The organism is Variovorax paradoxus (assembly GCF_022009635.1).
In the GTDB taxonomy this organism is placed as follows: Bacteria; Pseudomonadota; Gammaproteobacteria; order Burkholderiales; family Burkholderiaceae_C; genus Variovorax.
Genome location: NZ_CP091716.1, coordinates 382,475 through 495,213 on the forward strand (window position 1 = coordinate 382,475; position 112,739 = coordinate 495,213).

Annotated in this window: 104 protein-coding genes and 7 pseudogenes (2 of these 111 running past the window's edge); 58 read left to right on the plus strand and 53 right to left on the minus strand. The window is 64.9% G+C overall.

Going from position 1 to position 112,739, the window contains the following annotated elements:
- The 17 genes from L3V85_RS01930 to L3V85_RS02010 all read left to right on the plus strand — a co-directional run.
- Positions 1-2,883 carry the 3' portion of a molybdopterin cofactor-binding domain-containing protein gene (locus L3V85_RS01930; RefSeq protein WP_237677748.1) on the plus strand. The gene continues 876 nt to the left of window position 1, outside the view, so 2,883 of the gene's 3,759 nt are visible here — the last part of the coding sequence; its start codon lies off the left edge, out of view; its stop codon occupies positions 2,881-2,883.
- A gap of 74 nt (positions 2,884-2,957) precedes the next feature.
- The gene (locus L3V85_RS01935) at positions 2,958-4,151 is read left to right on the plus strand and encodes a fumarylacetoacetate hydrolase family protein (RefSeq protein ID WP_237677749.1); all 1,194 of its coding nucleotides are present in this window, start codon (positions 2,958-2,960) and stop codon (positions 4,149-4,151) included.
- A gap of 133 nt (positions 4,152-4,284) precedes the next feature.
- Positions 4,285-5,376 carry a type VI secretion system protein TssA gene (gene tssA / locus L3V85_RS01940; RefSeq protein WP_237677750.1) on the plus strand — a complete coding sequence of 364 codons (1,092 nt, stop codon included), beginning with the start codon at positions 4,285-4,287 and terminating at the stop codon, positions 5,374-5,376.
- An 87-nt stretch (positions 5,377-5,463) separates the two neighbouring features.
- Positions 5,464-6,036 carry a type VI secretion system contractile sheath small subunit gene (tssB, locus tag L3V85_RS01945; protein ID WP_237677751.1) on the plus strand — a complete coding sequence of 191 codons (573 nt, stop codon included), beginning with the start codon at positions 5,464-5,466 and terminating at the stop codon, positions 6,034-6,036.
- Between the two features lie 24 nt (positions 6,037-6,060).
- A complete protein-coding gene (tssC, locus tag L3V85_RS01950; RefSeq protein ID WP_237677752.1) occupies positions 6,061-7,569 on the plus strand; it encodes a type VI secretion system contractile sheath large subunit in 1,509 nt (502 codons plus the stop codon).
- 50 nt (positions 7,570-7,619) lie between these two features.
- Positions 7,620-8,102 (plus strand): Hcp family type VI secretion system effector, encoded by a 483-nt coding sequence (locus L3V85_RS01955; protein ID WP_237677753.1) that lies wholly within the window; start codon positions 7,620-7,622, stop codon positions 8,100-8,102.
- Positions 8,103-8,198: 96 nt separating this feature from the next.
- Complete coding sequence (locus tag L3V85_RS01960) at positions 8,199-9,062, plus strand: type VI secretion system accessory protein TagJ (protein WP_237677754.1); 864 nt, start codon at positions 8,199-8,201, stop codon at positions 9,060-9,062.
- Entirely contained in the window at positions 9,059-9,607 is a 549-nt protein-coding gene (gene tssE, locus L3V85_RS01965; RefSeq protein WP_237677755.1) for a type VI secretion system baseplate subunit TssE, read from the plus strand. The genes L3V85_RS01960 and tssE overlap by 4 nt, the downstream gene beginning before the upstream one ends.
- The gene (gene tssF, locus L3V85_RS01970; protein WP_237677756.1) at positions 9,608-11,479 is read left to right on the plus strand and encodes a type VI secretion system baseplate subunit TssF; all 1,872 of its coding nucleotides are present in this window, start codon (positions 9,608-9,610) and stop codon (positions 11,477-11,479) included.
- Positions 11,476-12,651 carry a type VI secretion system baseplate subunit TssG gene (tssG, locus tag L3V85_RS01975; RefSeq protein WP_237677757.1) on the plus strand — a complete coding sequence of 392 codons (1,176 nt, stop codon included), beginning with the start codon at positions 11,476-11,478 and terminating at the stop codon, positions 12,649-12,651. The genes tssF and tssG overlap by 4 nt, the downstream gene beginning before the upstream one ends.
- A complete protein-coding gene (tssH, locus tag L3V85_RS01980) occupies positions 12,648-15,368 on the plus strand; it encodes a type VI secretion system ATPase TssH (protein WP_237677758.1) in 2,721 nt (906 codons plus the stop codon). The genes tssG and tssH overlap by 4 nt, the downstream gene beginning before the upstream one ends.
- 32 nt (positions 15,369-15,400) lie before the next feature.
- Positions 15,401-17,767, plus strand: coding sequence for a type VI secretion system Vgr family protein (locus tag L3V85_RS01985; RefSeq protein WP_237677759.1), 2,367 nt, complete (start codon positions 15,401-15,403; stop codon positions 17,765-17,767).
- Positions 17,768-17,774: 7 nt separating this feature from the next.
- Positions 17,775-18,170, plus strand: coding sequence for a hypothetical protein (locus L3V85_RS01990; protein ID WP_237677760.1), 396 nt, complete (start codon positions 17,775-17,777; stop codon positions 18,168-18,170).
- Positions 18,167-20,770: a DUF2169 family type VI secretion system accessory protein gene (locus tag L3V85_RS01995; RefSeq protein ID WP_237677761.1), complete on the plus strand. Its 2,604-nt coding sequence runs from the start codon at positions 18,167-18,169 to the stop codon at positions 20,768-20,770. Before L3V85_RS01990 ends, L3V85_RS01995 begins: the two co-directional genes overlap by 4 nt.
- Positions 20,767-21,837 (plus strand): pentapeptide repeat-containing protein, encoded by a 1,071-nt coding sequence (locus tag L3V85_RS02000; protein WP_237677762.1) that lies wholly within the window; start codon positions 20,767-20,769, stop codon positions 21,835-21,837. Before L3V85_RS01995 ends, L3V85_RS02000 begins: the two co-directional genes overlap by 4 nt.
- Positions 21,838-21,872: 35 nt before the next feature.
- A complete protein-coding gene (locus L3V85_RS02005; protein WP_237677763.1) occupies positions 21,873-22,538 on the plus strand; it encodes a DUF3540 domain-containing protein in 666 nt (221 codons plus the stop codon).
- Between the two features lie 17 nt (positions 22,539-22,555).
- Positions 22,556-22,936 carry a DUF4150 domain-containing protein gene (locus tag L3V85_RS02010; RefSeq protein ID WP_237677764.1) on the plus strand — a complete coding sequence of 127 codons (381 nt, stop codon included), beginning with the start codon at positions 22,556-22,558 and terminating at the stop codon, positions 22,934-22,936.
- A 22-nt stretch (positions 22,937-22,958) separates the two neighbouring features.
- On the opposite strand, the gene L3V85_RS02015 is transcribed toward L3V85_RS02010, so the two are convergent.
- The 3 genes from L3V85_RS02015 to L3V85_RS02025 form a co-directional block, all read right to left on the minus strand.
- On the minus strand, positions 22,959-23,738 hold the full coding sequence (locus L3V85_RS02015) for a PP2C family protein-serine/threonine phosphatase (protein ID WP_237677765.1): 780 nt from the start codon (positions 23,736-23,738) through the stop codon (positions 22,959-22,961).
- Between the two features lie 34 nt (positions 23,739-23,772).
- On the minus strand, positions 23,773-25,659 hold the full coding sequence (gene tagH, locus L3V85_RS02020) for a type VI secretion system-associated FHA domain protein TagH (RefSeq protein ID WP_237677766.1): 1,887 nt from the start codon (positions 25,657-25,659) through the stop codon (positions 23,773-23,775).
- 64 nt (positions 25,660-25,723) lie between these two features.
- Positions 25,724-26,134, minus strand: coding sequence for a TssQ family T6SS-associated lipoprotein (locus L3V85_RS02025; protein ID WP_295174133.1), 411 nt, complete (start codon positions 26,132-26,134; stop codon positions 25,724-25,726).
- A 129-nt stretch (positions 26,135-26,263) separates the two neighbouring features.
- Between L3V85_RS02025 and tssJ the strand changes: the two genes are divergently transcribed.
- The 7 genes from tssJ to L3V85_RS02060 all read left to right on the plus strand — a co-directional run bounded on the left by tssJ (position 26,264) and on the right by L3V85_RS02060 (position 36,398).
- Positions 26,264-26,779: a type VI secretion system lipoprotein TssJ gene (gene tssJ / locus L3V85_RS02030; protein WP_237677768.1), complete on the plus strand. Its 516-nt coding sequence runs from the start codon at positions 26,264-26,266 to the stop codon at positions 26,777-26,779.
- Positions 26,780-26,942: 163 nt separating this feature from the next.
- A complete protein-coding gene (tssK, locus tag L3V85_RS02035) occupies positions 26,943-28,322 on the plus strand; it encodes a type VI secretion system baseplate subunit TssK (protein ID WP_237677769.1) in 1,380 nt (459 codons plus the stop codon).
- Positions 28,323-28,330: 8 nt separating this feature from the next.
- A complete protein-coding gene (locus tag L3V85_RS02040) occupies positions 28,331-29,701 on the plus strand; it encodes a DotU family type VI secretion system protein (protein WP_237677770.1) in 1,371 nt (456 codons plus the stop codon).
- Complete coding sequence (tssM, locus tag L3V85_RS02045) at positions 29,701-33,360, plus strand: type VI secretion system membrane subunit TssM (protein ID WP_237677771.1); 3,660 nt, start codon at positions 29,701-29,703, stop codon at positions 33,358-33,360. The genes L3V85_RS02040 and tssM overlap by 1 nt, the downstream gene beginning before the upstream one ends.
- Position 33,361: 1 nt before the next feature.
- Entirely contained in the window at positions 33,362-34,075 is a 714-nt protein-coding gene (gene tagF / locus L3V85_RS02050) for a type VI secretion system-associated protein TagF (protein ID WP_237677772.1), read from the plus strand.
- Between the two features lie 31 nt (positions 34,076-34,106).
- Entirely contained in the window at positions 34,107-36,020 is a 1,914-nt protein-coding gene (locus L3V85_RS02055) for a serine/threonine protein kinase (protein ID WP_237677773.1), read from the plus strand.
- A 78-nt stretch (positions 36,021-36,098) separates the two neighbouring features.
- Entirely contained in the window at positions 36,099-36,398 is a 300-nt protein-coding gene (locus tag L3V85_RS02060) for a hypothetical protein (protein ID WP_237677774.1), read from the plus strand.
- A 36-nt stretch (positions 36,399-36,434) separates the two neighbouring features.
- Here the strand turns inward: L3V85_RS02060 and L3V85_RS02065 are convergent, their stop codons facing one another.
- From L3V85_RS02065 to L3V85_RS37435, 5 genes and pseudogenes are all read right to left on the minus strand, one after another.
- On the minus strand, positions 36,435-36,773 hold the full coding sequence (locus L3V85_RS02065) for a hypothetical protein (protein ID WP_237677775.1): 339 nt from the start codon (positions 36,771-36,773) through the stop codon (positions 36,435-36,437).
- A 50-nt stretch (positions 36,774-36,823) separates the two neighbouring features.
- Positions 36,824-38,242, minus strand: a pseudogene (locus L3V85_RS02070) (YifB family Mg chelatase-like AAA ATPase); the annotation flags it as partial.
- A 493-nt stretch (positions 38,243-38,735) separates the two neighbouring features.
- The gene (locus L3V85_RS02075) at positions 38,736-39,095 is read right to left on the minus strand and encodes a c-type cytochrome (protein ID WP_237677776.1); all 360 of its coding nucleotides are present in this window, start codon (positions 39,093-39,095) and stop codon (positions 38,736-38,738) included.
- A 54-nt stretch (positions 39,096-39,149) separates the two neighbouring features.
- Positions 39,150-40,460 carry a type II toxin-antitoxin system HipA family toxin gene (locus tag L3V85_RS02080; protein WP_237677777.1) on the minus strand — a complete coding sequence of 437 codons (1,311 nt, stop codon included), beginning with the start codon at positions 40,458-40,460 and terminating at the stop codon, positions 39,150-39,152.
- Complete coding sequence (locus L3V85_RS37435; protein ID WP_337250110.1) at positions 40,438-41,001, minus strand: helix-turn-helix domain-containing protein; 564 nt, start codon at positions 40,999-41,001, stop codon at positions 40,438-40,440. The genes L3V85_RS02080 and L3V85_RS37435 overlap by 23 nt, the downstream gene beginning before the upstream one ends.
- Between L3V85_RS37435 and L3V85_RS02090 the strand changes: the two are divergent.
- A pseudogene (locus tag L3V85_RS02090) lies at positions 40,918-41,388 on the plus strand (IS701 family transposase); the annotation flags it as partial. The gene L3V85_RS37435 and the pseudogene L3V85_RS02090 sit on opposite strands and share 84 nt — an antisense overlap.
- Positions 41,389-42,207: 819 nt before the next feature.
- Here L3V85_RS02090 and L3V85_RS02095 read toward each other — a convergent pair.
- Positions 42,208-42,636 (minus strand): hypothetical protein, encoded by a 429-nt coding sequence (locus L3V85_RS02095; protein ID WP_237677779.1) that lies wholly within the window; start codon positions 42,634-42,636, stop codon positions 42,208-42,210.
- Positions 42,637-43,742: 1,106 nt separating this feature from the next.
- Here L3V85_RS02095 and L3V85_RS02100 point away from each other — a divergent pair.
- The 13 genes and pseudogenes from L3V85_RS02100 to L3V85_RS02160 all read left to right on the plus strand — a co-directional run.
- Entirely contained in the window at positions 43,743-43,961 is a 219-nt protein-coding gene (locus L3V85_RS02100; RefSeq protein WP_237677780.1) for a hypothetical protein, read from the plus strand.
- Between the two features lie 242 nt (positions 43,962-44,203).
- Positions 44,204-44,737: a hypothetical protein gene (locus tag L3V85_RS02105; RefSeq protein ID WP_237677781.1), complete on the plus strand. Its 534-nt coding sequence runs from the start codon at positions 44,204-44,206 to the stop codon at positions 44,735-44,737.
- A gap of 135 nt (positions 44,738-44,872) precedes the next feature.
- Positions 44,873-45,706, plus strand: coding sequence for a metallophosphoesterase (locus L3V85_RS02110; protein WP_237677782.1), 834 nt, complete (start codon positions 44,873-44,875; stop codon positions 45,704-45,706).
- Between the two features lie 139 nt (positions 45,707-45,845).
- A complete protein-coding gene (locus tag L3V85_RS02115) occupies positions 45,846-46,346 on the plus strand; it encodes a hypothetical protein (RefSeq protein WP_237677783.1) in 501 nt (166 codons plus the stop codon).
- Positions 46,347-46,479: 133 nt separating this feature from the next.
- Complete coding sequence (locus L3V85_RS02120) at positions 46,480-46,830, plus strand: hypothetical protein (protein WP_237677784.1); 351 nt, start codon at positions 46,480-46,482, stop codon at positions 46,828-46,830.
- A 10-nt stretch (positions 46,831-46,840) separates the two neighbouring features.
- Entirely contained in the window at positions 46,841-47,287 is a 447-nt protein-coding gene (locus L3V85_RS02125) for a hypothetical protein (RefSeq protein ID WP_237677785.1), read from the plus strand.
- A 489-nt stretch (positions 47,288-47,776) separates the two neighbouring features.
- Positions 47,777-48,892, plus strand: coding sequence for an IS5 family transposase (locus L3V85_RS02130; protein WP_237680478.1), 1,116 nt, complete (start codon positions 47,777-47,779; stop codon positions 48,890-48,892).
- A gap of 326 nt (positions 48,893-49,218) precedes the next feature.
- Positions 49,219-50,772, plus strand: coding sequence for a hypothetical protein (locus tag L3V85_RS02135; RefSeq protein WP_237677786.1), 1,554 nt, complete (start codon positions 49,219-49,221; stop codon positions 50,770-50,772).
- A gap of 52 nt (positions 50,773-50,824) precedes the next feature.
- Positions 50,825-52,432, plus strand: coding sequence for an IS66 family transposase (gene tnpC / locus L3V85_RS02140; protein WP_237677787.1), 1,608 nt, complete (start codon positions 50,825-50,827; stop codon positions 52,430-52,432).
- 38 nt (positions 52,433-52,470) lie between these two features.
- On the plus strand, positions 52,471-53,421 hold the full coding sequence (locus L3V85_RS02145) for a site-specific integrase (RefSeq protein ID WP_237677788.1): 951 nt from the start codon (positions 52,471-52,473) through the stop codon (positions 53,419-53,421).
- Entirely contained in the window at positions 53,418-54,344 is a 927-nt protein-coding gene (locus L3V85_RS02150) for a tyrosine-type recombinase/integrase (RefSeq protein ID WP_237677789.1), read from the plus strand. Before L3V85_RS02145 ends, L3V85_RS02150 begins: the two co-directional genes overlap by 4 nt.
- Positions 54,341-55,342 (plus strand): tyrosine-type recombinase/integrase, encoded by a 1,002-nt coding sequence (locus tag L3V85_RS02155; protein WP_237677790.1) that lies wholly within the window; start codon positions 54,341-54,343, stop codon positions 55,340-55,342. Before L3V85_RS02150 ends, L3V85_RS02155 begins: the two co-directional genes overlap by 4 nt.
- A gap of 91 nt (positions 55,343-55,433) precedes the next feature.
- Positions 55,434-55,568 (plus strand): annotated as a pseudogene (locus L3V85_RS02160) (transposase domain-containing protein); the annotation flags it as partial.
- Positions 55,569-55,851: 283 nt separating this feature from the next.
- On the opposite strand, the gene L3V85_RS02165 reads toward L3V85_RS02160, so the two are convergent.
- The 12 genes from L3V85_RS02165 to L3V85_RS02220 form a co-directional block, all read right to left on the minus strand.
- Positions 55,852-56,997, minus strand: a complete 1,146-nt coding sequence (locus tag L3V85_RS02165; protein WP_237677791.1) for a 2Fe-2S iron-sulfur cluster-binding protein — start codon at positions 56,995-56,997, stop codon at positions 55,852-55,854.
- A gap of 42 nt (positions 56,998-57,039) precedes the next feature.
- A complete protein-coding gene (paaD, locus tag L3V85_RS02170) occupies positions 57,040-57,552 on the minus strand; it encodes a 1,2-phenylacetyl-CoA epoxidase subunit PaaD (protein ID WP_237677792.1) in 513 nt (170 codons plus the stop codon).
- The gene (paaC, locus tag L3V85_RS02175) at positions 57,546-58,307 is read right to left on the minus strand and encodes a 1,2-phenylacetyl-CoA epoxidase subunit PaaC (RefSeq protein ID WP_237677793.1); all 762 of its coding nucleotides are present in this window, start codon (positions 58,305-58,307) and stop codon (positions 57,546-57,548) included. The genes paaD and paaC overlap by 7 nt, the downstream gene beginning before the upstream one ends.
- Positions 58,307-58,600 (minus strand): 1,2-phenylacetyl-CoA epoxidase subunit PaaB, encoded by a 294-nt coding sequence (gene paaB / locus L3V85_RS02180; RefSeq protein ID WP_237677794.1) that lies wholly within the window; start codon positions 58,598-58,600, stop codon positions 58,307-58,309. The genes paaC and paaB overlap by 1 nt, the downstream gene beginning before the upstream one ends.
- A 15-nt stretch (positions 58,601-58,615) precedes the next feature.
- A complete protein-coding gene (gene paaA, locus L3V85_RS02185) occupies positions 58,616-59,605 on the minus strand; it encodes a 1,2-phenylacetyl-CoA epoxidase subunit PaaA (RefSeq protein WP_237677795.1) in 990 nt (329 codons plus the stop codon).
- A 182-nt stretch (positions 59,606-59,787) separates the two neighbouring features.
- Entirely contained in the window at positions 59,788-60,513 is a 726-nt protein-coding gene (locus tag L3V85_RS02190) for an ABC transporter ATP-binding protein (protein WP_414080182.1), read from the minus strand.
- Entirely contained in the window at positions 60,510-61,274 is a 765-nt protein-coding gene (locus L3V85_RS02195) for an ABC transporter ATP-binding protein (protein ID WP_237677796.1), read from the minus strand. Before L3V85_RS02195 ends, L3V85_RS02190 begins: the two co-directional genes overlap by 4 nt.
- On the minus strand, positions 61,258-62,181 hold the full coding sequence (locus L3V85_RS02200) for a branched-chain amino acid ABC transporter permease (RefSeq protein ID WP_237677797.1): 924 nt from the start codon (positions 62,179-62,181) through the stop codon (positions 61,258-61,260). The genes L3V85_RS02195 and L3V85_RS02200 overlap by 17 nt, the downstream gene beginning before the upstream one ends.
- 37 nt (positions 62,182-62,218) lie before the next feature.
- On the minus strand, positions 62,219-63,091 hold the full coding sequence (locus L3V85_RS02205) for a branched-chain amino acid ABC transporter permease (protein WP_237677798.1): 873 nt from the start codon (positions 63,089-63,091) through the stop codon (positions 62,219-62,221).
- A 31-nt stretch (positions 63,092-63,122) separates the two neighbouring features.
- A complete protein-coding gene (locus L3V85_RS02210) occupies positions 63,123-64,253 on the minus strand; it encodes an ABC transporter substrate-binding protein (RefSeq protein WP_237680481.1) in 1,131 nt (376 codons plus the stop codon).
- Positions 64,254-64,329: 76 nt separating this feature from the next.
- A complete protein-coding gene (gene paaI, locus L3V85_RS02215) occupies positions 64,330-64,764 on the minus strand; it encodes a hydroxyphenylacetyl-CoA thioesterase PaaI (protein WP_237677799.1) in 435 nt (144 codons plus the stop codon).
- Positions 64,761-65,573, minus strand: a complete 813-nt coding sequence (locus tag L3V85_RS02220) for an enoyl-CoA hydratase-related protein (RefSeq protein WP_237677800.1) — start codon at positions 65,571-65,573, stop codon at positions 64,761-64,763. Before L3V85_RS02220 ends, paaI begins: the two co-directional genes overlap by 4 nt.
- Before the next feature lie 180 nt (positions 65,574-65,753).
- Here L3V85_RS02220 and L3V85_RS02225 point away from each other — a divergent pair, with 180 nt between their 5' ends.
- Entirely contained in the window at positions 65,754-66,725 is a 972-nt protein-coding gene (locus L3V85_RS02225) for a PaaX family transcriptional regulator (RefSeq protein ID WP_237677801.1), read from the plus strand.
- A gap of 42 nt (positions 66,726-66,767) precedes the next feature.
- Here L3V85_RS02225 and L3V85_RS02230 read toward each other — a convergent pair whose 3' ends face one another.
- The 3 genes from L3V85_RS02230 to L3V85_RS02240 are packed head-to-tail and all read right to left on the minus strand — an operon-like array spanning position 66,768 to position 69,953.
- Positions 66,768-67,901 (minus strand): alpha/beta fold hydrolase, encoded by a 1,134-nt coding sequence (locus L3V85_RS02230; protein WP_237677802.1) that lies wholly within the window; start codon positions 67,899-67,901, stop codon positions 66,768-66,770.
- A complete protein-coding gene (locus L3V85_RS02235) occupies positions 67,898-68,383 on the minus strand; it encodes a MaoC family dehydratase (RefSeq protein WP_237677803.1) in 486 nt (161 codons plus the stop codon). The genes L3V85_RS02230 and L3V85_RS02235 overlap by 4 nt, the downstream gene beginning before the upstream one ends.
- 1 nt (position 68,384) lies before the next feature.
- A complete protein-coding gene (locus tag L3V85_RS02240; protein ID WP_237677804.1) occupies positions 68,385-69,953 on the minus strand; it encodes a class I adenylate-forming enzyme family protein in 1,569 nt (522 codons plus the stop codon).
- 241 nt (positions 69,954-70,194) lie between these two features.
- Between L3V85_RS02240 and L3V85_RS02245 the strand changes: the two are divergent.
- Positions 70,195-70,814, plus strand: a pseudogene (locus L3V85_RS02245) (crotonase/enoyl-CoA hydratase family protein); the annotation flags it as partial.
- Positions 70,815-70,899: 85 nt separating this feature from the next.
- On the opposite strand, the gene L3V85_RS02250 reads toward L3V85_RS02245, so the two are convergent.
- The 4 genes from L3V85_RS02250 to L3V85_RS02265 all read right to left on the minus strand — a co-directional run bounded on the left by L3V85_RS02250 (position 70,900) and on the right by L3V85_RS02265 (position 74,588).
- Entirely contained in the window at positions 70,900-72,084 is a 1,185-nt protein-coding gene (locus tag L3V85_RS02250; RefSeq protein ID WP_237677805.1) for an acetyl-CoA C-acyltransferase family protein, read from the minus strand.
- A 241-nt stretch (positions 72,085-72,325) separates the two neighbouring features.
- Positions 72,326-73,651 carry an IS1182 family transposase gene (locus L3V85_RS02255; protein ID WP_237674909.1) on the minus strand — a complete coding sequence of 442 codons (1,326 nt, stop codon included), beginning with the start codon at positions 73,649-73,651 and terminating at the stop codon, positions 72,326-72,328.
- On the minus strand, positions 73,642-73,938 hold the full coding sequence (locus L3V85_RS02260; RefSeq protein WP_237677806.1) for a helix-turn-helix domain-containing protein: 297 nt from the start codon (positions 73,936-73,938) through the stop codon (positions 73,642-73,644). Before L3V85_RS02260 ends, L3V85_RS02255 begins: the two co-directional genes overlap by 10 nt.
- A 65-nt stretch (positions 73,939-74,003) precedes the next feature.
- The gene (locus L3V85_RS02265; RefSeq protein WP_237677807.1) at positions 74,004-74,588 is read right to left on the minus strand and encodes a DNA cytosine methyltransferase; all 585 of its coding nucleotides are present in this window, start codon (positions 74,586-74,588) and stop codon (positions 74,004-74,006) included.
- On the opposite strand from L3V85_RS02265, the gene L3V85_RS02270 reads away from it, so the two are divergent.
- Together L3V85_RS02270 and L3V85_RS02275 are read left to right on the plus strand one after the other, a co-directional pair.
- Positions 74,587-75,722, plus strand: a protein-coding gene (locus L3V85_RS02270; RefSeq protein ID WP_237677808.1) for an IS3 family transposase whose coding sequence is annotated in 2 segments (ribosomal slippage) — positions 74,587-74,848 and positions 74,848-75,722 — 1,137 coding nt in all. Because the reading frame shifts where the segments join, the coding sequence is not laid out codon by codon here. The two genes, L3V85_RS02265 and L3V85_RS02270, sit on opposite strands and share 2 nt — an antisense overlap.
- Positions 75,698-76,291, plus strand: a complete 594-nt coding sequence (locus tag L3V85_RS02275) for a recombinase family protein (protein WP_237677809.1) — start codon at positions 75,698-75,700, stop codon at positions 76,289-76,291. Before L3V85_RS02270 ends, L3V85_RS02275 begins: the two co-directional genes overlap by 25 nt.
- Here the strand turns inward: L3V85_RS02275 and L3V85_RS02280 are convergent.
- Positions 76,193-76,888 (minus strand): 2-oxoacid:acceptor oxidoreductase family protein, encoded by a 696-nt coding sequence (locus L3V85_RS02280; protein ID WP_237677810.1) that lies wholly within the window; start codon positions 76,886-76,888, stop codon positions 76,193-76,195. The two genes, L3V85_RS02275 and L3V85_RS02280, sit on opposite strands and share 99 nt — an antisense overlap.
- Before the next feature lie 99 nt (positions 76,889-76,987).
- On the minus strand, positions 76,988-77,599 hold the full coding sequence (locus tag L3V85_RS02285; protein WP_237677811.1) for a recombinase family protein: 612 nt from the start codon (positions 77,597-77,599) through the stop codon (positions 76,988-76,990).
- Positions 77,600-77,763: 164 nt separating this feature from the next.
- Here L3V85_RS02285 and L3V85_RS02290 point away from each other — a divergent pair, with 164 nt between their 5' ends.
- Positions 77,764-80,802, plus strand: a complete 3,039-nt coding sequence (locus tag L3V85_RS02290) for a Tn3 family transposase (protein WP_237677812.1) — start codon at positions 77,764-77,766, stop codon at positions 80,800-80,802.
- A gap of 43 nt (positions 80,803-80,845) precedes the next feature.
- On the opposite strand, the pseudogene L3V85_RS02295 reads toward L3V85_RS02290, so the two are convergent.
- Positions 80,846-82,813, minus strand: a pseudogene (locus L3V85_RS02295) (indolepyruvate ferredoxin oxidoreductase family protein); the annotation flags it as partial.
- A 289-nt stretch (positions 82,814-83,102) separates the two neighbouring features.
- Here L3V85_RS02295 and L3V85_RS02300 point away from each other — a divergent pair.
- On the plus strand, positions 83,103-83,879 hold the full coding sequence (locus L3V85_RS02300; RefSeq protein WP_237677813.1) for a GntR family transcriptional regulator: 777 nt from the start codon (positions 83,103-83,105) through the stop codon (positions 83,877-83,879).
- A 49-nt stretch (positions 83,880-83,928) separates the two neighbouring features.
- Positions 83,929-84,441 carry an AraC family ligand binding domain-containing protein gene (locus tag L3V85_RS02305; RefSeq protein WP_237677814.1) on the plus strand — a complete coding sequence of 171 codons (513 nt, stop codon included), beginning with the start codon at positions 83,929-83,931 and terminating at the stop codon, positions 84,439-84,441.
- 15 nt (positions 84,442-84,456) lie between these two features.
- Here the strand turns inward: L3V85_RS02305 and L3V85_RS02310 are convergent, their stop codons facing one another.
- The 7 genes and pseudogenes from L3V85_RS02310 to tnpA form a co-directional block, all read right to left on the minus strand.
- Positions 84,457-84,960 carry a hypothetical protein gene (locus L3V85_RS02310; protein ID WP_237677815.1) on the minus strand — a complete coding sequence of 168 codons (504 nt, stop codon included), beginning with the start codon at positions 84,958-84,960 and terminating at the stop codon, positions 84,457-84,459.
- On the minus strand, positions 84,957-85,154 hold the full coding sequence (locus tag L3V85_RS02315) for a transposase domain-containing protein (protein ID WP_237677816.1): 198 nt from the start codon (positions 85,152-85,154) through the stop codon (positions 84,957-84,959). The genes L3V85_RS02310 and L3V85_RS02315 overlap by 4 nt, the downstream gene beginning before the upstream one ends.
- Positions 85,124-85,876, minus strand: a pseudogene (tnpC, locus tag L3V85_RS02320) (IS66 family transposase); the annotation flags it as partial. The pseudogene tnpC (L3V85_RS02320) and the gene L3V85_RS02315, both read right to left, overlap by 31 nt.
- The gene (locus L3V85_RS02325) at positions 85,779-86,141 is read right to left on the minus strand and encodes an IS66 family transposase zinc-finger binding domain-containing protein (protein ID WP_237677817.1); all 363 of its coding nucleotides are present in this window, start codon (positions 86,139-86,141) and stop codon (positions 85,779-85,781) included. The pseudogene tnpC (L3V85_RS02320) and the gene L3V85_RS02325, both read right to left, overlap by 98 nt.
- The gene (locus L3V85_RS02330; RefSeq protein WP_237677818.1) at positions 86,138-86,581 is read right to left on the minus strand and encodes a hypothetical protein; all 444 of its coding nucleotides are present in this window, start codon (positions 86,579-86,581) and stop codon (positions 86,138-86,140) included. The genes L3V85_RS02325 and L3V85_RS02330 overlap by 4 nt, the downstream gene beginning before the upstream one ends.
- Positions 86,582-86,760: 179 nt before the next feature.
- A complete protein-coding gene (tnpB, locus tag L3V85_RS02335; RefSeq protein ID WP_237677819.1) occupies positions 86,761-87,099 on the minus strand; it encodes an IS66 family insertion sequence element accessory protein TnpB in 339 nt (112 codons plus the stop codon).
- Positions 87,096-87,497: an IS66-like element accessory protein TnpA gene (gene tnpA / locus L3V85_RS02340; protein WP_237677820.1), complete on the minus strand. Its 402-nt coding sequence runs from the start codon at positions 87,495-87,497 to the stop codon at positions 87,096-87,098. The genes tnpB and tnpA overlap by 4 nt, the downstream gene beginning before the upstream one ends.
- Positions 87,498-87,560: 63 nt before the next feature.
- On the opposite strand from tnpA, the gene L3V85_RS02345 reads away from it, so the two are divergent.
- Positions 87,561-87,938, plus strand: a complete 378-nt coding sequence (locus L3V85_RS02345; protein WP_237677821.1) for a helix-turn-helix domain-containing protein — start codon at positions 87,561-87,563, stop codon at positions 87,936-87,938.
- A gap of 120 nt (positions 87,939-88,058) precedes the next feature.
- On the opposite strand, the gene L3V85_RS02350 is transcribed toward L3V85_RS02345, so the two are convergent.
- Together L3V85_RS02350 and L3V85_RS02355 are read right to left on the minus strand one after the other, a co-directional pair.
- Positions 88,059-88,418, minus strand: a complete 360-nt coding sequence (locus tag L3V85_RS02350) for a hypothetical protein (protein WP_237677822.1) — start codon at positions 88,416-88,418, stop codon at positions 88,059-88,061.
- 607 nt (positions 88,419-89,025) lie between these two features.
- The gene (locus L3V85_RS02355; RefSeq protein WP_237677823.1) at positions 89,026-89,544 is read right to left on the minus strand and encodes an NADPH-dependent F420 reductase; all 519 of its coding nucleotides are present in this window, start codon (positions 89,542-89,544) and stop codon (positions 89,026-89,028) included.
- Positions 89,545-89,624: 80 nt separating this feature from the next.
- Between L3V85_RS02355 and L3V85_RS02360 the strand changes: the two genes are divergently transcribed.
- From L3V85_RS02360 to L3V85_RS02375, 4 genes and pseudogenes are all read left to right on the plus strand, one after another.
- Positions 89,625-89,948: a helix-turn-helix domain-containing protein gene (locus L3V85_RS02360; protein ID WP_237677824.1), complete on the plus strand. Its 324-nt coding sequence runs from the start codon at positions 89,625-89,627 to the stop codon at positions 89,946-89,948.
- The gene (locus tag L3V85_RS02365; protein WP_237677825.1) at positions 89,948-90,814 is read left to right on the plus strand and encodes an ImmA/IrrE family metallo-endopeptidase; all 867 of its coding nucleotides are present in this window, start codon (positions 89,948-89,950) and stop codon (positions 90,812-90,814) included. The genes L3V85_RS02360 and L3V85_RS02365 overlap by 1 nt, the downstream gene beginning before the upstream one ends.
- A 426-nt stretch (positions 90,815-91,240) precedes the next feature.
- On the plus strand, positions 91,241-94,153 hold the full coding sequence (locus L3V85_RS02370; RefSeq protein ID WP_237677826.1) for a Tn3 family transposase: 2,913 nt from the start codon (positions 91,241-91,243) through the stop codon (positions 94,151-94,153).
- Positions 94,154-94,305: 152 nt separating this feature from the next.
- A pseudogene (locus L3V85_RS02375) lies at positions 94,306-94,452 on the plus strand (ABC transporter substrate-binding protein); the annotation flags it as partial.
- A 24-nt stretch (positions 94,453-94,476) separates the two neighbouring features.
- Here L3V85_RS02375 and L3V85_RS02380 read toward each other — a convergent pair.
- The 10 genes from L3V85_RS02380 to L3V85_RS02425 all read right to left on the minus strand — a co-directional run bounded on the left by L3V85_RS02380 (position 94,477) and on the right by L3V85_RS02425 (position 103,654).
- On the minus strand, positions 94,477-95,202 hold the full coding sequence (locus L3V85_RS02380; RefSeq protein ID WP_237677827.1) for an ABC transporter ATP-binding protein: 726 nt from the start codon (positions 95,200-95,202) through the stop codon (positions 94,477-94,479).
- A complete protein-coding gene (locus L3V85_RS02385; RefSeq protein WP_237677828.1) occupies positions 95,202-95,951 on the minus strand; it encodes an ABC transporter ATP-binding protein in 750 nt (249 codons plus the stop codon). Before L3V85_RS02385 ends, L3V85_RS02380 begins: the two co-directional genes overlap by 1 nt.
- Entirely contained in the window at positions 95,944-96,942 is a 999-nt protein-coding gene (locus tag L3V85_RS02390; RefSeq protein ID WP_237677829.1) for a branched-chain amino acid ABC transporter permease, read from the minus strand. The genes L3V85_RS02385 and L3V85_RS02390 overlap by 8 nt, the downstream gene beginning before the upstream one ends.
- Positions 96,943-96,970: 28 nt before the next feature.
- Positions 96,971-97,834: a branched-chain amino acid ABC transporter permease gene (locus L3V85_RS02395; RefSeq protein WP_237677830.1), complete on the minus strand. Its 864-nt coding sequence runs from the start codon at positions 97,832-97,834 to the stop codon at positions 96,971-96,973.
- Positions 97,835-97,837: 3 nt separating this feature from the next.
- Positions 97,838-98,878: a carbon-nitrogen hydrolase family protein gene (locus L3V85_RS02400; protein WP_237677831.1), complete on the minus strand. Its 1,041-nt coding sequence runs from the start codon at positions 98,876-98,878 to the stop codon at positions 97,838-97,840.
- A 150-nt stretch (positions 98,879-99,028) separates the two neighbouring features.
- Positions 99,029-100,216 carry an ABC transporter substrate-binding protein gene (locus L3V85_RS02405; RefSeq protein WP_237677832.1) on the minus strand — a complete coding sequence of 396 codons (1,188 nt, stop codon included), beginning with the start codon at positions 100,214-100,216 and terminating at the stop codon, positions 99,029-99,031.
- A 52-nt stretch (positions 100,217-100,268) separates the two neighbouring features.
- Positions 100,269-101,030 (minus strand): SDR family NAD(P)-dependent oxidoreductase, encoded by a 762-nt coding sequence (locus L3V85_RS02410; protein WP_237677833.1) that lies wholly within the window; start codon positions 101,028-101,030, stop codon positions 100,269-100,271.
- Complete coding sequence (locus tag L3V85_RS02415; RefSeq protein ID WP_237677834.1) at positions 101,027-102,046, minus strand: aromatic ring-hydroxylating dioxygenase subunit alpha; 1,020 nt, start codon at positions 102,044-102,046, stop codon at positions 101,027-101,029. The genes L3V85_RS02410 and L3V85_RS02415 overlap by 4 nt, the downstream gene beginning before the upstream one ends.
- Positions 102,047-102,057: 11 nt before the next feature.
- Complete coding sequence (locus L3V85_RS02420; RefSeq protein ID WP_237677835.1) at positions 102,058-102,255, minus strand: hypothetical protein; 198 nt, start codon at positions 102,253-102,255, stop codon at positions 102,058-102,060.
- 16 nt (positions 102,256-102,271) lie between these two features.
- Complete coding sequence (locus L3V85_RS02425) at positions 102,272-103,654, minus strand: phenylacetate--CoA ligase family protein (RefSeq protein WP_237677836.1); 1,383 nt, start codon at positions 103,652-103,654, stop codon at positions 102,272-102,274.
- Positions 103,655-103,727: 73 nt separating this feature from the next.
- On the opposite strand from L3V85_RS02425, the gene L3V85_RS02430 reads away from it, so the two are divergent.
- The 8 genes from L3V85_RS02430 (at position 103,728) to L3V85_RS02465 (ending at position 110,314) form a co-directional block, all read left to right on the plus strand.
- Positions 103,728-104,486 (plus strand): TetR/AcrR family transcriptional regulator, encoded by a 759-nt coding sequence (locus tag L3V85_RS02430; protein ID WP_237677837.1) that lies wholly within the window; start codon positions 103,728-103,730, stop codon positions 104,484-104,486.
- An 80-nt stretch (positions 104,487-104,566) separates the two neighbouring features.
- Entirely contained in the window at positions 104,567-105,298 is a 732-nt protein-coding gene (locus L3V85_RS02435) for a Phenylacetic acid catabolic protein (RefSeq protein ID WP_237677838.1), read from the plus strand.
- 10 nt (positions 105,299-105,308) lie between these two features.
- Positions 105,309-106,082, plus strand: a complete 774-nt coding sequence (locus L3V85_RS02440; RefSeq protein ID WP_237677839.1) for an enoyl-CoA hydratase/isomerase family protein — start codon at positions 105,309-105,311, stop codon at positions 106,080-106,082.
- Positions 106,083-106,102: 20 nt separating this feature from the next.
- Positions 106,103-106,900 carry an enoyl-CoA hydratase/isomerase family protein gene (locus L3V85_RS02445; RefSeq protein WP_237677840.1) on the plus strand — a complete coding sequence of 266 codons (798 nt, stop codon included), beginning with the start codon at positions 106,103-106,105 and terminating at the stop codon, positions 106,898-106,900.
- Positions 106,901-106,922: 22 nt separating this feature from the next.
- Complete coding sequence (locus tag L3V85_RS02450) at positions 106,923-107,270, plus strand: Rieske (2Fe-2S) protein (protein ID WP_237677841.1); 348 nt, start codon at positions 106,923-106,925, stop codon at positions 107,268-107,270.
- Between the two features lie 306 nt (positions 107,271-107,576).
- Positions 107,577-108,527 carry a dioxygenase gene (locus L3V85_RS02455; RefSeq protein WP_237677842.1) on the plus strand — a complete coding sequence of 317 codons (951 nt, stop codon included), beginning with the start codon at positions 107,577-107,579 and terminating at the stop codon, positions 108,525-108,527.
- A gap of 1 nt (position 108,528) precedes the next feature.
- Positions 108,529-109,311 (plus strand): 2-oxo-hept-4-ene-1,7-dioate hydratase, encoded by a 783-nt coding sequence (gene hpaH / locus L3V85_RS02460; RefSeq protein WP_237677843.1) that lies wholly within the window; start codon positions 108,529-108,531, stop codon positions 109,309-109,311.
- A 25-nt stretch (positions 109,312-109,336) separates the two neighbouring features.
- Positions 109,337-110,314, plus strand: coding sequence for a Bug family tripartite tricarboxylate transporter substrate binding protein (locus tag L3V85_RS02465; protein WP_237677844.1), 978 nt, complete (start codon positions 109,337-109,339; stop codon positions 110,312-110,314).
- Between the two features lie 7 nt (positions 110,315-110,321).
- Here L3V85_RS02465 and L3V85_RS02470 read toward each other — a convergent pair whose 3' ends face one another.
- The 3 genes in view from L3V85_RS02470 to L3V85_RS02485 are tightly spaced (at most 26 nt apart) and all read right to left on the minus strand, a layout consistent with a single transcriptional unit that may run on beyond the window.
- On the minus strand, positions 110,322-111,320 hold the full coding sequence (locus L3V85_RS02470; RefSeq protein WP_272934674.1) for an FAD-binding oxidoreductase: 999 nt from the start codon (positions 111,318-111,320) through the stop codon (positions 110,322-110,324).
- 26 nt (positions 111,321-111,346) lie between these two features.
- Entirely contained in the window at positions 111,347-112,282 is a 936-nt protein-coding gene (locus L3V85_RS02480) for a PdxA family dehydrogenase (RefSeq protein ID WP_237677845.1), read from the minus strand.
- Between the two features lie 7 nt (positions 112,283-112,289).
- On the minus strand, positions 112,290-112,739 hold the 3' portion of the coding sequence (locus L3V85_RS02485; RefSeq protein WP_237677846.1) for an aromatic-ring-hydroxylating dioxygenase subunit beta. 15 nt of this gene lie beyond the right edge of the window; 450 of the gene's 465 nt are visible here — the last part of the coding sequence; its start codon lies beyond the right edge, outside the window — the gene reads right to left on this strand; it ends in the stop codon at positions 112,290-112,292.

A 112,739-nucleotide genomic window follows, 5' to 3' on the forward strand; every position in this document is an offset into this window, starting at 1 on the left:
CCGTGGCCCGGCATGCCCGACCTGAGCGACGTGGCGCAGGCCCTGCGCGACAACCCGTCGACGCAGCGCCTGCTGGTGGACGAAGGCGATGTCGACGGTGCCATCGCCGCCGCCGCGCAGCCGATGCACCGCACCTACGTGTGGCCGTACCAGATGCATGCGTCCATCGGCCCGTCGTGCGCGCTGGCCGAGTGGCAGCCCGCCGACGGCAGCGGCATGCAGCTGCGCTGCTGGGCCGGTTCGCAGAACCCGCATGTGCTGCGTGCCGACCTCGCGAAGCTCATGGGCGTGGAAGACGTGCAGGTCGACGTGGTCCGCATGGAAGCCGCCGGTTGCTATGGCCGCAACGGCGCGGACGACGTGGCCGCCGATGCCGCGCTGCTCGCGCGCGCCGTGGGCGCGCCGGTGCGGGTGCAGCTCACGCGCGAGCAGGAACATGCGTGGGAGCCCAAGGGCGCCGCGCAGCTGATGGAGATCGACGGCGGCCTCATGGCCGACGGCCGCGTCGCCGCCTACGACTTCGAGACTTCGTATCCGTCGAACGGCGCGCCCACGCTGGCGCTGCTGCTCACGCGCACCATCGAGCCGGTGGCGCAGGCCTACGAGATGGGCGACCGCACCGCGCGCCCGCCGTACAGCTACGACAACCTGCGCGTGAAGGTGAACGACATGGCGCCGATCGTGCGCGCCTCGTGGCTGCGCGGCGTGTCGGCATTGCCGAGCTCGTTCGCGCACGAGTCGTACATCGACGAACTTGCCACCGCGGCGGGCATCGACCCGGTGCAGTTCCGCCTGCGCTATCTGCAGGACCCGCGCGCGGCCGAGCTGGTGCAGGCCACCGCGCAGAAGGCCGGCTGGCGCATGCGCACCGGTCCGCAGGAGAACGCCGACGGCGGGCTCGGCGAGGGCGGCGACATTCTCTTCGGCCAGGGCTTTGCGTATGCGCGCTACATCCACAGCAAGTGGCCCGGCTTCGGCGCCGCATGGGCCGCATGGGTGGCCGACGTGGAGGTCAACCGCAAGACCGGCGAGGTGCATGTGCGCCGCGTGGTGGTGGGGCACGACGCGGGGCTGATGATCAACCCCGCGGGCGTGGAGCACCAGGTGCACGGCAACGTGATTCAGACCACGAGCCGTGCGCTCAAGGAGCGGGTGCAGTTCGCGCCGCAACAGCAGCAGCATCAAGGGCAGGGCGGCGCGCAATTGCCGGGGGTGTTGCCTTCGGGCGTGGTCGCGAGCCGCGAGTGGGGCAGCTACCCGATCATCAATTTCCGCGAAGTGCCGGTGATCGAGGTGATGCACATGCCGAGGCCGGGCGAGCCTTCGCTGGGCGCGGGCGAGTCGTCTTCGGTGCCGGGCACGGCAGCGATCGCGAATGCGATCTTCGACGCGACCGGCGTGCGGTTCCGTTCGCCGCCGTTCACGCCGGAGACTGTGCTGGCTGAATTGAATCGGGGTTTGCTTGCTTCTCCGGGAGAGGGCGGGGGCGAGGGCGCGCGGCGCTCGAATGGTGACGCTGCCGTGCCCCCATCCCAGCCTTCCCCCAGCGGGGGAAGGAGTAATGCACCATGGCCCGGGCGCAAAGGGCTGTGGGCCACCGGCGCGGCCCTCGTCGTTGGCGGCATCGGCGTCATTGCCGGCCTGCTCGGCTGGCGGTCGGCCATTGCGCCCGTGTCGCTCACCGCGCCGGTCTACAGCCAGGCCACCATCGAGCGCGGCCGTGTGCTCGCCGCCGCCGGCGATTGCGCCGTGTGCCACACCGCGCCCGGTGGCGCGCCCAATGCGGGCGGCCGCGCGATGGACACGCCCTTCGGCACGCTCTACACCACCAACCTCACGCCCGATGCCGACACCGGCCTGGGCCGCTGGTCCTTCAGCGCCTTCCAGCGCGCGATGCGCGAAGGCGTCTCGCGCGACGGCCACTACCTGTACCCCGCGTTCCCCTACACCGCCTTCGCCAAGACCAGCGACGACGACCTGCAGGCGCTCTATGCGTACTTCATGTCGATGCCCGCGGTGCGCGCGGAAACGCCGAAGTCCGAGCTCAAGTTCCCGTTCAGCATGCGGCCGTTGATGGCCGGCTGGAACGCGCTCTTCCACGATCCCGCGCCGATGCAGCCCGTGGCCACGCAGAGCGCCGAGTGGAACCGCGGCGCCTATCTCGTCAACGGCCTGGGCCATTGCGGCGCCTGCCACACGCCGCGCAACGCGCTCGGCGCCGAGCAGGGCGGCAGCGCATTCCTTTCGGGCGCGATGGTCGACGGCTGGGAGGCGCCGGCGCTCACGCATCTGTCGAAGTCCGCCGTGCCGTGGGATTCCGATGAGCTCTATCGCTACCTGCGTCACGGCCACACGCAGCGTCACGGCATCGCCGGCGGCCCGATGGCGGAGGTGGTGCGCGAGATGCGGCAACTGCCCGACGACGACGTGCGCGCGATGGCCACCTACCTCGGTTCCTTCAATCCGGAGCCCGCCGCGGATTCCCAGGCCGTGGCGCAACAGATGGTCGACAACGCCGCGCGCACGCAGGGCCAGTTGCTCGGCCCCGCGCAGCGCATGTTCGACAGTGCCTGCGCCTCCTGCCACCATGACGGCAACGGCCCCACGCTGCTGGGCGTGAACACGCCGCTCGCGCTCAACAGCAACCTCACGAGCGCGCGACCCGACAACCTGCTGCGCACCATCCTCGACGGCGTGCGCGAGCCCGCCACGCGCGACATCGGCTTCATGCCCGCGTTCCGCGAAGCGCTCGACGACCGGCAGATCGCCGAGCTGGCCGGCTACATGCGCGCGCGCTTCGCGCCGCAGGAGCCCGCGTGGACCGACCTGCCCGCGCAGGTGGCACGCGTGCGCGCCGCGCCGGCGCACGGCGCGGGGCACTGACAGGGGTATTGGCTGCTGTCTCGCGGATGCGCCGCTACGATGCCACGTAGCACCATCCACAGAGACAACACGCCATGCCCTTGAACCTCTCCACTTCTTCCAGCCTCCCCCGCGACGCCGAGCGCGCCACCCTCGTCGGCCGCCTCTGGCAACCGGGCGTGGGCCCCGTGCTGGTGGGCGTGCACGACGGCAGCCTGTACGACCTGTCGAAGATCGCGCCGACCATGAGCGATCTGCTCGAGTCCAAGGGATCGCCGCCGGAAGCCGTTCGCCGAGCATTGCAGGGCGCACCGCGCATCGCATCGCTCGACGAAGCCATCGCCAACAGCGACGAGAGCGTGCGCGACGCAGCCAAGCCCTGGCTGCTCGCTCCCTGCGACCTGCAGGCCATCAAGGCCAGCGGCGTAACCTTTGTTGCCAGCCTGCTGGAACGCGTGATCGAGGAGCAGGCGCGCGGCGACGCATCGAAGGCCGAGGCCACTCGCGCAGCCATCGGTAGCGTGCTCGGCGACAACCTTGCCGACATCGTGCCCGGCTCGCCCGAGGCAATGAAGGTCAAGGAAGTGTTGATCGCGCAGGGCGTGTGGTCGCAGTACCTCGAGGTCGGCATCGGCCCCGACGCGGAGATCTTCACCAAGGCGCCGGTGCTGGCTGCAGTGGGCACAGGAGCCGATGTCGGCATCCATTCGGGCTCGGTGTGGAACAACCCCGAGCCCGAAGTCGTTCTTGCGGTGAACAGCCGCGGCGAGACGCTCGGCGCCGCGCTGGGCAACGACGTCAACCTGCGGGACTTCGAAGGCCGCAGCGCGCTGCTGCTCGGCAAGGCGAAGGACAACAACGCATCGTGCGCCATCGGCCCTTTCATCAGGCTGTTCGATGAGCACTTCGGCATCGACGACGTGCGGCGCATCACTGTCGCCCTCGAAGTGACGGGGCCCGAAGGTTTCACGCTCGAGGGATCGAGTTCGTTGTCGAAGATCAGCCGCGATCCGTTGGATCTTGTTTCGCAAACAGTGGGAAAACATCACGCTTACCCCGACGGATTCATGTTGTTTCTGGGAACCATGTTCGCTCCGACACAAGACCGTCACGGGCCTGGGCAAGGATTCACCCATGTCGTTGGCGACCGTGTGCGCATCGCCGCACCGGAGCTGGGTGCATTGGTCAATCGCGTGGTACACGCGGACCAAGCGCCTATGTGGACTTTTGGTATCAGTGCACTGATGCGCAATTTAGGTGCGCGTGGATTGCTGTCTCCGGAGCTGTAGACGTTCTGTTTGATGTTTGAGAGGAGTTGTACTCCTTTGTGATTCAGAGACAGTACGTTGCACTCCGTTGTTGTTGACCACACCTTGGGTTCCCCTCAAGATGCCAAGCCTTTAGAGATGGTCAACAAGGGAGATGAGGTTGTCGCCAAGCGAGATCGAACTATTGCAGTCGCCTGTGGAAGGCCCGCATCCGTGCGGCGAAGATCTGGAGTACGACCCCGATTTCATGGCGTTGCAACAGGCAACGACGGGCAAGCGCGAGCAACAGTTCGGCACCACCATCATTCCCGCCGAGCCGCCCGACTGGGCACGCGTGGAGCGCATCGCGAAGCAGTTGTGCTCGCGCACACGAGACCTTCGCGTGCTGGTGCCGCTCACGCTGGCCTGGACCGAGAACCGTGGGCTTCCTGGTTATGTCGAAGGCCTGCAGCTCGTCGATGCGGTGCTGCAGAAATTCTGGGACGACGTGCATCCGCGCGTGACCGAGGACGGCTTCGAAGACCCGCTGCCGCGCATGAACGCATTGGCGGCGCTGGCCGAAGCCGAAGGGCTCGGGCGTAGCGTTCGCGATGCACGGCTGCTCGACGACGGCGGCGCATCCATGACCTTGCGGCAGGTCGAGGCACTGCTCGATTCGAGCAAGACCGACCAGATCGATTACCCCGGCGGCATCGGCCGGTTGCGCGACGCGGCACGCCGCGCACAGGAGAAGGCAGCCGCGCCCGTGGTCGCGTTGCGCGAAGCGCTCGAGCTGCTGCAGCGCATTCGCGAGACTTCCGAACGCGCGCTCGGCCAGAGCTGGGCGCCCGACTTCTCGCGGCTCGAAAGATCGCTTCGCACCGTGGTCCAGCTGCTGCCGGAGCAGTCGCAGACAGATCAGGCAGAAGCCGTTCCACCGCACTCCCCGGTGGGTTCGGATGACAACGCACAGTTGCCGTCGGCCGCGAACGGTACTGCCGAAAGTGTCGGCATGGGACTACGCGCCGCTCGCGTCAAAGACATTGAAATATCGAGCCGTGATGATGTGCAAGTGCTGTTGGAGAAAGCCTGCCAGTACCTGGAGCGGACGGAGCCGAGTCATCCGTCGCCCATGCTGATACGCCGCGCGCAGCGGCTGCTGGATCTCAACTTCTTCCAGATCATCGAAGAACTCGTACCCGAGGGATTGCAAAAGATAGAGAGCCTTGCGGGCCGGCCGCTGAACGGCGGGAGCGGAACGCAGTAAGGGCAAGCAAGCAAGGGCGCCGCGCCGCTGCACGTCGGCGCGCGGCTGGGTGGGATACACGCGCATTTCAGATTCAAGAGGACGCTTATGGCAGACAACCGTGTCAGGAACAGTGGTCAGAAATTCATCGCGCGCAACCGCGCGCCGCGTGTGCAGATCGAGTACGACGTGGAAATCTACGGCAGCGAACGAAAGATCCAGCTGCCCTTCGTGATGGGCGTCATTGCCGATCTCGCGGGCAAGCAGGTCGATCCGATGCCCGACCTCGCCGAGCGCGAGTTCATGGCGGTGGACATCGACAACTTCGACGAGCGCATGAAATCCATCAAGCCGCGCGTTGCCTTCCAGGTGCCCAACACGCTCACCGGCGACGGCCAGATGAACGTCGACATCACCTTCGACAGCATGGACGACTTCTCCCCCGCGCGCATCGCACGCCAGGTGGACGCGCTGCAGCAGCTGCTCGAAGCCCGCACCGAGCTGTCGAACCTGCTGTCGTACATGGACGGCAAGAACGGCGCCGAGCAGCTCATCGCGCAGGCGCTGCAGAACCCGGCGCTGCTGAAGTCGCTGGCTTCCGCGCCCAACCCCGCGGTGGCCAAGGCCGTGGAAGCGGCCAATGAAAAGGCCGGCACCGCGCCCGGCACCTCTTCCGAATAAGCGCACGCAGCAAGGACCGCCACCATGAGTACCGCATCCAACCAAGGCGCCGCGCGCGCGCAGGCCACCGTCGAGGCGCTGGAGCCGAACGAGTTCTCCAACCTGCTGCAGCGCGAGTTCAAGCCCAAGACCGACCAGGCCCGCGAGGCGGTGGAGAACGCCGTCAAGACGCTGGCCGTGCAGGCGCTGGAGAACACGGTCACCATCTCCAACGATGCCTACCGCTCGGTGCAGGCCATCATCACCGAGATCGACCGCAAGCTCTCCGAACAAATCAACCAGATCCTGCACCACGAAGAGTTCCAGCAGCTCGAAGGCGCATGGCGCGGCCTGCACTACCTCGTGAACAACACCGAGACCGACGAGCAGCTCAAGATCCGCGTGATGTGCGCGTCGAAGCGCGAAGTGGCGCGCTCGCTCAAGCGCCACAAGGGCATCGGCTGGGACCAGAGCCCGCTGTTCAAGAAGATCTACGAGGCCGAGTACGGCCAGTTCGGCGGCGAGCCCTTCGGCGCGCTCATTGGCGACTTCCACTTCGACCACAGCCCGCCCGACGTCGAGATGCTCGGCGAAATGGCCAAGATCGCCGCCGCCGCGCACTGCCCCTTCATTGCCGGCGCGTCGCCCACCGTGATGCAGATGGACTCGTGGCAGGAGCTGTCGAACCCGCGGGACCTGACCAAGATCTTCCAGAACACCGAGCACACCGCATGGCGCTCGCTGCGCGACTCGGAAGACGCGCGCTACATCGGCCTGGCCATGCCGCGTTTCCTGGCCCGCCTGCCGTATGGCGCGCGCACCAACCCGGTCGACGAATTCGAATTCGAGGAAGAAACCGACTCGGCCGCGCACAACCGCTACACCTGGGCCAACTCGGCCTATGCGATGGGCGTGAACATCAACCGCTCGTTCAAGCAGTACGGCTGGTGCACGTCCATTCGCGGCGTGGAGTCTGGCGGCGCGGTCGAGAACCTGCCCACCCACACCTTCCCGACCGACGACGGCGGCGTCGACATGAAGTGTCCGACCGAGATCGCCATCAGCGACCGGCGCGAGGCCGAACTCGCCAAGAACGGCTTCATGCCGCTGGTGCACCGCAAGAACTCCGACTTCGCGGCCTTCATCGGCGCGCAGTCGCTGCAGCTGCCGGCCGAGTACTACGACGCCGACGCCACGGCCAACGCGAACCTCGCGGCGCGCCTGCCGTACCTGTTCGCTTGCTGCCGCTTCGCGCACTACCTGAAGTGCATCGTGCGCGACAAGATCGGTTCGTTCCGCGAGCGCGAGGACATGGAGCGCTGGCTCAACGACTGGATCATGAACTACGTCGACGGCAGCCCCGGCACCTCGTCGCAGGATACGAAGGCAATGAAGCCGCTGGCGGCGGCCGAAGTCCAGGTGGAAGCCATCGAGGACAACCCCGGCTACTACGCCGCCAAGTTTTTTCTCCGGCCGCACTATCAGCTCGAAGGGCTGACGGTGTCGTTGCGGCTGGTTTCGAAGCTGCCATCCAACAAGAAGGACAGCAGCTAATTCAACGGGTGTCCCGGCAACACGGGCACAAATAACTTTGGGGGTTAATCATGGCAGTAGACATGTTCATGCGCGTCGAGGGTGCAAACGGCGAATCGAAGGATTCGAACCATAAGGACTGGACCGACATCAAGTCGTTTGCATGGGGAGCGACGCAGCCTGGAAACATGGTCAGCGGCGGTGGCGGCGGTGTGGGCAAGGCCAGCTTCAACGACCTGCAGGTGCTCGCGCGCATCGACAAGGCGGCACCTTCGGTCATGAAGAACTGTGCGAGCGGCAAGCACCTGGCCAAGGTCGAGGTGTCGGTCTGCAAGGCCGGCGGCTCGCAGATCGAATACACGCGCGTCACGCTCGAGGAAGTGCTGGTCACTTCGGTGCAGTACACGGCCGAGCAGGGCTCCGACGCCGTGTTCGTGCAGTACGCCTTCCAGGCCGCGAAGGTGAAGCAGCAGTACTGGGAACAGACCGACAAGGGCGGCAAGGGCGCCGAGACGGTGCTGGCCTGGAACATCAAGGAAAACAAGGAAGCCTGATTTCCTTCGGCGGCCCGCGCGGCCGCCTTTTTCCCTTTCCCTCTTTCTCGCACCACGGCCTTGCGCCGTGTGCCAGTCAGTCAATGAGGACACTTCATGGGCGATGGGTTTGCAGTGCTTGGCGAACGCTCCGTGGCCGAGCACACCGAATGGGTACAGCGGCAGATCCGCGCCAATCCCCAGAACGCCAGCCTGAGGCTCGCCCTGTGCCACTTTCTCGCGCTGCGCGGTGAGTGGCAACGGGCCGAAGACCAGCTCAAGCTCGCGACCAAGCTCGATCCCACGTTCACGCCCGCCAGCGTCACCTGCTCGATGGCGCTCGCTGGGGAGCGCCATCGCGCCGAATTCTGGGCCGGCGGACGCGCGCCGGCCATCGTCGGCGGCAACGCGGAATGGGTCGAGCAGCTCGTTGCCGCCGCCGCGCTGCCAGCCGGCCGTGCCGAAGAAGCCGCGGCGCTGCGCGAGACCGCGCGGCAGGCGGCGCCCGCATTACGCGGAGCGCTCACCGGCGTAGACCGCTCCGACGCACGCGCAGTGCAGGCGCTCGACGGCGAGCCGGTGCAGCGCAGCGACTTCGAATGGCTCTGCGACGGCGATGTGCGCATCGGCCCGGTGCTGGAGCTGCTTACTCCTTCGGGCTACGCATGGCTGCCGTTGCCGGAAGTGCGCCGCATCAAGTTCTCGCGCCCCCAGCATCTGGTCGACCTGCTGTGGGCGCCCGCCGAGATCGAGCTGCACGACGGCCGCGCACTCAACGGGCTGGTGCCCGTGCGCTACCCGGGCAGCCTCGAAGGACTCGACGACGAAACCACGCTGGGCCGCCGCACCGACTGGCTGCCGCTGCCTGGCGAAGAACAATATGCGGGCGTCGGCCAGCGCACGCTGATCAGCGAGGCTGGCAACCATTCGCTGCTCGACCTGCGGCTGATCGAGATCACGCCCGAGGGCGCCGCCGCATGAGCGCCTTGATAGACCGCCACATCGACGGAGATTCGCAGCAGGAAAGCGTCGCGCGCGACCGCCTGCAGCCCGTGCTGCTCGACCGCCTCACCGACAAGGCGCCGCAGAGCCGGCAGGAGCGCGCGGGCGCGTTTCTCATGAGCGGCAAGCTGCTGCGCGACTCGGTGCTGCGCGACCTGCAGTGGCTGCTGAACACCACCAACTTCGGCGCCGACCACGGCATCAACGCCATGCCGCGCGCGCGCCGCTCGGTGGTGAACTACGGCGTGCGCGGCTGGGCCGGCGGGCGCATGTCGGAAGTCGACTTCGCCGACGTCGAGGCCGCCATCCGCGCCGCCATCATCGACTTCGAGCCGCGCATCATGAAGGACAGCATCGACGTGCGCTGCGTGACCGACGCGACCGACCTGGAGCACCACAACCTGCTCGCGCTCGAGATCCGCGGCACGCTGTGGTCGGTGCCCTACCCGATCGAATTCATCCTGCGTTCCGAACTGGACCTGGAGAGCGGGCACATGGTGCTGCGGCCCACGGGAGGCCTCTGAATGGATGCGCGGCTGCTCGATTACTACAACCGCGAATTGACCTATATGCACGAGCTCGGAGCCGAGTTCGCGCAGCGCTATCCCAAGATCGCGGGCCGCCTCGGCATGCGCGGCATCGAGGTCAGCGACCCGTATGTCGAGCGCCTGCTCGAAGGCTTCAGCTTTCTCACCGCGCGCATCCAGCTCAAGATGGACGCGGAGTTTCCGCGCTTCTCGCAGCGGTTGCTCGAGGTGGTGTACCCCAACTTTCTCGCGCCGCTGCCCGCGATGGCGGTGGTGCAGATCGACGGCAACCTCAACGAAGGTTCGCTGAAGGCCGGCTACGAGCTGCCGCGCCACACCATCCTGCGCGGCCGCATGATCAAGGGCGAGCAGACGGCCTGCGAGTTCCGCACCGGCCACGCCGTCACGCTGTGGCCCGTGCGCATTGCCGACGCCGGCATCGGCCCGGTGCCGGCGGAAATCGCGCATGCCATGCCGGCGGTCGCGCGGCAGGCCAAGAGCGCGCTCACCATCCGGATCGAAGCGGTGGGCGGTGCGCGCTTTTCGGAAATGCCGATCGAGCGGCTCGAGTTCTTCCTGTCGGGCGCCGAGCTGCATGCGCTGCGCGTGCTCGAACTGGTGGCGCACCATGCCGTGGGCACCGTGTGCCGCAGCGGCCCCGGCGGCAACGCGCGCATCGTGCCGCTCGGCGACGATGCCATTCGTCACGAAGGCTTTTCGCCCGACCAGGCACTGCTGCCTTACGACGCGCGTTCGTTCCAGGGCTACCGCCTGCTGCACGAGTACTTCGCCTTCCCTGATCGCTACCTGTTCTTCAGCGTCAACAAGCTGCGCGCGGCGGCGCAGGCCATGAGCGGCAGCACGATGGAGATCGTGATCCTGCTCGACCGCGCCGATGCCGACCTCGAGCGGCTGGTCGATGCCAAGCACTTTTCGCTGTTCTGCACGCCCATCATCAACCTCGTGCCGCGCCGCAGCGACCGCATCCCGGTCGGTCCGGGTCAGCACGAGCACCATGCGGTGATCGACCGCACGCGGCCGCGCGACTTCGAAATATTCACCGTCGAGCGTGTCACCGGCCACATGGCCAATGGCTCGGAAGAGCGCGAGTTCCGTCCCTTCCTCGGGTCGTTCGCGGCCGACGACGGCGACTTCGGCGCCTACTTCTCGCTGCGCCGCGAGCCGCGCCTGGTGTCGGACCGTGCCCGCGCGCAAGGCACGCGCACCAGCTACACCGGCAGCGAGGTGTACGTGTCGTTGGTCGACCAGCACGATGCGCCGTTTCCGCACAGCCTGCGCCACATCACGCTCGACGCGCTGTGCACCAACCGCGATTTGCCGCTGCTCTTGCCGACCGGGCTCGAATCCGATTTCACGCTGCGCGTTTCGGCGCCGGTGCGGTCTATCCGCATCCTGCGCGGCCCCTCACGGCCCTATCCCGCGCTGGCCGAGGGCGCGCTGACGTGGCGGCTCATCAGCCACCTCGGCCTCAACTACCTGAGCCTGACCGACGTCGATGCGGCGCAGGGCGCGGCCGCGCTGCGCGAGATGCTCGACCTCTACGGCAACCTGGCCGATCCTTCGGTGCGCCGGCAGATCCAGGGCGTGCGGTCGATGGCGCTCGCGCCGGTGTTCCGCCGCCTGCCCGAGCCCGGGCCGATCGTGTTCGGGCGCGGCGTGGAGATTGCGCTGAAGATCGACGAGGTCGCGTTCTCCGGCGCGAGCCCGTACCTCTTCGGCGCCGTGCTGGAGCAGTTCTTCAGCCGCCACGTGTCGCTCAACGCATTCACCGAATTCGCGCTGTCCAGCCTGCAGCGCGGAGAAATCGCGCGCTGGACTCCCCGCGTGGGACGCCGCCCCGCCGTATGAGCGAAGAAGGCTTCACCGACGACATGGCGGCCCTGCCGGTCAGCGACGGCGAGGCTGAACAGGACAACGCGGCCGACGTCTGCTACAGCATCCCGCAGTCGCTGCAGGCCACGCCGTTGCCGCGCGGCCTGCCCGAGGCCGACCCCGAACTCTGGGCGCAACTGCTCGACCAGCCTTTCGGGCACGACCTGTTCATGCTGCTGCGCCGGCTCGATGCGCGAAGCGACCATCCGCTGCTCGGCCGCGCGCCGCGCCCCGTCGACGAGCCGCTGCGGCTGGGGCAGGAGCCCTCGATGGCCTTCGCGCCGTCGAACGTGGCGGGCGTCGATGCGTCGCAGGACGGGCCGCCGCGCATCTCGATCTACGGCTTCGGCCTGTTCGGTCCCAACGGCCCGCTGCCGCTGCACATGACCGAGTACGCGCGCGAGCGCAAGCGCCACCATGCCGACGACACGCTGAGCGCATTCGCCGACCTGTTCCATCACCGGCTCATCCTGCTGTTCTACCGGGCCTGGGCCGATGCGCAGTCGGTCAACAGCCTGGACCGCCCCGACGGCCATCGTTTCGTCGACTACGTTGCCAGCCTCATGAACATGGGGCAGCCGGGCCTCAAGGGGCGCGACCGCATCGCCGACCATGCGCGCACCTTCATGGCCGGCCACCTCGTGCGCCAGACGCGCAACCCCGAGGGATTGATACAGATCCTGCGGCTCTACTTCGACGTGCCGGTGCGCATCGAGGAGTTCGTGAGCGACTGGGTGCGCATCGACGAGCGCCAGCTCAGCACGCTCGGCTTCTCCGGCCGCAACCACCAGCTGGGCGGCGGCGCCACCGTCGGCATTGCGGTGCGCGATGCGCAGAGCAAGTTCCGCGTCGAGCTTGGTCCGCTGTCGCAACAGGAGTTCCAGGAACTGCTGCCGGGCAGCAAGCGGCTGCGGCAGGTGGTCGACTGGGTGCGGCAATACGTGGGCATCGAGTTCGCGTGGGAGCTGCGGCTCGTGCTGCGCAAGCAGGACGCCCATGGCATGCAGCTCGGCGCCGGGCAGCAGCTCGGCTGGGGCAGCTGGCTCGGCACGCGCCTGGCCGACACCGACGCCGGCGACATGGTGTTCCAGCCCGAGGCTTTGTTTTCCCGTTCCGCATCTGCGGCTTCCGCCAACTCAAGTTCATGACAGACATCCGACGCGTCTCGCTTTTCTCCAAGCTCAACCCGATGCTCTACAAGGCATTGGAAACCGCCACCGCCTTCGCCAAGCTGCGCGGCAATGCCTATGTGGAGCTGGTGCACTGGCTGCACCAGATCCTGCAGCTGCAGGACAGCGACATGCTGCGCATCATCAAGCGCGCCGGCCTGAACCTCGACGCGGTAGAGAACGACCTGGTGCGCGCGCTCGACCGGCTGCCGCACGGCGCCACCTCGATCAGCGACATCTCCGAGCATGTGGACAACGCCGTGGAGCGCGCCTGGGTGTATGCCAGCCTGCGCTTCGAGGCCACTTCGATCCGTGGTGCCTACCTGCTCGCGGGCATCATCAAGACGCCGGGGCTGCGGCAGGTGCTGTCGGGCATTTCGCGCGAGTTCGACAAGATCGTGCCCGACGTGCTGGTGGCGCAGCTCGCGGCCTGGACCGAAGGCTCGCCCGAGGACGACCATGACGTGGCCGCCGCGCCGGGCGTGCCAGCCGTCGCGTCGGCGAATGCGCACCAGGGCGATGGCGCGCCGGCCGGCGGCTCCGCGCTGGCCAAGTACGCGAGCGACCTCACGGCCAAGGCGCGCGCGGGCGAACTCGATCCGGTGTACGGCCGCGACGACGAAATCCGCCAGATCATCGACATCCTCATGCGGCGCCGCCAGAACAACCCGCTGCTGACCGGCGAGGCCGGCGTCGGCAAGACGGCGGTGGTCGAGGGCCTGGCCTCGCGCCTTGCCGCGGGCGACGTGCCGCCTTCGCTGAAGGACGTGTCGCTGTGGGTGCTCGACCCCACGCTGCTGCAGGCCGGCGCGGGCGTGAAGGGCGAGTTCGAGCAGCGGCTGCGGCAGGTGATCGACGAGGTCGAGAAGAGCCCGAAGCCCATCGTGCTGTTCGTCGATGAAGTGCACACGCTGGTGGGCGCGGGCGGTACGGCAGGCACGGGCGACGCGGCCAACCTGCTCAAGCCGGCGCTCGCGCGCGGACGGCTGCGCACCATCGGCGCGACCACCTGGTCGGAGTACAAGAAATACATCGAGAAAGACCCGGCGCTCACGCGGCGCTTCCAGACCATCCAGGTGCACGAGCCCACCGAGCCGAAGGCGGTGGTGATGCTGCGCGGCATCTCGGCGGAGCTGGAGAAGCACCACGGCGTGCTCATCCTCGACGCCGCGCTCGAGGCGGCAGTGAGCCTGTCGCACCGCTACATTCCAGCGCGCCAGCTGCCCGACAAGGCCGTGAGCCTGCTCGACACCGCCTGTGCACGGGTGGCCCTGAGCCAGCATGCGCTGCCCGCCGCCATCGAAGACCTGCAACGCCGCATCGAGGTGCTGGGCATCGAGTCGGGCATCGCCGGGCGTGAGGCCGCCATCGGCGTGGGTGAACATCAACGCGTGGAAGACATCGCCGCCCAGGTGGCAGAGGCACAGGCGGAGCTCGAACTGCTGGAAACGCGGCGCGTGGAAGAAAGCGCGCTGGTCGAGCGCATCGTGGCGCTGCGCAAGCAGCTCTCGCCGGCAGCGGTGCCTCAGGCAGGGGCTGACGACGATGCAAAGAGCCAGGATGCGCAGGCATCGGATACCGATCCCGCGAAGACCGCGGAAGAGATTCGCGCCGAACTCGCCCAGGCGCAAGACAGGCTCGTGCAGCTGCAAGGCGAGTCGCCGCTCATCCTCGCGGCCGTCGACGCGCAGGCCATCGCCACCGTGGTGGCCGACTGGACCGGCATTCCCATCGGCCGCATGGTGCGCGACGATGCGCAGTCGGTGCTCAAGCTCGGCGAGATCCTCTCGGCCCGCGTGGTCGCGCAGCCCGATGCGCTGGAGACCATCTCGCGGCGCATCCGCACGGCCCGTGCGCGGCTGGACAACCCCAACAAGCCCGTCGGCGTGTTCCTGCTGTGCGGCCCCTCCGGCGTGGGCAAGACAGAGACAGCGCTCGCGCTGTCGGAGGCGCTGTACGGCGGCGAGCAGAACCTCGTCACCATCAACATGAGCGAGTTCCAGGAGTCGCACACCGTCTCCACGCTCAAGGGCGCGCCGCCCGGCTACGTGGGTTACGGCGAAGGCGGCGTGCTCACCGAAGCCGTGCGCCGCAGGCCCTACAGCGTGGTGCTGCTCGACGAGATCGAGAAGGCGCACACCGACGTGCACGAGATCTTCTTCCAGGTCTTCGACAAGGGCTGGATGGAAGACGGCGAAGGCCGCCACATCGACTTTCGCAACACCGTGATCATCATGACCTCCAACGTCGGCACCGACCTGGTCATGCAGCTGTGCGAGGACCCGGACCTGCGGCCAGACCCCGAGCCGCTCGCCAATGCGCTGCGCGAGCCGCTGCTCAAAGTGTTCGCGCCCGCGCTGCTCGGTCGGCTGGTCGTGGTGCCCTACTACCCGCTGCATGCGCAGGCACTGCACCGCATCATCCGGCTGCAGCTGGACCGCATCGCCGCGCGCCTGGCGGCCAACCACGGCATTACATTGGTTTACGACGACAGCGCGGTCGAACTGGTCGCGCGCCGCTGTACTGCCATAGAGTCGGGTGGCCGGATGATCGACGCGATCCTCACGCACACGATCCTTCCGCGCCTGAGCGAGGAAGTCATCGGCGCCACGGTCAGTGCGCGCAAGCTCGCCGGCGTGCGGCTGAGCGCGGAAGGAGACGACTTCCACTACGAATTTTCCGAAGCCGAACGCTGAGAGCGCAAGGCGGGCCAAGAAAGGGAGCAGCCATGGACCGTATCGTCATCGCCCACACCCCGCTCGCGGAAGACCAGCTCATGTTCCGTTCGATGAACGGCACCGAAGGTCTTTCGCGACTCTTCGATTTCGAGGTCGACCTGCTGAGCCCGAGCGCCGCGATCGACCTGCAGTCGGTGCTGGGCAAGCCGCTCTCGCTGGAAATCAAGACGGCCGGCGCGCCGCGCTTTCTCAGCGGGCAGGTGGTGCGCTTCTCGATGATCGGCCGCGAAGGGCGCACCTCGCGCCACACCGTCTATCGCGCCAGCGTGCGCCCCTCGCTCTGGTATCTCACGCGCACGAGCGGCTTTCGCATCTTCCAAAACAAGACCGTGGTCGAGATGCTCGAGGAGGTGTTCGCCGACTACGACTTCGCCTTCGAGAAGAAGCTCACCGCTTCCTACCGCCAGTGGGAGCACTGCGCGCAGTACAACGAGAGCGACTTCGCGTTCGTGAGCCGGCTCATGGAGCTCGAAGGCATCTACTACTACTTCAAGCACGAGCAGAACGAGCACACGCTCGTGCTGGCAGACGACATCGGCGCGCACGAGCCGATGCCGGGCTACGAGACCATCGACTATTTCGCCTCCGACCGCGAAGTGACCGAGGACATCGAGGTGATAGACGAATGGCGCGTGACAGGCGAGGTGCGCACCGGCCGCTACACGGTGGACGACTTCAACTTCACGACGCCGGGCAGCGACCTGACCAACGTGCGCTCCCAGCCGCAGCCGCACGACCATGCCGACTACGAAATGTACGAATGGCTGGGCGAGTACACCAACGCCGGCGAAGGCGAGCACTACGCGCGCGTGCGGCTCGAGGAGGCGCAGGCCCTGGGCGAACGCAGCGAGGGCCATGCCACGGTGCGCGGCATGGCGCCGGGCTACAAGTTCACCATGCGCGGCTCGGCCCGCGAGGAGGACAACCGCGAGTACCTGATCGTCTCGGTGGCCTACGCGCTGCGCGAGGGCGGCTACGCCAGCGGCGTCGAGCAGGGCGAGTACGGCTTCGGCTTCGTGGCGCAGCCCACCTCGCTGCCGTACCGCGCGCCCCGCGTCACCAGCGTTCCGCGCACCAGCGGCCCGCAGACCGCCGTGGTGGTGGGCCCCGAGGGCAAGGAGATCTGGACCGACCAGTACGGCCGCGTGAAGGTGCAGTTCCGCTGGGACCGCAGCGGCCGGCGCAACGAGAATTGCTCGTGCTTCGTGCGCGTGTCGCAGGTCTTCGCGGGCGACGGCTTCGGCGCGGTGTTCACGCCGCGCATCGGGCAGGAGGTGATCGTCGACTTCATCGGCGGCCTTGCCGACCGGCCGATCATCACCGGGCGCGTGTACAACCCGCGCCACATGCCGCCCTTCGACCTGCCGGGCGAGGACACCAAGAGCGGTCTCGTCACGCGCTCCACGCCGGGCGGCTCGCCGGCCACGGCGAACTCGCTGGTGTTCGAGGACCGGATCGGCGCCGAGTTCGTGGCGCTGCATGCCGAGCGCAACCTGAACGTGTCGGTCGAGGCCGACGAGACGCACGACACCGGGGGCTCCCGCACCACGGTGATCGAGGGCCCCGACGTGCTCACCGACAACACGCTGCGCGACGCGACCGTCAACGGCCCCGACACGCTGGAGGTCAACGGGCCGCAGACCATCACCATCAACGGGCCGCAGACGCAGACCGTCAACGGCCTGCAGACCGAGACCATCAACGGCCCGCGCGTGGACACCGTGACCGCCAACGAGATCCGCACGGTGGTCGCGGGCCGGCTCGACACGGTCACCGCGTACGAGACCGTCGTCATCAACGGCGTGCGCAGCGAGACGGTGCATGGGCCGTCGACGGTCACGGTCGACGACGCGCGCCAGGACACCTTCAAGTCGAGTTGGACTCGCGAGGTGACGGGGGCGTCCACCGACACGCTCAAGTCCGGCCTGACCGAGACCATCACCGGCACCCACAAATCCACCGTGAGCGACGCCTACGACGGCGAGGCCAAGACCGTGACCATCAAGGCCACGGGCGGCGACGTGGTCATCACAGCCTCCGGCGACATGACGCTGGAGGCCAACTGGGTCAAGAAGATCAGCCGCGACCTGCACTGGGACTCCGCGCCGGTGCGCCTGACCAACACCGGCGTCAACGTCAACTTCAACGGCATCGCCACCAGCAGCAGCGGCCTGGCCAACTTCAACAACCTCCTGCAGGTCTCGACCAACGGCGCGCGGCTGGAGTTCTTCGGCTTCGGCTATGCCTTCGGCCTCTACGCGACCACGCAGACGCTCGCGCAGACCGGCAACAAGGGCTACGACATCGAGATGGGCGAAGTGGCGCTGTACTTCAAGCTGCTGACGGGCTTCGCCTGATGCCTCCATGACCGCCGGCGACTACTGGTACCTGTTCATCCTCATCCCGGCCGTGGTGCTGGCGGTGTTCGTCGGCGGCGCGGTCGGCATCATGAAGCTGCAGCGCATGTCCAACGACGCGGTGTCGGGCGCCGGGCGCAGCCAGCACGTGCTGCGCGTCGGCCTGCCGACCACCGCCAAGGTATTGGACGCGACCGACACCGGCACGCGCATCGACCGCATCTACGTCATCGCGCGCCTGCGGCTGCAGGTGGATGCGGCGGGCGCGGTGCCGGGCTTCGAGACGACCATCGACGTGCCGCTGACCCCCGTCAAGCTGCCGCAGTTCGCGCCGGGGCAGACGGTCAGGGTCAAGGTCGATCCCGCAACGCGCCACGTCGCCATCGATCAGCCGCGCCAATGAAGATCGTCAAGCCCTTCCGACTGAGCGTGCTGACGCGGCCGCAGCGCTGGCGCGGCAACGACATGCTCGGTGTGGCGGTGCTGGCGCTGGCGAGCCTGGAAGACGAACCCAGGCTGATGCCCGAGCAGGAGCTCTGGCAGGCGGCGGCCGAGGACATCGGCCCGGGCAACATCCTCGACCTGGGCATGCCCAAGCACGAGCCCGAGTGGCTCGCCAGCGGCCATGCCTATACCGCCCACCAGGCCGACAAGACGATGTGCGCGGTGAAGATGGCCGTGGCGGGCAGCGAGAAGCGCCTGCACGTGTCGGGCGACCGCTACTGGCTCGACGGCCGCATCACGCCGCCCCAGCCCTTCGACAGCATGCCGCTCGACTGGGCGCATGCGTACGGCGGCGCGTCGGTGCCGCAGAACCCGCAGGGCATCGGCAGCGTCGACGAGCTCGTCAACGGCGTGCGCACGCGCCGGCTGCCGAACGTGGAGTCGCCCGACGCCCGCATGTCGGCGCCCGGGCGCGCCGTGCGGCCCGCGAGCCTGGGCGCGATCCCGCCCGACTGGCCGCAGCGCGCGCAGTTGCTCGGCAGCTCCTATGGCCAGCAATGGCTGCAGACGCAGTACCCCGGTCCCGCCGATGACATGGACTGGCGCTACTTCAACGCCGCGCCGCCCGAGCAGCGCTGGCCCGGCATGCAGGAACTGCCCGCCGGCGCGCCCTACGAGATCTGGAACATGCACCCGGACGAGCCGGTGCTGCAAGGCGCGCTGCCGCGCTGGCGCACGCGCTGCTTCGCGAGCTGGCAGGCCGACGGCAGCGAGCTGCGGGAAACGCCGCTGCGCCTGAGCACCGCGTGGTTCTTTCCGCATCGCCGGCGCGTGATCCTGATCTGGCACGGCAGCTTCGCGATTGCGGAAGACGACGCCGCCGACATGAAGCACATCATGCCGGCGCTCGAACTCGAGAACGAGCCGCGGCCGCACGCGCACTACCAGTCGGTGCTGCGGCTGCGGCTGGACCCGAAGTCCGCCGTCCATGCGGTGCGCGACAGCGACCTCGTGCCCAAGGCCGTCATGGGCGCCTGGGCGGGCGACCGGCTGCCGGACGCTTCCACCAAGCCGTCGGTGCGCAACCAGCGTGCCGGCCAGCTGCGCGCGCACGAACACGAGCGCGCCCGGCTGTTGGGCGAGGGGCTCGACCCCGACAAGCTGCTGCCGCAGCCGGTGAAGATCGAAGGCTCCTTCACGCTCGACGACCTGCCCGAGTACAGCGAGCGCATGGAAGCGGAGATCGCCCGCACGCGCGAGGACCTCAAGACGCGCACCGAGCAGGCCGTCGCCGCGTCGCGGCACGACGGCAGCTCGCCGCCCGGGGCGCCGCAGCGCAACCGCTTCGATCCCGACAAGGTGATCGCCGAACTCGCGCAGCTCGAGGCGTTCGGCGAACAGGCGCGACTGCTCCCGCCCGAAGCGCAGGCCGGTGCCCGGGCGGAAGCCGCGCAGGCGCGCGAACGCATGGCCGCGCAGATCCGCCAGGGGCACCTGTACACCGCGCACCTGCTCGACGCCGCGCCGCCCGCGTCGAGCTTTCGCACTGCCAAGCTGCGGCGCCGCCTGGGCCGCGCCGAAGCCGGCCAGCGCAACTTCGCGCGCATGAACCTGATCGGCGCCGACCTGTCGGACATGGACCTGAGCGGCGCCGACTTCACCGGCGCCAACCTCGAGGACGCCAACCTGCAGGGCGCGCGGCTCGCGGGCTGCAACTTTACGCAGGCGGTGCTGGCGCGCGCGCGGCTGGAGCGCGCGGTGCTTGCCGACTGCCGCTTCGACCACGCCAACCTGGGCGCGGCCCTGTGCGACGGCGCCGACTTCAGCCGCGCCAGCCTGCGCCATGCGAACTGCAGCAAGACCGTCTTCCGCGCCTGCGCCATGGGCTCGGCTGTGTTCGAGGCGACCCATGTGCACGAGAGCGTCTGGCAGCGGTGCGACCTGCGGCAGTCCCGCTGGCTGCAGGTAGCCATGATCAAGATGCGCTTCGAGGACGTGTCGTTCGAGGAAGCGTCGTTCCGCCAAATGGGCTGGATCGAGTGCGCGCTGGTTGGCGTGTCGTTCGCGCGCGCCACGCTCGAGGGCTGCGGCTTCACCAGGTTGGCCGGAAACGAAGGGCTGGACTTCACCGGCGCCACGCTGGTTTCGAGCAGCTTCGGGTACCACAGCTCGCTGGCCGGCGCGGTGCTGCGCGACGCGGTGCTCAGGCACTGCGGCCTGCGCGGCGTGACGCTGGCCGGGGCCGACCTGCGCGGCGTGCGGCTCGAAGGCTGCGACTTCTCCGGCTGCGACCTGCGCGGCGCGAAGCTAGATCGGCTGGTTGGCGGAGAGAGCCTCTTCATCCGCACCGACTTCACCGGCGCCTCGCTGGCGGGGGCGGATTTCATCGACAGCAACCTGTCGAAGTCCGACCTGCGGCTGGCCGACCTGCACGACGCCAACCTGTTCCGCGCCGACGTGTCGCAAGCCTTCATCGACGGCACGACACGCCTGGACGGCGCCTATACCCACCATGCCAAGGTGCTGCCCGCCCGGCGCGCCGGACCCGACGATCGATGACGCGCGACGAGTTGCTGGACAAGATCCGCCATGGAGAGACCTTGACGAACGTGGACTGCAAGGGCTGGGACTTGAGCGGGCTCGACCTGTCGGGCGGGGTGTTCGAGCGCGTGGACTTCAGCGGCGCGCTCCTCGCGCAAGCCAGCCTGGAGGACGCCACCCTGTCGCACTGCGCGTTCGCGCAGGCGGACCTTCGCCATGCGCGCCTCAAGGACGCGCGGTTCTTTCGCAGCCGGCTCGAAGGCGCGCGGATCGATCATGCCTTCGTGCAGGACGCCGCGTTCATGGAGTGCGCGCTCGACGGCGCGGCCTTCGACGAGGCGCACCTGGAGCGCGTGTCCTTCTTCAAGTGCCGCATGCAGGGCACCCGGTTGCGCACGCGCCGGCTCGACCGCGTGACCTTCGGCGAATGCGCGATCGACGGGCTGGACTGCACCGGAGCCTCGCTCGTGTTCGCGACCTTCCTGCGCGCGGACCTGCGCGGCGTGACGTTTGCCGGCGCGCGTTGCGAGAGCACGACCTTCATGGAATGCGACCTGCGCGGGATGCGCTTCGCGGCGCAGGAACTGGTGCTGTGCCAGTTCACCGACAGCCGGATGGACGAGGCGGACTTCAGCGACGCCGTGCTGACGCAGAGCAACTTCAAGGGCGCGTCGCTGAAGGCGGCGCGTTTCGCGGGCGCGAATGCCTGCGCCACGCTGTTTCCGCAGGCGCAGCTGGCGGGCGCGGTGTTCACGGGCGGGCGCTTCGACCAGTCGATCTGGGCCGATGCGAAGGCCGAGGGCGCGGATTTCAGCGATGCGTCCCTCGCGCTGAGCGTGTGGCACCGCGCGCACTGCGGCGGCGCGGCCTTCGCGCGCGCCGCGCTGCAGGACGCCGACTTCTCCTATGCCGACCTGACGCGGGCGGACCTTCGGGGCGCGCAGTTCCTGCGCACGCGCATGCACCGCGCGCTGCAGGAGGGGGCGCATTTCTCGGGGCGCGGCGGTCTCATCGAACAGGACGCGGAACTGCACAAGGCGCAGGCCTGGTCCGACACGCGCGGCGGCCGGCAGGCCCCGGGATGAGCAATGCAAGGAATGAAAGAAAGGAAGAAAACGCCATGAACGCAATGAACGTCATCGCACTTCATGCGGAGCCGGCCTCCCGCGCGCAGCCGGGGGAGCCGGTCCACTTCATCGGCCGCCTGGCCGGCTTTCGCGCCGACGGCCGCATCCTCGTGGAGGACGAGGCCGGCGCCACCTGGACCTGCCGCCGAGCGGCCAGCTGCCTGCTCGCGCCCTGTGCCGGCGACACCGTGATGCTCAGCGGCCCCGACCGATCGCGCGTCTACCTGATCGCGGTGATCGAGCAGGCCGACCCGTCGGCCAGCCGCATCGAGACCAGCGGCGACCTTACGCTGGCCACCACGCGCGGCGGCAACGTGTCGATAGAGAGCGAGGCCGACCTGAGCCTGCATGGCGCCGCCACGCTGCGGATGCGGGCCGACAGCGCCGAGGCGCGCTTCGCCCGCTCGCGCCTGACCAGCGAAACCGCCGACGCGACGATCGGCCATCTGCGGCTGGTGGGCAAGGTGTTCGAGAGCGTGGCCGACCGCGTGGTGCAGATGGCGCGCAATGCGCTGCGGCTGGTGGACGAGACCGACCGCGCGCGCGTGGGCCATCTCGACCAGGAGGCCTCGGGCTCGGTGCGCCTGCACGGGCAGCACACGGTGGTGACCGGCCAGGAACTGGTGAAGGTCGACGCCGCGCAGATTCACATGGGTTGAAGACGAAGGAGGCCCGAATGTTCGGAAACTGCCAGCTCATGGGCATGGACTTCGCGATTCCCGATGTCTGCAGGACGCCCGTTCCTTTTCCATTCCCGAACTTCGGCATGGGCTTCATGGCCATCCCGAACGCCTGGAACATCCTGTACATGGGCATGCCGGCCCACAACATGGCGACCTTCATCCCGATCACGCTGGGCGATCAGCCCGGCGCGCTCGGCGGCATGATCTCGCAGACCTTCATGCAGCAGGCACGCCACATCACCGGCGCCTTCACGATGCTGCTCAAGGGAACGCCGGCCACGCGCATGACCAGCATCACCACGCAGAACCGGTGCAACATCGTCGGCCTGCGGCTGGTGCCGAGCCAGTTCAAGGTGCTGATACTGGCGCCCTGAACGCCGCCGGCGGCGTCCGGGGTCAGGGCGCCTTGGCCGCGGCGGCCCCGGCCAGCGTCACCTGCTGCGGAAACCCCACCCACACCGCCAGCGCCGAGTAGTTGTCCTGCGTTTCGTCCGCCTTGGCTTCTGCCGCGCGGCGCAGCAGCGCGAGCCATTCTTCGGCGCTGTCGGCCAGCTGCAATGAACGTTCCATCACCTGCTGCGAGATCAGCTGCCAGAGCCCATCGGTGCACAGCAGGAACGCGTCGCCGTCGGCCAGACGCTGTGTCGTGGTGATGGTGGCCTCGGCCGTGGCGCGCGCGCCGAGCGCGCGATACAGCAGGTTGGTCTTCACCAGGCGCTCGCCGCCGTTGTGCTGGCTCGCGGCCGCATCGCCCGAGCGTTCGGACAGGCTGTGGTCTTCGGTGCGCTGCATCAGCGCGCCGCGTCGGAACCAGTAGAGACGGCTGTCGCCCACGTGCGCCCAGCAGGCCTGGTTGCTGCCGCGGTCGAGGAACAGCGACACGAAGGTCGCGCTCATGCGGCTCTGGTCGGCGAGCTCGCGCTGCTTCGCGAGGATGGCGTCGTTGGCCGCCTTCACGCAGCGCTGGATGTTGTCGGCGGCCAGCGACGGGGCGTCGACGAAGCTGTCGAGCGCGGTGTCGACCGCGATGCGCGAGGCCAGCTCGCCGCCCGCGTTGCCACCCACGCCGTCGCTCACCACGAAGCAGCCGTTGCGTTCGTCGAGGTGGTAGCCGATGGCGTCCTGGTTGCCGCTGCGCTCACCCACGCAGGAGAACTGCGAAGTAGAAATGGGCACGGCGAAGGAAGAGGATGAAGAAGAACGGGCGGCTTCAGGCACGGCGCGCCTCCTTCAGTCGTTCCATTTCCTTGTCGTAGGCCTGCTGGAAGGCGCGGCCGAAGACGGCCTGGAAGTCGTCTTCGACGGCCGCGGTCGTTTCGGTATGCAGCTGTTGCAGCTCGCGCCACAGGCGGGCCTCGCGGCCGCCGGGCAGCAGCTTCTCGCCGATGCCGCCGTCGTGCGGCGTGTTGCTGCTCAGCGCCGCGGGGTCGAAGCGCTGCAGCAGCGTGAGCAGCGCGGCGCGCATGCCGGCGACCATGCCGAGCTGGTGCGACTGCAGGTCGCCCAGCGCGTCGTGCACGGCGGCTTCGGGCGGCAGGAAGCCGGGCATGCGTGCGCCGAACATCTGCATCAGCACGGCGCGGCCGTTGGGCAGGATCTTGAACGGGTTGTTCTCCTCGTCCACGATCATCGTGATCTCGGCGCGCACCTCGCGCTTGAGCATGGCGCGCGAGGACAGCAGCTCGATGGTGCCGTCGGTGAAGGCCCGCATGATGCGGCCCAGGCGTTGCATGGCCTCGATGTCGAGCGGCTGCTGGCCGGCGATCTCGGGCACGCCCGCGCCTTCGAGGAAGGCCTTGAAGAGGGCTTCCGATGAGGAGTCGGTGGTCGATGTAGCGGGCGACGGCGATGGCGACGGCGAGGTGGCGACCACTGCCGGGGCGACCGGCACGGCGGCGACGACCGGTGGTGGCGCCGGAGGTGGAGGGGGTGGAGGAGGGGGCGGTTCCTCGATCTTCTCCACGGCGACGACTGGTGCCGGCGCAAGCGGAGGTGGTGGCACCGGCACTGGCGCCGCCGGCAACGGCGGACGGAACTGCGCCGTCACTTCTCGCGCATGGTTCGAATGGCTGTATCCCGGCACTGCCGGCTTGTTGTTCTGCAGCAGGTCGAGCGCGGGATGCACGTCGCCGGGAAGCCCGGCGTCGTGCTGCGTGAGCGCGGTGGGGCGCGGGTCGGACAGCGGCGAGTGCGCACTGTCGTCGGCCGCGAAGAAGGAAAGCGGATCGACTCCGCGCTTGAGCGCGATGTCGGACATGTCGTGGGCCGACTGCGGGTTCATTTCCGCGAGCGGGTCGACCGGGTTCCGGCGCGCCTGCGACGGCAGCTCGAAGGGTTCGTGCGCCATCGGGTCGGGCATCGGCGCGGGCGTGCTGTCGATGCGACGCGGCGCGTTCGCGAGGATGGCGTCCCAGTCTTCGGCGGAGGGAATCTGCGATGAGGCCGGAATGGCCTTTGGCGGTGCCTGCGCGGGCATGGGCGGCGGCGGCGGGGCCGGCACATGCACTTGAACGGGAGGCACAGCAGGAGGCGGCGATTGCACCGGCGCACGCGGCACTGGCGGCGGCATCGCCACGGTGGGCTGCGTATCGCCGATGGGCAGCGTGCCCTCGCCGAACAGGTCGGAGAACACGTCGGCGCCCGAGGAGGCCGGCAGCAAGGCGTCGATGGGCGCGGACGATACCGGCGCTTGTGTGAACGGCTGCGGTGCCGGCATCGAAGGAGCCTGAAGCGGTGGTGCTTGTGGCGGTGGTGGCGCGACAACCACCGCTGGCGCGGCGCGCAATGCGCTCGCGGCCTCCAGCACGTAGCTGCCTATCTCCACGCGGTCGCCGTCGGCCACGCGCGCTTCCTGCTCATGCACCAGCGTGCGTCCGTTGACGCTGATGGGCAGCACCGCGCTCATGTTGCGAAGCACCGCCGCGCCGTCTTCGTCGAAACGCACGGTGGCTTGCAGGCGCGATATCTGTCGCTGTTCGTCGGGCAGCACCAGGTGGTTGTCGGGGCTGCGCCCGATGGTTCCCCCGGGTGCGGCCAGCAGCGCCGAGGGGCCCGTGGCCACCGGCTTGCCGGCATGTTCGATCACCGTCCAACGCATGGCATCTCCATGTTCGTGTGGCGCCCGCGCGAGGCGCATCGGGCGCAGGGACCGGCGTGGCCGGTCAACGCTTCATTCGCTTCGCGGCTTCGAAGGCCGGGCCCCACACGGGGTGCTTGCGCTCGGCCACGCTGAGATCGAAGCTCGGGAATGCGTCGAGGATCTTGCGGAACTGCGCGCGGCACTCGGGCACCTGGTTGGCCACGCAGTAGCTGAAGGCCTCGAGCTTCATCGCGTCGAGGCGCGTGGCGGGCTCCGCGCCTTCGAACACCGACACGCCTCCGCTCCTGAGCGTGCTGATGGCCTTGGCGTAGTCGCCTTCGTCATAGGCCTGTTGCGCGCGCTCGAGGGTCGTGCGCGCAACCTGCTGGCTCAGGCGCTCGGGTTGCGGTGCGGGATCGGGCGGCGGTGTCGGGGTCGTGCAACCGGCGATCACGCAAAGAGTGAATGCCAGAGCAGGCAGACATGACTTCAATCTTCTCTCCTACTTTGCGAAAGCAATGTTTGAGGCAGTGTGCCGCAGTGTTGCGACAACAACGCAGTGCGCATCGCTGATGCGCATGACTTCGATAATATAGGCCGCGAACCAGCCAGGGAGTTCTCAATGCATCGACGAAGCTTGCTGCAAGGCGCACTTGCAACCACACCGTTGCTCGCGGGCCTCGGTGGTTGCGCATCGACAGCCAAGTCCTTGCCCACGCCCTATGCCGTCACCGTGCGCATCGATGATGGCGTGAACCCCGACGGACGCGGCCAGGCCGCCCCGATCCTGGTGAAGGTCTTCGAACTGAAATCTTCCGGTAACTTCGAGACAGCAGACTACTTTGCACTGCAGGATCGCGATCGCGAGGCGCTGGCAGCGGAACTCGTGAACGCCGACCAGGCCATCATGCGCAGCGGCGACGAGCGCGTCTTCAAGCGCGAGGCGGGTCTCGACTCGCGCGCCATCGGCATCATCGCGGGTTATCGCAAGCTGGAAGCCGCGCGCTGGCGCATCGTGCTGCCGCTCAAGGAGCCAAAGCAAACAAACCTGTACAAAGTTTGGCAGTTCTCGCCGAGCGAGCAGGCCGTGCAGGTCGTGGTGCGCAAGAGTGGCCTCGAGGTGCTACCAAGTCGTTAATTCTCTGTACTCCCTAGTACGAAAGTGCGAGGAATACGCACTCGAAAAGCGGTGCAAATCGTAAGACGCGCCGTGTAGCATCGGAACGAAAAAAATTCGATCGATGGGAGGTCGCCAATGCATGCGCCTTCCGCTTTCCCGTGAGCACTCCCCAGGAGGTTCTTTGGTGACAGTTCGCAATCAGGGCGCTGGAAGAAACGGCGTTCATCCGCAGGCGTTGGCGAATAGGGTGGTGTGGTCAGAGGGCATGTACCTGAGGCCGCAGCATTTCCAGCAGCTCGAGCGTTACGTCGAGCAATACGTGACACGCCGCACTGCAGGCCTGCAAGGCGCTTATTGGGGATGGCTGCATCTCGAGATAGACCGCGACGCGTACGCGCTCGGCCGTGTGTCTCTGCTCGGCGGCGCGGGCGTGCTGCCCGACGGCACGCCGTTTTCCTTCGGCGCCGAAGATGCGCCGCTGCCTTATGAGGTACCCAACGACCTGACCGATGAACTCATCGTGCTCGCACTGCCGCTGCGCAGGCCCGGCAGCGAAGAAGTCATCTTTGCGGAAGACGAAGGCTCGGCAGCGCGCTTCGGCGTGATCGAGCGCGAGGTGAACGACGGCAACGCCGTCGCGCTGGGCCCTGCGGTGCTGCAGCTCGCCGCACCGCGCCTGCGCCTTGCGCGCGCGTCTTCGCTCACCGCCGAATGGCAGGCCATCGGCGCGGTGCGCGTGATCGAGCGCCGCACCGACCACAAGCTGGTGGTCGATGCCAACTACATTCCGCCGGTGCTCGATGCTTCCGCGCACACCATGCTGCGCAGCATGATCGCGGAGCTGCACGGCCTGCTCACGCAGCGCTCCGAGGCACTGGCCTCGCGGCTGTCGCAGCCGGGGCGCGGCGGCGTGAGCGAGGTGTCCGACTTCCTGCTGCTGGAGCTGGTCAATCGCTATCTCGCGCTCACCTGGCATGCGCAGCAGGCGGTGCAGGTGCACCCCGAGCAGCTCTTCACCGACTGGCTCAAGCTGGCCTGCCACCTGGCCACGCACACCTCGCCCACGCGGCGCCCGGTGCTGTGGCCGGTGTACGACCACGACAACCTCAACGAAAGCATTCGTCCGCTGATGGAAGAGCTGCGGCGCTCGCTGTCGGCCGTGCTCGAACAGAGCGCGATCGCGATCGAGCTCGAGGAGCGCAGCCACGGCGTGCGCGTGGGCCGCATGCCCGACCCGGTGCTGGTGCGCAATGCGGGCTTCGTGCTCGCGGTGCATGCCGACCTGCCGGCCGACGCCATCCAGCAGCGCTTCCCCACGCAGGTGAAGATCGGCTCGGTCGAGCGCATCCGCGACCTCGTGCAGCTGCAGCTGCCGGGCGTGACCGTGCGCCCGCTGCCGGTGGCGCCCAGGCAGATTCCGTACAACGCGGGCTACCACTATTTCGAACTCGACAAGAGCGGCGACATGTGGCGCCAACTCGAGAAATCGGGCGGCGTGGCGATGCACCTGGCCGGTGACTTTCCCGGGCTGGCCATGGAGTTCTGGGCCATCCGTCCGTGAGGGACTCTATGAACGGTGTGAACGACATGGCCGTCGGCGCGGGAGGCTTCGTGCCGCCGAATCCAGGAGGCGGCGCCGCTGCTGCTGACATGGGCGGCATGCCCGCCGCGCAGCGCGGAATGGGCGCGCAGCCCGAATCCTTCACCGCATGGCACGACGCACGGCGCCCGCATGCGGGTGACACAGCCCTCGCGGGCAACAACCCGCTGGTGGCGGCCGCAAATCCGCTGCTTGACCTGATTCCGCAGATCCGCGCGACCGGCCACCATCCCGCGCCCGCGCAATTGCGCGAGCACCTGGTCGACGAAGTGCGCCGCTTCGAGACGCGCGCGCAGCAGGCGGGCATTGCGCCCGAGGTGATCATCGGCGCGCGCTACTGCCTGTGCACCGCGGTGGACGAGGCCGCCGCGCTCACGCCGTGGGGCGGCAGCATCTGGTCGTCGCAGAGCCTTCTGGTGATGTTCCACAACGAGACCTGGGGCGGCGAGAAATTCTTCCAGCTGCTGTCGCGGCTGGTACAGAACCCGCAGCAGCACCTGCATCTGATCGAGCTCATCTACTTCTGCCTGGCGCTGGGCTTCGAGGGGCGTTTTCGCGTCATCGACAACGGACGCTCGCAGCTCGAGACGCTCAAGCAGCGGCTGCTGCAGATCATCCGGCAGACGCGCGGCGAAATCGCCGTGCCGCTGTCGCCGCACTGGCAGGACGCGAGCGCGCCGGTACGCCGCACGCGCAACTGGCTGCCGGTGTGGGCCGTGGGCGCGGTGGCGGCGGTGCTGCTTCTGGTGGCGTTCGCGCTGCTCACCTTCAACCTGGCGGGCACGTCCGATGGCGCCTTCGCGGCCGTCAACGCGGTGCGGTTGCCGCAGACCGCGCGCGCCGTGGTCATGCCCGCGCCGACACCGCGCCTGCAGCGTTTCCTGGAGCCCGAGATCCGTGACGGCCTGCTGACCGTGCGCGACGAGGCTGACCGCAGCGTGGTGGTACTGCGCGGCGACGGCCTGTTCGCATCCGGCTCCGACCGCGTGCTCGACCGCTATGCGCCGGTGCTCGCGCGCGTGGCCGACGCGCTGAACGCCGTCGAAGGCAATGTGCTGATCAGCGGCTTCAGCGACGACCAGCCGATCCGCAGCGTGCGCTTTCCTTCCAACTGGCAGCTCTCGCAGGCCCGCGCCGATGCGGTCAAGAAGATGATCGCCACGCGCCTCGCACGTCCCGAGCGCCTGCGCGCCGAAGGCCGCGGCGATGCCGACCCGCTGGTGCCCAACGACTCGCCGGCCAATCGCGCGCGCAACCGCCGCGTCGAGGTCACGCTGCTGGTGGCGCCGGTGGCGGGCGTGCCCGCGCCCGCGCCACAACCGCAGGGAGGAGCCCGCTGATGCTGCGCGCCATCTTCCGTTTTCTTATCGGCCGCGATCTCTGGGTGTTCCTGGGTCTGGTCGCGCTCGCGTTCCTGATCTGGATCATCGGCCCCGCGATCGCGGTGGGCCGCTACCGTCCGCTCGAGGACGAGATCGTGCGCATCGCCGTCATCGCGCTGATGTTCGCGATATGGCTCGCGCGGCTGGTCTACCGCAAGTGGCGCGAGCGCCGCCTCAACGCGCAGCTGCTGAACCAGTTGCGCACGCCCTCCAAGAAAGAGAAAGAGGCCAAGCCGGAGGACGCGCCCGAGATCAAGGAGCTGCAGAGCGGCTTCACCGACGCCACGGCCATCCTCAAGAACATGCGCTTCGGGCAGGGCGCCGACGGCAAGCCCGCGAGCCGCTTCTCGGTGTTCGACCGGCAGTACCTGTACCAGCTGCCCTGGTACATCTTCATCGGCGCGCCGGGCTCGGGCAAGACCACGGCGCTGGTCAACTCCGACCTCGACTTCCCGCTGGCCGACCAGCTCGGCAAGGCCGCGGTGCGCGGCATCGGCGGCACGCGCAACTGCGACTGGTGGTTCACCAACGAAGCCGTGCTGATCGACACCGCCGGGCGCTACACCACGCATGAAAGCAACCGCGAGACTGACGAAGGCGAGTGGAAGGGCTTCCTCGAACTGCTGAAGAAGTTCCGCCCGCGCCAGCCGATCAACGGCGCGATCCTCACCATCAGCATCGCCGACCTGCCGCTGGCCGACGACGCGCAGCGCGCGCGCCATGCGATGGCGCTGCGCAAGCGCCTGCTGGAGCTGCGCAACGACTTGGGCATCGACTTCCCGGTGTACGTGCTGGTCACCAAGACCGACTTGCTCGCGGGCTTCAACGAATACTTCGGCTCGCTGGGCCGCGCCGAGCGCCAGCAGGTGTGGGGCTTCACCTTCCCCATCGAGGGAAACGCCGCGAACAAGGCGGCAAAGGGTGCGGCGCCGCTGAAAGGCGGTGACCTGCGCGAACGCTTCCACCAGGAATACAGGCTGCTTCACCAGCGCCTCGACGAACGCTTGCCCGAGCTGCTGGCGGCCGAGCCCGATCCGATGCGGCGCGCGCAGGCCTACCTGCTGCCGCAGCAGTTCGCAAGCTTCGAGGACATCCTCGGCACCTTCCTGGCCGATGTGTTCAACCCGTCGAAGTTCGAGGCCGCCTCGATGCTGCGCGGCGTGTACTTCACCAGCGGCACGCAGGAGGGCACCGCCTTCGACCGCGTGATGGGCGCCATCAAGCGCTACCTGCAGGTCAACGCGCCGCCCGCGCCGCCGCCGGGCCCGGGCAAGAGCTACTTCCTGAAGGAGCTGCTGCAGCAGGTGATCTTCCGCGACGCGGGCGTGGCCGGCACCAACCTGCGCTGGTACCGGCGCAAGCGCGCCATCGACATCGCGGGCTACAGCGTGATCGGTGTGCTGCTGGTGCTGTTCCTCGGCGCCTGCGTGAACAGCTGGCGCAACAACAAGGACTACGTGGCCGAGGTCGACGGCAATGCCAAGGCCTTCAACAAGGCGGCCGCGCGCGGCGAGCTGCCGACGGTGGTCGATTCGGGCGGTGACATCGCGAGTTCGCTGCTCATCCTCGACCGGCTGCGCGACCTGCCGAAGTCGAGCCACTTCGACGTGAGCGATCCGCCGCTGTCGTACCGCTTCGGCCTCTACCAGGGCGAGAAGCTGCAGGCCGCGACCGATGGCGTGTATCAGCGCGCGCTCGAAACCGTGCTGCTGCCGCAGGCCGCGCAGCGCGTGGAGCAGTCGCTGCGCGAGGCCTCGAAGAACGACGCCGAATACAGCTACGAGGCGCTCAAGGCCTACCTGATGCTGTTCGACGCCGAACGCTACGACGCCGACTTCCTGCAGGCCTGGCTGTTGAGCGACGTCGACCGCAAGATCGGGGCGTCGCTCACGCGCGAGCAGCGCACCAACCTCGAGTCGCACCTGAAGGCGCTGTTCGCCGGCCGCGTGCTGACCTCGCCCTTCGCGAAGGACGAGCGCCTCATCACGCAGACGCGCGAGCGCCTGGCCGGCGTGCCGCTGGCGCAGCGCTCCTATGCGCGGCTGCGGCGCATATTGCTGCAGACCAGCCCGCCCAATGCCTTCTCCATCGCCGAGGCGGGCGGGGCCGAGTCGGCGCTGGTGATCCGCCGCGCGAGCGGCAAGCCGCTGACCGACGGCATCCCCACGCTCTTCACCTACCGCGGCTACTGGGACATCTTCGACAAGCGCATGGCCGAGACCACGCTGTCGCTGGAGCAGGAAGACCGCTGGGTGCTGCAGATCCGAGCGCCGGGCATCGCCGACATCACCTCGCGCGAACTGCTGCTGCGCGAAGTGCGCAGGCTCTACCTCACCGACTACATCCGGGTGTGGGACGAGTACCTCACCGACATCCGGCTGGCCGACAGCCGCTCGCTGCTGCAGAGCATCCAGATGACGCGCGTGCTCTCGACCTCGGAGTCGCCGATGTCGCGCATCATCCGCGGCGCCGCGCGCGAGACTGACCTGCTGCGCAACCACGACGAGGCCGCGCGCGGCCTGCTCGACCAGGCGCAGAACCGCGTGGCCAGCACGCGCGAGCGCATCGAGCAGCTCATCGGCCAGCCCGACGGCAGCCAGCGCCGCAATGCGCGGGTGGACCGGCCCGAGTCGCTGGTGGACAACCACTTCGAGCCGCTGCGCCGCATGGTGACCGCGCCCAAGCAGGGTGGGCAGGCGCCCATCGACGCGACCGCCGCGCTCATCAACGAGCTCTACACCTTCCTCACCGCCACCGACACCGCGCTGCGCAGCGGCAACATCCCGCCGTCGAGCGATGCCGTCACCAAGGTGCAGGCCGAGGCGGGGCGCCTGCCGGTGCCGTTCCAGGGCATGCTGAACGACCTGTCGGCCACCGCGTCGTCGAAGGCGGCGGCGGTGACGCGGCAGAACATCGGGCAGAGCGCGGCCGCCAGCATCGGTTCGTTCTGCAACCAGGCGATCGCGGGGCGCTACCCGTTCTCGCGCGGATCGAACCGCGACGTGGCCTCGGGCGACTTCGCGCAGCTGTTCGCGCCGGGCGGGATGATGGATGACTTCTTCCAGAAGAACCTCATCACCCAGGTCGACACCTCGGTCAACCCGTGGGCCTTCAAGCGCGGCGTGGACGGCAGCGCCGCTGGGCGCTCGGCCTACCTCGATTCCTTCCAGAAGGCGCAGGCGATCCGCGACGTGTTCTTCTCGGGCATGGCGGGCGGGCGCACGCCGTCGTTCACGCTCGACATCCGCCCGGAGGACATGGACGCCGCGCTCACGCAGTTCACGCTCGACATCGACGGCCAGACGGTGCGCTACGCGCACGGCCCGCAGGCGCCCAGTACCGTCAAGTGGCCAGGGCCGCGCAACAGCAACCAGGTGCGCCTGCAGGTGACCACCGCCAACGGCACGCCGGCCGGCGGCATCGTGACCGAAGGGCCGTGGGCGCTGCACCGCCTGTTCGACAAGGCTTCGATCTCTTCGGGCAGCTCGCCCGAATCCTTCAACGCGACCTTCGACCTGCAGGGCAAGAAGGTGGTGCTGGCGGTGACGGCCAACAGCGTCTACAACCCGCTGCGGTTGCCGCAGATGAACAGCTTCTCCTGCCCAGGGAAGTCCTGACATGAACAGCAGCATTCCCCCGCAGGCCTGGGTGCCCGTCGACGAACAGATCGGCTGGTACGGCAAGCTGCCCGCCGCCGGCGATTTTCTCTACCGCCGCATGCCGCGCGAGCTGCAGGCCTGGTGGGACCGCTGGATGCAGAACGGCCTGGGCAGCTTCAAGCGCTGGCCCGATGCCATGACGCGCCACTACGCCGTGGCGCCGGTATGGAACTTCGCGATTCCCGCGACGCAGGGCGTCGATGCCGTGCAGTTCGGTTGTCTTGCGCCGAGCTGCGACCGCGTGGGCCGCTACTACCCGGTGTGCGTCACGCTGCAGGTGGCCGCGCGCAACTATCGGCCGTCGGTGCTCGAGGGCTCGGCCGCGTGGTACTGGCAATGCGGCAGCGCGCTGTTGCAGGCCATTCGCCACGGCGTGGCGCCGGACCAGTTCGACGGGCAGGTGCTGGCCGCGGGCCGCGCCGGCTTCCAGACCGCCAGCGGCGGCTCGGACGACATTCTCTCGATCCTCGGACCTACAGCCGGTGGCGCGAGCGCCCAGCAGCGGCTCGGCTGGCCGGAGCTTCCACTGTGCTTCGACCCGTTGGGCAGCACCAGCTACTGGTGGACCAACCAGGCCGACGGTTCGCCGTTGCGCACCGCGGCCCATGGCGGCGGGCTCAACACACCGCTGTTTTCCAAGTTGTTTTCGCAGGGGCATGTGCCATGGGCATGAAGAGCCGCCATCCCGCAGGAGAAGAAGAAGCATGAGCACCACGCACGGCACCGCAAGCACGGCGCTCGACACGCCGCCTGACGAACGCCCGCACCCGTTGGAGGTGGGCCACCGGCTCGATGAATTCGAACTGCTCGAGGTGATCGGCGAGGGCGGCTTCGGCATCGTCTACCGCGCCTACGACCATTCGCTGCAGCGCGAAGTCGCCATCAAGGAATACATGCCGTCGATGCTCGCGCGCCGCGTGGGCGACGACAGCGTGCTCGTGCGTTCCGAGCGCCTCACGGCCACCTTCCAGGCAGGGCTGCGCAGCTTCATCAACGAGGCGCGCACCCTCGCGCAGTTCAGCCATCCCGCGCTGGTGCGCGTGCATCGCTTCTGGGAGGCCAACTCGACCGCCTACATGGCGATCCAGCTCTACAAGGGCCGCACCCTGCGGCGCCTTGCCGAAGACGAGCCCGGGCGCATCAACGAGGCCTGGCTGCTCGGCATGCTGGGGCCGCTGCTGGGCGCACTCGAGACGCTGCACCGCAGCCAGTGCTTTCACCGCGACATCGCGCCCGACAACATCTTCATCCAGCCCGACGACCTGCCGGTGCTGCTCGACTTCGGCGCGGCGCGCAAGTCGATTGCCGACCTGGTCGACGAGGTGGCGGTGATGGTGAAGTCGGGCTACTCGCCCATCGAGCAATACGCCGACGACAACACCCTGCTGCAAGGCGCATGGACCGACCTGTATGCGCTGGGCGCGGTGCTGTACCGTGCAGTTACCGGGCATCCACCGCCCTCGGCCGTGGTGCGCAGCGTGCAGGACGCCTACGTGCCGCTGTCGTCGATGGGACGGGGCGACCTGAGCCCCGGCTTCTGCGCCGCCGTCGATCACACGCTGGCCGTGCACAGCAAGGATCGCACGCAGACCGTGGCCGCCTTCGCCGCCGAACTGGGGCTGGTGAAGCTCGGCGACATCTATGTGAGCGGCATGGGCGTGCCGGCGGTGATCATTCCCGCGGCACCCGTGTCGGCGGTGCCGCCGCCTCCGCCGCTGGCGCCGCAGCAGTTTTCGCCGATGTCGGCTCCGGTGCCGCTGGAGCCTGTGCCGGTGGCCGCCGTGGAAGCGGCGCCGACACCGACCGCCAAGAAGACGCAGAAGGCCGCCGCGCGACGGCCGCGCTGGGGCCTGGTGGGCGTGCTGGTCATCGCACTCGTGGCCGTGGGTTGGTGGATCGGCATGCGCCTGACTTCGGGCATGAAGCAGCAAGACACAACCACCGCGATGGTGCCGGTGCCACCGCCGGCTTCGCCTATGTCGAGCAACACCTCGCCGCCCGCGGTGATGCCCGCCGCGCCAGCCGCCGATGCGGGTGCGCCAGCTGCCGCGCCCGTCGCGGATGCGGTGCCTCCTTCAGCGCCTGCCGGGACGACAGTCGCTGGCGCTGCGCCTGCACCCGCGGCTGGTGCACCGGCAACGCCCGCCACGGGACCGCTGACCCCCATCGAGAATGTGCCGGTCAACCCGCCAGTCACGACACCGGTCGATCCAGCGCTTGCGACCGCCGAGGCGGAAGACTGGAGCCTGGCCCAGGCAGAAAACACGCGCGAAGGCTACGAGGCGTACCTGCGCCGCTATCGCCGCGGTCCGCACGCCCGGGATGCGCGCAATGCAATTGCGGAACTGAATCGGCTGTCGCCGCCCACGGTGCCCGCTGCACCGGACGGGACCGCCGCCGCGCCGGGCATGGGCCGCGTGGTGCTCAACATCCGCCCGTGGGGCCAGGTTTTCGTCGACGGCGCGGACCGCGGCGTGAGCCCGCCGCTCAAGTCGCTGCCGCTGCGCCCCGGCATCTACAACATCGAGGTGCGCAATGGCGACCTCGAGGTGTACCGGCAGCGGGTGACGGTGCAGGACAGCAAGTCGGCGCCTGTGGTGAGTCACGAGTTCAAGTAGCAGTCGGTCGCTCGGCGCTCGCGCTCGAATGCCAGAATGAGGTGATGCACCGGCAGCCGGTGCGATAAAGGGAGTTTGATGAGATTCGTTCGCTGGCCTGCCGGTTTGATTCCGGTTGCACTTGTCGGTTGCTTCGCCGCAGCTGAGCCCACCAAGGTTCATATTTTTCCGAACCTTTATCAGCTTGGCGACATCAAGTCTGAGCTCGCCACGCACGTTGTAGATGAAGTGGTTCGGCTCAAGCCAAGCGGGGTTTTGATCATGGCTTGCCGGGCCACGCGCCCGGAAAAGATCATTCAGTTCGAAAGAGAGCTGCAAGCGCGGCACGAAGTAAAACTGACATTGACCCTCATGGATGAAGGATGCCCGTCCGCCTGATCTTTGTCGCGCTTGCGCGCGCTGCTATCGCCGAGCCTAATCTTTAGCGAATCTGGCGTAGACCGGCAAAGCGATGACGATGCTCAAAACGAGAAGAAGCACCTCATAAGTCGCAAGTCCCAGCCAGAACTTGAAAGGTTCCTGCCGTCTGAAGACCCGGTATCCGCCGCCGATGACTCCCGTTCTTATCGCGCAACACGGGTACCACACCGGCAATATGACCCAGCACATGAGTGCGACTGCATAGAAGGCGTCTGACCAGAAGCTGGGTTCCAGCACCGTTGCGGCGATCGGCAGGAAGAGACCGCTCATCAACATGCCGGCTGAAATCCAGTTGAAGGTGAGGGATCGGTCTGTCGGTCTGAGGGGCTGCATCGTTTGATGCTACTGGCCTGTTGAGTGCGGGCCGTGAATGCGCGGCCAATTCACGCGATCCCGCGCAGCGCCCGCCGATACTGCACAGCCTCCGCCAGATGCTCGACCTGCACCGCCTCCGCCGACCCCAGATCAGCGATCGTGCGCGCCACCTTCAGCGCGCGGTGCGTGCTGCGCGCCGACCAACCCAGCTTGGCTGCCGCGTTGAACATGAACTTGCGTGCGGCATCGTCGAGCCCCGCGTGCTTGTCGATCGCGCTGCCCTGCAGCGACTGGTTGGCGTAGCCCTGCCGCTGCATCGCGCGCTCGCGTGCCACGATCACCCGACTGCGGATGCTTTCCGTCGATTCGCCGGGAGGCGCATCGAGCAACTGCTGCGCCGACACCGCGGGCACTTCGATGTGCAGGTCGATGCGGTCCAGCAGCGGGCCGCTGAGCTTGCCCTGGTAGCGCGAGATCTGGTCGGGCGTGCAGCGGCAGGCTTTTGATTTGGTGGAGCCCAGGTAGCCGCAAGGGCAGGGGTTCATCGCGGCGATCAACTGGAAGCGCGCCGGAAATTCGGCGCTCCGCGCGGCGCGGGCGATGGTGATGGTGCCGGTCTCCAGCGGCTCGCGCAGCGCCTCCAGCGCCGAGCGGGCGAACTCGGGGAACTCGTCCAAAAACAGAACGCCGTGGTGTGCACGCGAGATTTCTCCGGGCCTCGGCGGAGAGCCGCCACCTACGAGCGCCACCGCGCTGGACGTGTGGTGCGGCGCGGAAGTAGGCCGCAGCATCCAGCGCTCCGTCGCGAAGCGGCCGCCCAGGCTGGCCACGGCCGCGCTCTCCAGTGCCTCGTCGATGCTCATTGCCGGCAGCAGCCCCGCGAAGCGCTGCGCGAGCATCGACTTGCCCGAGCCCGGCTCGCCCATCATCAGCAGGCTGTGGCCGCCGGCGGCGGCGATTTCCAGCGCGCGCTTGGCGCCCGCGTGCCCCTTGACGTCGGCCAGGTCGGCGTAGCGGGGCGCGCTCGCACCGGGCGCGGCATGAACGCGTGCCCAGCCGTCTGGCGGCGGATCGGGCCACTGCGAGGCGGCCTCGGTGTCGACCACGAACTGCCGCACCACATCGAGCAGGTGCCTGGCGCCGTAGACCTCGCTACCGGGCACCAGCGCGGCTTCATGCGCACTGTCCAGGGGCAGCACCAGCCGCGTGGCCACGCCGCGGGTGTGCAGGGCCAGCGCCATCGCGAGGGCGCCGCGCACCGGCCGCAGCTCGCCTGAAAGAGACAGCTCGCCCGCGAACTCATGCCCGGCCAGCCTGGCGTTGTCGATCTGCCCGCTGGCCGCGAGGATGCCCAGCGCGATCGGCAGATCGAAGCGTCCGGAGTCCTTCGGCAGGTCCGCGGGCGCGAGATTCACGACGATCTTCTTGTTGTTGGGGTACTCCAGCCCCGCGTTCTGGATGGCCGATCGCACCCGTTCGCGTGGTTCGTGTCAACAAAGTGCGGTTTAAGTCAACATAAAGCGGTCGCAGTACAACATGGTGCGGTCATGTTGCCCACTGTGGACGGACTGGAGCGTGGTCACTGCGGTGAGTTCGACTTTTCGCGCATCCGTGCCGAGCTGCGCGCGGAGCGGGCGATGGCGCTCCTGCCTGACGGAGCTCTCGGCTAACAATCTGGTTCGCGTCGGCAATCGCAAGATGGCCGAGCCGCACTAATGACCTGACCATCGCCTTGTAACTGATGCCCAACCGGAGGGATAGTTGATAGACGATCGCTGGAGGCCGGAGGTGGCTGCGAGATCAATTTTTTTGCCGCATCGTCGCGGTAACCAGCCAGGCTGGTGCGAGGAGAGCATCTGCAAACTGGTTCGCCTGTTGCTCCGCCATTGCCGCATTCCGGCCCACATCCACAGTGACATCGGACGTACTCTCGTGTCCCAGCGCGAAGTGTCCCAGTTGCCTCTCCAGTTCTTACACGACCTACCTGTGCGAAGACACGGCGCCCGTGCACTGAGGCGTCTCATCCGCATGCTTGAGGTAAACAATCAGGTCCGCACGGTCCGCAGGATCGGGCACGCCGTCGTAGGTCATCGCGGTGCCGGGCACCATGGCCAGGGGCTTGACCAGGAACCTGTCGAGCGTCTTGTCGTTCCAGACGATCTTGGACCTCTTCATCGCTTCCGAATAGCCGAACCCGGGCACGCTGCCGGCCAGCCGGCCGAACAGGCCGCAGTGCCTGGGGCCGACGCGGTCGACGGCCAGCGCGTGACAGGCCAGGCATCGCGCATAGACCTGCTCGCCGCGTACCGCGTCGGGCAAGGCCGATGGCTTTGGCGCCAAACTTTTAGGCTCGCATGCGCACGTAGCAGACCCCTCGCGAGCAACTGAGGAGGCCTACGGCTTCGGACGTCGTGGGAGCGTGGCCGCTGCTGCTGCGACAAACTCGTCATGCGCCTGAAAAGCCGATTCCAGAATCAGCACTTCCGATCGAGCAATACCGATGCGTTGTGCGACTTCTTGCCACTCATTCACTGCAGCAACAACCTCGTTGATGATGTCAGCCGCCTCCAGCGGGGACAGTTCGTAAAACTCAGCAGTCGAAAGTGTCAGATCAAGACTAGGCCTGTTGTCCATGTCGTCAATGTTCAGGACATGCTCGGCCTTGTCGATGTTTGGATTTACATCGAAAGCTGGCGCCAGGCGCCAACCGCCCTCCCCGAGGATGAATCCATGGTTGCGCAGGTGGTCGTCCCGATTTCCGATCGCTACGTTGAACGCGACGCGCCGGAAGAGCTGTCTGAGGTCCTGCTGCACGCTTGCGTGGTCACCCTGAACTCGCAGAAACTGAGCAAGCTCGAGATAGCTGGAGCCTTCGCTCTGGTCTTTTCGAAGCATGGTCATGGCGGAAGCGTAGAACCGTCGATTGCCACCTTCCCGGTCAAAACGCTTGACGCAAAAAGTGTGAAAGACGTTGTTCAGCCGAACGAGTTTTGCTTCCGGCACGTCGACGCCTGCGCTTCTCGCCAACTCGTGAGCGACGTACTCCCACGCCCCGATGTCTCTGTCGTCGTCACGAGCGGGAAACTTGCCGATCCACAAGGATCCGTCACTCTCTGTGAAGTTCGCCTTCGGTCGCGCGCCGCCGAGCGATGCGCCAGGCGCCACCAACACTGCCAGCCACTTGCGCAGAGCGTCCAAATTGTCGATCCGACGGCTGGTCAGCTCGTACGCCACGGCTTCAAGTTCACTCAGAGATGTGACTGGCGGTGCCGCCATGGTTTCGTTCCCCAGGAACTCAGTGGTTCCGGGCCGACGGAAGCGCAAGGCTCCCTGGCGGGTCTGGTCCTGGACGCCGATCTGAAAGTCCCAGGCGTAAAGAGAACGCACGGGCCGACCTTCGTCGCGTGAGACGAGAGCTTCGCGGCGCTTCATGAGGGTCTGCCCCCAGCGGTCTGGGGACGAGTCGAGGAATACCCCAAAGTTGCCGGTTTCGGCACGTGGGAAAAAAGTGCTTTCGTCGAGCGAAAGGTCAGGGTCCAGGGCGAATGCGCGGCCACCGCGGAGCCACGCCTCGTTGTATCGGAAACGGACTTGGCCGCGATCATGCGACAGCGTCCCCACCTGACACGCAGGTGCAAGATCGCTGTCCAGCCAGACCTCTAGCTCTTCTGTTTGGACGGCTCTAGGGGTTTTTGGGGACTTCATTCTGCTTTCGATGTCCAGCCGTCTGCATTGCAAGATCTTGGAGTTTTCGCCCGACTCGGTCATCCGACGCCAGCGCCTCAAAATCCTTGTCCAGCCCGAGCACTGCCAAAACGCGCAAGCAGGTGCCCATCGTCACGGCGCCTTCGCCGGTCTCCAACTTGTAAAGCGTTGTCCGCGAAATGCCGGCGCGCCCCGCCACGGTCGTGCTGCTGAGCTTGCGGCGCAGACGGGCAAGCTTGATGCGTTCGCCAAGCTGCGAAAGGATCTTTCGTTCGGAAGGAAAAAGGACGGGCGGAACTCCAGGCATGATGCGTATTCTAGACGGCGAAGCGAAGTTATGTCCAAAATGATGAACACTTCGCCTGTCTTCTGATTCCCGCTCTAGACCGGTGAAACTGGAGTTTGGTGTCCTCGTGCGCCCCCTTGTTAGCGCCAGTGCAATCGAGATCAGCGGTGCCAGTGGGTGATGCCCAAGATGGACTTCAGCCAAGGCGGCTGGTGGATCATCGACGACACCGGGTTCCCGAAGAAAGGTCGCCATTCGGTCGGTGTCACGCGCCAGTACTGAGGGACGCTGGGCAAGCAGGACAACTGCCAGGTGGCCGTCAGCATCTCCCTAGCAAGCAACCAGGGCAGCCTGCCCGTGGCTTGGCAGCTGTACCTGCCCGAGGACTGGGCGGCGGATTCTGAACGCCGCGCCAAGGCCGGCGTTCCCGATGAAGTGCGATTCGCCACGAAGACGCAGATCGCGCTGCAGCAATTGCGCACCCTGCTGGAGGAAGGCGCGCTGCGCCACTGCGTGCTGGCCGATGCTGGCTACGGCGTGGACAACGCTTTTCGTCAGGCGCTCAGCGACATGGGCTTGCTCTATGCGGTAGGTGTCACATCTGCCGTTGTGGTCTGGCCATCTGGCGTTCAGCCGCTGCCATGTTGCATATGCTCGTCATAGCGGTGCAGTGCCTCTTCAATCGGGTCGGTCCGACGTCTGTCTGTCACGATCCCGGAGTTCCCAAGAACTACTCTCAGGTGTTGTAGTGCAGCTCGAACTTGGTGGCGACAACGATGCGCTAGGGCCGGGCAAGTACAGCGTGGCAAATGCTCATCGATGAACCTGGCGATCGCGTGATCGAGGTCATCCAACGGATGACGACATCGATGAATCCATCGCGCGAAGTGCGCGAGGCAGCAGAGGTACGACCTCGCCGTGTTGGGCGCATAGCGCCGCTCGGTCAAGTAGCGCCAATAGGCAGGTACTGACGGCGCAAGTGCGCTCGAGCGAAGCCATGACGCGGCCGTCGGATGAAGAGTATCAAAAGCATTCATGATCGTCTCCTGAGGTGGGGTTGACACCGCAGGAGACTGTGGTAAATCAAAAGAGCGTGAGAAGAAATGCCCTGTTTCTGGGGCTCTTCCTCAACAGAGCACGAGAATAATTCAGTAGACGATGAAAATATTTTGATATTTCTCAAATGAAACCCTTCAAAAATATTTGATCTTTCTACGCACCGAATTTTGCGTGTTCTCAGCTTCGGATGCTTGCATTTTTTGCTAAATCCGTTCCGCGTGCTGGTCGACTGCTGGACGTTGCTCCACTCCGCGGTAGTGCGCTTGTCAAACCAGCGGTTGTGGCTAGGCCGGCCAGATGAGCGAGCAAGCCGCCGCGTGCGAAGCACCGAATGGCGAACTGAGAAAAGTGAAACTATGGCGACGCCGGATGACACTGCGCGTGAATGCGGAATCTCCGATCTCAGAACAGCCGCAGGTCTGCACCCCGGTAGACCTCGCGCAAGCCATGCGCTTCGTAGAGTTTGAGCTCGTATGCCAGTTGCGCATCGAGAAGACAACCTTCCATTTCCTCAACCTGGAAGAAGCCCAGCACGGCGGCGTTCAGTACGCCCGTAGGCAGGTGCTCGCCTCGCCGCTTAGCTACTTCCTGGAAGGCGGTGCCAACGTGGCGGTAGATCTCCAGGATGCGGGCGTCCGCGGTCTTCGCCGTGGGTGCCATCCCGTCGCCCGCAACAGCCGCGTGGCACCGGAATCCGTCCACGATCAGTGGGCCGGCCGCCGCTTCGGCTTGCTCGAGCAGGTTGCAGGGCTCCGGCCTCGGGCCCGCCGGCAGCGCAGTACCTCCGCGGCTTTCCCATCTGGGTTCTGTCCGTGCCGCGTCGAGGCTCACTCCTCCGGCATCGACCGATGCTCCTCGCGATCGGGACTGGGCTGCTGGCGTGGGCCTGAAGCGTCGCCGGAACAGCCACGCCCTCCCAATGATCGCAATGCCCAAAGCCCCTAGCGCGACGGCCGTGGCCGGTGAGTCCCCTGAGCCGCCGCGACACCGGCTGTTGGTGGCATCTGCGCGCTCGAGAAGCGACTTCGGCGGCAGGGCGGGCCTCGGGGCTGGGGTGGACTGGGCCGCTGCGGGAAGGGCGACCACTGTCGGAATGGCAGGGAGCGTGCACCGCATGGAGGCCGCGGCAAAGCGCACGACAAAAGCAGCCAAGCTAATGTGCGGAGCTCGACCGGCGAGTGATACAGCGCCCAATTGAATCGGCTTCTTTCCCTCCGGTTTCCGCGGCAACTGCAGATCAATCAGGCGCGGTTGCATAACTTGAATTCAGGGCGAGCCACCCTTTGTCGGTACATCGGGTCGGTGCAAATTTATGGTCTCGCTAAGGGCTGATTTCTAACGAACGGCGGCGTGTTCGCGAGCACTGGGACCTCAGCCCAGCTGGACGCTGAGAAGGCGACACCTTCGCAGCGAGTGCATCTTGCATACCGCTGGCACTGTTCGGGGCTGAGTCCTGCCACTTCATCGTCATCAAGGACGCGATGAATCCAGCTGCACCAGGTGCATTTCACGTACTCAAAATCGCCTGCGTTCTTCATGCTCCGATTGTCCTGTGGCAGATACCCGTCCCCAAGGAATTCTTCCTTCGTGACCTGGGTTTGGTCTCTTGGGATCCTCCTGATGCGCGAGGCTTCATTCTCCTTGCATCGCCCCGGGGCGATTCACCTTTTGAGTCCCCCTACTGCGCAGGAACTCTGTAAGCGGACTGTCACTTCACCTTGGGAACTGAATCGCATTCTTCTAAGGAACGTACCTTGACCTGACCGCCCCCTGGGCGGCGAGCACAGCAACTCGTCGCATACCGGCATGAGACAAACCTGTGGGCTGATAGCCGCTAGGAGCAGTCATTGGGCGGTAAGCGCTTGCCAGTGGTTGAGGCTGTAGTCGATCGCCTTGGCCGTCGCGCTGCAGTCAGACACGTGGCCCGCGTCTTTGCCGTGACCTGGTTCATCAGCACAGCGAGGGCTGCGCAGTTACCGGAACTGATGCTGGCCAGTGGCGCCACGCTGGCCGCGATGATGGGCATTGCCGGCCTGGTCAGACCGGTCCAGGTGGTAGGACGAGTAATCGAGTTCACCTTTCTCAAGCGAACGCACCTGGCCCGGCGGTCAGGATTCCATGAAAAGCAAAACAAAGGCGGTCCGAGCTGCATTTAGACGTCAAGCAGACATTAAGGGTACTGCCTTCAACTTGCCTGTTCTGAATGGTCTCAATAGACTGCATCGCGTCGGCCGAGTGCATCTCCTACCAGCACTCAAGGTTGTCTAACGACGAGGAATTTCATCAATGACCTTCTTCTCCTTCCCCGTCATAGCTTAAGGTCTTCTGAGCGTTCCATGACCTCGACGGTGTTGGAGCCTTCAGAGGGGAGAGACCAACAGATACGAGTCAGGGGTTCATGACCATGACGATGCCAGATGAGCGACTGAGAGCACTCGGCGAGATGCGGAACTTGCTGTTGGAGATCAGTGATCCTGCGTTGCATGTCCCGACATTCAGGATGTCGATCCCCATGCCATGGGCATCGCCGCGTGCCAGAAGTCTGTTGGGTTACTACCCGCTGCTTATCCAGCTGTCTGAAGCGGCCCAGCTAGAAATCTCGCAGCGGGAGTGGTTGACCGATTGCTGGATCGACCCATCGCATCTGAATGCGGGTATGCCCGGCGAGAACGGTGATCAAGGAGCGTCACTTCCGAAAGCTCGCCTGCTGGCCTTCGCTGATTCAGGAAACCTGCTTCGCGAAATCACTGATGCTTCTGAACTCAGCACCGCAGCCAATGCGGACGAGCTACGCCGTTGCATCAAGTTTGTCCTGCGGCATTTCCCCGAAGAATGGCAGCTCAAGAATGCGGCACGAAGTCCACAGCCGCTGAGGAACTGGATTAGGTTCGAGACCGTGCCAGAGTGGTGGGGTGACCCACCGAGAGGATAACGTTCCAATGGATATGCAAGGTGCTCGGCCGCAGATACAAGGGCGATTTCCTCGCCTGGCCACGCAGAGAAAATGCTCCGCGAGCGAAGTGCCGCCCCACGATGTTCCCGACCACCTCTTCGGCGAACGCTTGAAATGAAGTTGCTGATCTTGTCGGACCTTCACTCGGACTCACACCCGTTCGAGATCAGTTCCTCCCTCGACTATGACGTGGCGATCTTCGCCGGGGACATCCTCGAGCCCGGCCGCAGCGTGGCGAAATGGCTCCGAAATCCCGTGCGCGTCGGACCGGACAAGCCCGCAATCCAAATCGCTGGCAATCATGAGTTCTACGACACCATCATGGGCGATGAGCTGAAACTCATGCGCGCCAACGCGAAGCAACACAACGTCCATTTTTTGGATTGCGACGAGGTCGTGATCGACCGGGTACGCTTTCTCGGCTGCACCTTGTGGACCGACTTCAAGCTTCGCATCGACCACCAAGGCTTTCCAGGCGAGCCCGTTCGAATGCTTTCTGATCGGGGCCGAGGAATGGCGGAGGCGTTGAAGTACACGGAGGATTACCGCTCGATCCGCCACCAGCCGCCAGGCAGCATGGTCTCGGAAGTAGTCCTGCGGTTGACACCTATGGACACCCTGAGTATTCATCGACGTCATCGCAATTGGCTGCGACGTAAGCTCGTTGAGCCCTTCAACGGGCGAACAGTGGTGATCACACACCACGCGCCACACCGGAACTCGCTGGCTGCGAGATTTGCAGAGGACTGGGCATCGACCGCTTTCGTCAACGAGATGCTTCCCGAATTCTTCGAGAGGCCTGTGCTTTGGGCTCACGGGCATACGCATGACAGTTTCGACTACTCGGTCGGTGACTGTCGTGTCGTGTGCAATCCTCGGGGTTACATGAACTGGCATGGCGAACCAGAGAACAAGGTCTTCAACCCGGGGCTGGTCATAGAGGTCTGAAGGTACCGCCGGTGGACGCGATGCGGCCTCGGTGTACACAGGCGTAGTGGGCTGACATGCCTGCTGTGCCGAGGGCCAACCTGGAGGATTTTTTGGTTGGGGCCAAGGCGTCGAAAGTATCAGCAGACAGGAGAAACAGATGAGCGGAGCAAACTCGCAAAAGCCACACGATGTTCCTGTGCCGACGGTGATGAACTCACCCGCACCCGCGTCGCAGCTTCAAACGGCGCTGACGATCCAGGACAGGATGCAAGCCGACGCACGTCAGGCTGTCATGTCTTCGGGTCATTGGCTTGGCGTTGCCGAGGTGGCGACCTTGGCGCGCTGTACCCAGGCGGAGGCAAGCGCGCAAACGATTCAATGGGAGCGCGCGGGCCGGATTTTCGCGATCGAGACCGAACAGGGGCATCTTTTTCCCGACTACGGCTTTGACCCCGACAACGGCTATCGACCACGAGCGAGCCTGAAGAGAGTGCTCGACGTCTTTTGTGGCTCGAAGACGGCATGGGGCATGGCTTACTGGTTCATGTCGATCAACAGTTACCTGGGGGGCCGACGGCCTCAGGACGTACTCCTCGCGGATCCGGATCGGGTTGTCTTAGCGGCGAGAGATGAAATCCAAGGTGTCTTGCATGGTTAGGCTGCGTTTCCCGGCTGGCGGAAATGCCGTCTTCGGTGCCAGACAGGCTAAAAGCGTGTCTTCCTGGCGGGAGCTTGCGTTTCGGCTGTGCGTGTTCGCCTGGCAATGTCTCTGATCCAACCGGAGAACTTGAATGACGGTCATTGAAGTCGAGTTCCTGAACTTCAGGCTAGCGCCGTCGATCGACGCTCAGCCTGTGGTGACGCTCTCCATTTGGCGAGTGTTCGAGCACATGGGCCACCGTCAGCTCGTGGGAGTCTTGGACAACGGCGCGGTTCGTATGACGTCTCCGGTCGTCGACCTCGATGGCCAAGCTCGGACGTTGACGACGACGTCGGGGCGTGTTTACTCGCTGACCGCGCCACCGATCGAGGACAATTTGCTCAGACAACTGCTCGAAGCGCGCGTGATACACAGCGGCTTGATTGGTGCGATGGATGTGAGCGACCTCATCTGGGAACCCTTCAAGACGGCCGAGCATTGATCTCTTTGTGATGAAGCATCCAACGCAGCCGCGCCAAGAGCGCCCGGCACCAGACGCAAGGCAGCACAGTGATGTGCCGGCTGGCGGCGCTGCGGCACCTTCGCAGCAGGGACCGAGCAAGCGCCGCAGTGGACTACCGAGGCTGGCTCATGACGTTAGTCAACTGCCGGTGAAAGATGTGGCGGCATTCGTGGTGGAGTTGGCAAGGGCTCACGGTGTTGTCTACAGGCGGACGCAGCTTGAAGAGTTTGCTGAGGCCATCACGCGGCTGGCTGATGATGACGGGCGGCTGGATGCCACGGGCAAGCTCCTCGCTGCGTTGCGCAAGAAGGCCGTCATCAACGGACCGCAACTCGCCCGCTTGATGACCAACCACATGAATGAGCAGCGGGATGTCGCCCGCGGCTCTCGTAGATCTTCTCTCGGGCCGCCACCTGAGGGTGAGTGCGATTGCTGAATCCTTAAGCAGTCTGGCTACGCGCTTATCGTCGAGTCCATCATTGCATCATCGGTCAATTCGCCGGGCGCTCAAGCTCAACGCACAAAACCTCAGCCGCCAAATGGCCCAGCTGCCGAAGCGACCATTCAATCACTTCAATCTCTTTGAGAGATCGATCTGCGATCCATCCGAAAACCACCTGGTCATAGAAGCCGATCCAGCCTCGCAGACATGAGGCCGATGGATACCTTGGGCAAGCTTCGTAGCGAACTGGCGCCTGATGTCGACTCCGACTACCTTGCGCATGCAACCGTTCTCGAGCGTATCTGGCGATTGCGATACGGGCGGCCTCTACTTTGCCGGACCTAGGCAGCGCCGCCGTCGGCGGCGCTTCGGACATCCTGCTGGCCTAACAGGGTGCTGAAATACCTCTGCAACCGGTCGACGCGTGGCAGCCTTCAACCGTTAGTAGTTGATCCCCGAAAGTTGCAACCCAAGACCCAGACGATGCGCGGAGCCGATACCTTCACCGAGAGCTTGTTCACGATGCGCCGCCTGGAGGACTTCGTACCCGCGAATCATCCGCTGCGCCCCATCCGCACGATGGTCAATGAAGCGCTGCTCAAGATGGATGATTTGTTCGCCGGCATGTACGAGGCCGACATCAAGGGCGGGCGCCCCAGCATCGCTCCAGAGAAGCTGCTGCGCGCCATGCTGCTGCAGATCTTCTTCAGTGTCCGCTCGGAGCGCCAGCTCATGGAGCAGACCCAATACAACCTCTTGTATCGCTGGTTCATCGGCTTGGCCATGGACGATGCGGTCTGGGTTCCCAGCGTCTTCACCAAGAACCGCGAGCGACTGATCGCGCACGACGCGATCATCGAACTGTTCAACCACATCGTCGAAACCGCTGGTTGCAAAGGCTGGCTGTCGGGGGAGCACTTTAGCGTCGATGGCACCCTCATCCAGGCGTGGGCCAGCCACAGGAGCTTCGTGCGCAAGGACGGCGGCGACGATGGCGATGCGGGCAACAACTCGACCAGTAGCACCAGCTTCAAAGGTCAGACCCGCAGCAACGACACCCACGCCTCGCGCACTGATGGCGATGCGCGGCTGTACCGCAAAGGCAAGACCGCGAGCGAGCTGCGCTACATGGGCCATACGCTCTCGGACAACCGCCACGGCCTGATTGCCAACGCAATGGTCACACAGGCTGACGGCTTTGCCGAACGCGAAGCGGCCAAGGTCATGATCAGGGATGCCCGCCAGGCCACCGCCAGTCCGGATGCCGAGGTCACGCTCGGTGCGGACAAGGGCTACGACGCACAGGAGTTCGTCCAGGCATGCCAGAACATGGGCGTGATACCTCACGTGGCCCAGAACACTTCCGGGCGGCGCTCAGCCGTGCCCGATGCCATCGCTGCGAGCGAGGGATATGCGCTGTCGCAGCGCAAGCGCAAGCTCATCGAGCAGGGCTTTGGCTGGGCCAAGACGGTGGGCGGAATTCGTCAGGTGATGGTGCGTGGACTCAAGCGCGTGGACCACCTGTTCGTGCTGACGATGACGGCGTACAACTTGACGCGCATGCGTTCGTTGGGACAACTCCGTTCGCAGGCGCTCTGAGGCAATCAGAGGCTCGCAGAACACCCTCAGATCAGCGAAAACGACTCCCGAAACCGCAACTGACTGCACTATGTGAAAAGCAAGTCTTCGCCGAAGAAGATGGCTCGCTTTGGAGGGGAGTATTTCCGCATCCTGCTAAGCGGGCAGGGCGCTGCGGGTAGTGTTTGCGGGAGGCTGAGGGTCCACGTTGGGTGGCTTGCGCCGCAGACGGTCAATCCACAATAGTGATGATCCGACGGCCGCAGCCTGTGCTTAGAATCGTCGCCAACACGGCCATGGCTTGGCCCCGCGGAGCGATCATGACAGTTAGTGCGACCATCCAGGTCATGACCCTGTCAGGCCTGAAAAGCGAGGACAGAGCGGTCGTGCCGACACAGGCGCTGGCGCGATACTTCGGCGCGTTGGGTGTCGCGCTGAGCTTCCTGCCTAGCCAGGTGCTCGATGAAGACCCCTCACACGACAGCGCGGCGATGGCGGCGTTCTGCGCCAAGCATGCCCCACCCCAAGGCAGCACCAATGCTCCCGCTATTCTCCTGGTGGCCAGCATGCCGCCCGAAGGCGATGGCATCAACGGCCAACTCATGGACCCAACCCGCCGCGGCGCCTGCGTGGTCTACGCGGACTCTTGGGTCTTCAAGTCCTTCGGCCCCGAAGAGCGCTTCGAGGTCTACGTCCACGAGCTCGGCCATTTGCTCAACCTGCTCCATCCTGAGCCGGGCGAAGATCCCAAGCAGGCCATGTCGCAGTTCGGGGAGCGCAACAGAGTCACGAACCGCGCGCAGCTGTGGAGTAACGTCGTCGCCAACGCCGGCCCGAGCTACCGCAGCAAGCTCCGCGCCTTCTTCGGCACCGGTACTGGGGCGCCCATTGGACTGCCGATGTCGCGGGCCTGCTGCGACCTGCTGGAGGGCCGGGACGCCTCCGAGGTGGCCCCGTGGGGTGATCCCTTCGACGACGACAGCCGAGGCGTGAGCGACGACGTTGCCTTCGATCGGCTGGGCTGCACGCTGAAGCTCGAGACCGACCGGCTGCAGGTGGCACAGCCGCTGGACTTCACCGTCAGCCTGCGGCTACGCCGCGGCGAAAAGGCCGGCGACATCCCGGCTGCGCTGGACTTGCGCAGCGGCAACGTGCGAATCGAACTCGCGGGTCCAGACGGTGAGATGCGTCGCTTGCTGCCCGACGCTTATGCCTGCGGTTCCCTGCGCCGGCGCCTGCGTCCCGGGCAGGTGGCGCGACGGCATTATTCGGTGCTGGGCGACAGGATCGGCCTAGCTTTGCCGCGGCCCGGCGAGTATCGCCTGCGGGCCGTACTGCCGGCCTTGGAGGCACAAAGCGCTTGGGCCACCATCTCCGTCCAACCCGCATCGACACGGCTGGCGGAGCTGGTGATGCCGGAGCTTTTGCGCGGTGGTCCGCGCGGCCAGGACGAACAGCATCGGCGCGTCATTGGCGAGATACTGGCCGACTCCGGCCTGCCGGCCAGCAGCCGCGCCTACGCGGCCGTGGTGGGTGCCGCAAGGCAACTCGATGTCCTGCGAGCGCCTGATGGCGCACGTCGTGCACGCCATGGGCAGCGCCCGTGCGCATCACGGGTATCTCTTCGCCAATGGGCGCGCCACGCGCGTGAAGCTGCTCGTGCACGACGGCTTTGGCGTTTGGTGCGCTGCCAGGCGACTGAACTCCGGCCGGTTCATCTGGCCGCGCGAGATCGACGGTACGGCGCCGCTGGCGTTGACGCAGGTGCAGTTCGATGCGCTGGTGGTAGGGCTGCCTTGGCAGCGGCTGCCCGAGATGAGCGTGATCACGCGGCTGTAAGTCGCGGCGTCAAGGACTTTGAAGGCGAGTCTCGCCGTCGCAGGAGCCGCACGGCGCGTTGACAGCACAACCCCCAGTGGCATGAGGCCGGCAGGACTTGCATGATTCACCCCCATGCCAGCCCTGCACGATCTCAAGGACGAGGACCTTCAAGGTCTCGCACCCGAGGCCGTCACGGCACTTGCTCAGCAGATGCTGCAGCGCATTCGCCAGCAGGCACATGAGATCCAGTTCAAGGACGCCAAGATCGAGAAGATCATGTTCCAGCTGGCGCAGCTGAAGGCGTGGAAGTTCGGTGCGAAGACTGAGGCGATGAACGCCGAGCAACGTCGCTTGTTCGAGGAGACCGTTGCCGAGGACGAGGCCAGTCTGCAGGCGCAGCTCGGTCAGCTGCGCGGTGCGACGCCGTCACCCGAGACCACGGGAGAGAACAACGACAACAAGCGCAAGCCGCGTCGTCGTCCGCTGCCTGAGCACCTGCGCCGTGTGGAACACCACCACGAGCCCGAGGACACGAGCTGCCCGAGTCCGGAGTGCGGCCGCCCGATGGTGCGCGTAGGCGAGGACGTGAGCGAGCGCCTGGACGTCATTCCGGCGGAGTTCTTCGTTCACCGCCACATCTACGGCAAGTGGGCCTGCCGCTGCTGCCAGTGCCTGGTGCAGGAGCCCGCTGCGCCGCAGATCATCGATGGCGGCATGCCCGCGGCCGGGCTGGTCGCGCACACGATGGTCAGCCACTTCGTGGATCACCTGCCGTACTACCGGCTGGAGTCCATCAATGCGCGCTCGGGCGTGCACACGCCGCGCTCCACGCTGGCGAGCTGGTCCGGGCGAGGTGGCGCGGCGCTCGTGCCGCTGTATGACGCGCACAAGCGCTTCGTGCTGTCGGCCGCAGTACTGCATGCTGACGAGACACCGGTGGCCATGCTCGATCCAGGTGCAGGCAAGACGAAGCGAGCGTACGTCTGGACTTATGCGCGCGGCGCCTTCGATGCGGTGCCGGGGGTCATCTACGACTTCTGTGCCGGACGGGGTGCGCAGTACCCCGTGGCCTTCCTCGGCCCAGAAGATGACAGGCGCAGCGACCCAGGCTGGCGCGGCACGTTGGTGCGCGATGAGTACGCGGCCTATGACAAGGTGATGGTGGCCCAACCCGGGCGCATCCCTGCTGGCTGTCTTGCGCACGCGAGGAGGAAGTACGACGAGTTGCTGCGCGACGCTGGCAAGAGCGCGGTCGCCGACGAGGCATTGCGACGCATCGCGCAGATCTATCGTCTGGAGCGCGAGCTGGCCGCCTTGACGAGCCAGGAGAGACTGACCAGAAGGCAACGGGACGCAAAGCCGCTGTGGGAGGACCTGCATTCGTGGTTGCGTCTGGAGAGAGGCCGTGTACCCGACGGCAGCGCCACAGCCAAGGCTCTGAACTACAGCCTCAATGCCTGGAGCGCGTTGACGCAAAACCTACTCGATGGCGACGTGAACGTTGACAACAACCATTGCGAGAATCTGATCCGTCCATGGGCCCAGGGCAGGCGCGCATGGTTGTTCGCCGGAAGCGAACTGGCCGGCCAACGTGCCGCAGTCGTGATGAGTCTGGTCCGGTCAGCAAAGTTGCAAGGGCACGACCCATGGGCCTACCTCAAGGACGTGCTTACGCGGCTGCCCACGCATCTGAACAGCCGCATCGACGAGCTTCTGCCTCACAACTGGCGACCGGCCTGATCTAGGCGTCCACACACGCCTCACGTCGGCCTTAAAAGGTGGGACGGCGAGCCGCTTACATTGCGTCGGCGGCGGTCCCAATAGACACACCGCAAGAGCAGATCTTCGCGGAGTTTGGCGACTATCTGCGAAGCGAGCGCGGTCTGACAGAAAAGACTATCGCGCACCATCAGCCTGCGATCCGACGGTTCCTGTTTGAAGTCTGCCCCTCTGGCGCCAGCGATCTCGGCAAGATCAAGCAGGATGAGGTGATTCGCTATGTCGAGTGCCACGCCCAGGATTGGAGCCCGAAGTCCGCCAAGTTGATGTGCTGGTCGCTGCGCGCGTTTCTTCGATACCTTCATCACACGGGATTGAACCCGCACGCATTGGCCGGCTGCGTGCCCTCGATCAGGCGATGGAACCTCGTGGGCCTCCCGACCTATCTCTCCGCGGCACAGGTTCAGAAGGTCCTGGATGGTTGCGACCAGGCATCGGCGGTGGGACGACGTGACTTCGCCATTTTGATGATGCTTTCCAAGATCGGCTTGCGGGCCGATGAGGTCGCCACACTCACTTTGGATGACATCGACTGGAGAGCTGGTGACATGCTTGTTCGTGCCAAGGGCCGACAGCGCGCCAGGATGCCGATTGCGTTAGACGTCGGCGCAGCGATCGTTGCCTACCTACAGGAAGGCCGACCCAAATCCTCCTGTCGTCAGCTATTTCTCCGCAGCCTTGCGCCTCACACCGGATTTGCGTCCGCAAGCGCAATCACGATGATCGCCAAGACCGCGCTCGAGCGCGCCGGCATCCAGGGCTACGCGCACCAGGGTGCCCATATTTTCCGGCACAGCCTGGCCACGGAGCTCTTGCGCGCCGGCGCCACCTTGTCGGAGATCGGCCATCTGCTGCGGCACAAGAGCCATGACACCACACGGATCTACGCAAAGGTTGACATCGAGGCGCTCCGCACGTTGAGCCTGCCGTGGCCGGGAGGTGCGCAATGACGGATCTACATTCGGCACTGCAGCGGTACCTGAACATGCGCAAGGGCTTTGGATTCAAGTATCAGCATCAGACACGACGGCTCGCCGACTTCGTCTCCTTCATGGACAAGTGCAAGGCCACGACCATCACCACGAAGCTCGCGATGGAGTGGGCGACGTTACCTGCCGGTCGGCATGCGTCCTGGGCATTGCGGCTGACGGATGTTCGCGGATTTTCGCGACATATCGCAAGCTTCGATCCAAAGACGGAAGTGCCTCCGGTCGGTCTCCTGCCAAGCCTGAAGCGTGCCAAGCCCTACGTCTATAGCGATGAAGACGTCAGCGCGTTGCTGGCAGCCGCCCTGTCCTTGCCGCCAGCAGGTGCACTGCGCCGCTGGACCTACCACTGCCTGTTCGGACTGATCGCAGTGACGGGCATGCGTCTGTCCGAGGCGATCGGCCTTGAATGTGGCGACGTTGACCTGGACGCCGGCGTGCTGACGATTCGGTTGACCAAGTTTAGGAAGTCACGGCTCGTACCTCTGCATCCAACGACGAGCGCAGCGCTACGAGATTACAAGCAACGGCGCGACACCCATCTACCAACGCGCCGCACCCCACACTTCTTCGTTGCGGAGCGCGGTGGACCACTGCTGCATCAGTACGTCCACCGCGTCTTCTGGCGCTTGTCGCGTGAGATCGGTCTGCGGCGTCCTGGCGATCATGCGGGGCCGCGCGTGCACGACTTCCGGCACCGATTCGCTATCTGCACGCTGTTGGGGTGGTATCGCAAAGGCCTCGATGTCGAGAAGCAACTCCCTTCGCTGTCCACCTATCTTGGCCACACCTGCGTGCGCGACACCTATTGGTACCTCTCGGCGTGCCCGGAGCTGATGCAAGAGGCGGCGCAGCGTCTCGATAGACGGTGGGAGACTCAACCATGAAGCCCGGTTGCAATGTCGCCTCACTCGTCGAACGCTTTTTTACCGAGCGGCTTGTCCGTCAGCAAGACGTGAGCGTCCATACGATCGCGTCCTACAGGGATACGTTCAGGTTGCTGTTGAAGTTCGCGATGGCGAAGCTTCGCAAGGCGCCGTCCGCCCTGACCCTCGATGAACTGGATGCGCCTTTCATCGGCGCGTTCCTGACCGATCTCGAGATGGAGCGCGGCACCAGCGTCACGACACGCAACCTGCGCCTGACCGCCGTCCGCTCCTTCTTCCGGTTTGTGTCCTTCGAGGAGCCGGCGCACAGCGCCCTTATCCAGCGCGTGCTCGCGATACCGAGCAAGCGACACGACAAACGTCAAGTAAATTTCCTGACGCGTTCCGAGATCGAAGCCGTCCTCGCTGCGCCCGATCGGACGACGTGGCTCGGCCGGCGCGATCACACATTGCTGCTGCTCGCGACCCAGACCGGCTTGCGCCTCTCCGAACTGATCGGCTTGAGCAGAGAAGCCATTCATCTCGGTACCGGTGCGCATGTGCGGTGTGTGGGCAAGGGCCGCAAGGAGCGATGTACCCCATTGACAAGATACGCCCGGATCGCGCTTCAGGCGTGGCTCAATGAACCCGCGCGCCGCGATGCCAAAGTCTTATTTCCCAGCTTGCATGGCGGTCAGCTCAGCCCGGACAGCGTTCAATCGTTGCTGGCTAAGCATGTAGGCGTCGCCAGCAAGACATGTTCATCGCTGGCAACCAAGCGGGTATCACCGCACGTCCTGAGGCACAGCGCCGCAATGGAACTCCTACAGGCGGGAGTCGACAGTTCGGTGATCGCGTTGTGGCTCGGTCATGAATCGATCGAGACCACGCAGACCTACCTTCATGCCCACCTCGGCCTCAAAGAGGCAGCGCTCGCGAAGCTCGAGCCGTACAAGCAGCACAAGCGACTTCGATTCCGCCCTGACGATCACGTGCTCGCCTTTCTCGAGGCACTGTGAGCGGTCAAACTATGCCGACTGGATCAACTGCAGCTTTCAGTGCATCCGGGGAGAAGCAAGGCCGCTCGGCATAGTTCGGCGGTCGGCATAGTCGGCCAAGCTCAATGGGCACGACCCATATGCCTACACGAAGAAGGTACTGGCGCGTTTGCCGACGCAGCCAATGCGCCAGATCGATGATCTGCTGCCGCATCAATGGACGCCGCGGATTGAGCGACAAGACTGAGGCTTCGCGTCAAGCCTGACTTCGCTCGCCGCTTACGATTTTCTTCGAGCTGGGCCAGTTGCCGCTGGGAATCACCATGCTGGGACACTAATCGAGTTTTGCGGCTTTGGGCAACAGCCGCAAAGCGAAGGCCTTGCAGGACCTCGGCAGGCGCATCACGGCCACGATGGGCGGCAGAGGCGTCGAGACGCGCAGGTGTGACGCTCATTAATCCAGCGGCGGGAACGCGACCCTCGCCCGGTACGTCGCATCGGGATGCCGCTCTGCCGGCAAGCGATCCGCCTCAGACTTGGTCGAAATCCAAAACCAAGGTTGGAGACGTGGGGCGCGCCTGACAGGTGAGCACGTAACCTTCGTTCACTTCCCAGGGCTCCAGGGAATAGTTCGTCGCCATGACGACGGAACCTTCGGACACTCGCGCTCTGCACGTTGAGCACATCCCACCCTTACAGGAATACGGCAGCGAAACGCCGTTCAGGAGCGCAGCATCGACGACGTTGCCGTCGCCCTCGTTCATCTTGAACCGGCGACCCACGCCATTGAGGATGGCAGTCACCTCGACCGCGTCGGAATTCGACTTCTCGGTGCGCACAGGTATCCGGAGAACATTCAGTTTTTCCGATGGCGTGAACAACTCGAAGTGAATCTTCGCCGGATCCAGGCCCAGCTTCGCAAGGCCGTCACGAAGCATCGCGACCATTTCGCCGGGTCCGCACAGGAATGCATGGTCGAGATTTGCCGGGTCGAAATGAAGCCGGGCCAGCGCCTCGAGCTTGTCGGGATCCAGCCGACCCGAATGCAACGGAAGCTGGCTAACCTCGCGACTCAGGAAGTGCACGAGGGAAAAGCGAGTCAGATAGGAATCCTTCAGATCCTCGAGGGCTTCCTTGAAGATGATGGAGTTGCTGTCCTGGTTTCCGTACAGAAGCGTGAAGTGCGAGTGCCGTTCGTAATCCAGCACGCTGCGGATGATCGAGATGATGGGCGTGATACCACTGCCGGCCGCGAACGCCACGTAGTTCCTGCTCACGTCGGGGTCGGGTTCGATCCCGAATGTTCCCGCCGGCGTCATCACATCCAGCTCGGCGCCCGGCGCCAGATTCTCGTTCGCGAAGGAGGAAAAGATGCCGCCAGGAACGTTTTTGACCACGACGCGAAGTTCGCCATCGCCGATGCCGGAAGAGATCGAGTAGCAGCGCCGGACCTCGTGGCCGTCGAACACACGACGAAGGGTCAGGTATTGGCCCGGCACGAAACGGTACTGATCCGGGCAAGCGCTGGCATCGAAAGCAATGGAGACCGCATCCGAGGTCTCGCGCCTGACGTCCAGCACCTTCAGGGTATTGAACCGCGGCGCGGTGCGTGGCTCCGCGATCGGGGTGCTCCGGTGCAAGGGCCCAGCGCTGTTGATAGCTGACGTCGAACTCATGGTCTCATCCTCGTGCGCGCAGAACTCGGTCCTGCTGGCGGTCTAGAAATTTTTGAAGTATGCAAAGGGTTCCCGGCAGTTACGACACCGGTATTGAGCCTTGCATGACGTGGATCCGAACGAACTCACCAACTCCACCTGTCGGCTGCCGCACAAGGGGCAGCTCACGAAGTCCACCTGGAATGCCTCCTGTGCCGCGACAGTCCCCACCGGCGGGGCGATGCCGTTCGCCTTCATGATCTCGCGCGCGTCATCCCCGATCCAGTCGGTGGTCCAGGGAGGGTTGAAGCTGGTGGCGACCCGCACGTCCGTCACGCACAGCTCGGCCAGCACACGCTTGATTTCATGGGTGATCACATCGATCGCGGGACATCCTGAGTACGTCGGCGTGATCACGACTTCGGTCAGTCCGTCGTCCGAGATGCGCACGTCGCGGAGTATTCCGATCGCCCGTATGCTGAGTGCCGGGATCTCCGGATCGACCACTTGCTCGAGCGCAGCGTGAATGGCTGCGATCGAAGGCGGCCGGTCATCCGAGGGCACCGCAGTCACCATTTCTGACCAGGATAGGCCCGCTGAAGGAACTGCATCTCCGCCAACATGCGCCCAAGGTGCTCCGTGTGTTGACCGGCGCGCCCGCCGCTGACCATCCAGGTATCGCCGGGCCGGGTCAGTGTCGATCGATCGAGCCATGCACTCATCTGCGACAGCCACTCGCCCTTGAGTAAAGCCGCGTCGACACCCAGCCCCGCCTTGAGGACGGATTGGGCGACAGCGTCCATCTCGAACATCTCGCCGGTATACATCCACACCTGGTCGACGCCATCCTGGCAGCGCGCATGACTCTCCTCGGTGCCGTCGCCCAGACGAACCAGCCATTCACCTGCATGCTTGACGTGGTAGCGCGCTTCCTTTGCCGCCTTCGCGGCGACGCCCGCAACTTCCAGGTCCTTCGAGGTGGAGAGAGCTTCCCAGTACAGGCGCGCATACACCGAATAAGCCAACTGGCGGGCGATCGTGTAGCCGAAATCGCCGTTCTCTTTCTCGACAAGCAGCAGGTTCCGGTATTCGTGCGCGTCGCGAAGAAAGACCAGTTGATCCTCGTCCCGATCGTCGCCGCCCGCCGACAACGCGTGTTTGTAGATTGCGCGCGCCTGCCCGATCAGGTCCAGCCCGATGTTGATCAGCGCCAACTCCTCTTCGATGGTCGGAGCTTTTCCCAACCATTCCGACAGGCGATGCCCAAGGACGAAATTCGTGTCCCCCAGGCGAAGAAGGTATTCGGAATAAATTCCCGGATCGACTTGCATCACATGTGCCCGATCTCGGCGGGGATTTCATAGAAGGTCGGGTGCCTGTAAGGCTTGTGGACAGGGTCCGAAGGCGAGAAGTTGACGTCCTTCTCACCCGGATCGCTGGCAGCGATGTGAACACTTCGCACGACCCAGATGGACTTCGCCTCGCCACGCCTCGTGTAGACGTCCCTCGCGCTTTGCAGCGCCATCGCCTCATCGGCCGCATGGACGCTGCCCACGTGAAGGTGTGCCAGGCCGTTGCGCGGCCGCAGGAAGACTTCGAAGAGCGGGGTGTTAGGTTCTTGCATGTTGGATCCCGGATATCAGGCTTGGGCCTGTTCAGCGTTTCGTTGTGCTTGCTTTCGAGCATGTGCGGCCAGGCCCGCGCGCACCCATTCGCCTTCGGCCGAGGCCTTGCGTCGTGCTGCGATTCGTTCCCGATTGCACGGCCCATCGCCCTTTACCACGCGCCAGAATTCGCTCCAGTCGATGGGGCCCGGAATCCACTGCTGCGACTCCGGGTCGAATTGCATGTCCGGGTCGGGGATTTCGATCCCGAGATACTTCGCCTGGGGAATCGTGGCCGTCAAGAATCGTCGCCGCAACTCATCGTTCGTTGCCGTCTTGATCTTCCATTTGATGCTTTGCTCCGAGTTCGTCGATTGCTCATCGGGGGGGCCGAACATCATCATGCAAGGCCACCACCAGCGGTTGACCGCATCCTGCGCCATCCTGCGCTGATCCTCGGACCCGTTCATCAGAACCATCATCGACTCGTAGCCCTGTCGCTGATGGAAGCTTTCTTCCTTGCACACCAGCACCATGGCCCGGGCATAAGGCCCGTAGGAGCAGCGACACAGCGGAATCTGGTTCATGATGGCCGCGCCATCGGCGAGCCAGCCAATCACGGCAATGTCGGCCCAGGTCAGCGTCGGATAGTTGAAGACACTGGAGTACTTTGCAACTCCGGTGAGCAGCTGGTCCATCAGGTCCTCGCGAGAGACACCGAGTGTCTCGGTGGCCCCATAGATATACAGACCGTGGCCCGCCTCATCCTGGATCTTGGCCATCATCTGCAGTTTCCGACGGATCGTCGGCGCGCGCGTGACCCAGTTCGCCTCGGGATACATCCCGATGATTTCGGAATGCGCATGCTGCGACATCTGCCGGATCATGGTGCGGCGATATGCGGACGGCATTTCGTCCATCGCCTCGATCTTCTCTCCGGCATCGATCCGGCTCTGAAATCGTGCCAGGAACTCCTCGTCCTCCGTGGCGGTCACCTCTGCGCCGATCAATCCCTGGGAATACATCGCAGTCTCCTGAAGTCGGGGAAAACATGGGAACGCTGGAATGACGGCACGCACGCCGGCATCTCAACTCCAACTCTTAGTTTACGCTACAGGTTTTGGTATGACAACGAGAATCTGTAGTGGTTCGATACAGCTTTTATCGAAGCGGCGACCACGGTCATCGTTGCACCAGCGCAGGGCGTTTAGGATCCGAGATACGAGGCTTGAACGCGCGGATCGGCGCGGACCGCTGCCGCGGGCCCTTCGAGCGTCACGGACCCTGTTTCCATGACGTAGGCGCGGTTCGCGAACTCGAGTGCAAGCGTCGCGTTCTGCTCGATCAGGAGAATGGTCATGCCTTGCTGCTTGAGCGCATGGAGCGCCTCGAATACCTGCTTCACGATCAGCGGAGCCAAGCCCATACTGGGTTCGTCCAGCAGAAGAAGCCTCGGTCGGACCATCATGGCACGGGCGATCGCCACCATTTGCTGTTGGCCCCCGGACAGCCGGCCCGCGGCGATGCTGCGCTTTTCATGAAGGATGGGAAAAGCTTGGTAGGCCCAGTCCATGCGCGCACGCTCGCGACGCTGAACTCGACTGAGGGACCACGCGCCGAGTTGAAGGTTGTCCTCGACGGACAGCGATGGAAAAACGTGTCGCCCCTCAGGCACCTGCGCAATGCCCCGACTGATGCGGCGATGTGCGGGCACGCGATCGAGCGACTCGCCGGCGAATCGCATGCTGCCGGCAGACAGATCCTGGACGCCAGAGATGGTTCGCATCAAGGTGGTCTTGCCAGCCCCGTTTGCACCGATGATGGCGACCACCTCGCCTTCGAAGACGTCCAGCGATATGCCGTGCAGCACCTCGACGCGGCCATAGCAGGACTTCGCATCGACGACCGACAGCAACGCTTCTTTATCACTCATGCGGCTTGCCCCAGATATGCTTCAATCACCGCTGAGTCGGAGCGAACCTCTTCCGCGGAACCGCTTGCGATCTGCCGCCCGAAGTTGAGCACCACGATGTGGTCCGAGATTTTCATGACCATTCGCATGTCGTGCTCCACCAGGACGATGGTGACGCCGGTTGCGGCGATCTTGCAGATGATGGCGCTGATCTCTTCGGTCTCGCTCGGGTTGCATCCGGCTGCAGGCTCGTCGAGCAGCAGCACCTTGGGTCCGGCCGCAAGGGCACGCGCGATCTCCAGTCGCTTCAGTGCACCGTACGACAGCGATGCGGCAGCCCGGTCGGCCAGGTTTTCCAGGCCGACTGCCCGAAGGCTTTCCATGGCCAGCGAACGCGACTCCTGCTGTTCCCGCCGTACCGAGGGCAGTGCCAGTGCATGGGCCAGGATCCCATGGCGTTCGCGCAGGTGGCGACCGACCAGCACGTTCTCGATGGCGGACATGCTTTGAAAAATCTGCAGGTTCTGGAACGTCCGGGTCAGGCCCCGTTGCGCCAGCTGGTGCGGAGCCAGGCCCGTCACCACTTCGTTGCCGATCCGAACCTGGCCGGCCCGGGGCCGGTAGAGTCCGGAGATCACGTTGAACAACGTGGTTTTACCGGCGCCGTTCGGGCCAATCACTGCGAGGATTTCACCCGGCGCGGCGGAAAACGAAACGCAATCGAGCGCTCTGAGTCCGCCGAAGTCGATCCCGACCTCAGCCACCTCAAGAAGTGATGTCATGGCGGTTCCTGGACTGGAGGGCGCGAGCGAGGGAGGGAACGATGCCCGCCCTCAGGAAGATGGCCGACGCAACCATGACGAAGCCGATGAATGCCTGCTCGTAGTCATGCAGGCTGCTGAGCACCTGCGGCAGCAGCACAAGCAATGCGGCGCCCACGACAGAGCCCAGGACGGAGCCCATGCCGCCGAGAACGACCATGGTCACCAGTTGAACCGAGACCATGAAGTCCGACAGCCCCGGTGTGACGTGCCCGTTGAATAGCGCGATGAGGCTGCCCGCGACCGAGGCGTAGCACGCGGAGAGCACGAAGACAAACAGCTTCTGGCGGGCGATGTCGACTCCCAGGGAGGACGAAGCGATTTCGCTGTCCCTGAGGGCGCGCAGCGCGAGTCCCGTGGGGCTGTTGGCGAGATTCAACGCGATCCACGCGCCGATCATCAGCAACGAGCCGGTCAATGCGTACCAGAAGATGTTGCCCCGCATGTCCCAGCCGAACAATGCCCTGCGAACGACCTGCATCCCGTCCGGGCCGCCCGACCATGCAACCTGGTTGGTCAGCGCCATGAACACCAGGACGCCGAAGCCCAACGTTCCCACCGCAAGGTAATGGCCCTTCAGTCGAAGGATGGGGCGGCCGACGACGAAGGCCAGGGCCGCCGACACCAGGACGCCCCCCGGCAGCGTCACTGCCGGGCTCAAGCCCCATCGGGACGAACCCACTGCCACGGCATAGGCGCCGATGGCCAGAAACGCCCCGTGGCCCAGGCTCACCTGACCGCCGTAGCCCATCATGAGGTTAAGCCCGATCGCCGCAAGCGAGTAGATCCATACGAGGACGATGACGCGCAGATGGAAATTGGCCGTGAACACGAATGGCAACAGCACGATGACTGCGGCAAGGAGCAACAGGCTCGCCAGCGGCCTCGGGCGAGCGACACCGCGGCTACGCACGAGTCACCTCTCCCGAACCGACCAGGCCATTCGGGAAGAAGAACAGGGCCAGCATGATGACCACAAAGGCAGTGGCATCCTTGTAGTCGGAGGAGATATAGCCGGCGGACATTGCCTCGCTGAGTCCGACCAGAAGCCCGCCAAGCACGGCACCAGGGATGCTTCCCATGCCACCGAGGATCGCGGCCGCAAAGCCTTTCAATGCGAGCAGCGTGCCCATCTCGTAGTTGGCAAGAGCAATGGGCGCGATCAGGATGCCGGACACGGCCCCGAGCGAAGCCGAGATTAAAAAGCTGAGTCGCACGATGTTGCTGACCCGGATGCCCATCAGCGTCGCAGCCATGGGATCGGAGGAAGCAGCGATCAACCCCTTCCCCAGCAGCGTCTTCCTCATGAACAGCCACAGCAATAGAACTGCACCCAAAGTACCAGCGACCACGATGAGGCTCTGGGGTTGCACGACCGCGCCCCCGATCGAGATGGAGGCACCTGGCACGACGGCAGGCAGCGAGGCGACGCCCGTACCGAAGATCGGCCGGGCGAGGCCGCGTATCAGAATGGATGCGCCGATCGTGATGATGATCAGCATGATCACCGGCGCATTCTTCGCAGGTCGGATGGCAACGTCATACAGCAATAGCCCGACGACGGCCGTGGCCGCCACGGCAAGGAACGCGGCGAGCGGGTAGGGAAGGCCTGCACCGAGCAGCAGGACACACGTCATCGCGCCTAGCATGACGAATTCGCCTTGGGCGAAATTCACCACATGCGAAGAGTTGTAGATGATGTTGAAGCCGACTGCGATGGCGCCATAGATGACGCCAACGGAAATGCCGGCAAGTGCAAACTGCAGGAATTCGGTCATGGAGAGGCACGCCTGGGCCAGCGACCCGAGCTTATTGTTTGAGAGACCAGTCGCCGTTCTTGATGTCGACCATGTACAGCGAGCTTCGGTCCAGACCGTTGTGATCCGTCGGGCTCAGGTTGTACGTGCCGGTGACGCCCATGTAGTTTTTGGTCGTTTCCAACGCGTTCCGGATGGCCGCGGGATTGCTGGAGCCGGCGCGCTTGATGGCGTTCACGATGAGCATCAGCGCGTCGTAGCTGTAGCCGCCGAACGAGGAAGCGTCCTTGCCGCTCACCTTCTTGTACGTGGCGGCGTAGGCCACCGGAACAGCTCGCGCAGGATCATTCGGGCCGAGCTTGTCTGCGACGACCAGGAGAGGTCCAGGCAGGCGAACGCGCTCGCTCGCGGGGCCCGCCATCTGGATGTATTCCTTGGAAGCCGATCCGTTCGCGTGGTACTGCGGGAAGGGCAGGCCCAGTTGTCCATAGTTGCGCGTGACGACCGCGAGCGGCTGCCCGAATCCGCCGACGAAAACCGCATCGACACCCTTGGTGTTCTTGATCTTGGTCAGCTGCGGAGTCATGTCGATGTCCTTCGCGTTGAAGTTCTCATCGGCAATCACCTTGATTCCCTGCGCTGCCGCCGCGGCCGTACATTCCTTGCGCATGGACTTGCCCACGCCATCGGTTCCGGTCATCAAAGCGATGTTCTTGTAGCCCCGCGCCTTCATGTCCAATGCGATGGCCGAGCAAACCATCCGGTCGTCGTGCGGCGTCTTGAAGACGAACGGCCGAACGGGCTGGACGATCTCGATTCCGGCGGCCAGGGAAATCAGTGGCACCTTCGCTTCGTCGAAGACCGGCGCGATGGCCAGGGTTCCGCCGGTCGTGCTGGCACCCATCGCCGCAACCACTTTATCTTCTTCGATCAGCCGGGTGGCGAAAGTGCGCGTGGTGTTTGCATCGGAGGTGTCGTCGTAGATTACGAGTTCGAGCGGGCGGCCGAGCACGCCACCCGACTTGTTGATCTCGCCGACGTAGTGTTTGAGCGTGATCTCCTGCGGCTCGCCAAGGAAGGCCGCCGGCCCCGTTCTCGAGATGACGGCGCCGATCTTGATCGGATCGGCGGCGTACACGGGATGGATTGCCAGCGCAAGCAGGCTTGCCAAAAGCAACTTCATGGTTTTCACGTTGTCTCCTTCTAGTAAATACTGGCCGAGCTGATTGCATCGACCGATGACCCGGTAGCCGGGGTTTCTATTGCGGGAAATGAGTTCCTTCGATCAGCCTGGAGTGCCCGCGAAATTCGGCAATCAGCTGGTGATCCGCATCGCGCACGGCCACGTCGTAGATGCCGGAACGGCCCGTCAGGCTGCGTTCCTCTGCAGTCGCTGTATATCGACCGCGGTTGAGGCCGGCCTTGATGAATGCAATGGTGCAGAACTGGCCCACCGCCATGTGATTGCGCGAATTGCATGCGTAGGCGAACGCAGAGTCGGCAAGCAGGAAGATCAGCCCGCCGTGCGCCATTCCGAAGCCGTTCACTGCCGTCTCGTCGAACTCCATCGACAGTCGGGCGGTCCCTGGCCCGATCGCATCCACGGTCATCCCGAAGCGCTGCAGCGTCTTGTCGCTGGCGCTCATCAGCTGCGCGCAGCTTTCCGCCATGCGCCGCTCTTCTTCGCCGCTCATGATTTCACCTGCAGCGACACGGACTGCGGCTCGCGCTTTCCCAGGAACGCGGCAAGCGCCTCCTGGTATTCCGGTGCTTGACCCGCAATGGTCTGCAGGTCGCGCTCCACGTCCAGTTGTTCGTCCAGGGAGTTCGTGCTGCTGGAGTCCAGCGCACGCTTGGAGAGCGACAACCCCGACGCCGGCATCGTCGCAAGCCGTCGCGCGAGTTCCATCGCGCCCTTGCGCAAGTCTGCATCGTCGAAGAGGGCCCAGACCAAGCCCCACTCGCTCGCGGTTTTGGCGTCGACGGATTCGCCCAGCAGGATCATCGCCCGCGCGCGATGCGGCCCCAACAACCTGGGCAGCAGCCAGGTCGCACCGGAGTCCGGCACGAGGCCCAATTTCGAGAAGGCCATCACGAATCGCGCCGACCGGGCAGCGACGACGATGTCGCACGCGAGGGCGAGGCTGGCTCCTGCTCCCGCTGCAACGCCGTTGACCGCGGCGATCACCGGCACCGGAACGGCACGAAGCGCTCGAATCAAACGGTTGTAGCGCCTGTCCAGGTGGTCGCCGAGCGACTTGATGGGTCCGTTCGGATCGGCAGCTTCGACAAGGTCCTGCCCGGCGCAAAACGCCTTGCCGGCGCCCGTGAGGATCACGCAGCGGATCCCCGAATCGTCCGCGATGCCATTCAACGCATTCAACAGCGCCTCGTGCATGTCGATCGTGAACGCGTTGAAGCTGGCCGGCCGATTCAGCTCGATCAGCAGGCAATCCTGCGTTCGGGTTGCTACGACGGAATCGACCACCTTGTTCTCCTGCATGGGCGCGGGAGGCGCGGGACCCGGATGTCGGATCCTGCTGCTCGCCGCTCGTTTTTAGTATGACACAGGATTTTATTTTGTCGAGATTTTCTGTAGTACACACACCGCGGACCGACTGGCTCTTGGTGCGTGAGTTCACGAGTGCCAGAATAGGTAAAAACCAGAAAAGGCACTGACCTAATGAAGGCATCCGCGAATCACAAACAGAAGCGGGCGGCGACGTTCGAAGCGGTTCTCGCGCATGCAATTGACCAGCAGCCAGTCAAGCCGAAGTCGCTCATCATGTCGATCTTCGGCGACAGCATCGTTCCGCGAGGCGGTTCGATCTGGCTTGGAGGCATCGTCAAGCTGGCTGCCTCGTTCGGCCTGGCCGAGCCCCTGGTCCGTACGTCGACGCTGCGCCTTGCCAGCGATGGCTGGCTCATGCGGCAGCAGATAGGCAAGCTCAGTTTCTACTCGATGACAGAGGCGTACGCCGCAGCCGATGCGGCTTATCAGAGCCAGATCTATGGCGCGGCGGCAAGTCTCAGGCGCAACGGGTGGACGATCTTCAAGATGTTCGCCGAACAGCTGGATCGCAAGGAGGTCTATCGCTTGACGAACATCTTGAATCGAAATGGATTCGGCCAGCTGGGCTCGGGCGTCTATATCCATCCGAGCATCGCCAGGTCGGTGATGCAGCACATCATCCGCAGGACCGATGGCGGCGACGCCGGAGTGGCCTTCTTTTCGAGCACGCTGCGAGCGCAGGAGGGTTCATCCGCCACCCTGGCACGCGTTGCGTGGGACCTGAGCGAACTTCACTCGGGCTACCAGGAGTTCATCGAAACCTTCGAGCGGGTGCCAACGCTTCTCGATACCGGGGAGCCTGAACCGCAAACGGCCTTTGCGCTCAGGACGCTGATGGTTCATCGATTCAGGCGACTGGCGCTGAAGGATCCTCGCCTGCCGGCGGAAAGTCTGAGCGAACCTTGGCCTGGAGAAGCAGCGTTTGACCTCATGAGCAACTCTTACCAGAGGCTGGTCCCACCTTCCGAGATCTATCTGGACGGTATCGAGGGCACGGGACTGCGCGATCGGCGCGCCTGGAAGAAGGAGATTTCCAGCCGGTTCTCGCGGGACACATCTGCGGAGCCGATGCCCATGGCGTGAAGCCCCGTTCGACTTGACGACGAACTGGACGGCTTCGGCGCTTCAGTCCAACTGCTCGCAGAACGCGACCAGGTCTTCGGCAAGCGCCCGCGGGTTTGTCAATGCCGGATAGTGTCCGCCGGACGCGTGGATCCTGAAGTCTTGAACGTGGTGGAGCCGCTCGGCCCACGATCTGGGCGGCGGCGGAAAGAAGCCGCCGCCGAAGAATGAGAAGCCCACGGGCGTCGACCCTGTTCCCCCGGGTGGCGCGCCAGTGTCGTCGCGACGCCTGCCGGCGGTGTAGACCCAATTGGCCGACGCGATCGACCCGGTGAGCCAGTAGGCCGTGATGATGGCGGCGAGGTCATCCATCCCCACCAGCGGGTTTTCGACAGCTTGCTCCGTCGTCCAGCCGTGAAACTTCTCGGCGATCCATGCTGCCAGCCCCGCAGGCGAATCGGCCAGTGCGGCGCTGGCCGTGTTGGGCCGCGTTGCCTGGATCTCGCGATAGCCCGCGTCGGCCGCAAGGCGCTTTTGCACCACCTTGATCCATTGCTGTTCGCTGTCTCCAGGTGGCCTCGCGGAGCCATCGAATCGCGGCCGCATCCCCATCATGGAGAGGTGGATCGCAGTCACCATGCGAGGAAAGTCGATGGCGAGCCAGCACGCAACCGTGCTGCCCCAATCGTTGCCATGAACGATGGCATTGCGAAAGCCCAGCCCTTCACCGATCACCTCCGCGATGCAGGCTGCCATCGAACGCGGACCCATGGGTTCCGCAGGTGCATCCGAGAAGCCAAATCCGGGAAGATCGATCAACACCGGGTACATGCCTTGCGCGACAAGATGCCTGGCGACATGAACGAATTCGAAGCTGCAACTCGGCCAGCCGTGCAGGAGGACGAGAGGTTTCGCTCCCTCTACTTTCCCGACGGGCAAGGTCACATGCAACCGATGTCCGGTGGAGCGGGCACGAACCATCAAGTGCTGTTCTCCGAACCTCTCGATGTCCTCGGACCAGCAATACGGTCCCGCGAGATGATCGCAAAGGCGATCGAGGTAATCCGCCTCGATTCCCTCGGTCCAGCCTGGACGCGCAACCTTCGGCTTGCGCCTGTCGTTCAGCCGCCGACGCATGTCCTGCAGCGCAGCAGCGTCGACGGGCAACGACCATTCCTGAACGGCGCCGCCGTTCATGGCGAAGCCTCGCCGCTCGATCGCGATTCCAGCGCCATGGCCGATCGGGTCTTGATCCATATTCTCATGATGACCACGCAGACACTGTTGCCGTCCTGCTTCTTCACGTCCCAGCGAATGTCCGCGATGCCGGATCCGGCGTCGCGTGGCTGCAGCTTTTCGACGGTTGCCACCACATGGATCGTGTCGCCGAAGAAAGTCGGCTTGGGATAGCGGATGCGCTCCGATCCGTAATTTGCGATCACCGTCTGGGTCTGTGGGGGCACGGCGAGCCCGCCCGCCATGGCGAAGATCATCACACCGGGTGCCACGCGTTGCTTGAAGACGCTGGCTTCGGCATACAGCACATCGCAATGGATAGGGAACCAGTCCCCCGTGAACATGCACCACATGGTCACGTCGGTCTCGGTGACGGTCCTGCGCTGAGTGATCTCGACGTCGCCGACCTTCAAATCATCGAAGCACTTCTCCAGCATCCGCATGTCAGGCCCCCGAGGCGGCTTGCGCGCCTGCACGAGACAGAGCCTGGGTCGCACGCGACTGCTCTGCCCGTTTCTGGATCTTGCCTGTGGCGCCGCGCATCAGTGCTTCGCGGAACTCGATCGACTTGGGCCTCTTGAACTGCGCCAGGCGGGTCTTGCACCAGTCCTTGACGTCTTCCGCATGGAGTGTCGTGCCCGGGCGAACCACGATGACCGCGTGCACCGCTTCGCCCCATTTCTCGTCCGGCACGCCGAACACACAGGTCTCGAGCACATCGGGATGCGCCGCAATGACGTTTTCGACCTCGATTGGGTAGACGTTGTAGCCGCCCGTGATGATCATGAATTGCTTGCGGTCGACCAGATAGAGGTACCCGTTCTCGTCAAGACGCCCCATGTCACCGGTGTGGAGCCATCCGTCCTTCAAGGTCTTGCGGGTCAGCTCCTCCTCCTTGTAGTAGCCCTCCATCACGAAGTCGCCAGCGACACAGATCTCGCCGACCTGCCCGGTCTCGCAAGGGTGTCCGTCATCGTCGCGGATCTGCACGCGGGCATGGATGGTGGGCTTCCCACACGAAGAAAGCAGGTCGTCGTTCGACTCCAATGCTCTCCTGTGATCGGTGGCGGACAGTTTGGTGAACCAACCGCCCGCGCCCTCCGTGGAGCCGTATATCTGCTCGAATTCGATTCCCTCGAAAACCTTTCCCCCGCGTCGGATCAGCGCGGGAGGCGTGGACGCCGAGCCATAGAGGATCTTGCGCATGGAAGACACATCGCGCGGCTTGCGTTCGGCCTCTTCGCAGACGGCCGTCAACATGGTGGGAATCAGCAGCGTGGACGTGCAACGATGACGCTCCATCAAATCCAGGGCGAGGTCCGCCTGGAAGCGCGGCATCACCACCGTCGTGAAGCCGAGCATCACATTCCACGTCGCAAGAACCGAGGGCACGCCGGCAGCAGGCAGGCAATGGAGGTACACGTCCTCTTCGGACAAGCCGATGTCCAGCAAGGTGAAGCCCATCGCATGGACCACCGAACGATGCAGCCAGACAGCGCCCTTCGGATTACCGGTAGATCCCGTCGTGTAGCAGATCTGCGCGACGTCCGAACCCGCGACGGGACCGGAATGGGCAGGTGCCTCGAAGTCGAGCATCGACTCGTACTCGCCAAGTTCTCCTTGGCCGTCGCCGGCATCGACGATGCCCAGTTCGATCGAACAGCCGTCGAGCAGGTTTCTGCAACCGGTCTCGGCGATCGCAAACCGCGCCCCCGAGTGCGCCACCAGTTTCTGGATATCGGTTGCCGCGAATCTGTAGTTGAGCCCCACCCGAATGGCGCCCAGGCGCGCCGCGGCGTAGATCACTTCGATCTGGACCGGGCCGTCAGCGACACAGACCGCAACCACGTCACCCTTCGCAAGCCCTTTCTTCTTGAAGGCCGCCACCAACGCGTCGACACGTCGGTCCAGTTCCTTCCAGGTCACCGCGCCGCTGGAATAAATGTAGGCTGGATGATTGGGACGTCGCAGGGCATGCGTTTTCAAGAATTCTGAAATCGTCGTGACGTCCATTTCGATCTCCTTCTGCCTCACATTGTTTTCACGGGCGGACCTTGGCCAAGCTGAGCCGCCTTCCCGCTTTCGCGGGCCGGCGTCGCGGAATACTACTGCAGTTTTTTGCACGATACAGCATTTTTTGTCTCACACAAACCAGGGTGGATTCATCGCTCCGGGCCAGCTCGTCCAGCTGGTACCGCCGTCGACCCGTTGAGTGGTGGTCGTGACCGCCGGACTGCGATGCGCACTTTGCGCACTGCGCTTGGGCGTGCTCACCGACGCTGGCAGAAACTTCTGTTCCGGCATAGACCTTAAGGCGTCCTGCGAAATGAGTTGCCAAGCGTCGAAGGTCGTGGATTCGGTGGACTCACGCGGAAGCCACCAAGAAGCCGCTGATCGCCGCCGTCGAAGGCTACGCTCTGGCGCGTGGCTTCGAAATCGTGCTGGCGTGCGATCTCATCGTCGCATCGCGCGTAGCCAAGTTCGGTTTGCCTGAAGTCAAGCGCGGGCTCGCAGCGAGCGCTGGCGGCATGATGCGGCTTCCGCGCCGCATTCCGTCTCACATTGCCATGCAGTACATCCTGCTGGGGACACGATGCGGGCTAACCGAGCTGCGGAACTGGAACTCGTGAACGAACTGACCGCCCCCGGCGACGCATTGAAAGCAGCTTTGGTCCTGGCCGCCAAGCTGCTTGCGAACGGCCCCTTGGGGCTGGCCGCGGCAAAGCGCGTTGTCTGCGACTCGCGAGACTGGAGCGACGCGGATATGTTCGAGCGACAGGCAGCCTACTGCGCCGCGGTGTTCGCGTCCGAAGACGCAAAGGAAGTGCGCGGGCGTTCGCTGAGAAGCGCCCGCCGGTCTGGCAAGGCCGGTGATCAGGCCCCGCGTTCAGCTTGAATCGGGCCACCGCGGCCAGCCTTCGAGCGGATGGCGAGTGGTGGCCTCCTGCATCGCGTGGTCTCAGGCCCGCTCAAAAATTGCGGCGATTCCCTGCCCTCCGCCGATGCACATCGTGACCAGTGCGTAGCGTCCACCGATCCGCTGGAGCTCGTGAATTGCCTTCGTCGCGATAATGGCTCCGGTCGCACCCACCGGATGGCCGAGCGAAATGCCCGATCCGTTCGGGTTTACCTTGGCCGGATCGAACTCCAGGGCGCGCGACACGGCACACGCCTGCGCAGCGAACGCCTCGTTCGATTCGATCACATCGAGGTCCGCCACGCGCAGGCCCGCGCGGCTGAGCGCGAGGCGGGATGCTGGCACTGGGCCCATGCCCATCACTTCGGGATCGACCCCGGCATGCGCATAGCTTACGAGTCGCGCGAGAGGCTTCAGGCCCGCGGAGCGCACTCCCTCCCCGGACGCGAGCACCAGCGCGCCCGCTCCATCGTTGATCCCGGAGGCATTGCCGGCTGTCACCGAGCCGCCCTCGCGGAAGGCGGCCTTCATTTTTGCGAGTTGCTCGTGCGTCGTATCGCCGCGCACGTGCTCGTCTGTGTCGAAGGTGACGGTCTCCTTTCGGGTGCGCACCTCCACGGGAACAATCTGGGACTTGAACCGGCCCTCGGCGATGGCCCTCGCGGCACGTTGTTGACTTCCCAAGGCGAGCGCGTCCTGTATCTCGCGAGTGATCGACTCGCGCTCGGCCACATTCTCCGCAGTGACGCCCATGTGGAATCGCCCGAAAGGATCCTGCAGCACACCGAGAGTGTAGTCGGTTGCGGTGAGGTCGCCCATGCGCCCACCCCAGCGGGCCGCGTTCATGAGGTACGGCCCTCGGCTCATCGCCTCCGCACCTGCGCCGATGGTGAACTCGGCCTCGCCGAGCAGGATCGTCTGGGCGGCGGAGACCACAGCTTGCAGGCCCGATCCGCAAAGCCGGTTCACGTTGAAGGCGGGCGTTTCGTTCGGAATGCCGGCCTCCATCGCGGCCACGCGCGACAGGTACGCGTCGCGCGGCTCCGTCGGGATCACATTGCCGATTACCACATGTCCTATCCGGGCGGGTTCCACGCCGCTGCTTGCGAGAGCGGCGCCGAGGGCAGTCGTGGCAATCTGCGAGAGCGGCACGTCCTTCAGGCTGCCACCGAAGGTGCCGATGGCGGTTCGCATTGCGGCGAGAACGAAGACTTCTGGTTGACTCATGGGGAAACTCCTTCTAAACGATTCTGCTGGCAGTCTCTGCTGACGCGGGAGGAAAGATGCTGCTCTCGGGCCTAGGAGTCCGCGCGGCAGAAGTTTTTCTGCGCCGCTGTGACCCCACGTTGAGTTGTGCGCGCCTCGCAAGCACTCGCGCGGCGCGTTGGCTGTTCTCGAACGACCACAAGGGCGCCTACTCGGCCTGCCGCAGGCGAGCGGCGCGCGGATTCACCCCCGGCCACGGGCCTCATCTGGCCATCAATGCGCTCATGCGCCGCAGGTTCAGCGCCAGACACACGAGCTTGAACTCGGCCTGGACCTTCTTCAATCCCCGCAGGCTGAACTGCCTGAAGCCCAGCACGCTCTTGATCCACCCGTTGGGCGCCTCCACGATCCACTTCCTCTTGCGGTAGGCCGCTCGGCCTTGGGGCGTCTTCAGCCTGGCATCCATCGCTGCGGTGCGCGGGTATTGTTCGGCGTCGATGTCCAGCGCCTGCTTGCCCTCTCGGCCCAGCGCCACGATCAGCTCGCTCGGGCTGTCCTTGAGCTGCTCGAACACGGCCTCCGAGCGGAAGCCCGCATCCGCCAGCACCTGTCGGGCATCCTCGCCCAGGTTGGCCTTCACCGCGGCCAACAGCACCGGCAGGCGGTCGCTGTCGGCGGCGTTGTTGCTGAGTTCCGCTGCCACCACGAGCTGCGCGCTCTCGTCCACCGCCGTGTGGGCGTTGTAGCCATAGTCGTAGCCCCCGCCCGAGCGCTTCATGATCCGACTGTCCGTGTCGGTGAAGCTCTCCTGGGCGCTGTCCTTGGGAACACCGAAGTCGCGCTTGTAGCGCCCGCCCTTGGGCTTGCCGTCCTTGTCGCGGGGTTTGCGTTCGTCGTCGGCGCTGCGCCCGCGGGCCGCATCGGCCTCGCGCTGGCGCTGCTCCAGGCGCAGCTTGGCCTCAGTGATCGCCTTGAGCCGGTCCTCCCGGCGCTTGATCTCCCCGGGAACGTCCAGGTCGGGTTCGTTCTTCTCCAGATCGTCGGCGGCACGCGCTCGGTTGAGCAGGCCGTCGATCTGCGCCTTGAGCTCGCCCTCGGCCTTGACCATCCGGTCATAGCTCATGGCCTTGTGGCGGCTCGCATTCGCCTTGAGCTTGGTGCCGTCCACCGCCACCGTGCCGAGCTTGACCAGGCCGCACTCACGCGCCAGGCGCACCACCTGCACGAACAGCGCCGCCAGCTCCTGCAGGTGCAGCGCCCGGAAGTCCGAGAGCGTGCGGTGCGCCGGGTAGTTCTCCGCGGCCAGCACCCGCAGGGCAACGTCCTCGTGCAGCTTGGCCGCCAGCTTGCGCGAGCTGAAGGTGCCGGTGGCGTAACCGTAAATCAGCACCTTGACCATCATGGCCGGGTGGAACGGCTGGTTGCGCGGCCCGCCCTTGGCATACCGGGCGTGGAAGGCGCTCAGATCCAGGCTGTCGACGCTGTCGCTGATGAAGTACGCCAGATGCCCTTCGGGCAGCCAGTCTTGAAGGGCGTCGGGAAGCAGTCTTTGCTGCTGCGGTTCATAGGGCAGGTAGCTCACGGGCATGCGCCAAATCTATCAAGCCTTCGCGCACTCGTCACGCCTTCTGCCGCGCACGCTCCTAGGTGTTCCTGTGCTGGCGCCATGATTGAGTCGTCCAAAAAGAAGGCCATATCGACGCCGAGGACAGTCGCGATCGATTGGAGTTTTTCCGCCGATGGACGAAGCGACTCACGGTTTTCAAGCTCCCAGAGATAGCTTTTGCTTAGACCGGCTTCGGCGGCCAACGCGTCAAGCGTCAGCTCCTTTTTCTTTCGGAGGATCTTCAGCTTTTCCCCGAGTTTTGAAGCCATGTCAGAAATCCTAAGGTTGGCGTGAGTCGATGCAATTTCAGCACAGGTACGCTTGAGGCTCGGCCTCATGCAACCTGCCGGAGTGCGGTCAACAGATCGGCCATGACAGGGGGACAGACACCATTGCCCAGAAGGTGCATCGCGGACCTCTTCACCTTCGGGAGGGCGTAGTCCTCGCGCATGCCCATGACGGCCTTGGCCTCGTGGATTTGGAGCATGCGCATGCGGTCGCCGTCGATGACCGCCCAACGGTCAACGGTGGTCAAGGAACCGATGGGGCGGTGGATGCTTCTGCCGGTCAGGCCGCTGCCCTTGGAGTAGTAGGGCGTGACGAACCGATCACCGAAAGCCGCACGGCCCGCTGCGATGCGTCGAATGGTCGCCGGCTTGCGCTTCGGCGTGATGATGGGACTCCAGTCCGGATAGTCCCAGTCGATCACGTTGGCCACCGGCTGGTGCTCGCGCTTTGGCAAACGAAGCTGAATCGGCGACTTGGACCGACTGCAAACCAGAAACACACGCTCGCGGTGTTGAGGCACGCCGCGTTCGGCGGCATCGAGAGAGCTGGCCCCAGAAAACTGAACAGCTCGATAAGGGTGGAAACTGCTCCTGAAGGCGAGGACCTCGCCTGTGTTGATTGGAGCGAACATGAGCAGAAGACCCCGCCGCACGCACTCAGCGGCATTCAAAGCCAAGGTGGCGCTGGCAGCGGTGCGCGGCGACAAGACGCTGGCCGAATTGGCGCAGCAGCATGACGTGCACCCCAACCAGATCACCGACTGGAAGAACCAACTACTCAGTCGGGCAGCCGATGTCTTCGGCGGCGAGCAGGCAACGCCAGAGCCTGCCATCGACCTGAAGGCGCTGCACGCCAAGATCGGTCAATTGGCGCTGGAGAATGATTTTTTGGAAGGCGCGCTCATCAAGGCCGGCATGCTGAGCGCAAAGCGATGATTGATCGAAGCCACGATCTGCCGATCCGGCGCCAAGCCGAGTTGGTGAACATCAGCCGCGGCTCAGCGTACTACGCGCCCAAACCTGTGTGCGATGCGGACCTCAAGCTGATGCGTCGCATCGACGAGCTGCACTTGGAGTTGCCGTTCGCCGGAGCGCGCATGCTGCGCGATCTCTTGCGCGGCGAAGGCGTCGCTGTGGGCCGCAAGCACATGACCACGCTGATGCGGCGCATGGGTATCACAGCGCTCTACAGGAAGCCCAACACCAGCAAGAAGAGGCCCGGGCGCACGATCTATCCCTACCTGCTGCGCACGCTTGCGATCACCCGGGCCAACCAGGTCTGGGCAATGGACATCAGCTACATCCCGATGGCCCGAGGCTTCATCTACCTTGCGGCAGTGATCGATTGGCACAGTCGCCGGGTGTTGGCCTGGCGGGTTTCGATCTCGATGGACACTGAGTTCTGCACCGATGCTGTCGAAGAGGCAATCGCCCGATACGGCACGCCCGAGATCTTCAACACCGACCAGGGCAGCCAGTTCACCAGCAGCGCGTTCACTGGCCTGCTGCACGATCACGGCATCCGAGTCTCAATGGACGGCAAGGGCTGCTGGCGCGACAACGTGTTCATCGAGCGGCTGTGGCGCTCGATCAAGTACGAGGAGGTGTACCTTCATGCCTACGAGAACGTGAGCCAGGCCCGAAGCGGAATCGGGCGCTACATCGACTTCTACAACACCCGACGTCCGCATTCGAGCCTCGGCGCCCGAACGCCGGACGTGGTGTACTTCCAGACGCTGCCATGGCCTTCGGCCAAGGCAGCCTAACCCCGCAGGATCCACTTAAAGAAATCGGAATCTGTTCAAGCCAACGGGGCCAGCTCTATCTTCAGATCGACGCCTTGACCAAGGCGGGTTGCCACAGGCTCTTTGATGACAAGATGAGCGGCAGCCGGGCCGAGCGGCCCGGTCTGGCCAGGGCGCTGGAAATGCTGCGTGAGGGCGACACCCTGGTCGTGTGGAAACTCGACCGGCTGGGCCGCAGCGTCAAGAATCTGGTGGAGCTGGTCGGCCAGTTGCACCAGCAAGGGGTGCAGTTCAAGAGCCTTACCGATGCCATCGACACAGGAACACCCTCGGGCCGATTCTTCTTTCACGTCATGGCCAGCCTGGCCGAGATGGAGAGGGAACTGACGGCAGAGCGTACCCGCGCAGGACTGGAAGTGGCTCGCCAATTGGGCCGCAAAGGCGGGCGCAAGCGGAAAATGACCGACAGCAAGATCGAATCAGCCAGGAAACTACTGGCCAACGGCGTGCCGCCGCGCGACGTGGCCAAGAACCTGGGCGTGTCCGTGCCAACTCTGTACCGCTGGATTCCGGCATCCTCGCAGGCTTAACGTACGCTGTGATCCGTTTCCTGAAGTGACCCCTGTTGCGATGCGCCCAGCCTCCACGAAGTCTGCGCCCTCGGCGCCGACCGCATCCACGATGTTGCGCTGCAAGCTACCTCGCGGATACTGCATGTCGGCCTTGCGAGAAAACTCTCCCGGCATCGTCTCCTGGGTGTTGACGACCATGCGCGTGCGGCCCTTGCTTGTAGCGGCCAGCGTCTTCGAGTTGCCGGCAACAATCATGTCGCACCCCAGTACCAGATTCGCACCTCCGGCCGCGATGCGGATGGTCTTGATGGCCTCGGGCGACTTGCCAAACCGCAGGTGGCTCCATACTGAGCCGCCCTTCTGCGCAAGACCTGCCATGTCCAGGATGCCACACCCCAGGCCTTGAAGGTGAGCAGCCATTCCGAGAATCGCGCCGATGGTCACTACGCCGGTGCCGCCCATGCCCGTGACGAGGATGCTGTAGACGCCGCGCTCAAGCGATGGCAGTTCTGGCTCCGGAAGAGCGACGAACAAGCCGCCGGAGTCGGCGACTCGCTCTGGCTTGCGAAGCGAGCCGCCAAGCACCGTAACGAAGCTGGGGCAGAAGCCCTTCACGCAGGAGTAGTCCTTGTTGCAGGACGACTGGTCAATGGTCCGCTTGCGACCTGGGGTTCTACGCCCAAATCCACGAAAATTTCAGAATCCCGCTTTTTCTCACCGTTCCAACAGCTTTTGGCCATCTTGGCGCAGTACCCCATCTGGCCCAAGATGCCGGTAAAGGGTTTGCCGCGTGACTCCCAACTCCTTGCATAGGTCGCTCACGACCGTTTCCTTTTGGCCCATGGCCGCCATGGCCAGGCGCAATTTCGCCGACGTCATCTTGTACTGACCGCCCCCATTGCGTCCACGCGCGCGGGCAGACGCCAAGCCCACCTTGGTACGCTCTGAAATCAGCGCCCGCTCAAATTCAGCCAGGGCCGCAAAGATGCCGAACACCAGTTGACCTTCAGGCGTTCTCGTATTGATGGAGGCGCCATGCCCTGTCAACACCTGGAAGCCGACACCTTTGCTTGTCAGCTCATGCACCGTGTTGATGAGGTGGCGCAAATTACGGCCAAGACGATCAAGTTTCCACACAAGCAGCGTATCGCCTGCCCGCAACGCTTTCAGGCAGTTGATGAGTCCGGGCCGTGCGTCCAGGCTTCCAGATGCCAAATCTTGATAAATATGCTCAGCACAAATGCCGGCGGCAAGCAATGCATCCCTTTGCATGTCCAAAACCTGGGAGCCATCCGCCTTGGAAACGCGCATGTAGCCGATCAGCATCGTGTCACCTGAACGAACGTTCGCGTGACACACAGCAAATGGGTCGATTGAACACAAAAATATGTCACTTTGCTAGTCACTTAGTCAGTGTATCGTGAACCACCAAAGATATTGACCATATTACAAAACCATGCATACCAACCACATTCCTTTGAAAGTCCCACGTGCGCGGTGACCGCAATGCGCGACTGACCATCCTTTCAGAGGCCGAAAAAACAGCCCTCTACGGTATTCCAAATTTCGACGACTTCCAACGCATCGCATTCTTTGCCATGACCGATGCGGAACGCGCCCTCGCATTGGGGCGCAAAAGCGTTCTGGCACAGGTCTATTGCCTTTTGCACATTGGGTACTTCAAAGCCAAGCAAGCCTTCTTTCAATTCTCTCTTGACGACGTGCAACATGAGGACGTCGATTTCCTTTTGCAGCGATATTTCCCGGGCCAGACGCTTGTCAATGCGCCGTTACACACCAGCGAATACTATGTGCAGCGCAATAAAATTGCCAAATTGTTTGGCTACCGCATGTGCTCAGACGACGATCTGCCCGCGTTGCGGGCCAAGGCAACACTGCTGGCACGCACGGACGTAACCCCTACTTTCTTGCTGGCTGAGCTGATGGTATTCCTGATTGGCCAGCGCATCGTGCGGCCGGGCTACACCACGCTGCAAGACCTGATCACGAATGCACTATCAGTCGAGCGTGAACGCCTGGAAAAACTTGTAGAAGTGGACCTGACCGATACGGCACGCAAAGCGCTGCAGCAACTGCTGGAACGTGATGACGCCTTGTCCGAATTGGCTGCCCTGAAGCAGGACGCCAAGAGCTTTCGCTACCGCCAGATGGGCTTGGAACGCCAAAAACGCCTCACCCTGGCTCCCTTGTATGCCATCGCCAAAGCCCTGCTGCCAAGCCTTGATATCTCGCAACTCAACATCGCCTACTACGCCAGTCTGGCGAACTTCTACACCATCTACGATTTGCGGCGATTCAAGCCCGGTCAGACCAACCTCTATTTGCTGTGCTACGCCTGGCAGCGCTACCGACAACTCACGGACAACGTGGTGGAAGCCTTTGGCTACCACACGCGCCATCTTGAAGACGACACCAAAGAAGTCGCGAACCAGCAGGCCGTCCAAATACACAATGAACGGCAGCAAACCACGCCACGCGTGGGCGAATTGCTCCTGCTGTATGTGGATGACTCGCTCACTGATGTGACGCCTTTCGGCACCGTGCGCCACCGGGCCTTCCGCATCATGCCCGAGGAGAAGCTGCGCTCGACCGGCAAGCTCCTGACGCAGACGCCTGTCAGCCAGATGGATTTGCGCTGGCAAGCGGTGGACAAGCAAAGCGGACTTTGCACGAAAAATTTGCGCCCACTGGCTCTCGCCCTGGATTTCGCAAGCAGCAGCGCCAGCGGCAAGGTCTGGCTGGCAGCGCTGCAATGGATGAAAGAAGTCTTTGTCCGTCAACAGCGCCTTGCCAATCAGCCGCTGGAGGACATTCCACAGCGCACGATACCCACCAGGTTGAGAAACTTCCTGCTGAGCTTTGACCAGGATGGCAAGCCAGTGGGCCTGCGTGGCGACCGGTACGAGTTTTGGGTCTATCGGCAACTGCGCAAACGCCTTGATGCGGGGGACATTTATCTTGACGACAGTGTGCAGCACCGGCGTTTTGCCGATGACCTGGTATCCCTGGAGGCCAAGGCCGAAGCCCTCAAGGCGCTGGACATCCCTTGGTTGCGTCAGCCGGTTGACCAAACGCTTGATGCCTTGTTTGTCGAACTCGATACTCAGTGGCGGGCATTCGATTCGGAACTGCGCAGCGGCAAGCTCAAGCACCTGGAGTTTGACCCAGTCAAACAAACGTTGACGTGGCACCGGCCCAAGGCAGACAAGGACAAGCAACTGCAGCAAGGGTTCTACGGCAAGCTCCATGCGCGCGACGTTGCCGACGTATTCCGGTTTGTGAATGAAAGGTGCAACTTTCTCTCGGCCATGACACCCTTGCAGCCACGGTACGCCAAGAAAGTCGCCGACGCTGACAGCCTGATGGCCGTGATCATTGCGCAGGCCATGAACCATGGCAACTTCAAAATGGCCGAAACCTGCGACATCCCGTATCACGTTCTGGAAGCCTCGCACCAGCAGCACCTGCGGCCGGCCACGCTGATTGAGGCGAGCGACATCCTCAGCAACTTCATCGCCAGCCTGCCCATCTTCCCGTACTACTCCATCGACATGGAGGTGCTGTACGGCAGCGTGGACGGGCAAAAGTTTGCGGCAGCCTCTCCGACGCTCAAGGCCCGCCATTCACGCAAGTATTTTGGCAAGGACCGTGGCGTTGTCGCCTATACCTTGCTGGCCAACCATGTGGCGCTGCAAACCCAGTTGCTGGGCGCCAACCAGCATGAGAGCTACTGGGTGTTTGACATTTGCTACAACAACACGTCCGACATCAAGCCAACCACGATCACGGGCGACATGCACAGCATCAACATGGCCAACTTTGCCATCCTGCACTGGTTTGGCATGAACCTGGCGCCACGCTTTACCAATTTGCATGCGCAATTGAAGCACCTCTACCGTGGCCCTGGCCAGGAGGGTTATGCTGATTTCCTGATTCAGCCAGTGGGACAGATTGACCGTCATCTGATTGCCGCTGAAAAATCCAACTTGGATCACATTGCCGCCACCCTGGGACTCAAGGAAATGAGCCAAAGTGTGCTGGTGCGCAAAATCTGCACCCTGTCCGGGCACCACCGCACGCGCAAGGCCCTCTTCGAGTACGACAAGCTGATCCGCACTATCTACACGCTGCGCTACTTGCGCGATCCTCAATTGCAGCGTGATGTCCACCGCTCTGAAAACCGCATTGAGTCCTACCACCAGCTGCGCTCGACCATCGCCCAGGTCAACGGTAAAAAGGAACTTACCGGGCGTACCGACCTGGAAGTGGACATCAGCAACCAGTGTGGCCGGTTGATCGCTAATGTGGTGATCGCCTACAACTCGATGCTGCTGTCGGGACTTCTTGGCCGGTGTCTGGCAACGGGGAACGACAAGGCATTGGATTTGCTCAGGCGGATTTCACCAGCGGCGTGGCAGCATCTGCATTTCCTGGGGCACTATGCCTTCAGAGACAACCGCAATCCGATTGACTTGGAAGCGATTCTGGCGGGGATTGACTGGGGGTAATCCCCGTAGCGGGAAATTTCGAGGGTTTGGGCGTACAACCCCGACCTAGCTCTGTCTCCAGCGGCTGGACCGACACGCAGTTGGACTTCACGCCGCAGTCGCCACACCCTTCGCAGACGAGGTCGTTGATAAGCAGTCGCTTGGCCGGATCCGGAAATTTGCCGCGCTTGCGCCGGCGTCGCTTCTCCGCAGCGCAGGTCTGGTCGTAGATGAGCGCGGTAGCTCCCTCAATCTCCCGCAGCTCCTTCTGGATGACGTTGATGTCGTCGCGATGGTGAACGGTCAAACCCTGGGGCCAATTGATGCCAGCAGGGTACTTCTCGGGCTCGTCGCTGACGACCACGATGCGCTTGACGCCCTCGGCATGGACTTGGTGCGCGATGGTGGGAACGTCAAGCGGTCCGTCGTGGCGCTGACCTCCCGTCATGGCCACAGCGTCGTTGAACAGAATCTTGTAGGTGATGTTGGTCTTCGCCGCGACTGCGGCTCGGATGGCCAGCAGACCCGAGTGAAAGTAGGTCCCGTCGCCGATGTTCTGGAACATGTGCTGGCGCTTGGAGAACGGAGCCTCGCCGACCCACGACATGCCCTCAGCACCCATCTGCGTGTACCCGGTGGTGGAGCGGTCCATCGCCTGGGCCATCCAGCTGCACCCAATCCCAGCGTAGCCCTTGCTGCCTTCCGGGAGCACCGTCGATGAGTTGTGGGGACAGCCGCTGCAGAAGTAGAAGCTGCGAGACAGGATGTCGATGACGCCTTTTGGGACGCGCATGGAGCGAATCTCGTCGAGCCGTTGGCGCAGGCCTTCAGGCTTGCCGTCGTGAAGCTGCAGAAGGCGCTCGGCAATGGCGACCGCGATCTGATTGGAGTCGAGCGCCATTTCCGATTGGAAGAGGCTTTGTCCCTCCTCATCGAGCTTCCCGATGATGGCGGGCGCGCCGACTTTTCCGTAGAGCTGCTCCTTGAGCTGGGTCTCGAGCAGGCTGCGCTTCTCCTCCACGACGATGACCTTCTGGAGCCCTTCCGCGAAGCGCACGGCCCCGGTGGGCTCCAAGGGCCAGGTCATGCCGACCTTGTAGATGCGGAGCCCGACCTGGCCCGCCTGCTCTTCCGTGAGGTCCAGGTCGTGCAGGGCCTGCAGCACGTCGAGGTAGCTTTTCCCGTGTGTAACGATGCCCAGCTTCGCCGAGGCGCCATCCACGACGATTCGGTCGATGGCGTTGGCGCGCGCGAAGGCCTTCACGGCCTCGAGCTTGTGCCGGTGCAGCCTGGCTTCCTGGGCCTGCGGCGTGTCCGGCTGGCGGAGGTTCAGGCCGTCCGCGGGCATTTCCACGTTGTCGGGCAGAACGATGCGAACGCGGTCTACGTCGACGTCGATGGAAGCGGTAGCCTCCACGGTGTCCTTGACACACTTCATGCCGACCCAGCACCCGCTGTAGCGAGACAGTGCCCAGCCGAAAAGGCCGAAGTCCAGGATTTCCTGGACGCCGGCGGGGCTCAGCACGGGAATCATGGCGTCTACCATCGCGAACTCGCTCTGATGGCAGGTCGTCGAGGATTCGCAGGTGTGGTCGTCGCCCATCAGGACCAGGACGCCGCCATGCTTCGATGAGCCCGCCAGGTTCCCGTGCCGGAAGGCGTCACCCGTACGGTCAACGCCGGGCCCCTTGCCGTACCACATGGCGAACACGCCGTCGTACTTTCCTTCTCCGCTGGCCTCGGCTTGCTGCGAACCCCAGACCGCCGTGGCAGCCAGGTCTTCGTTTACACCCGGCACGAACACGACGTTGTGGGCGGCGAGAGGCTTGGCAGCCTTGTTGAGCTGCTCGTCAAAGGTGCCGAGTGGCGAACCGCGGTAACCGGTGATGTATCCAGCGGAGTTGAGCCCGAGCGCCCGGTCGCGCATGTGTTGAGTCATCGGTAGCCGCACCAGTGCCTGGGTGCCGGAAATGAAGACCCGACCATGGGCGAAGGTGTACTTGTCGTCGAGGCTGACTGGGTGAAGGCTCATTCGGACCTTTCAGGGTTGAGACCGGACCGAGCGCGCCTCGCGAAGGCGACAAAGGCTCGAGCGCCGAATGCCGCTGGGATAGGGAAACCTCGCATTTGAAGCAGGCCGGTAAAAGTTCTACAACTCTATGTCGGTACACGTGTCGACACTTATCTTTTGAGCTCATGAATATGCAATCGGCGTCATGGAAATCCCTTGGTAGAAGCTCTCTGCGCTTCGGGGGCAAGGCGCACGGCTTTGCGGTGGGCGAAGGAAGCGGAATAACGGCGGTCTCGAACCAGTCCAGCCCGTGAAGTCCTCGAAGATCAAGCAAATGCAGCCTGCGAGAGCTGCGACAGTCAGGGACGAGAGCAACGTGCAGCGGCTCTACTACGAGCTACGCGACCGGGCAATGCGGTACGACTTCAGGCCGGGCGCCCGAATCAATGAAAAGCAACTCGGTGAGCAGTTTGGTGTTGCGAGGGCCACCCTCCGGGAAGCTCTTAATCGGCTTGCTGCAGAAGGCTTGCTGGAGTTCGTTTTGAACAAGGGGTTCTACCGCAAGGCGATCAGCGTCGACGAGGTCTTTGACCTCTACCAAGTTCGCATCGCCCTGGAGCGTCGAGCCGTGATGCTGGCAATCCAGCGCGCATCAGACGCCGACATCGCTTCGGTCAAGGGTTTCTGGGTCGACGTGATGAAGCATTCCGCGGCGATGTCCACCGGAGACATGGTTCTCGCCGATGAAGAATTTCACCGAAGGCTTGTTGCGCTCTCGCACAACAAGGAGATCATGTCGTTCATGGATATCGTCACGCGTCGAATCCACGTCGCTCGCCACGTAGACATCGAGCAGCTGTCGTCGTGGAACCTTACGTCGTTCGATGCGCACATGAACGTCATCGACTTCATCGCACTACGAAGGACCGAGGAAGCGCTACAGACGCTCACCGACCACATCGACATGAGCCTCAAGCGGGCAATCGAAATCACAAAGGAAATGGTTGCCCGCTTCTTCTTGGTTGAAGCATCGGCATCGCTCCAGGCCGCCGACCGCTCTTCCAAGTCAGAAAAAGTGACTGCGTAGCAAGGCTTGGCGTAGTCGTGACCGCGGTTGAGTTCTTCGGGAGATTTCGATGTCCGACCCTCTACGCATCATTCATGGCCGATTCGGAAGGGCCGTACTCGTGCGCCTGGACCATTCCATGGTCCTCCATGCGCACAGAGAATGTCACATCGTTTTCAAGATAGGTGGGGCGGACATTCAGTTTGGCGTCGGTGCCAAGGAGTATCCCGTTACGGCGCAAAGCGCACTCATGATTAACGCGTGGGAACCTCACTACTACCACTACAGAGAGACCGGGGCGAAGACCGTCCTGCTCGCCTTCTACCTCAACCCGCATTGGTTGAAAGAGGTTGACCGTCGCTTCGCGGGAAGCACCCATCCCAAGTTCTTCGAGCGTCCGGTGGAGGTTCTGAGTCCCCGCCTTGCACGAGGACGCGACGACGTCCTCGATGCGCTCGGGCAGCTCGAGCCGCCGAACGTGCAAGACATGGAGAACCTCATCGCATCCATCTTCTCGGAGATTCTCACGCTGTCTCCTCCTCGAACGCTCCCTCAGCGTGAGCGTCCAGTCCGACCATCTTGACCGGCCGCACGCGGGTCACTTGGACTGCAGCTGTGCTCCGACGTAGGCCACACACTCCACGAGGCTGAGGGCGGCCAGCAGCAAGAACTTCTCGGCGTCAGTTCTCACGCGCAACAGATCGTGCTCGCCGAGATAGCCGTACACGAACGCAAGCAGGTAGCGCTCAGGGTGGTCGACGCAGGACTTCGTGATCATCTGCTCGACGAGGGCTGGCGGCACGCCTTCGGTGAACTCCATCGTCGCCGTCAGCCGCCGCAAGGAGGTTTCCTGGACGTCTTCAGAGATCGTCGGCACGGCGTGCCCGCAGTGCTTCATGGCCTGGAAGGCGACCAGCAGAACGTGGATGGGCACTTCAAGCTGCAGCATGTCGACCCCGTAGCGAGGCAACACAAGGATGGAGGCCAGCAGGTTGGGCTGCTGGACGTGGATTTCGTCAGCCAGATCAACCTTCTGCTGCGCGCTCATGCGGTCGACGTCGATGTTCGCCCGGACCATCACGGTCTGCGTGAGCAAGGTCATGGTGCTGCGTCGCACGCGGGCTGCCATCGGTGCGGCAGCAAGTCCTCGATCTGGCTGGCGCGCTGCGTCGGCAGGCGCTGCAGCACGTCGCGCAGGTAGGCCCAGGGTCGTGGCCGTTCAGGCGCGCCGACTGCACCAGGCTCATCACGATGGCCGCTCGCTGGCCGGCCAGTTCGCTGCCCACGAACATCCATGCCCGGCGACCCATCGCCCACGGTTTGATTTGGCGCTCCAGGTGGTTGTTGTCGATGGCGACCGCGCCGTCGTTCAGGTGGCGCGTCAGCGCGGTCCAGTGCCCCAGCGTGTAGTCGATGGCCTTGGCCGTCGGGCCGCCGTCGGCCACCAGCCTGCGCTCCAGTTGCAGCCAGTGCTTGAGCTCTTCCCACAGCGGCCTGGCGAGCTGCTGGCGTTGTGCCCGGCGATCATCGTCGCTGAGGTCTTGGAGCTGCGCCTCGACGCCATAGATGCGCGCGAAGCGACGCACCGCCTCCAGGCCCACCACGCTGGTGCCGTCGTGCGTCAACTCTTCGAAGTTGCGGCGCGCGTGCGCGGCGCAGGCGGCGCCCAGGCGGTCCGGATACAGCCGGGGATCGACCACAGTCTCGTAGGCGCTGTAGCGGTCACTCAGCAGCGTGCCCGACCATCGTCTGCCGTGTCTCTCTCGGCCTCCCAGGAAGGCCAGCGGGTACTGCGCCCCGCGTCCCGGGCAGAACTCGTAGATCACCCCAGGCACCTTGTCGTGCCAGCTTCTGGCGTAGGCCCAGACGTAGGCTCTTCGCGTCTTGCCCGCGCCTGGGTCCAGCAGGGACACGGGTGTCTCATCGGCGTGCAGCACCGCACAGCTGAGGATGAAGCGCCTGTGCGCCTCGTGCAGCGGCTGCAGCGCCGCGCCGGCCTGGCCGGTGATGGACGCCAGCGTGGAGCGCGGTGTGCACGCCGCTGCGGGCGTTGATGGTCGTTTGCCGGTAGTACGGCATGTGGTCCACGAAGCGGCTGATCAGCGTGTGCGCGACGAAGCCGCTGGCAGCGATACCGCCTTCGATGACCTCTGCCACGCTGGGCGCCTGGCGCAGCACCTGGCAGCAGCGGCAGGCCCACTTGCCATAGATGTGGCGGTGCACGAAGAACTCGGCCGGCACGATGTCCAGGCGCTCGCTGACCTCCTGGCCGATGCGCGTCATCGGGCGCCCGCAGCCGGGCTCCAGGCAGTCGGTGCGCTCGGGCTCGTGGTGGTGTTCGACACGGCGCAAGTGATCGGGAACGGGTTGCGGCGCGGCCGGCGCGAGGGCGCCTTGGTCGTTGTGTCCGAGGCTGCTGCGGCGGCCGCAGCCGCGGCGGCTTCACGCCGAAGCCGCTCGAGCTGCTCGCGCAGGCCCGCCTCGTCCTCGGCCAGCGTCTCCTCGAACAGGCGGCGCTGCTCGGCGTTCATGGCCTCGGACTTGGCGCCGAACTTCCAGCGCTTGAGCCTGGCCAGCTCGAAGGTGATCTTCTCGATCTTGGCCTCGCGCAGGGCGATCTCGCGGTCCTTGCGCTGCAGCAGCGCGTCGCGCTCGGCGAGCGCCTGGTCGCGCTGCGCAAGGACACGGCCATGCTCGGCCAGTTGCTGCTGCTGGTCTTGCACCCGCTGGAGCAGCTGAGCAACCAGCGCAGCTGTCTCGGCGGACAGTCCCGAAGGATTCGCTACAGGAAGATCACGCGCACCAAGCATGCGTTGAATGATGCCAGTGCACGCCGATGCCAACATCGGCACATCCCCCGTCAACGCTTGGGGCAGGTGGCGTTGGCGTTGGCGCCGGCTCCTCAGGCTCGCGTGATGACGCTCAGCTCGGGAAGCCGCTGCCAGGGCAGGCCCAGGACCAAGGCGTCGAACTGCGCAGGTGTGAGCGACAGCAAAGGCGTCGCATCGGTCGTGCTGGGCCAGACGAAGCGCCCCGCGTTGAGCCGGCGCGCCGCGCACCACACGCCGAAGCCGTCGTGCACCAGCAGCTTGACACGCGTGCCGCGGGCGTTCGCGAACAGGTAGCCATGGTGCGCCTGCGCTGCGCCGAAGACTTGCACAACGCGCGCCAACAGGCGCTCGGCGCCGGCGCGCATGTCGATAGGGTCTGCGGCCAGCCACATCGCGTCGATGCGGATCATCGAAGCAACTCGCGCATCCAGGCCGCGCACTCGCTTGCGGCGCTCGCCGGCCAGGTCACGGTGACCGCGATCGGCCCACGTCGCAGCTCGATGCGAACGTCCGGGCTATGAGCCGGCTGCACTGGTGGCGGCAAGCTGACCGGGACGAACACTGTCTTGGCTTCTTGCGCCTTGGGGCCCTCGACGGTGGTCGCGCTGACGACGGTGGTTGCCGAGTTCATCTCTGCGTCGCGAACCCATCGGCGCAGCAGATTCGCGTTGACGCCGTGGGCCATTGCCACCGCCGCCATCGACATGCCCGGCTGCATGCAGCTGGCCACAGCGTTTGCCTTGAATTCGTCGCTGTGAATGCGACGTCGCCGGCGTGTGCCGGCTTGCTGATCGGGGATAGTGCTCACGTGTCCACCAAGAGTTGTTGATGGGGACTAGGCTCCTATGCTCCGAGCAGGCTTTCAAGATGGTTGGACTGGACGCTCACCCCTCAGCTCGCAAGCGCACGGGTTGAGCGCGACTACGACGCGCGCATTCGAAAGATTGTCGAACGCATGCTTGGCGACGGTGACATGCTCAGCAGCCCTGAGGACATGGCGGCTTTAGCTGGGTTGTCACGCGCGCAGTTCTTCAGGCTTTTCAAGAAGTCGACCGGACTGCCGCCCACCTTGTTTCTGAGCATGTTGAAGATGGAAGCGAGCCTGCAGAAGGTTGCTCAGCGCGACATCTCCCTGCAGGACATTGCCTTTGACCTGGGATTCGATACGGCTGGAAACTTCACGCGCTTCTTCGTTGGGATGCAGGGTTTTGCGCCCAGCAAATACCGCAAACTTCTCGAGGTCGTTTGAAGACATCTCGCGGGCGCTCTCCCCTCCGTTTGAATGGGATTGCCTGAGCGAAGGTTCGGCCACTGACGCCCACACTTGGAGCGCCAGTGCGTGGTTTGCCAACTGGAAGAGCTGAAAGGCCTACTTCCACTCCACCAGAATTTCTCGGTAGTCCTCGGTCCCGACGTTCTTTGCTTTGTGTTTTGCTGGTACTTTGACACCCTTGCCAATCTCCGACATCACCTCAATGGTGCCGTCTTGGACTTTGAGCTCAAAGATGCCGTTGGTGGGAACCGGGAACAGGCCCACGTCGTTCCCATGCTCGTCGTAGATTTGAAGAGGCGCCCCCTGGACTGCGAACCACATGTACGAATGGTCATGCGTGTGAACAGGGGTCTCTTCGCCTGCGGGCAGAACAAAGTCCCAAACGATGATTTTGTCGTTCTCAAAGAGCTTCCTGCTTCCGACTCCGGCCTCTTTGCTCGCTTGCGTTGTCTCCATGATTCTGTCTCGCTAAAAACGGCTAATAGCCAAGTTTCAGTACGGCACGATGGCCTCCATCTCAGAGTCGCTATCGGCGCATCGGGTGGCAACGCGCGAACCGGGACTCCGAATCTGAATCTTGGCGCACGAGCACGGAAAGCGCTTATCCAAACCCCTCGCTCCTTGTCGCCCAGGCTCAGGACTTATCGATACGTCTCATGAAATGACTTGGTAGTCGACGAGGGTGGCGCGTTGGTCAACATACCGACGAAGTCTTGAAGTCGATGCTTGGCATTCCGGTCGAGAAGTTGGCAGAGCTTCGAGCTCGAGGCATCATCGGATAGCGCGGCGCCACGTCAAGTCGGCGAGCGCGCGAGTGCTCAGGGGCGTCCACTAGATCCCGGCAGGTCTTCGATGTTCCCGGAGTCGTACCATATTGCTGCTCCGCAGACGTTGGTGACGATGGACATCGCGACCGTCGGCCTACCGATGGAGTTCCGCCAGAGGGCGAATCAACAGTGCTCCGGGCGTGCCAACTGGACTTCGGCTAAACAATATCCCCGATAAATAGGCTGGTCCGCGGCGGCGGCGCCGCGCGCACAACGCAGCTACCGAGTTGCTTCGGCTAGGGCGCGTTTGATCCACTCTCTGTTGAAGCGGATGCAGTAAACAGGAGTGCCAGGCTGGAATCGCCAGCCCTCAGAGAGAGGACCGACGTCGACCGCGTCGTAGCCGAACTGATTGTGAAGATCTGCGACGATCTTCTTCGCCTCCGCGTCGTCGCCGCAAAAAGGCAGAGCGCGCCGGCGGGCTCACCATCGCGATCGAAGTGCGGCATAAGGATCGCGTTGAACGCCTTGACAACCTTCGACCTGGGAAGGTGATTCGCCAACAGCTCGCTGCTGGTCGTTTTCTCGTCTTCAAGCTCCGGCATTCCAGCGTCGCGATCCGAATAGTAGTTGTTCGTGTCGATGACAATCTTGCCGACCAGCGGCTCCACCGGAACGGCTTGGTAATGTTTCATGGGGATAGCGACGACAACGATGTCGCCGAACGTGGCCGCTTCGTCGATAGTGCCAATCTCACACCCAATCACTCCGCGATCACTAAACAGGGTCTGCGGGCCCCGTGAATTGCTGAGCATGACCGTGTTTTCTCGGATGTCAAAGAAAAAGTTCGGTACCGTGGTACTCTCAACCATCACTGTTGGATAGGAGACGGACCATGGCGACACGTCTCGGCGAGAAGCTGCATGAGTTGCGTAAGCAGCGCGGGCTGACGCTCGAAAAGTTGGCTGAGCTTGCAGGGCTCAGTAAGAGTTACCTCTGGGAACTTGAAAACCGCGAATCCCAGCGACCTTCGGCAGAAAAGCTCACGGCATTGGCCGACGCACTGGGTGTTGCGGCTGCTTACTTTCTAGAAGAGGATGTACGCGCCCCAGAAGAGCGTCATCTAGACGAGGCTTTTTTCCGCGGCTATCAGAAGCTCGAGCCCGATGCGAAAGAGCAGCTTCGCAAAATACTGAGCACCTTCAAGAAGAACTCGTAATGACGGAGGTCTGGACACCGCAACGCGCAGCCAACCGGCTGGCGAAACTGGCCGAGGTGTTCAGCGCCGCACACGGCGTGGATCGTTTTCCGGTGGATGTGCCGTCGCTCGCGATGGAGGCAGCCCGCATCTTCGGATGGTCAGATCCCATTACCCAAGTGCAGGCAGCGAACATCAAGGGCTTTGACGGTGCGCTGTTCCCTGGCGATGGGCGAAAGGAGTGGCTGCTGCTCTACAACGAAGCGGTATCTTCACCTGGACGCGTGCGCTTCACGCAGGCCCATGAGCTTGGGCACTACATCCTGCACCGGCAACTCAGGGAGTCGTTCCAATGCAGCGACGCCGACATGCTGAACTGGTCGAAGGACGACAAGGACATTGAAGGCCAGGCCGACCTGTTCGCTTCGTACCTGCTGATGCCGCTCGATGACTACCGCAAGCAGGTCACTGCCGCCGTCGATCTAGACTTGCTTGGGCATTGCGCCGATCGCTATGGCGTGTCGCTGACGGCGGCGATCCTGAAGTGGTTGCAGTACACGGATGAGAAGGCCGTGCTCGTGATGTCCAACGATGGCTTCATCAACTGGGCATGGTCGAGCGAGCCGGCGGCCAAGGCCGGCGCTTTCTTCCGGACACGCAACAACGTGATTCCGGTGCCGGATGGAGCGCTCGCCGCCGACGCAGACATCAAGCACGACCGGCCAGGCACTCAAGTCCCCGCATCAATCTGGTTTCCGCATGCCAGGGCAGATACCCCCCTACGCGAGATGAAAGTTCATGCGGAGCAATACGGCGTCGTGTTGAGTTTGCTCCATCTGCCGCGTTCAGCATATGTCTGGCCGCCATGGGCGGAAAAGGAACGGTAGAACGTATATGACAGCATTGGTGTTGTCGGGGCGGGTTGAACTTTGACCCACCGGGAATGCTTACTTGAATATATTCCGCCCTCAACCGTTGGCAAGCAACGGTTGCAATAGGAGCCTACATGACGCTCCAATCGGATCGCCCTCTGATGACGGGGATTTAACGCGTCAAGCCCAGTAGGGAACGTACTCGGCGAACTTCTTGCCTGCACCGGCGTCTTTGCGCTTGATGCGCCCTGCCCCGACCGCATCGCTGATCAGATTGGTGATCTGATTGGTGTCCCCTTGATTTCAGTGCAAAAAGTGACGGTTCCGATCGCCAGTAGCGGCGCGGCTCTGGTTTTATAAGTTGTTGATTTCAAAAGGATTGCTGTTCACTGCGGCGGGGCGTATCTTTGGCTGCTTTCCGATCCAAGAGGAGCAGCGGCGATGCAAGGCTGGCAGACATCGTACTTGGGCCTGCGCGACCTCCCGCGTGAACTTACCGAGTTCGAGCTCCAGGCCTTCTTCAGCTTCAGTCGCGGCGAGCTTGAGCTGATCGCACGGCGGCGGGGCGACAACCACAAGTTGGGGCTGGCGCTGCACATCGGCTTTGTGCGCATGAGCGGCCGGCCACTGAACAGCGTGCGCGCGGTGCCAGCGTTGTTGCTGCGTCACCTGGGCCAGATGTTGGACCTCGAGGCGCCAGACCTTGCGTCGCTGCGTGCACTGTACGCCCGCGGCCGCACCCTGTTCGATCACCAGCAGCAGGCCTGCGAGGTACTGGGCTTCGCCTGGATGACTGAGCACCAGCGCCGCGCGTTGGTACGGATCCTGCGCGATGAGGTGGCGCACAGCGCCGACCGCGAACGGCTGCTCCTGCATGCCCGGCATTGGCTCTACGAACACCGGCTGCTCATCGTGCACGACCGCGTCATCCGCGGCCTGGTGGCGGCGGCACTGACCGAGCTCGAGGCCGTCACGGCCCAGTCCATCCGAGCCGCGGCATTGGCCGTCACCTTGAAGCGTTGGTCGTTGGCATTGGACTGCACCCGAGCGGACGGTCAGCACTGCCAGAGCTGGCTGTGGAGCGCACCGGCCAAGCACTCCACACGCCAGATCGCCGAGGTGCTCGAGCGCATCGCGTTCCTGACGGAGTTGGGCATCGATCAACACTTGGGTGATCTCAACGACGTGTTGGTGCGCCGCTATGCGCGGCGCATGGCCAGCAGGCCGCCCTCGGTCAGCGCCCGGATCAAGGAGCCGGCGCGCACGCTCGAGATGGCCTGCTTCCTGCGTTACTGCCTGCTGACAGCCACCGACCAGCTCATCCTCATGTTCCAGCGCCGCGTTGCCGACTTGTGGCGGCACTGCGCCGACGGCGTGAGCGCCACTGTCGACTGGGCCCAGCAGTACCAGCAGTTGCTTCGGGAGCTGGCCGATCTTGTGGCGCAGGAGACCGTACCGGATGTCGAACTGCGCGCGCGCCTGAGAGATCTGGTCGCGGCCAAGCGTGCCAGGCGCGCACCCAGTCGGGCGTCGGTCATCCGCCAGCACCTGATCGACGCCAATGCACCGGTGCGCTCGCTGCTGGTGGCCGTGAGCGGGCTGTCCTGGCAGGCCACAGGCGAGCATCCGGTCCTGGACGCGCTGGACAAGCTGCGCGCCCAGTACGCGGCCGGCACCAAGAGCCTGCCGGCCGAGGTCACGGCGCCGCGCCTGGGCCCGGCATGGCGAGAAGCCATTGCCGACCTTGACCGCGACCGTGCCTTGCGGGCGCTGGAAGTCGCCACCTTGTTCGCCCTGCGCCGAGCGCTGCGCAACGGCTCGGTCTGGATTGAGCATTCCCTGAGCTTCCGCGGCCGCGAGCGGCTGTTCCTGCCCGACGAGCGCTGGAAAGCTGAGGCCCGGCGGCACTACGCCCGGCTGCAACTGCCGGCCAAGGCGAGCGACTTCCTCGCGCCGCTGCTTGCACGCGTTCGCGCCGGCGTCGACGCGGTGGCTGCCGCCACGCGCGCAGGATTGCTGCGCGTGGATGATGAACTGCACCTGGCGCCGCTGGCCGCCGACGAAGAAGATCCGCAAGTCACCAAGTTGCGCACGCGACTCGACCAGCGCATCGGCGAGGTGCAGTTGCCCGAGGTCATCCTGGCCGTGGATGCGCAGGTGCGCTTCAGCTGGATCATGCTCGGGCGCGAGCCAAGATCAGGCCAGGAACTGCTGATGGTCTACGCCGGCATCCTGGCGCACGGCACGAGCCTGACGGCTGCAGAATGCGCGCGCATGATCCCGCAACTGTCGGCCACCAGCATCCGCCAAGCCATGCGCTGGGCGGGCGATGAGCGACGCCTGGCGCTGGCCTGCCAGGCGGTGCTGGAGTTCATGCAGCGCCATGCCATCGCGACGACCTGGGGCCGCGCAGATCTGGCCTCGTCGGACATGATGAGCCTGGAGACCAGCCGCCGCGTATGGCAGGCACGCCAGGATCCACGGCGTCAGACAGCTTCCATCGGCGTGTACAGCCACGTGCGCGATCGCTGGGGAATCTTCCACGCCCAGCCGATCGTGCTCAACGAGCGGCAGGCCGGTGCGGCGATCGAAGGGGTCGTGCGGCAGGAACGCATCGAGACGTCCCAGCTCGCCGTCGACACGCACGGCTACACCGACTTCGCGATGGCGCTGTCGCGTCTGCTGGGCTTCGATCTGTGCCCGCGGCTGCGCGAACTGCGGCAACGCCACCTGTTCGTGCCTCGAGGAATGAAGATCCCCGAAGAGATTGCCGCCGTGTGCGAGGCTAGCGTTGACACGGCACTGATCGAAACCCATTGGGACAACCTGGTGCATCTGGCTGCGTCGGTGATGTCGGGCCATGCCAGCGCGGTGGCGGCGCTGGCCAGGTTCGGGTCGGCGGCCAGGGGAGACCCGATCTACGACGCCGGTGTGCAGCTGGGCAAGCTGCTCAGGACGGCCTTCCTGGCGGACTACTTCGTCAACGCCGGCTTCCGCAGGGAACTGCGCCGGGTTCTCAACCGGGGCGAGGCGGTGAACGCGCTCAAGCGCGCCATCTACACCGGCCGTGTTGGGCCGGCCCAGGCCCGCCGATCCGACGAGATGCAGGCGGTGGCCGACGCCTTGAGCCTGCTGGCCAACATCGTGATGGCGTGGAACACGGCGCAGATGCAGTCGGTGCTGGATCGTTGGGCCAACAGGCGCCAGATCGTGCCGCCGGAGCTGACTGGGCGCATCGCGCCGACCCGCCTTGAGGGCATCAACCTGCGCGGCGTCTTCCGCTTCCCACTGGAGCGCTACGCGGGGCAGATCCTGCCGTCGCAAACTGCGGCGAAAACAAGCACCAGCGGCTGAAATCAACCCAACATTGGTGCGGGCTGCAGCCTGATTGGAGGACCAACAGAAACCCATTGTCTGACAAGCACTTGCGCGTGACGAACCGCCAGAACCCGCGCCAACGCTCGTCGGTCGAACCGTCACTTTTTGCACTGAAATCAAGGAGACCCCTGGGACAGGACCAATACGATGGCTTCATGCTGGTCGTCGAACGCAACGGCGGCAAGCTCGGTGGCGTGCCCGTGCAGATCATCAAGGAAGATTCGCAGCTCAAGCCGGATGTCGCCACGCAGATCGTCCAGCGCCTGATCGAGCGAGGCGGTATGGGCCACCGAGGGCAGTTAAACGGCGAGGTACTGCTCGAGCAACTGCGGCCGGGAGCGAAGTTCGTCCGACGTGCCGGTCAATACGACTGCGCCCTTGACCAGGATCACGTTGTGGTGGGTGATCTGCGTCACGTGCTTCCAGTTCTTGTCGACGATCACGCTGGAGATCCCGCTTTCGCGGATCACGCCGCAGATCCGCCAGATCTCGCGGGCGATCAGCGGCGCCAGGCCTTCGGTCGCCTCGTCGAGGATCAGCACGTCCGGGTTCGTCATCAGCGCCCGGCCGATCGTCAGCATCTGCTGCTCGCCGCCGGAGAGCTGCTGGCCGCCATGGCCCAGCCGCTCCTTCAGCCGCGGGAAGGTCTCTAGCACGCGCTCGAAGGTCCAGTCACGCTGCCCGCGCGTTCCGGGACGCGCCGCCATCTTCAGGTTCTCCACCACGCTAAGGTTGCCGAAGATTCCGCGGCCTTCCGGAACGTAGGCGACCCCCGATTGCGCGATCTCGTAAGGCGCGCGGCCGGTCATGTCGCGGCCCGCGATCTGTACGTTGCCCGAGCGCGGCTTGACCAGCCCCATCAGGCTCTTGAGCAGCGTGCTCTTGCCCATGCCGTTGCGGCCCATCAGGCCGATGGTCTGGCCGCGGCCGACCCGGAAGTCGACGCCGCGCAGGATGTGGCTGGCGCCGTAGTAGGTGTGCAGGCCCCTAGCGTCGATCAGGACTTCGCCTGTGGATGCGGCCATCAGTGCTCTTCCCCGAGATAGGCGGACTGCACGTTGGCGTCGGCCCGCACTTCGGGCGGCGTTCCGCTGGCGATGACCTGGCCGTTGACCATCACCGTCAGCCGGTCGGCGAGCGCGAAGACGGCGTCCATGTCGTGTTCCACCAGCATGATGGCGTGGTCGGACTTCAGGCGCTGGAGCAGGGCGACCATGCGCTCCGCTTCTGCGACGCCCATGCCGGCGAGCGGCTCGTCCAACAGCAGAACGCGGGGCTCGGTCGCGAGCGTCATCGCGATCTCCAGCTGCCGCTGCTCGCCGTGGCTGATGGTGTCGGCGATCGACTGGCGGCGCTGCTGCAATCCGGCCAGTTCCAGCGCGCGCTCCGCCCGCGCATTGATGTCGCCCAGACTCGCGGCGCGGCTCAGCAGGTTGGTCGCATGCGCGCCGCGGGACTGCGCGGCGAGCCGCACGTTCTCCCAGACCGTGAATGGCAGGAAGATGTTGGTCTTCTGGTAGCTGCGGCCCAGGCCCTGGCGCGAGATGCGGTCGGGGCCGCGGCCGGTCACGTCGGTATCGCCCAGCGTGACGCTGCCCGAGCTCGGTGCGATGTCTCCGGACAGCAGGTTGGTGAGGGTCGACTTGCCGGCGCCGTTGGGGCCGATGACGGCGTGGATCCGGCCCAGCCACAGGTCGACCGACACCTGGTTCACGGCCACCAGGCCGCCGAAGCGCTTGGTCAGCTGCTTTGCGCTCAGGAGCACGTCACTCAAGTGCAGCCTCCTTGCGGTTGGTGAATTTCCCGACCAGGCCCAGCAGGCCGCGGGGCGCGAACGTCACCAGCAGCACGATGAACAAGCCCATCCACAGCTGCCAGTGCTTGCCCAGGTTGACGCCGCCGACCGTCGGCAGGTCCTTGAACACCAGCAGCAGGTACTCGAACGCGAAAGCACCCGCGATGGCGCCGGCAAAGTTGCCCATGCCGCCCAGGATGACCATCATGATCGCGTGCGCGCTCATCTGGAATCCCATCAGCTCCGGATTGACCGAGCCGGTTTTGGCCGCAAAAAGGTAGCCGGCCAGGCCCGCCAGCGCGCCGGCAATGGTGAAGGCCGCGAGCTTGTAGCCGAAGGTCCCGTAGCCCATGGCGCGCATGCGGTGTTCGTTGACGCGGATTCCGGCCAGCACCCGGCCGAACGGGCTCCAGAGCAGCCGGCGCAGGAAGACATACACCACCACCAGCACGGCCAGCGTGAAGTAGTAGAAGACCAGCTTGTTCTCCAGGTCGATCACAACCGCGTTCGGCTTGAAGTTGACGTAGATGCCGTCGGAGCCGCCCAGCACCTTGTTGTCGTGGTACAGGTAGAACACCATCTGGGCGAAGGCCATGGTGACCATGATGAAGTAGATGCCGCGGGTGCGGACGACGAAGAAGCCGATCACCAGCGCCGCGAGCGCGGACACGCCCATCGCCGCCGGCAGGCTCCACCACAGGTTCACCGGCGTGTCGGCCGGCGTCAGGAAGGCCAGGGTGTAGCCGGCCAGGCCGAAGAACGCGGCGTGGCCCAGAGACACCATGCCGGTCACTCCGAGCAGCAGGTCCAGGCTCATCGCGAGGATGCCCAGGATCATCATGTGGACCACCATGCCGGCGTAGTACTCCGACCCGACGAAGGGAAAGGCGGCCAGGACCAGCAGGCCCAGGACCAGCACCGCCTGCAGGCCGCGGGGCAGGGTTTCGAGATTCGATCTTGGTGAACTCATTGGACGGACAGCACGGGATTCTTGTTTGTCATTGCTTTACCAGCCCTTCGGGCTTCCACAGCAGCACCGCCGCCATCAGCATGTACACCAGCATGCCGGCCACCGAGGGCAGCAGCACCTTGCCGAAGGTGTCGACTAGGCCGACGAGCAGGGCCGCGATCAGCGCGCCGCGCACCGAGCCGATGCCGCCGATCACCACCACCACGAAGCACATAATCAGCACCTGCGAGCCCATGTTGGGATAGACGCTGGACACCGGCGCGGCCACCATGCCGGCGACGCTGGCCAGCGCCACGCCCAGGCCGAACACCACGGCGTAGATCAGCTTGATGTTGACGCCCAGCGCCTCGGCCATCTCCCGGTTGAAGGCGCCGGCGCGGATCTTCATGCCCAGCCGGGTCTTCGAGATCAGCAGGTACAGGCCGACCGCCAGCGCGATGCAGCAGCCGGAGATGAACAGCCGGTACACCGGATAGGACAGGTTCTCCGTGAGCTGGATGGACGCGCCGAGCAGCTCCGGAATCTTCACGCCGTGCACGTCGTCGCCCCACAGGATGGAGCGCAGCTCCTCGAAGATGTAGATCAGGCCGAAGGTCAGGAGCACCTGGTCGAGGTGGTCGCGCTGGTAGAAGTGGCGAAACAGCAGCCGCTCCAGCGCCAGCCCGAACACCACCGACAACGCGGCGCCGCCGAGGATGGCGACCGTGAGGCTGCCGGAGAGGCCCGCCAGCCAGTACGCGAGATAGGCGCCCAGCATGTAGAAGCTGCCGTGCGCAAGGTTGACCACGCCCATGATGCCGAAGATCAGCGTCAGGCCGGCCGCCAGCATGAACAGCAGCAGTCCGTACTGCACGCCGTTGAGAAGCTGGATCAGGAAGTTCGCCAAATCCATCGTTCAGCGCGCCAGCGAGAGCGGGGTGAGCGGCAATTCCACCGGCGATTCGGCCTCCAACGCGGCCGGGGTCCCGGCGACGGCGCTGCGACTGAGCATCGGCGGCGCGGAATCGTTGACGTGGACCGAGAAGACGTCGGGGCGGTTGTAGTGGCCCGCGAAGTCGTTGATCAATTTCGGGATCATGACGTCGTTGAGGTCGACGTCGGCATAGACGATGCCCTCGGCGTCTCCGAGCGGCTCGGTCAGCAGCTGCCCGGTCGGCCCGATGATGGACGCGTAGCCGCGGCCCCTGCACTGCTCCAGGAAGGGGCGTTCTTCGGCCGAGGGCTCGTAGGCGTCGATCGTTGCCTGGTCGAGAACCCCGGTGGCGTTGATCACGAAGCAGCCCATGCTGTAGGCAAGGCCGCGGCTCACCGCCGTGATCAGGTCCTCGAGCTTGAGCGCGGGCGAGACGAACGACGGCCAGGCCGCGACGTGGACCAGCGGGTACATGTTCATCAGTGCGAACACCGCGAGCGGGTTGGCGTTTTCCGCGCAGACCAGGCCGCTCACGTTGCCGAAGGGTGCTTTGTAGGCCTTGAGCGTGTCGCCCCAGCCTCCCGTGTGAACGAGCCGCTCGCCGACGGTCGGCACCAGCTTCTGGTGCTTGCCAAGGATCGCACCGTCCGGACCGATGAACAGCTGGGTGTTGAACATCGTTCCCGTCGTGTCCGGGCGTTTTTCGCACATGCCCACGACCGCCGTCAGGCCGGCCTGCTGGCACGCTTGTCCCAGCCGGTCGGTCGATTCGCTCGGGATCACCACGGCGTTCTGGAACAGCCGGCGCGACAGGCCGAGGCTGACCCTTCCCGTGGCGGGGCGCACCGTGTACCAGGACGGGTGCGCCGGGATGAAGCCCTCGGGAAAGCCGACGACCTTCGCGCCTTGCCTGCCGGCTTCGAGGATCAGGCTGCAAGCCTTCTCCACCGTTGCTTCCCGGTCAAGATGGACGGGCGCGGCCTGGACGGCTGCAAGCCTGACGGTTTCGAGCATGTCGCTCATGGTTGTTTACCTCTGGAAATAAGTCGGCCGTCACGGTCCCTGCAGCCGGCGCCGGCGGGCATGTACCCGGGACGACGGCAGCGGTGCCCGTGCGAAGGGAAGCCCTGCGACCCGCACAGGGCGATCCTCGGACGGCGGAACAGGAAAGTGTCAGGCCATCCTGCAGCCGGTGCCGGCGTCCGCCACGGCCTTGGCCGCGATGCCGATCACCTTGTTCTCGCCGTTGGCGACCTGGCGCAGGTACATGTCCTGGATCGGGTTGTGGGCCTTGCTCATCGTCCATTTGCCACGGGGACTGTCGATGACCGCACCCTCCATGGCGGCGTAGAGCGCCTTCTTGTTGGACAGGTCGCCCTTGACCGCGTCGGCGCCCCGCATCAGCAGGGTGCCGGTGTCGTAGCCCTGGACCGCGTAGACGTCGGGCTGCATGCGGAACCGCTTGGCATAGGCCAGGCGGAAAGCCTTGTTGCGCGGCGTGTCCAGCGAGTCGCTGTAATGCAGCGTCGTGAGGATGCCGTCGGCCGAGGCGCCGGCCGCTTCCAGCACGCCCTCGGTCAGGAAGCCCGAGCCGTACAGCGGGATCTTGCCCTTCAGGCCCGCGGCGGCGTAGTCCTTGATGAATTTCGCGGCGCCGGCGCCGGCGAAGAAGCAGCAGACGGCGTCGGGCTTGAGCGAGGCGATCTCGGTCAGCAGCGCCTGGAACTCCACGTTCGGGAACGGCAGGCCCAGTTCCTTGACGACGGTGCCGCCGGCCTTGGTGTAGCTGTCGCGGAAGCCCTCGAAGGCCTCGTCGCCGGCGGCGTACTTCCAGGTGATCCAGACCGCCTTCTTGTGGCCCCTGTCGACCATCACCTTGCCCAGCGCCGACGTCGGCTGCGAATTGGTGAACGAGGTGCGGAACACGTTGGGGGCGCACTGCGCTCGGGTCGCGGCGTGGACGCCGGCATTCGGGATCAGGCTCAGCACGCCGGTGTCGCGGGCCACCTTGTGGATGCCCATCTGCACACCGGAGTGGATGGTGCCGACGATCACGTCGACCTTGTCGCGCTGGACCAGCCGGGTGGCGTTCTCGACGCCCTTGGACGGCTCGGATTCGTCGTCGACGCGGAACCATTCGATGTCGCGGCCGCCGACCTTGTTGCCGGCTTCCTCGAGCGCCAGGTGGAAGCCGTTGTCGACGCCCAGGCCGGTCTGGGCGAACGTGCCGGTGGCGGGCAGCATCAGGCCGATGCGGATCTTGCTGCTCTGGGCGCGGACGATCTGCGGCAGCAGCAGGCCGGTGGAAGCGGCGCCGATCAGGGCGGCGCTGCGGGAAAGAACGAGGCGGCGGGTGGTCATGGTGTCTCCTGTGCTGAATTAATGTGCAGTAAGTGCATGTTCGATCGGCGGCTCAATTGAAGTGCGAGCCGCCGTCGACCACCAGCGTCTGCCCGGTGATGAAAGACGCGCCGGCCGACATGAAGAAGGCGACGGCGCCGGGCACGTCGCCGGGGACCATGTCGCGGGCGACCGAGCGGGCGTCGCGCGAGACCTCGCGCAGCTTTTCGAGCTGCACGGGATTGCCCATCACGCCTTCGCTCAGGGTGAAGCCGGGAGCGACGCCGTTGACCAGGATGTTGGACGGGCCCAGCTCCCTGGCGAGCGAGCGCGTCATGCCCAGCACCGCCCCCTTGCTGGAGACGTAGTGCAGCATGAAGGGGATGCCCTTGAACGGCGTGCCCGAGATGATGTTGACGATCCGGCCGCCCCCGTTGGCCTTCATGTGCGGCGCGACGGCCTGGCAGCAGGACATCACGCCGAAGACGTTGACCTCGAACAGCCGGCGCCATTCCTCCAGGTCGATCTGCTCGAAGGGCCGCGGTACCAGGCTGGAATAGATGCCGGCGTTGTTGACGAGTCCGTCAAGGCCGCCGAGTTCGGCCAGGCAGCCTGCGACCATCGCCTTGACCTGCTCCGGCCTGGACACGTCGGCCCCGATGGCGACAGCGGTGCCGCCGGCGGCGCGGATCTCCCGCACCGTCTGTTCCGGCCGCTGGATGTCTGCGCCCGCCACGTGGGCGCCCTGCGCGGCGAGTTCCAGCGCAATGGCGCGGCCGATGCCGCTGGCCGCGCCGGTGACCAGCACCTTCTTGTCCGCGAGCGGCGCGGTCATGCGGCGCTTCCCTGGTTCTCCTGCGCGACCAGGCGCTGCACGACGCGGCGCGCGTGGATCGAGCCGAAGTCGGCCTTGACGCTGACCTCGATCTTGTTGCGGTCGTCGGTTTCGATCAGCCGCTGCTGCGCCTCCAGCACTTCCTTGTCTTCGAGGAAGGTGGCCAGGATCTGCTTGTGCACCAGGTCGGTGATCTCCTGGTCGTCCTGCGCGAAGCAGCGCGTGATGGTCCAGTAGTAGTTGCTGCTGCGCTCGTCGACCGGCGTGATCGAGTTGATGGAGAACCAGCGCAGGCCCTTGTCCGCGTCCTCCGTCCCCGCGGGGAAACCGCGGGCGTCGATCGACACGCTCGAAGGCGGCTGGAAGCGGATGATCTGCCAGCGGTCGATGTTGCCGGTGAGGTTGCGCACCCGCTTGAACAGGGGCGGCGGCGGCGTGTTGCGCATCACGCGCTGCACGTGCACCTCGCTGCCTTCGACCCTGGATTCCATCGGCGTTTCCGCGACGGCGGCGTTGCCGATGGTCCTGGCGTGGACGAAGGTCTCGTGCGTCAGGTCCAGCAGGTTGTCGGTGAGCAGCTGGTAGTTGGCTTGCACGTGCAGCACGCCCCCGGTGACGGTCCAGCCCGGCGTGTCGTTGTAGCGCAGGTCGGGGATCAGCGCCTCGTCCGCCTTGGCCGGGTCGCCCATCCAGATCCACACCCAGTGCCACTTCTGGACAACCGGGTAGCTGCGCGCCTTCATCGCCGCCGGGATCTGCTCCTGGCCGGGGATGCGGACGCAGCTGCCGGCGCAGTCGAAGGTCATGCCGTGGTAGCCGCACTGCACCGAGTCGCCGATCAGCGTCCCTTTGGACAGCGACGCCCTGCGGTGGGGGCAGCGGTCTTCCAGCGCCACCGGCTTGCCGGCTTCGCTGCGGAACAGGACGACCGGCTCGCCGGTGATCCAGCGTTGCGTCAACTCGCGCCCGATCTCGCTGGCCTGGGCGGCGACGTACCAACAGTTCTTCAGAAACATGGGATGAAGGGTCAGGCGTTGCGGGCGGCGTATTCGATTTCGGGACGCAGGGCGACGGCTTCGCCGAGGTTCCACAGCGCCCAGTGGAGTTCCATGTCGGCGTTGCGCAGCATCTTCTCGATCTGCGGGATGTCGCAGCCCTGCATGGCCGATGCGATCTGCTCGCGGGCCTGCTTGATGCGATCGATCTGGTTGCTTGTGTTGTCCATGTGCTCTCCCGTTGCCTCAGCGGTCCAGTGCGCGGCGCAATTCCTTGGGCCGCTGGTCGATGATCCGCTTGGTCTTGAGCTCGAAGCGCGGCAGGCTCCGGGGCTCCACCGCGACGACGTCCAGCCGCACGTGCAGGGCCTTGTGGATGCGCGCCTGCGCGTCGGCGGCGACGCTCTTCCAGCGCGAGGGGTCGACCGTCGGCTCCGGTTCGAAGCGCACGCGCATGCAGTCGTTGCCCTCCTCGTGGGTCAGCACCAGTTCGTAGTGCATGCTCACGCCCTCGACCTCGGTGAGGATGTTCTCCACCGCCGTCTGGTAGACGTTGGTGCCGCGCACCGTCACCATGAAGTCCGTGCGTCCCAGCACGGCGCCTTCGAGCTTGGACCAGGTGCGGCCGCAAGCGCAGCTGCTGCGGCGCCGCACCAGGTCGTGCGTGCGGTAATTGAGCAGCGGCTGCGCGGTGTTGCCATAGCCGGTGACGATGTTCTCGCCGATCTCGCTGTCGGGCACTTCCTGCATCGATTCCGGATCCATCGACCAGCTGAAGACGTTCATCTCGTTGACGTGGACGCCGTCGCCCAGCGGGCAGCCGGGGGCCATTGCGTCGACCTCGGCGATGCCGAGCAGCTCGCCGGCTTTCGCGCCCCAGGCCTTCTCGATCTGTTCGCGCATGCCGGGCAGGGCGGTGGGACCGGGCTCGCCGGCGTGGTAGGTGAACTTGATCGAGCTCTTGGACAGGTCGATGCCCATTTCGGCGGCGACGGCGGCGATGCGCATCGCGAAGGTGGGCGTCGAGATCAGCACCGTCGGCTTCATGCGCAGGATGGCCTCGATGTGGCCCTTGGTGTCGAGGCCGCCGCCCGAGATCACCCGGGCGCCGAGCCGCCGCGCGCCCCAGTAGGCGCTCCAGAAGCCGGCGAAGTTGCCCCAGCCGAAGGCGAAGTAGAAGGTGTCGGTCGGCCGGATGCCCAGGCCCCAGAAGCCGTAGACCCATGATTCGCCATAGCGCACGCTGTCGTACATCGAGTACGGGATCGCCAGCGGCACGCCGGTGGTGCCCGAGGTTTCGCAGTGGTGCGCGACGAAGTCCAGCGGCAGCGCGATGGTGTCGCCGTAGGGCGGGCGCTGCTGCTGCAGGCTGATGAACTCGCTCTTGTCGGTGATCGGGACCTTGCGCTTGAAGTCGTCGAGCGAGCGGATGTCCGAGGGCTTGATGCCGGCGTCGTCGAACTTGCGGCGATAGAAGGCGCTGTGCTCGTAGGCGTAGTGGGTCAGCGCCTGGACCCGCTGCAGGTGCAGCGCGTCAAGCTTGGCGCGCGGCATGGTTTCGGTCAGCCGGTTCCAGAACGGGCTGCCCTGCGACTCGGGGCTGAGAGCGGTGAAGGTGGACGACGGCATGGTTCGCTCGGTTGACATACTGTACGGATAGTATGTACATTCAAATCCGTGATCGATCAGGGAAAACCCTCCAATGACTAAATCAGCGTCAGCGAGCCTCGCGGCGACGCGCCGCCCTGCGGGCAAGAAAGTCGAGCAACGGCAGGCCAGCATGGAACTGCTGCTGGAGGCGGCTTTGCGGCTGTTCGTTTCGCAGGGCTATCGCTCGACCAACCTCGAGCAGATTTCCGGCGCGGCCCAGCTCACCAAAGGCGCCGTGTATTTCTACTTCCGCAGCAAGGAAGCGGTGCTGCTGGAACTGCTCCGGCGCGTGCAGACCACGGTCGTCGACCGGGCGATCGAGGTCACCGAGGCCGCTGGCCCGGACCCCCGGGACAGGCTGGTCGCCTACGTGCATTACCAGGCGAACCTCGGCATCACGCACCGCGACGAAGTGCTGCTGCTGATCCTGATGGCGCTGGAATTCAAGGAGCGTGAAGGGGAGGCCCAGGCCTTCATCGTGAAGCTGTACGCCAAGCAGTGCGGATTCATCGAGAAGCTGGTGCAGGGCGGCCAGACGGCCGGCGTGTTCCGCCGCGACGTGCCGACGCGCGAGCTGGCTTCGTTGGTGCTGGCGATCAATGACGGCACCTTCCTCGAGTGGTTCCGCCGCTCCAGCGCGCTGGACGGACGCAACCTGGTGAAGGCGCTGCGCTCGATGGTGCTGGGCGGTGTGATGGCGCAGGGGTTGAATGCTCCGCCCAGGCGCGCCGTCGCCAAGCCCGTGCTGCCCAAGCTGGCCGGCGCCGCGGCGCCGCGCAAGACGGCCGCCAAGGCGGCCGGGAAACGCTAGTGGAAACCCGCGGTTGACGCCGCGATGCCGTCAACATACCATCCGGATAGTATATTTTAACCGACCCCCCTGGAGCCTCCATGGAAACCGTTGAACACATCCCCGCCGGCACCTACAAGCAGGGCGATCCGGCGATGCCGGCCGAATTCCGGGACATGCTCGTCAAGCTGCTGCTCGACGAGCACCTCGAGAACAACGGCAACACCGAATACCGCAAGATCCTGGCGAAGATCGCCGACGCCGGCATGCGCTACGCACCGCATGGCCGCGCGATGGAGATCGAGGCCGAGATCATCCGGCAGGAAGTGCAGCACGGGAAGATCTGCGAGGACCTGCTCAGGGGCCTGGGCGCGGACCCGAACTGCACCAAGCCGATCAAGCAGTACGCGTTCCACATCCCCTTCGAGGACTGGATCGACCTGGCCTGGTTCCACGCGCTGATCGACCGCGTCGGCCTGTACGTCGGCGTCGAGTGGACCGGCAGCCCTTACCAGCCGCTGGCCGAAGTGTCGGCCGGCCTGGAGGCCGACGAGGAGTTCCACACCAAGTCCGGCTTCCTGCACCTGCGCGAGATCTGCAGCACGCCCGAAGGCAAGGCGGCCGCCCAGGAGCGGCTGCAGAAGTGGTGGACTGCGGCGCTGGACATGTTCGGCAAGTCGAGTTCGGTCAACTCGCCCGTGTACGTCAAGTGGGGCATCAAACAGCACAGTAACGAGGAACTGCGCCAGAAGTACATCGCCGAAGCGCTGCCCGAGATCAGGAAGCTCGGCCTGACGCCCGCCGACAACCTGTTGAACCGTCGCTTCCTCTGAGGAGAGATCCATGTCCATCGAATTTTCCGTCGAGAACGGCATCGGCGTCATCGCGTTCAACCGGCCGCCCGCCAACGCCTACGACCACGCGATGCTGGGCGAGCTCACCGCCGCCGTGCACAAGGTCGCCGAGGATCCGGCGGTGCGCGTGGCGGTGGTGCGCAGCGCCAATCCCAAGTTCTTCTGCACCGGCGCCGACATCACGACACTGCAGAACTCGACGCGCGCCCAGTTCGCGAATTTTCTGACGATTGCGCAGGAAGCGGTGGATGCGATCGGCCGCACGCCCAAGCTGTTCATCGCCGCCATCCAGGGGCATTGCATCGGCGGCGGGCTGGAGATCGCGCTGGGCTGCGATTTCCGCTGGGCCGCGACCGGCAAGTACCGGCTCGGGCTGGCGGAGGTCAATCTCGGCCTGTCGCCCGGCATGGGCGGCACGCAGCGCCTGCCCAGGCTGATCCCCAGGAGCAAGGCATTGCAGATGATGGTCACCGGCGATCCGGTCGGTCCGGAAGAAGCGCTGGCGCTGGGCATCGTCGACAAGCTCGTTGCGGCGGAAAACTTCGACGCCGAGGTGATGGCCTTCGCGCAGAAGCTCGCCGCCGGCCCCACGATGGCCCAGGGCTACATCAAGCTGTCCGTCAACAACGGTCTGGAGACCAGCCTGGCCCAGGGCCTGGCGATGGAGCGGGCGCACCAGAACCAGCTGTTCGCCTCCGAGGACGTCGCCGAGGGCATCAAGGCCTTCCAGGAAAAGCGCCCAGCCCGATTCACCGGCAAGTAAGGCCACCGCAGGATCGCACCATGAGCTATGAATTTCTAGACCTGAGCCGCGCCGCCGACTCCGCGCACATCGCCGTCCTGCGGCTGAATCGCCCGGACAACCTCAACTCCTGGAACCAGAAGATGCGCGAGGAGCTGCGCGACGCGGTCGCCGAACTGGTGGACGACGACCAGCTGCGCGTGCTGGTGATCACCGGCACCGGACGCGCCTTCTCGGCCGGCGAGGACGTGCGCGGCATGAAGGGCCTGGCCGACATCGGCACGCGGGGCTTTCGCCGCGTGGCGCGCGGCATCCACAACGTTTTCGACGAGATCGAGGCGATCGAGGTGCCGGTGATCGCCGCGATCAACGGCGTCGCGGCCGGCGGCGGGCTGGAGCTGGCGCTGTCCTGCGACTTTCGCTTCGCCGCCCAGACCGCGAAGATGGGCTTCCCCGAGAACAACGTCGGCCTGATCCCCGGTTCCGGCGGTTGCTCGCGCCTGGTGACGCAGGTCGGCCTGTCCAAGGCCAAGCGCCTGGTGATGACCGGCGAGATGGTGATGGCCGACAAGGCGCTGGAATACGGCCTGGTCGACGAGGTGGTCGCGCCGGAGCAGTTGATCGAGCACACGATGGCCTTCGCCCGCGTGCTGGCGGCCAAGGCGCCCCAGGCCCTGGGCCTGGCGAAAGTGGTGCTGAACAACTGCGCCAAGGTCGATCCCGACACGGCGCGCAACTTCGAGCGCCTCGGCCAGAGCATTCTGAAGAAGACCGAGGACCATGCCGAAGGCGCGAAGGCCTTCGTCGAGAAGCGGCCGGCGAACTTCACCGGGCGCTGACCGCCCGCTCGAGCAAGTTCAGATGAGCAGCATCCCCGACTGGAAACCCGCGATCGCCGTCGACCGGCTGAGCGATGACCGCTTCCACGCGGCGCAAGCCGGCGACCACAAGCTGATCGTCCTGCGCGCGGACGGCGAGATCGTCGCCTACCGCGACGCCTGCCCGCACGAAGGCTACGCGCTCAGCGTCACAGGCGAGCGCCAGGACTTCGTCATCGTGTGCAACAAGCACCTCTGGAAATTCGACGCCGCCACCGGCGAGCACATCAGCCGCATCCCGCGGCCGCAGTGCAACCTCAAGCGCTACCCGGTGCGCGAGGTGGACGGCATGGTCGAAGTGGACGTCAGCGCGCAGCCCGCAACGTCGTGACCACGGTCGACGGCGCGATGGCCGCGCACACGAGCGGCTACTCCGCCTTGATGCCGCGGACCTGATCAACTTGCCGAGCGTGTTGTACTCGCGTTGCAGGTGAGCCGCGAATTCCGCCTGGCTGCTCATCACCGGCTCGGCATTCAGCTCGTTCAGCCGCGCCAGCACGTCGGGCGACTTCAAGGCCTTGCCGAACTCGGTGGTGATGCGCGCCACCACCGCTGCCGGCGCTTCCGACGAAGCGTCCTTCATCACCGGGACCACGCTGATGGTCGATGGCGGCCTTCACATCAGGTAGCCGCACCCATGATCATCGAGAACCCCGACGACCTCACGCGCGCGGTGCTAGCCGAAGTGGAGCGCACGCCAGACGCGCGGCTGCGCCGCATCCTGCACTCCGCCGTGCAGCATCTGCACGGCTTCGTGCGAGATAGCGAACTGACCGAGGCCGAGTTCCGCCAGCTCTGCGGCGCGATCGCCAAGGCCGGCCATCTCACCACGCCCTCGCACAACGAAGTGGTGCTGGCCGCCGGTTCACTCGGCGTCTCGGCGCTGGTCTGTCTGATGAACAACGGCGAAGGCGGCCGGCGCGAGACCACCGCCAACCTGATGGGGCCGTTCTGGCGCATGGGCTCGCCGGTCACCCCGGACGGCGGATCGATCGTGCGCTCGCGCACGCCCGGCGACCCGGTGTTTGTCGACGCCCGGGTGCGCGACCAGGCAGGCCACCCGGTCGCCGGCGCCGAGGTCGACATCTGGCAGGCCTCGGGCGAAGGCTATTACGAGAACCAGGATCCGCAGCAGGGCGACATGAACCTGCGCGGCAAGTTCGTCACCGACGGCGAAGGCCACATTCGCTTCCGCACGATCAAGCCGTCCGGCTACCCGATCCCCGTGAGCGGACCAGTCGGCGCGCTGCTCAGGGCCCAGGGCCGGCACAACATGCGGCCCGCCCACATCCACTTCATGATCCGCAAGCCGGGGTTCAAGACGCAATTCTCGCAGCTGTATTCCAACGACGACCCGTTCCTGGAGACCGACGTTCAGTTCGGCGTCACGCGTGCACTGGTCGGCCGCTACGTGCCGCACGACGGCGCCGCCCCCGATGCCGACGTGCAGGGTCGCTGGTATTCGCTGGAACACGAATTCGTCATCTCCGCCGGCGACGACTCCTTGCCGCCGCCGCCCATCACCGCGAAAACCGGGGACCCACGCCCGCCGCTCGTGGTGCTGCAACGAAGCAAGGAAGCAAGCTGAAATGATCGACGACAAGGAGCGGCAGAAAGCCGCCGATGCGCTGCTGAAGGCGGGCCAGGAATGCAAGCCCATCACGCAGGTCAGCAAGACCTGGCCCGGGATGGAGATCGAGGACGCTTACGCCGTGCAGCAAATGTGGGCCGAGCGCCGCGTGCAGGCCGGCGCCCGCGTCGTCGGGCACAAGATCGGCCTGACATCGCGCGCGATGCAGATGGCGTCCAAGATGACGGAGCCCGATTACGGCGTGCTGCTGGACGACATGCTCTATGCCGACGGCGCCCGGATCCCGGCTTCCAGGTTCTCTGCCCCGCGCCTGGAGGTAGAACTTGCCTTCGTGCGGGGCAAGCGGGTCGGCGGCAGGAACGTGACGATGTACGACGTGCTCGACGCCACGGCCTACGTGACGCCGGCGCTGGAGATCATCGACTACCGCACCGAGGTGCCGCGCCACATCGTCGACACGATCGCCGACAACGCCGCTGCCGCCGCGATGGTGACGGGCGGACGCGTTGTGCGGCCGATGGACGTCGACCTGCGCTGGTGCGCGGCCACGCTGTCGAAGAACGGCGTGATCGAGGAGTCAGGTGTGTCGGCGGCCATCATGGGTCATCCCGCGATGGGCATCGTCTGGCTGGCCAACCGGCTGGCGCGTCATGACATCGTGCTCGAGCCCGGGCACATCCTGCTGGCCGGCTCCTTCACGCGCCCGGTGTCGGTGGCGACCGGCGACGTGATCCACGCCGACTTCGGGCCGCTCGGCTCCATTGGCGTTTCCTTTTCTTGACGGCCCGATCCCCGGAGAGCTCCCCATGAACACGCTGCACCGCCGCGCCCTGCTGGCCCTCGCCTCGGCATTCGTCACCACGGTCGCCTTCGCGCAGGCGCCCGAATGGGCACCGACCAGGCCGGTGCGCATCATCGTGCCGATCGTGGGCAGCACCAACGATGTGCTGGCGCGGCTGGTCGCGCCCAAGCTCGGCGAGGCGCTGGGGCAGCCGGTCATCGTGGAGAACAAGCCGGGCGCCGGCGGCAACATCGGCGCCGACATGGTGGCCAAGGCGCAGCCGGACGGCCATACGCTTCTGATCGGCTACAACGGGCCGCTGGCCATCAATGTCACGCTGTTCGACAAGATCCCCTTCGACCCGGTGAAGGACCTGCAGCCGCTGACGCTTGCGGTCAAGTCACCGCAGTACCTGGTGGTGAACCCGAACTCCGGCATCACCAGCGTGCAGGACCTGGTGGTGTCGGCGAAGGCGCAGCCGGGCAAGTTTTCCTATGCGTCGGTGGCCGTCGGCAGCGCCTCACATCTCACCATGGAGATGCTGAAGCTGGCCGCCGGCATCCCCATCACGCATATCCCGTATCGCGGCGCCGGTCCTGCGGTCACCGACCTGCTGGCCGGCAACGTGCAGGCGGCATTCTTCGTGCCGGGCAACGTGCAGCAGTTCGTCAAGGAAGGCAAGCTCCGGCTGCTCGCTTCCAGCGGCACGAAGCGCTTCCCGAGCACGCCCGAAGTGCCGACTCTGATCGAGAGCGGCTACAAGGATTTCGAGGCGACTTCCTGGATCGGCTTTCTCACCACTGCCAACACGCCCAGGCCGATCGTCGATCGCTACCACCGCGAGCTGGTGAAGATCCTGCATTCGCCGGAGATCGCGGCGCGCCTGCGCGAGATGGAATTCGAGGTGGTCGCCGGCACGCCGGAGCAGTTCGCAGGCTGGATAAAGTCGGAGATCGGCCGCTGGGGCAAGGTCATCAAGGCGACGGGCGCCAAGGCGGAATGAACTTCGCCTAGGTCGCCGCAGGCCCCGGCACGAACACGTCGCTAAAGAAGTGCGCCGCATCGAGGCCGAGCTCCTGCACGCAAGCCTTCTTCACCGCCGCCACCATCGGCGGTGCGCCGCAGCAGTAGACCTCATGGCCCGCGAGGGAAGGGCAGTGGGCGCGGACGGCATCGTCGACGCGGCCATGGAAGCCGCCCAGCGCCTGGGCGTCGTCCGCGTTCTCCAGCGCCGCGATGAAGCTGAAGCCGGGCATCAGCTTCTTCCAGCGCTCGACCGCCGCCATCAGGTACAGCCCGCCGCTGTTGCGGCCGCCCCAGACCAGGGTCACCGGACGCTTGACCCCTTTCTTCACCATGTCGTCCAGCAGGGACTTGACCGGCGCGAAGCCGGTCCCGCCGACCACGCACAGCATCGGGGCCGAGCTCTCTTCCTTCAGCTCGAAATTGCCGAACGGCAGCTCCACCTGCAGCAGATCGCCCTGCTGCAGCGTCGGCACGATCTGCGTGAACTGGCCGCCCGGGACGTGGCGGATGTGCAGCTGCAGCGTGTCGCTTTCGTGCGGCGGATTGGCCATCGAATACGAGCGGCGGCTGCCATCGGGCAGCGCGACCTGCAGGTACTGGCCGGCCTTGAACTTTGCACGCTGGCCGGCAGGCAGCCGCAGCTGCAGCACGCTGACGTCGTCCGCCGCCAGCGTGTTGCGGAACACCTTGACGGTCAGCTGCTTGCGCGCCGACGGGTCGAAGCGGTGCCAGGCCGTGGGCACGATCTCCAGGTCGCCTTGCGGCAGGCACTGGCAGTACAGCACCTGGCCCGCTGCCGCGACATCGTTCGGCGGGCACTGCACCGATCCGGAGGCGATGCCGCCGGCGCAGTTCCCGCACACGCCCTTGCGGCAGGAATAGGGCATCTCGATGCCGGCCTTCAGGCCCGCGTCGAGGATGTTCTGTCCCGGTTCGCAGGAAAAATGCTGGTCGCTGCCGGCGATGCGGATGTCGTAGGCCATGGAGTGGAAATCCGGGGAAGGGGAAGTCAGGAGATGCCGGCGACCAGGCGCAGGCTGCGCAGCAAGGCATCGGGCCGGGCCTGGCCCGTGCCGGCGATGTCCATCGCGCTGCCATGACCGGTGCTGGCCAGCAGCACCTCGCCGCCGATCGACAGGGCGCTGGCCGCCTGCGGCGCCAGCAGCTTGACGGGGATGTGGCCCTGGTCGTGCAGCATCGCGACGTACAGGTCGTGCTTGCGGTCGGCCAGCAGCACGTCGGCGCCGGCCGGGCCGTCGACGGCGATGCCCTGTTCGCGCAGCCGAAGCGCCGCCGGCACCACGAGCTCCGCGTCCTCGGGCCCGAACAAGCGGCCTTCGGAGGCGTGCGGGTTGATGCCGAACAATGCCACCCTGGGCTGCGCCAGCCCCAGCATGCCGCAGGCGCGCACGCCGGCCTGGGTCGCGGCCACGATCAGGTCGGGCGTGATGCGGGCCAGCGCCGTCGCCACGCTCTCGTGCAGCGTCACGTGCACGATGCGCAGGCCGCCGCCCACCAGCATCAGGAAGACGCTGTGTTCGTCCTGGCCGCAGGCCCGCGCCACCAGCGAGGGATAGCCGCTGAAGGAGATGCCGGCCTGGTGGATCGCCGTCTCATGGTGCGGGCCGGCGACCACGGCGTCGAACTCGCCTGCCCGGCACGCCTGGATCGCCAGCGTGGCCGAAGCGACGGCACTGGCGCCGGCCTGCGCATTCACCTGGCCTGGCAGGGCCGCGGCGGCGGGCAGTTCTCCCACCGGCCGCAGCGCCATACCCAGGAAGACAGCTTCCATGCCGCAGGCTGTGGCCGTGCGCCGCAGCACTTCGGCCGGCCCGAACACCGTGATCTGCAGGCGGTCCTCCCCACGCAGCGCGGCCAGCGCCTTGAGCACGATCTCGGGCCCGATCCCGTTCGGGTCGCCGACCGACAGCGCGATCCTTCTCATGGGCGGCTCACAGCGGCAGGGCCATCAGCGTGTCCGTCACGGTGCTGTCGCACACGGCCACCCGTTCGGCCAGCAGCAGCTTGCCGCCGTCCATCACGAAGCGGTCGTGGTACTCGCCGGTGGCGAACACCATGGTCTCGCCGGTGGCCATGATCCGCGCCACCAGGAAGGGCGTGCGGGCCACCGCCTGGTCGTCTCTCGCGCTTTCGACCAGCGGAATGCCCAGCAGGTGCCGGTAGCGGTGGCGCTCGTAGATGTTGGCCTCGCGCAGGGCGGCGATGCGGTCCTCCAGCATGGCGCGCGAGTCGGCGTAGACGATGCCCGAGGGCAGGCCTTCCTTCTCGTTCTCGACGTTGGTGATGCGGTAGGTGCAGGCTTCGGTGAAGAAGGCCGGCCATTGCTCCAGCGCTTCGCTGTCGATCGCATTGGCATAGGAGGCGTTGAAGGCGCAAAGCGC

What these genes read in the sequence shown, in the direction of transcription:
- L3V85_RS01935 (WP_237677749.1), top strand. Translation starts at nt 2,958, where the DNA reads ATGCCCTTGAACCTCTCCACTTCTTCCAGCCTCCCCCGCGACGCCGAG.
- tssA (WP_237677750.1), top strand. Translation starts at nt 4,285, where the DNA reads ATGAGGTTGTCGCCAAGCGAGATCGAACTATTGCAGTCGCCTGTGGAA.
- tssB (WP_237677751.1), top strand. Translation starts at nt 5,464, where the DNA reads ATGGCAGACAACCGTGTCAGGAACAGTGGTCAGAAATTCATCGCGCGC.
- tssC (WP_237677752.1), top strand. Translation starts at nt 6,061, where the DNA reads ATGAGTACCGCATCCAACCAAGGCGCCGCGCGCGCGCAGGCCACCGTC.
- L3V85_RS01955 (WP_237677753.1), top strand. Translation starts at nt 7,620, where the DNA reads ATGGCAGTAGACATGTTCATGCGCGTCGAGGGTGCAAACGGCGAATCG.
- L3V85_RS01960 (WP_237677754.1), top strand. Translation starts at nt 8,199, where the DNA reads ATGGGCGATGGGTTTGCAGTGCTTGGCGAACGCTCCGTGGCCGAGCAC.
- tssE (WP_237677755.1), top strand. Translation starts at nt 9,059, where the DNA reads ATGAGCGCCTTGATAGACCGCCACATCGACGGAGATTCGCAGCAGGAA.
- tssF (WP_237677756.1), top strand. Translation starts at nt 9,608, where the DNA reads ATGGATGCGCGGCTGCTCGATTACTACAACCGCGAATTGACCTATATG.
- tssG (WP_237677757.1), top strand. Translation starts at nt 11,476, where the DNA reads ATGAGCGAAGAAGGCTTCACCGACGACATGGCGGCCCTGCCGGTCAGC.
- tssH (WP_237677758.1), top strand. Translation starts at nt 12,648, where the DNA reads ATGACAGACATCCGACGCGTCTCGCTTTTCTCCAAGCTCAACCCGATG.
- L3V85_RS01985 (WP_237677759.1), top strand. Translation starts at nt 15,401, where the DNA reads ATGGACCGTATCGTCATCGCCCACACCCCGCTCGCGGAAGACCAGCTC.
- L3V85_RS01990 (WP_237677760.1), top strand. Translation starts at nt 17,775, where the DNA reads ATGACCGCCGGCGACTACTGGTACCTGTTCATCCTCATCCCGGCCGTG.
- L3V85_RS01995 (WP_237677761.1), top strand. Translation starts at nt 18,167, where the DNA reads ATGAAGATCGTCAAGCCCTTCCGACTGAGCGTGCTGACGCGGCCGCAG.
- L3V85_RS02000 (WP_237677762.1), top strand. Translation starts at nt 20,767, where the DNA reads ATGACGCGCGACGAGTTGCTGGACAAGATCCGCCATGGAGAGACCTTG.
- L3V85_RS02005 (WP_237677763.1), top strand. Translation starts at nt 21,873, where the DNA reads ATGAACGCAATGAACGTCATCGCACTTCATGCGGAGCCGGCCTCCCGC.
- L3V85_RS02010 (WP_237677764.1), top strand. Translation starts at nt 22,556, where the DNA reads ATGTTCGGAAACTGCCAGCTCATGGGCATGGACTTCGCGATTCCCGAT.
- tagH (WP_237677766.1), bottom strand. Translation starts at nt 25,659, where the DNA reads ATGCGTTGGACGGTGATCGAACATGCCGGCAAGCCGGTGGCCACGGGC.
- tssJ (WP_237677768.1), top strand. Translation starts at nt 26,264, where the DNA reads ATGCATCGACGAAGCTTGCTGCAAGGCGCACTTGCAACCACACCGTTG.
- L3V85_RS02040 (WP_237677770.1), top strand. Translation starts at nt 28,331, where the DNA reads ATGAACGGTGTGAACGACATGGCCGTCGGCGCGGGAGGCTTCGTGCCG.
- tssM (WP_237677771.1), top strand. Translation starts at nt 29,701, where the DNA reads ATGCTGCGCGCCATCTTCCGTTTTCTTATCGGCCGCGATCTCTGGGTG.
- tagF (WP_237677772.1), top strand. Translation starts at nt 33,362, where the DNA reads ATGAACAGCAGCATTCCCCCGCAGGCCTGGGTGCCCGTCGACGAACAG.
- L3V85_RS02055 (WP_237677773.1), top strand. Translation starts at nt 34,107, where the DNA reads ATGAGCACCACGCACGGCACCGCAAGCACGGCGCTCGACACGCCGCCT.
- L3V85_RS02060 (WP_237677774.1), top strand. Translation starts at nt 36,099, where the DNA reads ATGAGATTCGTTCGCTGGCCTGCCGGTTTGATTCCGGTTGCACTTGTC.
- L3V85_RS02065 (WP_237677775.1), bottom strand. Translation starts at nt 36,773, where the DNA reads ATGCAGCCCCTCAGACCGACAGACCGATCCCTCACCTTCAACTGGATT.
- L3V85_RS02080 (WP_237677777.1), bottom strand. Translation starts at nt 40,460, where the DNA reads ATGAAGTCCCCAAAAACCCCTAGAGCCGTCCAAACAGAAGAGCTAGAG.
- L3V85_RS37435 (WP_337250110.1), bottom strand. Translation starts at nt 41,001, where the DNA reads ATGGCGACCTTTCTTCGGGAACCCGGTGTCGTCGATGATCCACCAGCC.
- L3V85_RS02105 (WP_237677781.1), top strand. Translation starts at nt 44,204, where the DNA reads ATGACCATGACGATGCCAGATGAGCGACTGAGAGCACTCGGCGAGATG.
- L3V85_RS02110 (WP_237677782.1), top strand. Translation starts at nt 44,873, where the DNA reads ATGAAGTTGCTGATCTTGTCGGACCTTCACTCGGACTCACACCCGTTC.
- L3V85_RS02115 (WP_237677783.1), top strand. Translation starts at nt 45,846, where the DNA reads ATGAGCGGAGCAAACTCGCAAAAGCCACACGATGTTCCTGTGCCGACG.
- L3V85_RS02120 (WP_237677784.1), top strand. Translation starts at nt 46,480, where the DNA reads ATGACGGTCATTGAAGTCGAGTTCCTGAACTTCAGGCTAGCGCCGTCG.
- L3V85_RS02125 (WP_237677785.1), top strand. Translation starts at nt 46,841, where the DNA reads ATGAAGCATCCAACGCAGCCGCGCCAAGAGCGCCCGGCACCAGACGCA.
- L3V85_RS02130 (WP_237680478.1), top strand. Translation starts at nt 47,777, where the DNA reads ATGCGCGGAGCCGATACCTTCACCGAGAGCTTGTTCACGATGCGCCGC.
- L3V85_RS02135 (WP_237677786.1), top strand. Translation starts at nt 49,219, where the DNA reads ATGACCCTGTCAGGCCTGAAAAGCGAGGACAGAGCGGTCGTGCCGACA.
- tnpC (WP_237677787.1), top strand. Translation starts at nt 50,825, where the DNA reads ATGCCAGCCCTGCACGATCTCAAGGACGAGGACCTTCAAGGTCTCGCA.
- L3V85_RS02150 (WP_237677789.1), top strand. Translation starts at nt 53,418, where the DNA reads ATGACGGATCTACATTCGGCACTGCAGCGGTACCTGAACATGCGCAAG.
- L3V85_RS02155 (WP_237677790.1), top strand. Translation starts at nt 54,341, where the DNA reads ATGAAGCCCGGTTGCAATGTCGCCTCACTCGTCGAACGCTTTTTTACC.
- L3V85_RS02165 (WP_237677791.1), bottom strand. Translation starts at nt 56,997, where the DNA reads ATGAGTTCGACGTCAGCTATCAACAGCGCTGGGCCCTTGCACCGGAGC.
- paaD (WP_237677792.1), bottom strand. Translation starts at nt 57,552, where the DNA reads ATGGTGACTGCGGTGCCCTCGGATGACCGGCCGCCTTCGATCGCAGCC.
- paaC (WP_237677793.1), bottom strand. Translation starts at nt 58,307, where the DNA reads ATGCAAGTCGATCCGGGAATTTATTCCGAATACCTTCTTCGCCTGGGG.
- paaB (WP_237677794.1), bottom strand. Translation starts at nt 58,600, where the DNA reads ATGCAAGAACCTAACACCCCGCTCTTCGAAGTCTTCCTGCGGCCGCGC.
- paaA (WP_237677795.1), bottom strand. Translation starts at nt 59,605, where the DNA reads ATGTATTCCCAGGGATTGATCGGCGCAGAGGTGACCGCCACGGAGGAC.
- L3V85_RS02190 (WP_414080182.1), bottom strand. Translation starts at nt 60,513, where the DNA reads ATGAGTGATAAAGAAGCGTTGCTGTCGGTCGTCGATGCGAAGTCCTGC.
- L3V85_RS02195 (WP_237677796.1), bottom strand. Translation starts at nt 61,274, where the DNA reads ATGACATCACTTCTTGAGGTGGCTGAGGTCGGGATCGACTTCGGCGGA.
- L3V85_RS02205 (WP_237677798.1), bottom strand. Translation starts at nt 63,091, where the DNA reads ATGACCGAATTCCTGCAGTTTGCACTTGCCGGCATTTCCGTTGGCGTC.
- L3V85_RS02210 (WP_237680481.1), bottom strand. Translation starts at nt 64,253, where the DNA reads ATGAAGTTGCTTTTGGCAAGCCTGCTTGCGCTGGCAATCCATCCCGTG.
- paaI (WP_237677799.1), bottom strand. Translation starts at nt 64,764, where the DNA reads ATGAGCGGCGAAGAAGAGCGGCGCATGGCGGAAAGCTGCGCGCAGCTG.
- L3V85_RS02220 (WP_237677800.1), bottom strand. Translation starts at nt 65,573, where the DNA reads ATGCAGGAGAACAAGGTGGTCGATTCCGTCGTAGCAACCCGAACGCAG.
- L3V85_RS02225 (WP_237677801.1), top strand. Translation starts at nt 65,754, where the DNA reads ATGAAGGCATCCGCGAATCACAAACAGAAGCGGGCGGCGACGTTCGAA.
- L3V85_RS02230 (WP_237677802.1), bottom strand. Translation starts at nt 67,901, where the DNA reads ATGAACGGCGGCGCCGTTCAGGAATGGTCGTTGCCCGTCGACGCTGCT.
- L3V85_RS02235 (WP_237677803.1), bottom strand. Translation starts at nt 68,383, where the DNA reads ATGCGGATGCTGGAGAAGTGCTTCGATGATTTGAAGGTCGGCGACGTC.
- L3V85_RS02240 (WP_237677804.1), bottom strand. Translation starts at nt 69,953, where the DNA reads ATGGACGTCACGACGATTTCAGAATTCTTGAAAACGCATGCCCTGCGA.
- L3V85_RS02250 (WP_237677805.1), bottom strand. Translation starts at nt 72,084, where the DNA reads ATGAGTCAACCAGAAGTCTTCGTTCTCGCCGCAATGCGAACCGCCATC.
- L3V85_RS02255 (WP_237674909.1), bottom strand. Translation starts at nt 73,651, where the DNA reads ATGCCCGTGAGCTACCTGCCCTATGAACCGCAGCAGCAAAGACTGCTT.
- L3V85_RS02260 (WP_237677806.1), bottom strand. Translation starts at nt 73,938, where the DNA reads ATGGCTTCAAAACTCGGGGAAAAGCTGAAGATCCTCCGAAAGAAAAAG.
- L3V85_RS02265 (WP_237677807.1), bottom strand. Translation starts at nt 74,588, where the DNA reads ATGTTCGCTCCAATCAACACAGGCGAGGTCCTCGCCTTCAGGAGCAGT.
- L3V85_RS02275 (WP_237677809.1), top strand. Translation starts at nt 75,698, where the DNA reads ATGGCCTTCGGCCAAGGCAGCCTAACCCCGCAGGATCCACTTAAAGAA.
- L3V85_RS02285 (WP_237677811.1), bottom strand. Translation starts at nt 77,599, where the DNA reads ATGCTGATCGGCTACATGCGCGTTTCCAAGGCGGATGGCTCCCAGGTT.
- L3V85_RS02305 (WP_237677814.1), top strand. Translation starts at nt 83,929, where the DNA reads ATGTCCGACCCTCTACGCATCATTCATGGCCGATTCGGAAGGGCCGTA.
- L3V85_RS02310 (WP_237677815.1), bottom strand. Translation starts at nt 84,960, where the DNA reads ATGACCTTGCTCACGCAGACCGTGATGGTCCGGGCGAACATCGACGTC.
- L3V85_RS02315 (WP_237677816.1), bottom strand. Translation starts at nt 85,154, where the DNA reads ATGGATGTTCGTGGGCAGCGAACTGGCCGGCCAGCGAGCGGCCATCGT.
- L3V85_RS02325 (WP_237677817.1), bottom strand. Translation starts at nt 86,141, where the DNA reads ATGACGCGCATCGGCCAGGAGGTCAGCGAGCGCCTGGACATCGTGCCG.
- tnpB (WP_237677819.1), bottom strand. Translation starts at nt 87,099, where the DNA reads ATGATCCGCATCGACGCGATGTGGCTGGCCGCAGACCCTATCGACATG.
- L3V85_RS02350 (WP_237677822.1), bottom strand. Translation starts at nt 88,418, where the DNA reads ATGGAGACAACGCAAGCGAGCAAAGAGGCCGGAGTCGGAAGCAGGAAG.
- L3V85_RS02355 (WP_237677823.1), bottom strand. Translation starts at nt 89,544, where the DNA reads ATGCTCAGCAATTCACGGGGCCCGCAGACCCTGTTTAGTGATCGCGGA.
- L3V85_RS02360 (WP_237677824.1), top strand. Translation starts at nt 89,625, where the DNA reads ATGGCGACACGTCTCGGCGAGAAGCTGCATGAGTTGCGTAAGCAGCGC.
- L3V85_RS02365 (WP_237677825.1), top strand. Translation starts at nt 89,948, where the DNA reads ATGACGGAGGTCTGGACACCGCAACGCGCAGCCAACCGGCTGGCGAAA.
- L3V85_RS02370 (WP_237677826.1), top strand. Translation starts at nt 91,241, where the DNA reads ATGCAAGGCTGGCAGACATCGTACTTGGGCCTGCGCGACCTCCCGCGT.
- L3V85_RS02380 (WP_237677827.1), bottom strand. Translation starts at nt 95,202, where the DNA reads ATGGCCGCATCCACAGGCGAAGTCCTGATCGACGCTAGGGGCCTGCAC.
- L3V85_RS02390 (WP_237677829.1), bottom strand. Translation starts at nt 96,942, where the DNA reads ATGAGTTCACCAAGATCGAATCTCGAAACCCTGCCCCGCGGCCTGCAG.
- L3V85_RS02395 (WP_237677830.1), bottom strand. Translation starts at nt 97,834, where the DNA reads ATGGATTTGGCGAACTTCCTGATCCAGCTTCTCAACGGCGTGCAGTAC.
- L3V85_RS02400 (WP_237677831.1), bottom strand. Translation starts at nt 98,878, where the DNA reads ATGAGCGACATGCTCGAAACCGTCAGGCTTGCAGCCGTCCAGGCCGCG.
- L3V85_RS02405 (WP_237677832.1), bottom strand. Translation starts at nt 100,216, where the DNA reads ATGACCACCCGCCGCCTCGTTCTTTCCCGCAGCGCCGCCCTGATCGGC.
- L3V85_RS02410 (WP_237677833.1), bottom strand. Translation starts at nt 101,030, where the DNA reads ATGACCGCGCCGCTCGCGGACAAGAAGGTGCTGGTCACCGGCGCGGCC.
- L3V85_RS02415 (WP_237677834.1), bottom strand. Translation starts at nt 102,046, where the DNA reads ATGTTTCTGAAGAACTGTTGGTACGTCGCCGCCCAGGCCAGCGAGATC.
- L3V85_RS02420 (WP_237677835.1), bottom strand. Translation starts at nt 102,255, where the DNA reads ATGGACAACACAAGCAACCAGATCGATCGCATCAAGCAGGCCCGCGAG.
- L3V85_RS02425 (WP_237677836.1), bottom strand. Translation starts at nt 103,654, where the DNA reads ATGCCGTCGTCCACCTTCACCGCTCTCAGCCCCGAGTCGCAGGGCAGC.
- L3V85_RS02430 (WP_237677837.1), top strand. Translation starts at nt 103,728, where the DNA reads ATGACTAAATCAGCGTCAGCGAGCCTCGCGGCGACGCGCCGCCCTGCG.
- L3V85_RS02435 (WP_237677838.1), top strand. Translation starts at nt 104,567, where the DNA reads ATGGAAACCGTTGAACACATCCCCGCCGGCACCTACAAGCAGGGCGAT.
- L3V85_RS02440 (WP_237677839.1), top strand. Translation starts at nt 105,309, where the DNA reads ATGTCCATCGAATTTTCCGTCGAGAACGGCATCGGCGTCATCGCGTTC.
- L3V85_RS02445 (WP_237677840.1), top strand. Translation starts at nt 106,103, where the DNA reads ATGAGCTATGAATTTCTAGACCTGAGCCGCGCCGCCGACTCCGCGCAC.
- L3V85_RS02450 (WP_237677841.1), top strand. Translation starts at nt 106,923, where the DNA reads ATGAGCAGCATCCCCGACTGGAAACCCGCGATCGCCGTCGACCGGCTG.
- L3V85_RS02455 (WP_237677842.1), top strand. Translation starts at nt 107,577, where the DNA reads ATGATCATCGAGAACCCCGACGACCTCACGCGCGCGGTGCTAGCCGAA.
- hpaH (WP_237677843.1), top strand. Translation starts at nt 108,529, where the DNA reads ATGATCGACGACAAGGAGCGGCAGAAAGCCGCCGATGCGCTGCTGAAG.
- L3V85_RS02465 (WP_237677844.1), top strand. Translation starts at nt 109,337, where the DNA reads ATGAACACGCTGCACCGCCGCGCCCTGCTGGCCCTCGCCTCGGCATTC.
- L3V85_RS02470 (WP_272934674.1), bottom strand. Translation starts at nt 111,320, where the DNA reads ATGGCCTACGACATCCGCATCGCCGGCAGCGACCAGCATTTTTCCTGC.
- L3V85_RS02480 (WP_237677845.1), bottom strand. Translation starts at nt 112,282, where the DNA reads ATGAGAAGGATCGCGCTGTCGGTCGGCGACCCGAACGGGATCGGGCCC.